The 113,207-nt window shown below is 63.9% G+C and carries 101 protein-coding genes and 1 other RNA gene (2 of these 102 cut by a window edge); 65 read left to right on the forward strand and 37 right to left on the reverse strand.

Translation table 11 applies throughout. From position 1 onward, the window contains the following. The 3 genes in view from hydA to AC07UC_RS17485 are tightly spaced (at most 32 nt apart) and all read left to right on the forward strand, a layout consistent with a single transcriptional unit that may run on beyond the window. Nucleotides 1-446, forward strand: the 3' portion of a protein-coding gene (gene hydA, locus AC07UC_RS17475; protein ID WP_494906861.1) for a dihydropyrimidinase. The gene continues 1,006 nt to the left of window position 1, outside the view; only the last 446 of its 1,452 coding nucleotides appear in the window; the start codon falls outside the window, past its left edge; its stop codon occupies nucleotides 444-446. Nucleotides 447-475: 29 nt separating this feature from the next. Continuing rightward, complete coding sequence (locus AC07UC_RS17480; RefSeq protein WP_494906862.1) at nucleotides 476-820, forward strand: hypothetical protein; 345 nt, start codon at nucleotides 476-478, stop codon at nucleotides 818-820. A gap of 32 nt (nucleotides 821-852) precedes the next feature. Beyond that, a complete protein-coding gene (locus AC07UC_RS17485) occupies nucleotides 853-1,230 on the forward strand; it encodes a hypothetical protein (protein ID WP_202326945.1) in 378 nt (125 codons plus the stop codon). 17 nt (nucleotides 1,231-1,247) lie between these two features. On the opposite strand, the gene AC07UC_RS17490 is transcribed toward AC07UC_RS17485, so the two are convergent. Then, nucleotides 1,248-1,652, reverse strand: a complete 405-nt coding sequence (locus tag AC07UC_RS17490) for a cupin domain-containing protein (RefSeq protein WP_015317160.1) — start codon at nucleotides 1,650-1,652, stop codon at nucleotides 1,248-1,250. Nucleotides 1,653-1,782: 130 nt separating this feature from the next. Here AC07UC_RS17490 and AC07UC_RS17495 point away from each other — a divergent pair, with 130 nt between their 5' ends. From AC07UC_RS17495 to AC07UC_RS17510, 4 genes are all read left to right on the forward strand, one after another. Continuing rightward, the gene (locus tag AC07UC_RS17495; protein WP_056571950.1) at nucleotides 1,783-2,574 is read left to right on the forward strand and encodes an ABC transporter ATP-binding protein; all 792 of its coding nucleotides are present in this window, start codon (nucleotides 1,783-1,785) and stop codon (nucleotides 2,572-2,574) included. A 184-nt stretch (nucleotides 2,575-2,758) separates the two neighbouring features. After that, complete coding sequence (locus AC07UC_RS17500; RefSeq protein ID WP_494906863.1) at nucleotides 2,759-3,637, forward strand: ABC transporter permease; 879 nt, start codon at nucleotides 2,759-2,761, stop codon at nucleotides 3,635-3,637. Then, entirely contained in the window at nucleotides 3,634-4,788 is a 1,155-nt protein-coding gene (locus tag AC07UC_RS17505; RefSeq protein WP_494906864.1) for an ABC transporter permease, read from the forward strand. Before AC07UC_RS17500 ends, AC07UC_RS17505 begins: the two co-directional genes overlap by 4 nt. Before the next feature lie 41 nt (nucleotides 4,789-4,829). Next, nucleotides 4,830-5,801, forward strand: a complete 972-nt coding sequence (locus tag AC07UC_RS17510) for an ABC transporter substrate-binding protein (RefSeq protein ID WP_140775754.1) — start codon at nucleotides 4,830-4,832, stop codon at nucleotides 5,799-5,801. A 59-nt stretch (nucleotides 5,802-5,860) separates the two neighbouring features. Here AC07UC_RS17510 and AC07UC_RS17515 read toward each other — a convergent pair whose 3' ends face one another. Further along, nucleotides 5,861-6,319 carry an Lrp/AsnC family transcriptional regulator gene (locus tag AC07UC_RS17515; RefSeq protein ID WP_494906865.1) on the reverse strand — a complete coding sequence of 153 codons (459 nt, stop codon included), beginning with the start codon at nucleotides 6,317-6,319 and terminating at the stop codon, nucleotides 5,861-5,863. Between the two features lie 122 nt (nucleotides 6,320-6,441). On the opposite strand from AC07UC_RS17515, the gene AC07UC_RS17520 reads away from it, so the two are divergent. Further along, the gene (locus AC07UC_RS17520) at nucleotides 6,442-7,725 is read left to right on the forward strand and encodes a cystathionine gamma-synthase family protein (RefSeq protein ID WP_202326952.1); all 1,284 of its coding nucleotides are present in this window, start codon (nucleotides 6,442-6,444) and stop codon (nucleotides 7,723-7,725) included. A 156-nt stretch (nucleotides 7,726-7,881) separates the two neighbouring features. After that, complete coding sequence (locus AC07UC_RS17525; protein WP_140775757.1) at nucleotides 7,882-8,325, forward strand: CHRD domain-containing protein; 444 nt, start codon at nucleotides 7,882-7,884, stop codon at nucleotides 8,323-8,325. A gap of 39 nt (nucleotides 8,326-8,364) precedes the next feature. Here the strand turns inward: AC07UC_RS17525 and AC07UC_RS17530 are convergent, their stop codons facing one another. From AC07UC_RS17530 to AC07UC_RS17540, 3 genes are all read right to left on the reverse strand, one after another. Beyond that, on the reverse strand, nucleotides 8,365-10,014 hold the full coding sequence (locus AC07UC_RS17530; RefSeq protein WP_494906866.1) for a thiamine pyrophosphate-binding protein: 1,650 nt from the start codon (nucleotides 10,012-10,014) through the stop codon (nucleotides 8,365-8,367). Next, on the reverse strand, nucleotides 10,011-11,186 hold the full coding sequence (locus AC07UC_RS17535; protein WP_494906867.1) for a CaiB/BaiF CoA transferase family protein: 1,176 nt from the start codon (nucleotides 11,184-11,186) through the stop codon (nucleotides 10,011-10,013). The genes AC07UC_RS17530 and AC07UC_RS17535 overlap by 4 nt, the downstream gene beginning before the upstream one ends. A gap of 99 nt (nucleotides 11,187-11,285) precedes the next feature. Continuing rightward, nucleotides 11,286-12,218, reverse strand: a complete 933-nt coding sequence (locus AC07UC_RS17540; protein WP_494906868.1) for an alpha/beta fold hydrolase — start codon at nucleotides 12,216-12,218, stop codon at nucleotides 11,286-11,288. Between the two features lie 183 nt (nucleotides 12,219-12,401). On the opposite strand from AC07UC_RS17540, the gene AC07UC_RS17545 reads away from it, so the two are divergent. Then, nucleotides 12,402-13,409 carry a ribonuclease T2 family protein gene (locus AC07UC_RS17545; protein ID WP_494906869.1) on the forward strand — a complete coding sequence of 336 codons (1,008 nt, stop codon included), beginning with the start codon at nucleotides 12,402-12,404 and terminating at the stop codon, nucleotides 13,407-13,409. 138 nt (nucleotides 13,410-13,547) lie between these two features. Here AC07UC_RS17545 and AC07UC_RS17550 read toward each other — a convergent pair whose 3' ends face one another. Beyond that, the gene (locus AC07UC_RS17550; protein ID WP_494906870.1) at nucleotides 13,548-14,834 is read right to left on the reverse strand and encodes a GGDEF domain-containing protein; all 1,287 of its coding nucleotides are present in this window, start codon (nucleotides 14,832-14,834) and stop codon (nucleotides 13,548-13,550) included. A 253-nt stretch (nucleotides 14,835-15,087) separates the two neighbouring features. On the opposite strand from AC07UC_RS17550, the gene ettA reads away from it, so the two are divergent. The 4 genes from ettA to AC07UC_RS17570 all read left to right on the forward strand — a co-directional run bounded on the left by ettA (nucleotide 15,088) and on the right by AC07UC_RS17570 (nucleotide 19,251). After that, a complete protein-coding gene (gene ettA / locus AC07UC_RS17555; protein ID WP_494906871.1) occupies nucleotides 15,088-16,737 on the forward strand; it encodes an energy-dependent translational throttle protein EttA in 1,650 nt (549 codons plus the stop codon). Between the two features lie 45 nt (nucleotides 16,738-16,782). Beyond that, the gene (gene tam, locus AC07UC_RS17560; protein WP_494906872.1) at nucleotides 16,783-17,553 is read left to right on the forward strand and encodes a trans-aconitate 2-methyltransferase; all 771 of its coding nucleotides are present in this window, start codon (nucleotides 16,783-16,785) and stop codon (nucleotides 17,551-17,553) included. Nucleotides 17,554-17,664: 111 nt separating this feature from the next. After that, nucleotides 17,665-18,000, forward strand: a complete 336-nt coding sequence (locus AC07UC_RS17565) for a hypothetical protein (protein ID WP_140775764.1) — start codon at nucleotides 17,665-17,667, stop codon at nucleotides 17,998-18,000. A 129-nt stretch (nucleotides 18,001-18,129) separates the two neighbouring features. Further along, nucleotides 18,130-19,251 (forward strand): beta-ketoacyl-ACP synthase III, encoded by a 1,122-nt coding sequence (locus AC07UC_RS17570; protein ID WP_140775765.1) that lies wholly within the window; start codon nucleotides 18,130-18,132, stop codon nucleotides 19,249-19,251. Nucleotides 19,252-19,307: 56 nt separating this feature from the next. On the opposite strand, the gene AC07UC_RS17575 is transcribed toward AC07UC_RS17570, so the two are convergent. The 3 genes from AC07UC_RS17575 to AC07UC_RS17585 form a co-directional block, all read right to left on the reverse strand. Beyond that, the gene (locus tag AC07UC_RS17575) at nucleotides 19,308-19,874 is read right to left on the reverse strand and encodes a methyltransferase family protein (protein ID WP_140775766.1); all 567 of its coding nucleotides are present in this window, start codon (nucleotides 19,872-19,874) and stop codon (nucleotides 19,308-19,310) included. A gap of 152 nt (nucleotides 19,875-20,026) precedes the next feature. Next, complete coding sequence (locus tag AC07UC_RS17580) at nucleotides 20,027-20,425, reverse strand: VOC family protein (RefSeq protein ID WP_494906873.1); 399 nt, start codon at nucleotides 20,423-20,425, stop codon at nucleotides 20,027-20,029. 19 nt (nucleotides 20,426-20,444) lie between these two features. Next, nucleotides 20,445-20,867 carry a hypothetical protein gene (locus AC07UC_RS17585; RefSeq protein ID WP_494906874.1) on the reverse strand — a complete coding sequence of 141 codons (423 nt, stop codon included), beginning with the start codon at nucleotides 20,865-20,867 and terminating at the stop codon, nucleotides 20,445-20,447. A gap of 197 nt (nucleotides 20,868-21,064) precedes the next feature. On the opposite strand from AC07UC_RS17585, the gene AC07UC_RS17590 reads away from it, so the two are divergent. From AC07UC_RS17590 to AC07UC_RS17600, 3 genes are all read left to right on the forward strand, one after another. Further along, complete coding sequence (locus tag AC07UC_RS17590) at nucleotides 21,065-21,634, forward strand: TetR/AcrR family transcriptional regulator (RefSeq protein WP_494906875.1); 570 nt, start codon at nucleotides 21,065-21,067, stop codon at nucleotides 21,632-21,634. Nucleotides 21,635-21,638: 4 nt separating this feature from the next. Continuing rightward, a complete protein-coding gene (locus AC07UC_RS17595) occupies nucleotides 21,639-22,256 on the forward strand; it encodes an MOSC domain-containing protein (RefSeq protein WP_494906876.1) in 618 nt (205 codons plus the stop codon). A gap of 149 nt (nucleotides 22,257-22,405) precedes the next feature. Further along, nucleotides 22,406-23,497, forward strand: a complete 1,092-nt coding sequence (locus AC07UC_RS17600) for a serine hydrolase domain-containing protein (protein WP_494906877.1) — start codon at nucleotides 22,406-22,408, stop codon at nucleotides 23,495-23,497. A 121-nt stretch (nucleotides 23,498-23,618) separates the two neighbouring features. Here the strand turns inward: AC07UC_RS17600 and AC07UC_RS17605 are convergent, their stop codons facing one another. Both AC07UC_RS17605 and AC07UC_RS17610 read right to left on the reverse strand, forming a co-directional pair. Further along, nucleotides 23,619-24,458, reverse strand: a complete 840-nt coding sequence (locus tag AC07UC_RS17605; RefSeq protein WP_494906878.1) for an SDR family oxidoreductase — start codon at nucleotides 24,456-24,458, stop codon at nucleotides 23,619-23,621. A gap of 134 nt (nucleotides 24,459-24,592) precedes the next feature. Next, nucleotides 24,593-25,555 carry a D-amino acid aminotransferase gene (locus AC07UC_RS17610; protein WP_494906879.1) on the reverse strand — a complete coding sequence of 321 codons (963 nt, stop codon included), beginning with the start codon at nucleotides 25,553-25,555 and terminating at the stop codon, nucleotides 24,593-24,595. Nucleotides 25,556-25,710: 155 nt separating this feature from the next. Between AC07UC_RS17610 and AC07UC_RS17615 the strand changes: the two genes are divergently transcribed. Continuing rightward, nucleotides 25,711-26,220 carry a hypothetical protein gene (locus AC07UC_RS17615; protein ID WP_140775773.1) on the forward strand — a complete coding sequence of 170 codons (510 nt, stop codon included), beginning with the start codon at nucleotides 25,711-25,713 and terminating at the stop codon, nucleotides 26,218-26,220. Between the two features lie 14 nt (nucleotides 26,221-26,234). Here AC07UC_RS17615 and AC07UC_RS17620 read toward each other — a convergent pair whose 3' ends face one another. Further along, entirely contained in the window at nucleotides 26,235-26,549 is a 315-nt protein-coding gene (locus tag AC07UC_RS17620; RefSeq protein ID WP_202326977.1) for a DUF2293 domain-containing protein, read from the reverse strand. Continuing rightward, nucleotides 26,546-27,070, reverse strand: coding sequence for a tRNA (N6-threonylcarbamoyladenosine(37)-N6)-methyltransferase TrmO (tsaA, locus tag AC07UC_RS17625; RefSeq protein WP_494906880.1), 525 nt, complete (start codon nucleotides 27,068-27,070; stop codon nucleotides 26,546-26,548). Before tsaA ends, AC07UC_RS17620 begins: the two co-directional genes overlap by 4 nt. Before the next feature lie 193 nt (nucleotides 27,071-27,263). On the opposite strand from tsaA, the gene AC07UC_RS17630 reads away from it, so the two are divergent. Then, on the forward strand, nucleotides 27,264-28,286 hold the full coding sequence (locus AC07UC_RS17630) for an ArsR/SmtB family transcription factor (protein ID WP_056573343.1): 1,023 nt from the start codon (nucleotides 27,264-27,266) through the stop codon (nucleotides 28,284-28,286). Beyond that, a complete protein-coding gene (metF, locus tag AC07UC_RS17635) occupies nucleotides 28,286-29,203 on the forward strand; it encodes a methylenetetrahydrofolate reductase [NAD(P)H] (protein WP_140775777.1) in 918 nt (305 codons plus the stop codon). Before AC07UC_RS17630 ends, metF begins: the two co-directional genes overlap by 1 nt. Nucleotides 29,204-29,634: 431 nt before the next feature. Here the strand turns inward: metF and AC07UC_RS17640 are convergent, their stop codons facing one another. Further along, nucleotides 29,635-30,552 (reverse strand): DMT family transporter, encoded by a 918-nt coding sequence (locus AC07UC_RS17640; protein ID WP_494906881.1) that lies wholly within the window; start codon nucleotides 30,550-30,552, stop codon nucleotides 29,635-29,637. Nucleotides 30,553-30,760: 208 nt separating this feature from the next. Between AC07UC_RS17640 and AC07UC_RS17645 the strand changes: the two genes are divergently transcribed. Continuing rightward, nucleotides 30,761-31,981, forward strand: coding sequence for an alanine racemase (locus AC07UC_RS17645; RefSeq protein WP_494906882.1), 1,221 nt, complete (start codon nucleotides 30,761-30,763; stop codon nucleotides 31,979-31,981). An 80-nt stretch (nucleotides 31,982-32,061) separates the two neighbouring features. Here the strand turns inward: AC07UC_RS17645 and AC07UC_RS17650 are convergent, their stop codons facing one another. Both AC07UC_RS17650 and AC07UC_RS17655 read right to left on the reverse strand, forming a co-directional pair. Then, the gene (locus tag AC07UC_RS17650; protein ID WP_494906883.1) at nucleotides 32,062-33,240 is read right to left on the reverse strand and encodes a lytic murein transglycosylase; all 1,179 of its coding nucleotides are present in this window, start codon (nucleotides 33,238-33,240) and stop codon (nucleotides 32,062-32,064) included. A gap of 298 nt (nucleotides 33,241-33,538) precedes the next feature. Then, nucleotides 33,539-34,339, reverse strand: a complete 801-nt coding sequence (locus AC07UC_RS17655; protein WP_140775781.1) for a glycoside hydrolase family 25 protein — start codon at nucleotides 34,337-34,339, stop codon at nucleotides 33,539-33,541. Between the two features lie 289 nt (nucleotides 34,340-34,628). Between AC07UC_RS17655 and AC07UC_RS17660 the strand changes: the two genes are divergently transcribed. Continuing rightward, nucleotides 34,629-36,008 carry a serine hydrolase domain-containing protein gene (locus tag AC07UC_RS17660; RefSeq protein WP_202326986.1) on the forward strand — a complete coding sequence of 460 codons (1,380 nt, stop codon included), beginning with the start codon at nucleotides 34,629-34,631 and terminating at the stop codon, nucleotides 36,006-36,008. 56 nt (nucleotides 36,009-36,064) lie between these two features. On the opposite strand, the gene AC07UC_RS17665 is transcribed toward AC07UC_RS17660, so the two are convergent. The 3 genes from AC07UC_RS17665 to AC07UC_RS17675 all read right to left on the reverse strand — a co-directional run bounded on the left by AC07UC_RS17665 (nucleotide 36,065) and on the right by AC07UC_RS17675 (nucleotide 39,066). Then, nucleotides 36,065-36,787, reverse strand: coding sequence for a class I SAM-dependent methyltransferase (locus tag AC07UC_RS17665; protein ID WP_494906884.1), 723 nt, complete (start codon nucleotides 36,785-36,787; stop codon nucleotides 36,065-36,067). Continuing rightward, nucleotides 36,784-38,082, reverse strand: coding sequence for a BtaA family protein (locus AC07UC_RS17670; protein WP_494908955.1), 1,299 nt, complete (start codon nucleotides 38,080-38,082; stop codon nucleotides 36,784-36,786). Before AC07UC_RS17670 ends, AC07UC_RS17665 begins: the two co-directional genes overlap by 4 nt. A gap of 150 nt (nucleotides 38,083-38,232) precedes the next feature. Beyond that, nucleotides 38,233-39,066, reverse strand: a complete 834-nt coding sequence (locus AC07UC_RS17675; RefSeq protein WP_494906885.1) for a C1 family peptidase — start codon at nucleotides 39,064-39,066, stop codon at nucleotides 38,233-38,235. Nucleotides 39,067-39,296: 230 nt separating this feature from the next. Between AC07UC_RS17675 and AC07UC_RS17680 the strand changes: the two genes are divergently transcribed. Next, nucleotides 39,297-40,448 (forward strand): phosphorylase family protein, encoded by a 1,152-nt coding sequence (locus tag AC07UC_RS17680; RefSeq protein WP_494906886.1) that lies wholly within the window; start codon nucleotides 39,297-39,299, stop codon nucleotides 40,446-40,448. Between the two features lie 33 nt (nucleotides 40,449-40,481). On the opposite strand, the gene AC07UC_RS17685 is transcribed toward AC07UC_RS17680, so the two are convergent. After that, nucleotides 40,482-44,114: a hydantoinase B/oxoprolinase family protein gene (locus tag AC07UC_RS17685; RefSeq protein WP_494906887.1), complete on the reverse strand. Its 3,633-nt coding sequence runs from the start codon at nucleotides 44,112-44,114 to the stop codon at nucleotides 40,482-40,484. 180 nt (nucleotides 44,115-44,294) lie between these two features. Between AC07UC_RS17685 and AC07UC_RS17690 the strand changes: the two genes are divergently transcribed. The 6 genes from AC07UC_RS17690 (at nucleotide 44,295) to AC07UC_RS17715 (ending at nucleotide 47,981) form a co-directional block, all read left to right on the forward strand. Further along, nucleotides 44,295-44,501: a hypothetical protein gene (locus tag AC07UC_RS17690; protein WP_027044745.1), complete on the forward strand. Its 207-nt coding sequence runs from the start codon at nucleotides 44,295-44,297 to the stop codon at nucleotides 44,499-44,501. Nucleotides 44,502-44,663: 162 nt separating this feature from the next. After that, nucleotides 44,664-45,383 carry a J domain-containing protein gene (locus tag AC07UC_RS17695; RefSeq protein WP_140775787.1) on the forward strand — a complete coding sequence of 240 codons (720 nt, stop codon included), beginning with the start codon at nucleotides 44,664-44,666 and terminating at the stop codon, nucleotides 45,381-45,383. Further along, nucleotides 45,380-46,135 carry an N-acetylmuramoyl-L-alanine amidase gene (locus AC07UC_RS17700; protein ID WP_202326990.1) on the forward strand — a complete coding sequence of 252 codons (756 nt, stop codon included), beginning with the start codon at nucleotides 45,380-45,382 and terminating at the stop codon, nucleotides 46,133-46,135. Before AC07UC_RS17695 ends, AC07UC_RS17700 begins: the two co-directional genes overlap by 4 nt. A gap of 211 nt (nucleotides 46,136-46,346) precedes the next feature. Continuing rightward, the gene (locus AC07UC_RS17705; RefSeq protein ID WP_494906888.1) at nucleotides 46,347-47,054 is read left to right on the forward strand and encodes a lytic transglycosylase domain-containing protein; all 708 of its coding nucleotides are present in this window, start codon (nucleotides 46,347-46,349) and stop codon (nucleotides 47,052-47,054) included. Between the two features lie 77 nt (nucleotides 47,055-47,131). Continuing rightward, nucleotides 47,132-47,531: RNase P RNA component class A (gene rnpB, locus AC07UC_RS17710), an RNA gene on the forward strand. Between the two features lie 165 nt (nucleotides 47,532-47,696). Then, nucleotides 47,697-47,981 (forward strand): type II toxin-antitoxin system ParD family antitoxin, encoded by a 285-nt coding sequence (locus AC07UC_RS17715; RefSeq protein WP_140775790.1) that lies wholly within the window; start codon nucleotides 47,697-47,699, stop codon nucleotides 47,979-47,981. An 88-nt stretch (nucleotides 47,982-48,069) separates the two neighbouring features. On the opposite strand, the gene AC07UC_RS17720 is transcribed toward AC07UC_RS17715, so the two are convergent. Then, nucleotides 48,070-49,185 carry a cystathionine gamma-lyase gene (locus AC07UC_RS17720; protein ID WP_494906889.1) on the reverse strand — a complete coding sequence of 372 codons (1,116 nt, stop codon included), beginning with the start codon at nucleotides 49,183-49,185 and terminating at the stop codon, nucleotides 48,070-48,072. Between the two features lie 407 nt (nucleotides 49,186-49,592). Here AC07UC_RS17720 and mraZ point away from each other — a divergent pair, with 407 nt between their 5' ends. The 23 genes from mraZ to AC07UC_RS17835 all read left to right on the forward strand — a co-directional run bounded on the left by mraZ (nucleotide 49,593) and on the right by AC07UC_RS17835 (nucleotide 76,871). Further along, nucleotides 49,593-50,051 (forward strand): division/cell wall cluster transcriptional repressor MraZ, encoded by a 459-nt coding sequence (gene mraZ, locus AC07UC_RS17725; RefSeq protein ID WP_056573299.1) that lies wholly within the window; start codon nucleotides 49,593-49,595, stop codon nucleotides 50,049-50,051. After that, nucleotides 50,048-51,082: a 16S rRNA (cytosine(1402)-N(4))-methyltransferase RsmH gene (gene rsmH / locus AC07UC_RS17730; RefSeq protein ID WP_494906890.1), complete on the forward strand. Its 1,035-nt coding sequence runs from the start codon at nucleotides 50,048-50,050 to the stop codon at nucleotides 51,080-51,082. Before mraZ ends, rsmH begins: the two co-directional genes overlap by 4 nt. A 4-nt stretch (nucleotides 51,083-51,086) precedes the next feature. Continuing rightward, a complete protein-coding gene (gene ftsL / locus AC07UC_RS17735) occupies nucleotides 51,087-51,482 on the forward strand; it encodes a cell division protein FtsL (RefSeq protein WP_140775793.1) in 396 nt (131 codons plus the stop codon). Then, nucleotides 51,479-53,188, forward strand: a complete 1,710-nt coding sequence (locus tag AC07UC_RS17740) for a peptidoglycan D,D-transpeptidase FtsI family protein (RefSeq protein WP_056573290.1) — start codon at nucleotides 51,479-51,481, stop codon at nucleotides 53,186-53,188. Before ftsL ends, AC07UC_RS17740 begins: the two co-directional genes overlap by 4 nt. Nucleotides 53,189-53,242: 54 nt before the next feature. After that, the gene (locus AC07UC_RS17745) at nucleotides 53,243-54,697 is read left to right on the forward strand and encodes a UDP-N-acetylmuramoyl-L-alanyl-D-glutamate--2,6-diaminopimelate ligase (RefSeq protein ID WP_494906891.1); all 1,455 of its coding nucleotides are present in this window, start codon (nucleotides 53,243-53,245) and stop codon (nucleotides 54,695-54,697) included. After that, complete coding sequence (locus AC07UC_RS17750) at nucleotides 54,694-56,151, forward strand: UDP-N-acetylmuramoylalanyl-D-glutamyl-2,6-diaminopimelate--D-alanyl-D-alanine ligase (RefSeq protein ID WP_494906892.1); 1,458 nt, start codon at nucleotides 54,694-54,696, stop codon at nucleotides 56,149-56,151. Before AC07UC_RS17745 ends, AC07UC_RS17750 begins: the two co-directional genes overlap by 4 nt. A 23-nt stretch (nucleotides 56,152-56,174) precedes the next feature. Beyond that, nucleotides 56,175-57,257 carry a phospho-N-acetylmuramoyl-pentapeptide-transferase gene (mraY, locus tag AC07UC_RS17755; RefSeq protein WP_126069560.1) on the forward strand — a complete coding sequence of 361 codons (1,083 nt, stop codon included), beginning with the start codon at nucleotides 56,175-56,177 and terminating at the stop codon, nucleotides 57,255-57,257. Nucleotides 57,258-57,265: 8 nt separating this feature from the next. Then, nucleotides 57,266-58,666: a UDP-N-acetylmuramoyl-L-alanine--D-glutamate ligase gene (gene murD, locus AC07UC_RS17760; RefSeq protein ID WP_140775796.1), complete on the forward strand. Its 1,401-nt coding sequence runs from the start codon at nucleotides 57,266-57,268 to the stop codon at nucleotides 58,664-58,666. Continuing rightward, nucleotides 58,666-59,817 carry a putative lipid II flippase FtsW gene (gene ftsW / locus AC07UC_RS17765; protein WP_056573273.1) on the forward strand — a complete coding sequence of 384 codons (1,152 nt, stop codon included), beginning with the start codon at nucleotides 58,666-58,668 and terminating at the stop codon, nucleotides 59,815-59,817. The genes murD and ftsW overlap by 1 nt, the downstream gene beginning before the upstream one ends. A 1-nt stretch (nucleotide 59,818) precedes the next feature. Then, nucleotides 59,819-60,946 (forward strand): undecaprenyldiphospho-muramoylpentapeptide beta-N-acetylglucosaminyltransferase, encoded by a 1,128-nt coding sequence (gene murG, locus AC07UC_RS17770; protein WP_494906893.1) that lies wholly within the window; start codon nucleotides 59,819-59,821, stop codon nucleotides 60,944-60,946. Next, nucleotides 60,943-62,343, forward strand: a complete 1,401-nt coding sequence (gene murC, locus AC07UC_RS17775) for a UDP-N-acetylmuramate--L-alanine ligase (protein ID WP_494906894.1) — start codon at nucleotides 60,943-60,945, stop codon at nucleotides 62,341-62,343. The genes murG and murC overlap by 4 nt, the downstream gene beginning before the upstream one ends. Further along, nucleotides 62,340-63,305 (forward strand): UDP-N-acetylmuramate dehydrogenase, encoded by a 966-nt coding sequence (gene murB / locus AC07UC_RS17780; protein WP_494906895.1) that lies wholly within the window; start codon nucleotides 62,340-62,342, stop codon nucleotides 63,303-63,305. The genes murC and murB overlap by 4 nt, the downstream gene beginning before the upstream one ends. A 301-nt stretch (nucleotides 63,306-63,606) precedes the next feature. Further along, the gene (locus tag AC07UC_RS17785; protein ID WP_202327006.1) at nucleotides 63,607-64,533 is read left to right on the forward strand and encodes a D-alanine--D-alanine ligase; all 927 of its coding nucleotides are present in this window, start codon (nucleotides 63,607-63,609) and stop codon (nucleotides 64,531-64,533) included. Further along, nucleotides 64,521-65,462: a cell division protein FtsQ/DivIB gene (locus AC07UC_RS17790; protein WP_494906896.1), complete on the forward strand. Its 942-nt coding sequence runs from the start codon at nucleotides 64,521-64,523 to the stop codon at nucleotides 65,460-65,462. The genes AC07UC_RS17785 and AC07UC_RS17790 overlap by 13 nt, the downstream gene beginning before the upstream one ends. Further along, nucleotides 65,459-66,766, forward strand: a complete 1,308-nt coding sequence (ftsA, locus tag AC07UC_RS17795) for a cell division protein FtsA (protein WP_010910249.1) — start codon at nucleotides 65,459-65,461, stop codon at nucleotides 66,764-66,766. Before AC07UC_RS17790 ends, ftsA begins: the two co-directional genes overlap by 4 nt. Nucleotides 66,767-66,832: 66 nt before the next feature. Next, a complete protein-coding gene (gene ftsZ, locus AC07UC_RS17800) occupies nucleotides 66,833-68,521 on the forward strand; it encodes a cell division protein FtsZ (protein WP_494906897.1) in 1,689 nt (562 codons plus the stop codon). Nucleotides 68,522-68,801: 280 nt separating this feature from the next. Then, entirely contained in the window at nucleotides 68,802-69,752 is a 951-nt protein-coding gene (gene lpxC, locus AC07UC_RS17805) for a UDP-3-O-acyl-N-acetylglucosamine deacetylase (RefSeq protein ID WP_140775803.1), read from the forward strand. A gap of 264 nt (nucleotides 69,753-70,016) precedes the next feature. Then, on the forward strand, nucleotides 70,017-70,886 hold the full coding sequence (locus AC07UC_RS17810; RefSeq protein WP_494906898.1) for an outer membrane protein assembly factor BamD: 870 nt from the start codon (nucleotides 70,017-70,019) through the stop codon (nucleotides 70,884-70,886). A 122-nt stretch (nucleotides 70,887-71,008) separates the two neighbouring features. After that, nucleotides 71,009-72,682 carry a DNA repair protein RecN gene (recN, locus tag AC07UC_RS17815; RefSeq protein WP_494906899.1) on the forward strand — a complete coding sequence of 558 codons (1,674 nt, stop codon included), beginning with the start codon at nucleotides 71,009-71,011 and terminating at the stop codon, nucleotides 72,680-72,682. A 112-nt stretch (nucleotides 72,683-72,794) separates the two neighbouring features. Next, a complete protein-coding gene (gene ligA, locus AC07UC_RS17820; RefSeq protein WP_494906900.1) occupies nucleotides 72,795-74,999 on the forward strand; it encodes an NAD-dependent DNA ligase LigA in 2,205 nt (734 codons plus the stop codon). Then, entirely contained in the window at nucleotides 74,999-75,691 is a 693-nt protein-coding gene (locus AC07UC_RS17825) for a DUF2461 domain-containing protein (protein ID WP_494906901.1), read from the forward strand. The genes ligA and AC07UC_RS17825 overlap by 1 nt, the downstream gene beginning before the upstream one ends. A gap of 158 nt (nucleotides 75,692-75,849) precedes the next feature. Then, a complete protein-coding gene (locus AC07UC_RS17830; RefSeq protein WP_494906902.1) occupies nucleotides 75,850-76,578 on the forward strand; it encodes an AzlC family ABC transporter permease in 729 nt (242 codons plus the stop codon). Continuing rightward, on the forward strand, nucleotides 76,575-76,871 hold the full coding sequence (locus tag AC07UC_RS17835) for an AzlD family protein (protein ID WP_494906903.1): 297 nt from the start codon (nucleotides 76,575-76,577) through the stop codon (nucleotides 76,869-76,871). The genes AC07UC_RS17830 and AC07UC_RS17835 overlap by 4 nt, the downstream gene beginning before the upstream one ends. Before the next feature lie 61 nt (nucleotides 76,872-76,932). On the opposite strand, the gene AC07UC_RS17840 is transcribed toward AC07UC_RS17835, so the two are convergent. Then, nucleotides 76,933-78,777 carry an aminopeptidase P family protein gene (locus AC07UC_RS17840; protein ID WP_494906904.1) on the reverse strand — a complete coding sequence of 615 codons (1,845 nt, stop codon included), beginning with the start codon at nucleotides 78,775-78,777 and terminating at the stop codon, nucleotides 76,933-76,935. A 505-nt stretch (nucleotides 78,778-79,282) separates the two neighbouring features. Between AC07UC_RS17840 and AC07UC_RS17845 the strand changes: the two genes are divergently transcribed. After that, nucleotides 79,283-82,813, forward strand: coding sequence for an autotransporter domain-containing protein (locus AC07UC_RS17845; RefSeq protein WP_494906905.1), 3,531 nt, complete (start codon nucleotides 79,283-79,285; stop codon nucleotides 82,811-82,813). Nucleotides 82,814-83,016: 203 nt separating this feature from the next. On the opposite strand, the gene AC07UC_RS17850 is transcribed toward AC07UC_RS17845, so the two are convergent. Then, on the reverse strand, nucleotides 83,017-83,889 hold the full coding sequence (locus AC07UC_RS17850) for a 50S ribosomal protein L11 methyltransferase (protein WP_140775811.1): 873 nt from the start codon (nucleotides 83,887-83,889) through the stop codon (nucleotides 83,017-83,019). 65 nt (nucleotides 83,890-83,954) lie between these two features. Further along, the gene (locus AC07UC_RS17855; protein WP_056573228.1) at nucleotides 83,955-84,533 is read right to left on the reverse strand and encodes an SCO family protein; all 579 of its coding nucleotides are present in this window, start codon (nucleotides 84,531-84,533) and stop codon (nucleotides 83,955-83,957) included. 189 nt (nucleotides 84,534-84,722) lie between these two features. Here AC07UC_RS17855 and AC07UC_RS17860 point away from each other — a divergent pair, with 189 nt between their 5' ends. From AC07UC_RS17860 to AC07UC_RS17870, 3 genes are all read left to right on the forward strand, one after another. Then, entirely contained in the window at nucleotides 84,723-85,226 is a 504-nt protein-coding gene (locus AC07UC_RS17860) for a CreA family protein (RefSeq protein ID WP_140775812.1), read from the forward strand. Between the two features lie 86 nt (nucleotides 85,227-85,312). After that, on the forward strand, nucleotides 85,313-85,954 hold the full coding sequence (locus tag AC07UC_RS17865) for a DapH/DapD/GlmU-related protein (protein WP_494906906.1): 642 nt from the start codon (nucleotides 85,313-85,315) through the stop codon (nucleotides 85,952-85,954). A gap of 313 nt (nucleotides 85,955-86,267) precedes the next feature. Next, nucleotides 86,268-86,693 carry a low affinity iron permease family protein gene (locus AC07UC_RS17870; RefSeq protein WP_140775814.1) on the forward strand — a complete coding sequence of 142 codons (426 nt, stop codon included), beginning with the start codon at nucleotides 86,268-86,270 and terminating at the stop codon, nucleotides 86,691-86,693. Nucleotides 86,694-86,704: 11 nt separating this feature from the next. Here the strand turns inward: AC07UC_RS17870 and AC07UC_RS17875 are convergent, their stop codons facing one another. Beyond that, nucleotides 86,705-87,571, reverse strand: coding sequence for an SDR family NAD(P)-dependent oxidoreductase (locus AC07UC_RS17875; protein ID WP_494906907.1), 867 nt, complete (start codon nucleotides 87,569-87,571; stop codon nucleotides 86,705-86,707). 134 nt (nucleotides 87,572-87,705) lie between these two features. Here AC07UC_RS17875 and AC07UC_RS17880 point away from each other — a divergent pair, with 134 nt between their 5' ends. Next, nucleotides 87,706-87,987, forward strand: a complete 282-nt coding sequence (locus tag AC07UC_RS17880) for a hypothetical protein (protein WP_494906908.1) — start codon at nucleotides 87,706-87,708, stop codon at nucleotides 87,985-87,987. Nucleotides 87,988-88,005: 18 nt separating this feature from the next. On the opposite strand, the gene AC07UC_RS17885 is transcribed toward AC07UC_RS17880, so the two are convergent. Beyond that, nucleotides 88,006-88,581: a TMEM175 family protein gene (locus AC07UC_RS17885; protein ID WP_202327028.1), complete on the reverse strand. Its 576-nt coding sequence runs from the start codon at nucleotides 88,579-88,581 to the stop codon at nucleotides 88,006-88,008. 237 nt (nucleotides 88,582-88,818) lie between these two features. On the opposite strand from AC07UC_RS17885, the gene AC07UC_RS17890 reads away from it, so the two are divergent. Next, complete coding sequence (locus AC07UC_RS17890; protein ID WP_494906909.1) at nucleotides 88,819-89,229, forward strand: SH3 domain-containing protein; 411 nt, start codon at nucleotides 88,819-88,821, stop codon at nucleotides 89,227-89,229. 66 nt (nucleotides 89,230-89,295) lie between these two features. Here the strand turns inward: AC07UC_RS17890 and AC07UC_RS17895 are convergent, their stop codons facing one another. Further along, nucleotides 89,296-90,768 carry an MATE family efflux transporter gene (locus tag AC07UC_RS17895; protein WP_494906910.1) on the reverse strand — a complete coding sequence of 491 codons (1,473 nt, stop codon included), beginning with the start codon at nucleotides 90,766-90,768 and terminating at the stop codon, nucleotides 89,296-89,298. A 243-nt stretch (nucleotides 90,769-91,011) separates the two neighbouring features. On the opposite strand from AC07UC_RS17895, the gene AC07UC_RS17900 reads away from it, so the two are divergent. Next, nucleotides 91,012-91,806, forward strand: coding sequence for a L,D-transpeptidase (locus AC07UC_RS17900; RefSeq protein WP_494906911.1), 795 nt, complete (start codon nucleotides 91,012-91,014; stop codon nucleotides 91,804-91,806). A gap of 69 nt (nucleotides 91,807-91,875) precedes the next feature. Here AC07UC_RS17900 and AC07UC_RS17905 read toward each other — a convergent pair whose 3' ends face one another. Beyond that, nucleotides 91,876-93,351, reverse strand: a complete 1,476-nt coding sequence (locus AC07UC_RS17905) for an esterase-like activity of phytase family protein (protein ID WP_494906912.1) — start codon at nucleotides 93,349-93,351, stop codon at nucleotides 91,876-91,878. A 298-nt stretch (nucleotides 93,352-93,649) separates the two neighbouring features. Between AC07UC_RS17905 and AC07UC_RS17910 the strand changes: the two genes are divergently transcribed. Next, nucleotides 93,650-96,061, forward strand: coding sequence for a GcvT family protein (locus AC07UC_RS17910; RefSeq protein ID WP_494906913.1), 2,412 nt, complete (start codon nucleotides 93,650-93,652; stop codon nucleotides 96,059-96,061). Between the two features lie 12 nt (nucleotides 96,062-96,073). Continuing rightward, nucleotides 96,074-97,627 carry a trimethylamine methyltransferase family protein gene (locus tag AC07UC_RS17915; RefSeq protein WP_494906914.1) on the forward strand — a complete coding sequence of 518 codons (1,554 nt, stop codon included), beginning with the start codon at nucleotides 96,074-96,076 and terminating at the stop codon, nucleotides 97,625-97,627. A gap of 25 nt (nucleotides 97,628-97,652) precedes the next feature. On the opposite strand, the gene AC07UC_RS17920 is transcribed toward AC07UC_RS17915, so the two are convergent. The 4 genes from AC07UC_RS17920 to AC07UC_RS17935 form a co-directional block, all read right to left on the reverse strand. After that, nucleotides 97,653-98,987, reverse strand: coding sequence for an ABC transporter ATP-binding protein (locus AC07UC_RS17920; protein ID WP_140775824.1), 1,335 nt, complete (start codon nucleotides 98,985-98,987; stop codon nucleotides 97,653-97,655). Between the two features lie 22 nt (nucleotides 98,988-99,009). Then, the gene (locus tag AC07UC_RS17925) at nucleotides 99,010-100,767 is read right to left on the reverse strand and encodes an ABC transporter permease (protein ID WP_494906915.1); all 1,758 of its coding nucleotides are present in this window, start codon (nucleotides 100,765-100,767) and stop codon (nucleotides 99,010-99,012) included. Between the two features lie 763 nt (nucleotides 100,768-101,530). Then, nucleotides 101,531-102,166, reverse strand: coding sequence for a response regulator transcription factor (locus AC07UC_RS17930; RefSeq protein ID WP_494906916.1), 636 nt, complete (start codon nucleotides 102,164-102,166; stop codon nucleotides 101,531-101,533). Continuing rightward, complete coding sequence (locus AC07UC_RS17935) at nucleotides 102,163-103,233, reverse strand: sensor histidine kinase (protein WP_494906917.1); 1,071 nt, start codon at nucleotides 103,231-103,233, stop codon at nucleotides 102,163-102,165. The genes AC07UC_RS17930 and AC07UC_RS17935 overlap by 4 nt, the downstream gene beginning before the upstream one ends. 178 nt (nucleotides 103,234-103,411) lie before the next feature. Here AC07UC_RS17935 and AC07UC_RS17940 point away from each other — a divergent pair, with 178 nt between their 5' ends. Beyond that, nucleotides 103,412-104,167: a bestrophin-like domain gene (locus AC07UC_RS17940; RefSeq protein WP_494906918.1), complete on the forward strand. Its 756-nt coding sequence runs from the start codon at nucleotides 103,412-103,414 to the stop codon at nucleotides 104,165-104,167. A gap of 53 nt (nucleotides 104,168-104,220) precedes the next feature. Then, nucleotides 104,221-104,535 (forward strand): ferritin family protein, encoded by a 315-nt coding sequence (locus AC07UC_RS17945; RefSeq protein ID WP_140775829.1) that lies wholly within the window; start codon nucleotides 104,221-104,223, stop codon nucleotides 104,533-104,535. Between the two features lie 40 nt (nucleotides 104,536-104,575). Here AC07UC_RS17945 and AC07UC_RS17950 read toward each other — a convergent pair whose 3' ends face one another. Next, nucleotides 104,576-107,242, reverse strand: coding sequence for an ATP-dependent helicase (locus AC07UC_RS17950; protein ID WP_494906919.1), 2,667 nt, complete (start codon nucleotides 107,240-107,242; stop codon nucleotides 104,576-104,578). Nucleotides 107,243-107,503: 261 nt separating this feature from the next. Here AC07UC_RS17950 and AC07UC_RS17955 point away from each other — a divergent pair, with 261 nt between their 5' ends. Then, nucleotides 107,504-109,822, forward strand: a complete 2,319-nt coding sequence (locus AC07UC_RS17955) for a glucose/quinate/shikimate family membrane-bound PQQ-dependent dehydrogenase (RefSeq protein ID WP_494906920.1) — start codon at nucleotides 107,504-107,506, stop codon at nucleotides 109,820-109,822. A 36-nt stretch (nucleotides 109,823-109,858) separates the two neighbouring features. On the opposite strand, the gene AC07UC_RS17960 is transcribed toward AC07UC_RS17955, so the two are convergent. Together AC07UC_RS17960 and AC07UC_RS17965 are read right to left on the reverse strand one after the other, a co-directional pair. Beyond that, a complete protein-coding gene (locus AC07UC_RS17960) occupies nucleotides 109,859-110,296 on the reverse strand; it encodes a hypothetical protein (RefSeq protein ID WP_494906921.1) in 438 nt (145 codons plus the stop codon). 9 nt (nucleotides 110,297-110,305) lie between these two features. Continuing rightward, a complete protein-coding gene (locus tag AC07UC_RS17965; protein ID WP_494906922.1) occupies nucleotides 110,306-110,461 on the reverse strand; it encodes a hypothetical protein in 156 nt (51 codons plus the stop codon). 267 nt (nucleotides 110,462-110,728) lie between these two features. Between AC07UC_RS17965 and AC07UC_RS17970 the strand changes: the two genes are divergently transcribed. After that, nucleotides 110,729-111,622, forward strand: coding sequence for a dienelactone hydrolase family protein (locus tag AC07UC_RS17970; protein WP_494906923.1), 894 nt, complete (start codon nucleotides 110,729-110,731; stop codon nucleotides 111,620-111,622). A gap of 4 nt (nucleotides 111,623-111,626) precedes the next feature. Here the strand turns inward: AC07UC_RS17970 and AC07UC_RS17975 are convergent, their stop codons facing one another. Continuing rightward, nucleotides 111,627-112,073, reverse strand: coding sequence for a response regulator (locus AC07UC_RS17975; protein ID WP_140775833.1), 447 nt, complete (start codon nucleotides 112,071-112,073; stop codon nucleotides 111,627-111,629). Next, nucleotides 112,070-113,207, reverse strand: partial view of a histidine kinase dimerization/phosphoacceptor domain -containing protein gene (locus AC07UC_RS17980; protein WP_140775834.1) — the 3' portion only. 11 nt of this gene lie beyond the right edge of the window; the window shows 1,138 of its 1,149 coding nt (coding positions 12-1,149); its start codon lies off the right edge, out of view; it ends in the stop codon at nucleotides 112,070-112,072. The genes AC07UC_RS17975 and AC07UC_RS17980 overlap by 4 nt, the downstream gene beginning before the upstream one ends.

Raw genomic sequence — 113,207 nt, forward strand, 5'->3', positions numbered from 1 at the left:
GTGGCCTCGAGGACCGTTTGCCGGTGCTGTGGACCAAGGGCGTCAACACCGGGCGGCTGACGATGAACGAGTTCGTCGCGGTGACCTCGACCAACATCGCCAAGATACTCAACATGTACCCCAGGAAGGGCGCCATCGTCGAAGGTGCCGACGCCGACATCATTGTCTGGGATCCGAAGCGCAAGAAGACGATCGCAGCCAAGAAGCAGCAGTCTGTCATCGACTATAACGTCTTCGAAGGCGTCGAGGTGACCGGCCTGCCACGCTTCGTCTTCTCGCGCGGCGAACTGTCGATCGAGGAGGCAGAGGTGAAGGCCAAGCCCGGCCATGGCCAGTTCGTCGGGCGTGAGCCGAACGCCGCGGTCAACCGCGCGCTGTCGACGTGGAAGGAAATCACCGCGCCGCGCAAGGTGGAACGGTCAGGCATCCCGGCGACGGGGGTCTAGGCTTGGCGCGTTCGGCCGCGCTCATATTGTTGGTCTTAGCAGCAGTTGCCGCTGGCCCGGCAAGTGCAGCCGGCGTGCTGGCCGGCTCCTGGGGCAATGATGTCGGCTGCGCCGGCGTGAAGGCCGGTTATCAGGACAGCGATGCCTATATCCTGCTGACCGCCGAGGGCATCGAGACCTATGGCAGCGGTTGCCGGTTCGAGCAGCAATTGACGACGGCGCCGGGCAAGCAATCGCTTGGTGCGACCTGTTCCGCCGAGGGCGAGGCGGGGACGACGATCGAAACAATCCTGGTCACCAACAAGGGAGAGGACGGCTTCTTCGTCACCATTCCCGGCCTTGAGGAAATGGGACCGCTGCAATCATGTTCGTGATGTTTTGAGCATTGGAATCTGGGGGGATGGGCATGCGCGGTTTTGGTCTGTGTGTTGCGATGGTGATCGTTTTGGCTGCCGGTCAGGCTTTCGCGGCAGGCATCGATCTGTCGAAACCCTATGGCGACAAATATGGCTGCATCAACCGCAACGGCCAGGAAGTCGCCGCCGATCAGATGCTGCTTCTGACCGACAAGGAATTGATCACCGCCGCCAGCGCCTGCACGTTCACGAAGACGGAGGCGCAGGCTGATGGATCGCTGGTGGTGACAGCGACATGCGAGGCGGAAGGCGAAGACGGACAGGCACCGACGACGTTCACCATCAAGCGCAGTGCCAAGAACGCCAAGAAGCTGACGATCGCTGACGAAGATGGCAATGTGATGGGGGAAGTCGCGCGGTGCAAATGAAGGCGATCCCGTCGACCTCAGGCGACCAGCGCATCCAGTTCCGGCAGCAGGACGACGCTTTCCTGTTCGTTGGGATCGGTGCGGGCAATGACGGCCGAGGACGGGGCGTTGCTCAGATTGGCCGGCAAATGCGGCACGCCGGCAGGAATGTAGAAGAGGTCACCGGCCTTGACGACGATGTGATGCTCGAGCCGGTCGCCATACCAGGTATGGACCTCGCCGGAGAGCACATAGATCGCCGTTTCATGGTTCTCGTGCAGATGCGCCTTGGCGCGGGCGCCGGGCGGCATGGTGAGAACGTGCATGCAGATGCCCGAGGAGCCGACCGATTCCGTGGCAATGCCGGCGAAATAGGTCAAACCCTGCTTGCCTTCATAAGTGCTTTCAGGGCGGATAAGATGGCAAGTGGGTTTGGGCGACATCGGGGAACTCCGGGCGTCGATTTGAGTGGGACAAGACCAATGGGACTGGGCGAGTGGAAAACAACATCGCTATAAAAGCAATCGGAATCCGGACGGCGCCGCAGGGGCGGGAACAGGCAGGCGGCAGCCGATGACCGGAATTTCGCCAGCCGTCGTCGCGGCAAGCAAACTTGGCCTCACCTTCCAGACCAATGACGGACCGGTCCAGGCGCTGTCCAATGTCGACCTGACCATCGGCAAGGGAGAATTCGTCTCCTTCATCGGGCCGTCGGGTTGCGGCAAGACCACGCTGCTGCGCGTCATCGCCGACCTGGAGAAACCGACATCGGGGACGATTTCGGTCAACGGCATGACCGCGGAGCAGGCCCGCGAGAAGCGCGCCTATGGCTATGTCTTCCAGGCCGCCGCGCTGTTTCCGTGGCGCACGATCGAACGCAATGTCGCGCTGCCGCTGGAGATCATGGGCCTCTCCAGGGCGGAGCAGGCCGAGCGCATCAAGCGCACGCTCGACCTCGTCAACCTCTCGGGATTCGAGAAGAAATACCCCTGGCAGCTTTCCGGCGGCATGCAGCAGCGCGCCTCGATCGCGCGTGCGCTCGCCTTCGACGCCGACCTCTTGTTGATGGACGAGCCATTCGGCGCGCTGGACGAGATTGTGCGCGACCATCTCAACGAGCAATTGCTGCAACTGTGGGCGCGCACCAACAAGACCATCTGCTTCGTCACCCACTCCATTCCGGAAGCCGTCTACCTCTCGACGCGCATCGTGGTCATGTCACCGCGCCCGGGGCGTGTCAGCGACATCATCGAATCGACACTGCCGAAGGAGCGGCCGCTCGACATCCGCGAAACGCCGGAGTTTCTGGCGATCGCCGCGCGCGTGCGCGATGGTCTGCGGGCAGGGCACAGCTATGATGATTGAGCGGGCTGACCGAGCGGGCCACCACGCTTTCGTCATTCTGGGGCGGAGCAAGCGCGAAGCGGCTTGCGTAGACCCTAGGATGACGAAGAGAAGGAACGTCGCTGCAACGAGAAAGAAGGCACCCGGCCTTCGCTTCGCTCCGGCCACCCTCTCCCCGGCGGGGAGAGGAGAAGGGGAGCGCTAGATGGACTCCTTCCGCGACAAGCTCGTCCCTGTCACCTCGATCCTGGCCGGCGTGGTCGTGCTCTGGTACGTCATGGCCGTCATCCTCAACGCGCCATTCCAGCGCGATCTGGACACTCGTGCCAACGAAACGCCCGGCACCGTCGAATTCATCGGCAAGACGCTGTCGCAGCCGAAGCCGACCCTACCGGCGCCGCATCAGGTGGCGGTCAACTTCTTCGAAAACACGTTCCTGCGGCCCATCAATTCGAACCGCAGCCTCGTCTACAACGCCTGGGTGACATTGTCCTCGACGCTGCTCGGCTTTGCCTTCGGCACCGCGCTCGGCATCATCATCGCGGTCGGCATCGTGCATGTGGCGACGCTCGACCGCAGCCTGATGCCGTGGATCATCGCTTCGCAGACCATTCCGATCCTGGCGGTGGCGCCGATGATCATCGTCGTGCTGGCGGCGATCGGCATCACCGGCCTGATCCCGAAAGCGATGATCTCGACCTATCTGTCGTTCTTCCCGGTGACCGTCGGCATGGTGAAGGGGCTGCGCTCGCCCGAGATCATGCATCTCGACCTGATGCACACCTACAATGCCAGCCGTGCGCAGACCTTCTGGAAATTGCGTGTCCCGGCCTCGGTGCCGTTCCTGTTCACCTCGATGAAGGTGGCGGTGGCGGCGAGCCTGGTCGGCGCCATCGTCGGCGAACTGCCTACCGGTGCGGTCGCCGGCATTGGCGCCAAGCTGCTCGCCGGCGCCTATTACAGCCAGTCCATCGACATCTGGTCGGCGCTGGTCGCGGGTTCCATCGTGGCGGCACTTCTGGTCATGGTGGTCGGCATTGCCGGCCGCCTCGTCGACCGCGCCATGGGCGGGAGGCCGGCATGAACTGGCTGAAAACCTCCTGGCAAGCGGTGTTGGCGATCGTGCTCTGCCTGACAGCGATCGCCCTCGGCGCGATGTCGAAGCCGGAAGCGGCAGCGCTTGCGGACCCGACCACAAGCATCAACTATCCCTATCTCGGAACCAAGGGTTTGATGCTCGGCCTGGCGATCGTGGCGGCACTGATCTCGATGATCAGGATCCCTCCGCTTGCAGAGGCGGTCGTGCTGTTCATCGGCGCCCATCTCGTCGCCTGGCTGCTGATCTCGGGCATCGCGGGCTTCGAAGGCACGGCGCTGGCACCGTATTTCCTGCTGCTCACGGCCGCCTGGCTGCTTGGCTGGCGCTGCGTGGCGGTGCTGTCCAGCCTTCGTCCGATGAGGGGCTTGGCCCGCAACGCGCTGCGCCTGATCATCCCGGCTATATTCGGCGCCTGGATCCTGATCATCTGGGAAGCGGTGACGCGCGGCGCCGGCATTCCCTTCATCCTGTTGCCGCCGCCCAGCGCCATTGGCGTGCGTATCGCCAACTCCCTGCCGGTGCTCGGCGCCGATGTCCGGCAGACCATCTTCAAGGCGGTGCTCTTCGGCTATGTCGTCGGCAGCGGCGCCGGTTTCATCACCGCGATCCTCGCCGACCGCGTGCCGTTCCTGCGGCGTGGGCTCTTGCCGATCGGCAACATGGTCTCGGCGCTGCCGATCATCGGCGTGGCGCCGATCATGGTCATGTGGTTCGGCTTCGACTGGCAGTCCAAGGCGGCTGTCGTCATCATCATGACCTTCTTCCCGATGCTGGTGAACACGGTCGCCGGTCTGGCCGCCTCAGGCCATATGGAGCGCGACCTGATGCGTACCTATGCGTCGGGTTACTGGCCGACGCTGGTCAAGCTCAGGCTGCCGGCGGCGGCCCCCTTCATCTTCAACGCGCTGAAGATCAACTCGACGCTGGCGCTGATCGGCGCCATCGTCGCCGAGTTCTTCGGCACGCCCGTGGTCGGCATGGGCTTCCGCATCTCGACCGAGGTCGGGCGGATGAACATCGACATGGTCTGGGCCGAAATCGCAGTTGCAGCACTTGCGGGTTCGGTCTTTTATGGCGTGGTCGCTCTTGTCGAAAGAGCCGTCACGTTTTGGCATCCCTCTGTCCGTGGTGGATAGGGGCGGTGGGTTTAAGAGCACTAACTTCAGAGGGTAAAAGAATGAAAAAACTGATTATTCCCGTTCTGGCCGGCGCGATGTCGCTGGCCGCGTTCCAGGCAATGGCCGCCGACAAGGTGACGTTGCAGTTGAAATGGGTCACGCAGGCCCAGTTTGCCGGCTACTATGTCGCCAAGGCCAAGGGTTTCTATGAGGCCGAGGGTCTCGACGTCGACATCAAGCCGGGCGGCCCGGACATTGCGCCCGAGCAGGTGATCGCCGGCGGCGGCGCCGACGTCATCGTCGACTGGATGGGTGGTGCGCTGGCCGCGCGCGAAAAGGGCGTGCCGCTGGTCAACATAGCCCAGCCGTTCAAGAAGGCCGGCATGGAGCTGGTCTGCCCGAAGGACGGCCCGATCAAGACCGAAGCCGACTTCAAGGGCCACACGCTCGGTGTCTGGTTCTTCGGCAACGAGTATCCGTTCTACGCCTGGATGAACAAGCTTGGCCTCAAGACCGAAGGCGGCCCGGACGGCGTCACCGTGCTGAAGCAGAGCTTCGACGTGCAGCCGCTGATCCAGAAGCAGGCGGATTGCATCTCGGTCATGACCTATAACGAGTACTGGCAGCTGATCGACGCTGGCTACAAGCCGGAACAGCTCACCGTGTTCAACTACTCAGCCATGGGCAACGACCTGCTCGAGGACGGGCTCTATGCCTCGGAAGACAAGCTCAAGGACCCGGCCTTCGAGGACAAGATGGTGCGTTTCGTGCGCGCCTCGATGAAGGGCTGGAAATACGCCGTCGACAACAATGACGAAGCCGCCGGCATCGTCATGGACGGCGGCGGCCAGGACGAGAACCACCAGAAGCGGATGATGAGCGAAGTCGCCAAGCTGATCGACAATGCCGACGGCAAGCTCGATCCGGCGACCTACGAGCGCACCGCCAAGGCGCTGCTCGACCAGAAGATCATCACCAAGGAGCCGACCGGCGCCTACACCACCGCCATCACCGACAAGGCGATCAAGTAAACCTTGCAGAGCGTGATCCCGCAAAGGTCATGCTCACAACGTAAAATGGAACGGCGCCCTCAGAGGCGCCGTTCCTTTATGGTGTTCATGACGAAGCTGGTCTCGATCGAGGCGACGCATTTCAGCCGCGCGATCTTCTCCTTGATGAAGCGTTCATACTGTTCGAGGCTGCCCGTCACCACCTTCAGCACATAGTCGCGCGAACCGGTGACGAGATGGCATTCCAGCACCTCTTCCCAGCCGCGGATCGCGTCCTCGAACATGACGATCTCGTCCTCGTTCTGCCGGCTGAGCCGGATGGTGGCGATGGCGACCATGCTCCAGCCGAAGGCGGCGGGGTCGACCAGCGTGGTATAGCCCCTGATGACGCCGCTCTCCTCCAGCCGCCGCACGCGCCTGAGGCAAGGCGACGGCGACAGGCCGATGCGCTCGGCAAGCTCGTTGTTGGTGATGCGGGCATCCGCCCGCAATTCCCTGAGAATCCTGAGGTCGAAGTCGTCGGCTATCTTCTGCTGCACTTTCGCTCTCTCGCGGCAATTTATTGCCGACATGCAGCCATGCGAGCCCAAGAATAGCAAGGACTGGCTGATCGGGATCGCATAAGTTGCGGCGGAATACCCCTCGAAAAGCAGGAAAAGCCATGACCGCGCCGCGTCCGTCGAAAACCCATATCGGCAACCACAAGCTCCATCCGGAGACGCTGATGCTGAGCTACGGCTTCGATCCGCAGCTTTCGGAGGGCGCGGTCAAGCCGCCGGTGTTCCTGACCTCGACCTTCGTGTTCAAATCGGCGGAAGAGGGACGCGACTTCTTCGACTACACGTCCGGCCGCAAGGAGCCGCCGAGCGGCACGGCGTCGGGTCTGGTCTATTCGCGCTTCAACCATCCCAACAGCGAGATCGTCGAGGACCGGCTGGCGGTCTATGAGGGGACGGATGCCTGCATCCTGTTTTCATCCGGCATGTCGGCGATCGCCACCACGCTGCTCGCCTATGCCCGCCCGGGCGATGTCATCCTGCATTCGCAGCCGCTCTATGGCGGCACCGAGACGCTGTTGACGCGCACGCTTGCCGGATTCGGCATCGGCGCCGTCGGCTTTGCCGACGGTGTTGACGAGAAAGCGGTGCGCACAGCCGCCGATGCCGCGGTGGCGAAGGGGCGCGTGTCGGTCATCCTGATCGAGACGCCGTCGAACCCGACCAACAGCCTTGTCGACATTGCGCTGATCACGACGATCGCCGACGAGATCGGCGCCAGGCAGGGCTCAAGGCCGATCATCGTCTGCGACAACACGCTGCTCGGCCCGGTGTTCCAGCGGCCGATCGAGCACGGCGCCGACGTCTCGGTCTATTCGCTGACCAAATATGTCGGCGGCCATTCCGACCTGATCGCGGGCGCGGCCATGGGTAGCAAGGCGGTCACCAAGCCGATCAAGGCGCTGCGCGGCGCGATCGGCACGCAGCTCGACCCGCATTCCTGCTGGATGCTCGGCCGTTCGCTGGAGACGCTGTCGATCCGCATGGAGCGGGCCAACGACAATGCGCGCCTGGTCGCCGAATTCCTGCGTGACCACGCCAAGGTCGAGAAGGTGCATTATCTGCCGTTCCTGGGCGAGGACACGCCAGCTGGCCGCACTTACAGGGCGCAATGCAGCGGCGCCGGCTCGACCTTCTCCTTCGACATCAAGGGCGGTGAGAAGGCGGCTTTCGCCTTCCTCAACGCCCTGCAGATCTTCAAGCTGGCGGTAAGCCTCGGCGGCACGGAGTCGCTCGCCAGCCACCCGGCGGCGATGACCCACTCCGGCATTCCCCTCGACGTGCGACAGCGCATCGGCGTGCTCGAGACCACGGTCAGGCTGTCGATCGGCGTCGAACATCCCGACGACCTGATCGCCGATCTGACGCAGGCGTTGGCGGCGGTCTGACGACTCTCTGGCGACTGAAGGGGCGGGCGATCGCCCCTTTTGCTGCTTTCCGGTCACAAAACCGTGTGCAGGGAAACATTGCGCCGCCCAGCCGTTGCGGTTGAGCATGCGCGCGACGGGGAGCCGCGACGCATGCGACAGCCACGGAGGTCCTTAATGCGCACATATTCCATCTTGCCGGTGCTTTCGGCGTTGGCCATTTCGACCGCTTTCGTCTTCGCATCCCCGGCCATGGCCGAGGTGGTGAAGTACAAGGCGACGCTCGACGGCAGCCAACAGAGCCCGCCCGTAACCACCAAGGGCAAGGGCACCGCCACCCTCACATTCGACACCACCAAGAAGAAGCTCAGCTGGGACGTGAAATATTCCGGCCTCAGCGGACCGGCGACGGCAGCGCATATTCACGGCCCGGCGGCGATGGGTGCGAATGCCGCTCCCGTCATCCCGTTCAAAGGCAAGCTCAAGAGCCCGATCAAGGGGTCCGCAACGCTGACGGACGCTCAGGCTGCCGACCTGGCGGCTGGCAACTATTATGTCAACGTCCACACCGCCGCCAACAAGGACGGCGAGATCCGCGGCCAGATCGAGGCAGCGAAATAGCGCAGCGCTTCGGCAAAAGGGGCTGCCGCCCCTTTTGAATCACGCCTTGTCGCGGATCTGAGTGAGCGTGCGGGTCGGCGTGATTGCTTCCGGATCGAGCCTGATTTCAACGATCGCCGGCTTGCCGCTGGCGCGCGCTCGCTCGAAGGCGGGCGCGAAATCGGCTGTCTTCTCGACTGTCTCGCCATGGCCGCCATAGGCACGGGCCAGCGATGCGAAATCGGGGTTCTTGAGGCCGGTGCCGACGACACGGCCGGGATATTCGCGTTCCTGGTGCATGCGGATCGTGCCGTAGATGCCGTTGTTGACGACGATGACGATGATCGGCAGGTCATACTGCACGGCGGTGGCGAATTCCTGGCCGTTCATCAGGAAGCAGCCGTCGCCGGCAAAGGCGATCACGGTGCGCTCCGGGAATAGCGCCTTGGCGGCGACCGCGGCCGGGGTGCCATAGCCCATCGAACCCGATGTCGGCGCGGCTTGTGTGCCGAAGCGCCGGGAGCGGTGGAAGCGATGCACCCAGGTGGCGTAGTTGCCGGCGCCGTTGGTAAGGATGGCGTCGTCGGGAAGGACCTTCTCCAGATAATTCATGATCGGTCCCATCTGGACCGGGCCGGGGCCGGTTTCCGGTGGTGTCGACCAGTCGAGATAGGCGGCGTGCAGTTTCGCCGGCTCTTCGTTCCAGCCTGGGGTCGCAGCCGGTTTGCGCCTGGCGAAAGCCTCGACGAAAGCCGAGGGCGAGGCGTTGATCGCCAGCGTCGGCCGGTAGACGCGGCCGAGCTCGCCGGCATCGGCGTGAACATGAACCAGCGCCTGGTCGGGGTAGGGGCTTTTCAGCAGCGTATAGTCGGAAGACGGCATTTCGCCCATGCGGCCGCCGATCAGCAGCACGAGGTCGGCCTGTTTGATGGCGTTGGCCAGTTTCGGATTGATGCCGATGCCGACATCGCCGGCATAGTTCGGGTGCAGATGGTCGAACAGCATCTGGCGTCGGAAGGAACAGCCGACCGGCAGCGACCATGTCTCTGATATGGCGCGCATGTGCGCCACCGCTTCCTCGTTCCAGCGCGTGCCGCCGAGGATGACGAAAGGGCGCTTGGCGCCGGCAAGCAGCATCTCCAGCGCGTCCAGCTCGGCCGCGCCGGGGTATGTCTCGACCGGCGTATGGGGAAGTGCGTCCGGCGCCTCGACCACGCTCGTCAGCATGTCCTCGGGCAACGAGATGACCACCGGGCCGGGACGCCCCGATGTCGCCACGGCGAAAGCACGGGTGACGAATTCAGGGATGCGCGCGGCGTCGTCGATCTCGACCACCCATTTGGCGATGTCGCCGAAGAACCTCTTGTAGTCCACCTCCTGGAACGCCTCCCGCTCCTTGGCGTGGCTGGCGACCTGGCCGATGAACAGGATGAGCGGCACCGAATCCTGCATGGCGATGTGGATACCGGCCGAGGCGTTGGTGGCGCCGGGGCCACGGGTGACGAAGCAGATGCCCGGCTTGCCGGTCAGCCTGCCCTGGCAGTCCGCCATCATCGCGGCGCCACCTTCCTGGCGGCAGACGATGGTGCGGATCGCCGAGTCGTGCAGCGCGTCGAGCACCGCGAGATAGGATTCGCCCGGCACGCAGAAGATGCGGTCGGTGCCGTTTGCTTCCAGCGCTTCGACGATCAGTTTTCCACCGGTCTTCATTTCGCTGATCTCTCCAGTTCGGCAAGGATTTCGTCTGTGTGTTCGCCTAGGCGCGGCGAAGGGCGTTCATAGACCAGCGGCGTGCCCGACATCACCATCGGCGCGCGCACGGAAGGCAGACGGTTGCCATGGCCGTCGTCGAGGTCGAGCCGCATGCCGCGCGCGATCGTCTGCGGGTCGGCGAACATCTGGCCGATCGTGTTGATCGGGCTCGCCGGCACGCCGGCGGCTTCGAGCTTTGCCAGCAGCGGATCGCGATCAAGGATGCTCAGCGCCTCGACGACGCGTTCGCGCAGCTTGACCCGGTTGGCGACTCGGGCGGGGTTGGTAGCGAAATCGGGACTGGCGGGCAGATCGTCCAGCCCGACGGCGGCGCAGAATTTCTGGAACTGACCGTCATTGCCGACCGCCAGGATGATGTGGCCGTCACGGACCGGCACCACCTCGTAAGGCGCGATGTTCATATGCGCATTGCCCATCTGCACCGGCGACTTGCCGGAGACGAGATAGTTGAGGTTCTGATTTCCGAGCGCCGAGATCTGCGTGTCGAACAGCGCCATGTCGATGTGCTGGCCTTGGCCGGTCTGGTCGGCGTGCCGCAGCGCGGCCTGGATGGCGATGACCGAATAAAGCCCGGTGAAGATGTCCGAGATGGCGACGCCGGCCTTTTGCGGCTCACGGCCGGGCTCGCCGGTGATCGACATCATGCCGGCCATGGCCTGGATGATGAAGTCGTAGCCGGCGCGTGGCGCATACGGACCGTCCTGGCCAAACCCGGTGATCGAGCAATAGACGAGGCGGGGGTTGATCTGGCGCAGGCTGTCATGGTCGAGCCCGTATTTCCTGAGCCCGCCGAGCTTGAAATTCTCGATCAGCACATCCGATGTGGCGACCAGCCGGCGGATGGTTTCGGCACCCTCAGGCGTCGAAAAGTCGATGGCGATGGAGCGCTTGCCGCGATTGCAGGAATGGTAATAGGCGGCCGACAGGTTCTCGCCGTCATGGCTCATGACGAAGGGCGGGCCCCATTTGCGGGTGTCGTCGCCGCCGTCGGGGCTTTCGACCTTGATGACATCGGCGCCGAGATCGGCAAGCAACTGTCCAGCCCAGGGGCCGGCCAGGATGCGGGCGAGTTCGATGACGCGGACGCCTTTCAGCGGGGGTTCAGCCATAAATCACCATGATTGCCGCAATCACCGTGATTGCCGCGAAAGCAGAGGCTCTATCAAGCCCGGCAAGGGCTGTCACGGCCCTTGCAATAGGCCAATCCGTCACGCCTTCAGGGCACAGTCGGCCCAAGCGGCGAAATCGTCCATGATGATGTCGCGATTCACCTCGTTCAGGCTTTCGTGGCGGGTGTCGGCGTAAACCTTTGAAACGAGATTCGAAAAGCCCATCCTGAGCATGCGGTTGGCAAGGTGAGTGATGCCCTTGCCGTAGTCCGAAGCGGGGTCTTTCTCGCCGCCGATGATGGCGACCGGAAGGTCGCGCCGCACGCTCGTGAACCCGGCATCCTTGCCGCCGTTCATCGCCATCGAGACCACATCGTGCCACATCGACACCGAGGCGTCCCAGCCGCACAGCGGATCGGCGATGTATTTTGCCACCTCCGCCTCGTCGCGCGACAACCAGTCGAACAGTGTGCGGTGGTTGGGCACCGCCTTGCCCCACGCCTGGAAGGTGAGTTTCGGCAGCAGGCGCGATGGAACGTCGGAGCCCAGCCGCATCCGTTCCCAGGCAAGGATGCCCAGCGCCACCTGCCCAAGCCGCCCTTGCGAGAAATTGCCGTTCCAGATCGCGGCGGCGTGGACACGCGGCGAGTGGCTCAAAAGGTAGTTCAGCGCTATCGACGCGCCCATCGAATGACCGAAAAGGATGACCGGCAGATCAGGGCATTCGCTGGCGATCAGGTCATGGATGGCATCGACGTCGGCGATCACCTTGGCCTGGCCATCCTTGTCGGCGAATTTGCCGAGCGGCGCGTCGGGCGCCTTGGTCGCGCCATGGCCGCGATGGTCGTGGACATAGACGTGGAAGCCGCGCACGGCCAGGAAATCGGCGAAACCGGCATAGCGCGCGGCGTGTTCGGCCAGTCCATGATTGATCTGGACGACGGCACGTGGCCGGCTGTCGGCATGCCTGACGAGGAGATTGAGATCGGCGCCGGTCGGTGAGCGGACCATGCGTTGTTGACTGAAAGGCATGGCCGCCTGCTCTCGCCCCCATTTATCGTTGTTGGTTTTGTTTGCGCCGGCGCCGGTTTCGCGTCAATCCACAGCAACTGCTTTTGCGCGACGATGTTTCTTGCGTTTGGCCAGCAAAACATCGCAATTCTGACATGGAGACAGCTTCAGTCTGTCGCCCACTTTCTTCAGCCGGGGATTCTCATGCGCATTGGTGTTGTTTTCGGATTGGCCATGCTGGCGGTGTCGCTGGCCGGCGCGGCGCATGCCGACGTCAAGATGAGCGGCACTTTCGTCGCCGACGCTGCCTGTCCGGCAACGCAAGCCATCAAGAACAGCAAGAATCCCGGCAATGTCTCGACCGATGCCGGACAGAGCTACCAGCTGCTGGCCGGCAACAAGGACGCGCCGACACATTATCTGATCCTGGTGCCGGGCGCCGATCCGGAGCGCCGCTGGGTGAAGGTCAGTTGCGGCCATCTGTCGGGCAGCAGTGCGGCGACGGTGCCGGTGGCACCTGGCGGACAAGGCAAGCTCGCCGCCTCTGGCAAACCCGAATATGTCTTCGCGCTGAGCTGGCAGCCGGCTTTTTGCGAGACCAAGTCGAACAAGACCGAGTGCAAGGCGCAGAACCCGAACGAGTTCGATGCCACCAATTTCACCCTGCACGGCCTGTGGCCGCAGCCGAACGGCAATTTCTATTGCCAGGTGGCGGCCAACGACAAGGCCAACGACAATCCGGCTCACTGGAAGGACCTGCCGCCGGTCAATCTGGACGCCGGCACCCGCAAGGAGCTCGACCAGGTGATGCCGGGCACGGCGTCCCAGCTGGAGCGGCATGAGTGGATCAAGCACGGCACCTGCTACGGCAAGAGCCAGCAGGAGTATTTTGCGGATGCGCTCAGCCTGATGCGGGAGGTCAACAGCTCGCCGGTGCGCGATCTCTTCGTCAAGAACATTGGCGGCAAACTGACGGCGGACCAGATACGTGGTGCCTTCGACACCGCGTTCGGCGCCGGGGCAGGGGACCGCGTGCGGGTGTCCTGCGTCATCGATCCCACGAGCGGCCGGCGGCTGATCGGCGAACTGACGCTTGGCCTTGCCGGTCCGATCGGCCCGAACGCTTCGCTCAAGGACCTGTTGCTCGCCTCGGTGCCGACCAACAAGGCCGGTTGCCCGACCGGCACCGTCGACGCGATCGGGTTCCAGTAAGCACGCCGCGGCTTCCGGTACGCGCCCGAACGGCTGTCGACCGCCCGTGAAGCACTGCGCTGAAATGGCTGGCGATCGCGTTGATGACGGCCCTGACGCTGACGAGCATTCGGCGCCAGAGAAAATCCCAGACCGGCGCTAGAATTGCCCCGACTTGGTCCAGGCGACGGCCATATCGGCCTCAGGGCCGCCTGGCTCGCCGACGACGCGATCGCGCCCGGTCGACTTCGCCTTGTAAAGGCGCTGGTCGGCGAGCGCAAACAGATCGGCAAGGCAGCGGGTCGTTTCGCTGACGGTTGAAACGCCGGCGCTGACGGTCAGCTCGAAGCGGCTGGTGACGGCCGATGCCTTGACCGCGTAGCGGATGCTTTCGCCAAACAGCCTGGCGACCGAATGCGGACGCGAACTCAGGACGGCGAATTCCTCGCCGCCGATCCGGAACACCTGGTCTTCGGCGCTGGCCACCTCGCGAAGCAGGGTCGCAACCGCCTTCAGCACCTTGTCGCCCTCGGCATGGCCGAAACGGTCGTTGATCGACTTGAAATGGTCGACATCGATGATCAGCAGGCTGAGTGGCCTCGCCGTGCGCAGGCTGACCTCGACCGCGGCTTCCCCGTCAGCGTCGAAGCGGCCGCGATGCAGCAGGCCGGTCAGGCCGTCGCGGCCGACATGCTCGACCAGTGCTTCGTAGCGCTCGCGGTATGTCAGGGTTTGGAAAATGTCGGTCAGTCCGCGCGGCAGCGGAATGTCGCGCTCCTCGAACCATCTGAGGTAAGCCACCAGCATGCCGCTGAAGGCCAGGGCCGCGGCCATCTTGGCGAACCAGCCGCCGAAGAAGACATCGATCGGTGCGCCGGCAACGAAATGCAGCGCGGTGAAGAAACCCGCCTGGTCGAAGGTCAGCACGCAGGCGACGCAAATCAGGATGCGCGCGAACTGCGCCTGGCGCAGGTGCCGGCCAAGCTTTTCATAGATCAGGATGAGCAGAATGGCGTCGATGAACAGCAGCGTCGTGCCCCACACCATCAGCCAGCCCATCTCGTCGATGAAGCCGATGTCGGGCAGCCGGCCGTCAGGCAGCGGCGCGATGGCGTGCAGGCGCAAGAGCAGCACCAGCCCGATCATCAGCCCATTGCCGAGCAGCAGGCCGTAGATCGGCTGGCGTACGGTGGCCGCGTCCTCCTTCATGTAGAGCAGGAGGAGCATCACCAGCTTGCCCGAAAACAGCACCGCCGAGCCCGGCGAAACCATGCCGAACGGCAAGGCGACATAAAAGACGCTGGCAAGATAGGTTTCCAGGAAGTGCATGACGCCGAGCGCGCAGACGAAGACGCCCAGACCAATGCGCTTCCTGAAGCGGAAAAGCGTAACCATGACGCTGAAGTAGACGATCGCTTCGGCAAGGAGCAGGAAACTGTTCAACAATGCCGTCGATCCGCTCTCTTTCCAGGAAACGCCGTAAGCCAGCGATTCCACCCCGATCCTGTTTTGACGATGAAGGGTTAACCGGAGCTTTCAGCGGCTTCGTTGCCGATGGAAATCTTCAGGAGGCGGCGCACACTTGTCCGTGTGGTCGGCTTGATCTGGCAAAAGCGATTGCCGTTCGCCGCCGCATCGCCTACATAGCGGCCAACCTCCATTCAAATCGACAATTCAGTCAGTTTCAGGGAAAGCGCGCGTGGCACGCCAGTTCATCTATCACATGTCCGGCCTGTCGAAGGCCTATGGCACCAAGAAGGTGCTCGATAACGTTCATCTGTCCTTCTACCCGGACGCCAAGATCGGCATTCTCGGGCCGAACGGCTCGGGCAAGTCGACGATCCTGCGCATCATGGCCGGGCTGGACAAGGAGTTTCAGGGCGAGGCGTGGTTGGCCGAGGGCGCGACAGTCGGCTACCTCCCGCAGGAGCCGCATCTCGACCCCAAGAAGACCGTGATGGAAAACGTCATGGAAGGCGTCGCACGGAAGACGGCCATCATCGAACGCTACAACGAGCTGATGATGAACTATTCCGACGAGACGGCCGACGAGTCCGGCAAGCTCCAGGACGAGATGGACAGGCTGAACCTGTGGGATCTCGAGCAGCAGGTCGAGATGGCGATGGACGCGCTGCAGTGTCCGCCAGGCGATTCCGAAGTGACCAACCTGTCGGGCGGCGAGCGCCGCCGTGTGGCGCTTTGCCAGCTTCTGTTGCGCCAGCCGGACCTGTTGCTGCTCGACGAACCGACCAACCATCTCGACGCCGAGACCACGGCGTGGCTGGAAAAGCACCTGCGCGACTATCCGGGCTCGGTGCTGATCATCACCCACGACCGATACTTCCTCGACAATGTCACCGGCTGGATCCTCGAACTCGATCGCGGCCGCGGCATTCCCTACGAAGGCAACTACACCAGATATCTCGATGCCAAGGCCAAGCGCCTGATCCAGGAAGGCCGCGAGGACGACGCTCGCCAGAAGTCGATCTGGCGCGAGCGCGAATGGATCCAGTCGAGCCCGAAGGCACGCCAGACCAAGTCGAAGGCGCGTATCAAGGCCTATGAGGAACTGGTCGAGCAGTCGCAGAACCGCAAGCCGACCGACACGCAGATCGTCATTCCCTCGAGCGAGCGTCTCGGCAATGTGGTCATCGAAGTCGAAGGCCTCAACAAGGGCTTTGGCGACGAGCTTCTGATCGAGAACCTGTCGTTCCGCCTGCCGCCGGGCGGCATCGTCGGCGTCATCGGCCCGAACGGCGCCGGCAAGACGACGCTGTTCAAGACCTTCACCGGGCAGGAAAAGCCGGATGCGGGCACCGTGCGCATCGGCGAGACGGTCAAGCTGGGCTATGTCGACCAGAGCCGCGATGCACTGGATGGGAACAAGACCGTGTGGGAAGAAATCTCCGGCGGCGCCGAAATCATCAAGCTCGGCAAGCACGAGATCAACAGCCGCGCCTATTGCTCGTCCTTCAATTTCCGTGGCGGCGACCAGCAGCAGAAGGTCGGCAACCTGTCCGGCGGCCAGCGCAACCGCGTGCATCTGGCCAAGATGCTGAAGAATGGCGGCAATGTCCTGCTGCTCGACGAACCGACCAACGACCTCGACACCGAAACGCTGGGAGCGCTGGAAGACGCGCTCGAAGCCTATGCCGGCTGCGCCGTCATCATCAGCCACGATCGCATGTTCCTCGACCGCATGGCGACCCACATGCTGGCCTTCGAAGGTGACGCGCATGTCGAGTGGTTCGAAGGCAATTTCGAGGAATATGAGAAGGACAAGCTGCGGCGCCTGGGCGCCGAAGCGGCGGCCCCGCACCGCATGACGCACAAGCGGCTGACGCGGTAGGGGACCATGGGGGCGGCGAATTCTCAAACCATATGAGGAGTTCAAATGGCTGACTGGTCCGCCGCCCAATATCTGAAATTCGAGGATGAGCGTACGCGGCCCGCGCGCGACCTCGCAGCCCAGGTGCCGGTCGATTTCCCGCGCCGGGTCGTCGACATCGGCTGCGGGCCGGGCAATTCGACCGAGCTCCTGGTCGAGCGCTGGCCGGATGCTCAGGTGAGCGGTTTCGACACCTCTTCCGACATGATCGAAAAGGCGAGGGCGCGCCTGCCCAATGTCAGCTTCGACCTCGCCGATGCTTCGACATGGCAGCCGGCCGAGCCGGTCAATGTCATCTTTGCCAATGCGGTGTTCCAGTGGCTGCCCGAGCACCCTGCGGTGTTTCAGAGGCTGATGGGCTTCCTCGCGCCCGGCGGTGCGCTGGCGGTCCAGATGCCGGACAATATGGCCGAGGATTCGCACCGGCTGATGCGCGAGACCGCCGCCGAAATGCCGTTTGCGGCAAGGATAAAAGGCGCGGCGCGCGCGCCGCTGCCACCAGTGTCGTTCTACTACGACCTGTTGTCGCCGCTCAGCGACCGGCTCGATATCTGGCACACCATCTACAATCATCCGCTGGCCGATGCCGAGGCGATCGTCGAATGGGTCAAGGCGACCGGGCTGAAGCCGTTCCTCGATCCGCTGGATGCGGACGAGCGCAAGCTGTTCCTCGACAGCTACACGGCCAAGATCGCCAAGGCCTATCCCAGAACGGCAAACGGCAAGGTTCTGCTGCGCTTCCCGCGAATTTTCATTGTCGCAAAAAGGGCCGGCTAGGAAAGAATTACCCACTTTGCTTGAGCCCTGACGCGGCCGCTTGACCCGGTTTGACCGCCGTGCCCAACTCATCGCGCGGGCGACGATGGCCCGCATGGCAGGGGGTGAATGATGACTTTGAAAAGATTGCTTTACGGCGGTGGCGTATGCGCGGCGGCACTACTGGCGTTTTCGGTTTCGGCTGAAGCCAAGCGGGCGCGCTGCTTCACCACGGATGACGGGTATTTTCCGTGCAGCTACCGCGCGATCGATGGTGCGGGCAGCTTCCGCATCTCGGCGCCGGGCTATCCGACCTATGTGCTGGAGATCGACGGGCCGGGTTTTGCCTATGGCTACGTCAATCTCGGCCGCCGCAACGTGCCGTTGCCGGGACAATATGTGCGCAGCCGCGACGATGGCGCCTGCTGGAACAACCCTCAGACAAGCACCAAGCTGTGCGCCTGGTGAAAGCGGGTCAGGCCGGCCTGAACCCTTGATTTAAGCCGGCGTAAACCGGCAGGATGAGAAAAGTGTTGCGCCGAAGCGTTTCGGCGCCCACATGAAGCCGCAACGCCTGCGGATGGGACGGACTGAAACATGCATCGCGTCATCATCAGCGGCATCGGCGCTGAAATTCCTGAAGCTGTCATCACCAATGAAGAGCTGGTCGAGAGCTTCAACAGCTGGGTCGACACGGAGAATGCGCGCCGCCAGGGTACCGGCGAGGCGCTGCTGCAGAAATCCGACAGCGACTTCATCGTTCATGCCTCGGGTGTGAAATCCCGTCATGTGATCGAGCGCGAAGGCATACTCGATCCAACCCGCATGACGCCGCGCATTCCGGCGCGGCCCGACGATGCGCTGTCGCTGGAAGCGGAATTCGGCATCGCCTCGGCCAGGAAGGCGCTTGACCATGCCGGGCTTCAACCGTCTCAGATCGATTTGATCATCTGCTCGGCTTCGCACCACCAGCGGCCCTATCCGGCGATCGCCATCGAAATGCAGGAGGCGCTGGGGACAAGGGGCGCGGGCTTCGACATGGGGCTTGGCTGTTCGTCCGCCGCCGCGGCCCTTCACATGGCCGTCAATCTGGTGCGCTCGGGCGCGCACAAGCGCATCCTGGTGACCACGCCGGAAATCATCACCGGCCATCTCAATTTCCGCGACCGGCAGACGCATTTCATCTTCGGCGACGCCTCGGTGTCGCTGGTGGTGGAGGGACTTGCCAAGGGCGACAAACGGCCGGGACGCTTCGAGGTGTTGGACACACGCATCTGGACGCAGATGTCGAACAACATCCGCACCAATCTCGGCTATCACACGCGCACCGCCCAGGACGATCCCTACATGATCAACCTGGAAGGCAATTTGATCAAGCAGGTCGGCAACAAGGTGTTCAAGGAAGTCACCGTCGCCGGCCAGAAGTTCATCGTCGAATTCCTGGCCGAGCACGGGCTGACCCCTCAGGCGGTCCGGCGCTTCTGGCTGCACCAGGCCAATGCGCGCATGAATGCCATGATCCTGAAGCTCTCCTTTGGCCACGATGTCGATCATGACCGTGCGCCGATGGTGCTGGAGCGGCTGGGCAACACCGCGGGCGCCGGCGCCATCGTGGCGCTGTCGGAGAACCATGCCGACATGAAACCCGGGGATTTCGGCTTGATCTGCGCCTTTGGCGCGGGGTATTCGATCGGCGGCGCGCTCATCCGGATGCTTTGACGCGCGCCGATATTCAGGTGATGCCGGCCTGCAAACGAAGGCTTTCCGCGCTTCCGTCAGGCCGGTGTGAAGGGCACCAGCATCGGCACCCGCCGTGCGTAATCGTCATAGGCGGGGCCTAGTTCGCCGCGCAGGAAGCGTTCCTCGAGCTTCGCCTTCATGACGACGCCGATGATGAGCAGGGCCGCGCCCGCAATACCCCAGACCGTGCCCTTTGCCGCCATGGTGGCGAGCACCGCCAACAGCAGCCCTGTATAGATCGGATGCCGGACCAGGCCGTAGGGGCCGGTGTCGATGATGCGGTGGTCTGCCTTGGAAGTGACCGAGGCCGACCACAGCCTGCCCAGATGAATGCGCGCCCACCACGAGAAGATCAGCCCGATGGCGATCAGGGCAGTGCAAGCCCAGGCCTCGGCGAGGGTTGGGGTCCACAATCTCAACCTGCCTTCATAGCCGTGCGCCGGAACGAACAGCAGGATGGTGCCGGCCAGCCAGAAGACACGGTAGCGGACCTCAGCCCCGATGGTGGCGCGTTTTTGAGCCGGATCAGCCCATGCCGCGGCCGCAATCCACGTGAGCACCCAAATCAGCCAGAGCAGCGTGATTGCCGTCACCGGTCGCATGCCGAACCTCCGGTCCTTGTTTCATGCAGGTCGCGCTCCCAAAACCGGGACTCCTTTTGGGCGACATGCAGTCGAGCACCATGAGAGCGAGCCGACGCGGCGGCAATGCGGCGCCAGTTCCATTTCCGGTAAGAAGATCGTGATCCTTATCCTCACTCGCTGGAACAGCTGAACATCCATTGCACGCCATGGGCGTCGACCAGCATGCCGAAACTGCTTCCCCAATATTGCCGCGCCAGGGGCACGGCGATGCGACCGCCGGCGGCCATGCGTTGGAAAAGCTCCCGCATGGCGGCCGGATCGTCGAATTCCAGCATCATGGCGGAGCCTTTCATCGGCTCCGCATCGTCATTGTCGGAGGCATGAAACAGCACGCCGGGACCTTCGAAGCGCGCATGCAGGATCTTTCCGCGCATGGCTTCGGTTCGTACCGGCATGCCGTTGTCGCCCCAGCGCAGCAGGATGGTTCCCCGGCCAAGGCCGCATTGTTCGTAGAAGGCCAGAGCCGGCTCGCAATTGGTGGTGAAGAACAGCGAAGGGGAAAGCCGCATCCTGTCGTTCCCCATCGGTTCAGTGCGCCGCGGCGGTGACGGCGGCGACAAGCGCATCGCCTGTATATTGCCTGTCGCCGATGCCCCAGCCGCCGTCGGGCGCGTTGACGATGTTGATCCAGGTGTTTTCAGGCTTGTGCTCCGGGACGCAGAGATCGGCGACAATCCCGGCGGCGGTGGTGATGAAGGCCTTGCGGGCTTCAACCGAGCCAAGGCCGATATTGGGCAATTTCAACTCAACCATGACGACAGGCCGGTTGGCACCGCCGGCATAGATGTGGCGGGACGGCAGGACATGGACCGTGCCGCCGACGATCGCGGTGAAGAAGGAATTGCCCTTGGCGCCGGAGGCTTCGATCAGGGCGGCGCTGAGGCGCGGCAGGATTTCGCGCTCTCCGGCCGGGGTCAGTACACCTTCCGGCGCGGTCACTGTGATTGGCATCTGGGCTCTCCTTGTCCTCTGGTTGCACGGCCTTGCCTGACGGATCGTCTTCCGGCTTGCCATGTTTCGTATCAATTGTTACGTTATGCGAAGCAGGCAAGTCAACAGGTTTCGTATCGATCACTATGGATAATTTGGAAAAGGCCAGGGGCGGTCGTCCCCGTGCGTTCGACCCCGACCGGGCACTGGATGCGGCGATGCATCTGTTCTGGGAGCATGGCTATGAAGCGACGTCGCTTGCCATGCTGCGCGAGGCGATGGGGCTGACGCCGCCGCAGATCTACAATGCTTTCACCGACAAGGAGACGTTGTTCCGCAAGACGCTGACACGCTACCACGAGACCGAGATAGGGTTTGCGCTGGAGGCGCTGAGTGCGCCGGTAGCGACGCGCGAGGCGATCCGGCGGTTGCTCATGGGGGCGGCGGAGGCCTATTCCAGGCCTGGCAAGCCAGGCGGATGCCTTTTCGTCAGTGGCGCGCTGGCGGCCTCGCCACAGGCGCAAGCCATTGCGGATGAACTCAAGGCCTATCGCAAGGCGAGCGAGGCGGCGATCGCGCAGCGGCTGGCCAAGGGCAGGGCGATGGGCGATCTGCCGGTAGGCGTCTGTGCCGAAGGCTTCGCCAAATTTGTTGCAGGCGTCATGAATGGCATGTCGATCCAGGCGCGCGACGGCGCATCGGTAGAAGAGTTGCGCGTTTTGGCCCAAACCGCTCTTGCGGCATTGCCGGACGAAGGGCAAAACCAGGGCGCATCATCCAAGGAATGAAGCCATGCTGGATCTCTTCCCCGAGGCCGAAAAGCCGGTCGAAATCATCCCGGCAAAGAAGCTTTCCGCCCGTGCGGCCGCGCTTTATGCCGCGCCGGCGGACCATTTCCAGACACGCCCGGTGGAGGAATTGCGGCTGGGCTTCGACGGCATATCGGGCGATTTCCATGCCGGCGCGACGCGGCGCTCGGGCGGCCGCGAACCCTGGTATCCGCGCGGCACCGAAATGCGCAACGAACGGCAACTGTCGATCGTGGCAGCGGACGAACTGGCTGTCGTCGCCGAGCGGATGGGGCTAGCCGAGATCAAGCCGGAATGGATCGGCGCCAATCTGGTGATCGAAGGCGTGCCGCATCTGTCGATGCTGCCGGCCGGCACGCTGCTGTTCTTCAAGGACGGCGTCACCCTCAAGGTCGATGCCCAGAACGGACCGTGCCGTGTCGCCGGGCGGTCGATTGCCGAGAATTCTGGAATGGCCGATATCGAAGCCGGCGCATTGTTGTTCCCGAAAGCGGCGAAGCGGCTGCGGGGCGTCGTCGCCTGGGTCGAGAAGCCGGGAACGATCAAGGCCGGCGAAGGGATTTCGGCGCGGGTACCGGAGCAGTGGATTTACAAGACATAGCTTCTTCCGGCTTGAGCGGCGGGAGAAGGGCAGGGCCACGATTGACCCCAGGGGGCGCAGGCGGCCTGCCGGGGTAGCAGTTTGACAGGTTGCAAATGATTGTCCGAACAAGCCGCAGGCAGATCCTCAAATATGTGGGAGCGACAATAGTGGTTAGCACGACACCGGCCATGGCGGACGGCGACTGGCAGATTGCCGCGCCAAACACGGCGGGATTCAAATCCGATCCCGCGGCGAGCTTCGACGAACTGGCGAAGATGGGCAAACTGGCGGGGGTCCATGGAGTCGTTGCCCTTCGGGGCGGTCGTATCGTGTTCGAGCGCTACATGGACGGGAACGACATGAGATGGGGGCAGTCGCTCGGGAACGTGGCATTTGGGCCCGACACGCTGCACGATGTCAGGTCGGTCACCAAAAGCATCGTCGGTCTGCTCTATGGCATCGCGCTCGCCGGCGGCCAGGTGCCGGGACTTGATGAACCTGTCGTCGCGCAGTTTCCCGAATACCCCGATCTTGCCAGCGATCCACAGCGCAAGCGCCTGACCATTCGCCATGCCTTGACCATGACGCTTGGCACGGAGTGGAACGAGAACGTGCCGTACACCGATCCCGCCAACAGCGAAATCGCCATGGAGCAGGCGCCGGATCGCTACCGCTTCATCCTCGATCGCCCGATACTTGCCGAACCGGGAAAGAGATGGACCTACAGCGGCGGAGCCGTTGCGCTGCTCGGAAAGATCATCGAGAGGGGCACCGGCCAAAGCTTGCCTGAATTCGCTCGTGGCGCGCTGTTTGATCCCCTCGGAATCAACGCCATGGACTGGATTCGCGGACAGGACGGCGAAGCGTCGGCCGCGTCGGGCCTGCGGCTGGCGCCGCGTTCGCTGGCTCGTATCGGGCAGATGATCCTGCAGGACGGGCAATGGGAGGGCCGCGCGGTCGTACCGAAATCCTGGCTCGATCAGAGTTTCCAGCCCGCCGCATTGGTCGACATGGGCTGGCCGGGAATGCGCTACGGCTATCTCTGGTATCTGGGCGAGGAGGCCGTAACGGATAGAGCTGGGACGTATGGGGAGCGGTTTGTCGCCGCCTTTGGAAATGGCGGACAAAGGTTGTTTGTCTTCCCCGGCCTCGATTTCGTACTCGCCATAACGACCGGAAACTACAATTCCCCCGATCAGTGGCGAGCGCCCGCGGCCATATTGTACAATGTATTTCTTCCTGGCCTGACCGGCACCTGACCGATCGCTTCCTGCCCAATCCGGCCGGAACCGGCCCGATCCCGACAGACGCGAGCAAACGTTTGTCGGGATCAACCGGAGCAGCTGCACCGCCTGGAGGGCGATGCAGCATGGATGCGCCTCAGCCCTTGCGGTTCTTGTTGGGGCCTTGCGCCATGATGGACACCTGGTCCCACTTGTCCCAGGTGGCGAGGCGGTTGGCGTATTCCTGGCGGATCATCGGCAGGCCGCCATCGCCGAAGAACACGCGCAGCGGCGGTTCGGCGGCGTCGACGATGGCCAGCATCGCCGGGCCGGTCGCTTCGGGATCGCCGGCGACCGAGTTGGCGCGGCGCTCGGCCATCTTGGCGCGGGCAGGCGCATAGGCCTCGATCGGCTTGGATACCTTGGCTGAGGCGCCGGACCAGTCGGTGGAGAAGCCGCCCGGCTCGACCAGCGTGACATGGATGCCGAACTCCGCGACCTCGATGCTGAGTGACTGGCTGAAGGCTTCCAGCGCCCATTTCGAGGCATGATAGAGGCCGAGCGAGGCAAAGGCGTTGACGCCGCCGATCGACGAGATCTGGATGATGTGGCCGGACCTCTGCGACCGCAGGATCGGCAGGGCTGCCTGCGTGACCCAGAGCGCGCCGAACACATTGGTTTCGATCTGGTCGCGGGCTTCCTGCTCGCTGACTTCCTCGATGGCGCCGAAATGGCCATAGCCGGCATTGTTGATGACCACGTCGAGCCGGCCGAAGCGCTTGTGCGCCTCTGCGACAGCGGCGTCGACTGCTTTCTTGTCGGTGACGTCGAGTTTTATCGCGGCAATGTTGTCGCCATACTTCTCGACCAGATCGGCGAGCGTGCCGGCGTCACGGGCGGTCGCGGCAACGCGGTCGCCACGCGCCAATGCGGCCTCGACCCAGACGCGGCCAAAACCCTTCGACGATCCGGTGATGAACCAAACCTTTGATGTCATGATGTGGGATCCTTGCCCCTGCGGGCATGATTTTGGGTGAAAGCGGAGGCTTCTCCGCTTTCGGGCATATACAGTCCGTCCCCTGATTTTCCAGAGGCGAGGGGAAATCTTTTTTTGAACAGGGCGGCCGGGTATCAGGGATATCTTACGGGGCTCGACCACGCCGGGTGATCGTGCTTTCGCCAATAGAGCGCCATCAGCCGGCTGGTAACGGGCCCGACCTTGCCATCGGCGATCGCCGCGCCGTCGATCCGCGTCACCGGCATGATGCCGCCGGCGGTCGAGGTGATGAAGACCTCGTCGGCCGCCTTGAGCGCGGCGACGCTGACATCGATGGCCTCCACGGTGAGCCCTTCCTCGCCGCAGAGATCGAAAACGGTGCGGCGGGTGATGCCGGGCAGCACGCCGATGGCCGGCGTCGACAGTCTGCTATCCTCGACGCAGAAGACGTTGAAGCCCGGGCCCTCGGCGACATTGCCGTTGAAGTCGAGAATGAGCGCGGTCTCGGCGTCGCGGTCATAGGCATCGTAGAGGCCGCGCACCAGGTCGAGCCAGTGGTAGTTCTTGATCGCAGGATCGATCGAAGCCGGCGGAATGCGCACCTTGTCGCTGATGGCGACGTGCAGGCCGCGCCGCAACTGTTCGGCATTGGCGACCGAGCCGAATTGCACCGCGAACGCCATGAAGCGGTTGATCGCCTGGCGTGGATCGCGGCTGAAGGTCGGCGAGGCGCCGCGGGTGCACAGCATCTCCACATAGGCGGCGCGATGACCCGACAGCGCGACGCAATTGTGCAGGATCTCGGCCACGCCATCCCTATCGAAGGGGATCGCCATGCGCAGCTTTTCGAGCCCGCCGAAGAAGCGGTCGAGATGCAGGTCAAGCCGGAAGAAGCGGCCGTCCCAGACATGCACCGTATCGTAGGTGGCGTCCGAGTGCAGGAATCCCCAATCCAGTACCGACACCTTGGCCTGCGACATCGGCAGGTACTGACCATCGAGGAAGGCGATGCCGTCGGGATAGGAATGCGGGTCGACGTGGCGATCGCCAACCAGGGGCAGTTGCGCCAGGTCCTCTGTTGCCTTCGTCCGGTTCATCGCGGCCTCCTCTCGCACAAGGCGGACCAGCAGGCTATCGGCGCCGGACAGAAGCGATAGAGCCAGCCATCAGGCGCTGTTCGTCCTCCATGATCTGGCCGATACATCGGATTGGAGTTGCCGTATGATCCGGCAGCTTGGAATGGGAGGGGGATATGGTCAGGCTTGGGACCGTCATCGCAATCATGATGATTTTCGCCGCCGCGGGCGAAGCCAGCGCGCAATGCGTGAAACAAGGCGACGAACTCTGCCAGAACGGCCAGACCTATCGCTGTGAAAAAACAGGCAGCGAACTGACGCCGATCTTCCAGAACCTGCCTTGCGCGGTGAATGTGCCGGCACAGACGCTGGCCGGCACCTGGGTCGGCAGTGGTCACCAGAGCCCGGCGGGTGATGCCGGCGCCGACTGGTCGATCGCCATGACGATCAGGGATGATGGCGCATCGATCGACTATCCGTCACTCGGCTGCGGCGGGTCGCTGTCGCAGACGTCGCGGGACGGGACATCCGCTGAATTCCATGAAAGCATCACTTACGGCCAGGACAAATGCATCGACGGCGGCGACATCACCGTCCGGTTTTTCAAGGGGAACCTGTCCTGGACCTGGGTCGGCCAGGCCGACGGCCAGCCTTACAATGCGGTCGCCGTGCTGAAGCGAAAATAAACGGACCTGCCGTCTCATTCATCCTCGTCGTCGGCGTCGAGCAGGCGTGTCGCCCGCCAGCGGGTGAGCACCATGTTGGTCTGCTCGATGACGAAGAAGCGTGCGGAGTCGCGGTCATATCCCTCGGCCAGCAGCTTTTCGTAATCGGTGTGCATGTGGCGGATGTGGGCGATCGTCGCCAGCCACACCGCGATCGTCGGCGGCAAGGTCTTCATATGCACCGAGCCGGCATCGGCACGAATTTTCTCCATGTCGGCATAAGGCCCCAGCGGCAGGAGCGCTGTCAGCGCCTTGGCGATGGCGCGGCGGCGGCCGGTCGGCGCCGTCATCGCTCCTCGCGCCCTTCGATGGTCGCCTCCGGCACGGCGTCAGTCGAGGCGAAGTAAGGCTTGATGTCGATGACCGGGGTGCCGTCAAGCGCATCGATGGCCTCGATATCGATGCGCCCGGCGGCGATATCGAGCCCGACAAGTTTTGCCACATGCAGGCCGATCGGGTTCGGCCGGGCAGGGGAGCGCAGGCCGAATACGCCTTTTGCTTCAGCCGCATGGCGCGGTTTCTGAACAATCAGATTCCGCGGCGCGTGATGCAGCCAGGACAGGATGACGACGTGGCTGGCGCGCTCCAGGCCCTGCAAGCCGCTGCGATAGGGCGCGTCGATGGTCAGCACCGCCGGCTGGCCGGTCTCGCGGGCAGCGCGCATGTTCTTAGGGCAGCTCTCGCGTGTCGTCCATGGCGAGGCGATGCGGCCGATGAAGACGACGCCGCCATCCGCGGGCGTCGCGGCCGGATCCTGTTCCAGCTTCTGCTCACCTTCGCGCGCCTCGAACATCTCACGCGGTGCGGTCATTCTGCCATCTCTGTGTCGGTGCCTGTCATTGTCCCGAAACCGCTACACGTTTTTGGGCGATATGCACCGGGAAATCACACATGCGGCATTTTCTTGTCCGGAAGCGACATAGCGCTTGCAAGGTTTTCAAAATCGACATAAACATATGTTTATATCTTTTTCAAACCTGATGCGCTGAAAAGAGAATACGCGGATGCATGTCTCGCTCGACACCATGGTGGATACGCTGAAGGCGGCGGCCGAATCCAGCCGTCTGCGCATATTGGCACTGTTGTCGCGCGGCGACCTCACCGTTTCCGATCTTACCGAAATTCTCGGCCAGTCGCAGCCGCGCGTCTCGCGGCACCTGAAGCTCTTGCTGGAGGCCGGGCTGATCGGCCGTTACCAGGAAGGGTCGTGGGCTTTCTTCCGCCTGTCGGATGCCGATTCCGCGCGGGACTTTGTCATGGGGCTGGTTTCCAGCATTCGCGGCGCCGATCCGCAGGTCGAGCGCGATCTCGAGCGCCTGGCCTCGGTCAAGCGCAAGCGGCAGGACCGGGCGGCGGAGTATTTTTCGGTGAACGCGGCAAGCTGGGACCATATCCGCTCGCTGCATGTGCCGGACCGCGCCGTCGAGGCCGCGATGCTGAAGCTGGTCGGCAAGCGGCCGTTCCAGTCGATGCTGGATCTTGGCACTGGCACCGGGCGGCTGCTCGAAATCTTCTCGCCGCTCTACCGGCGCGGCGTCGGCATCGACATGTCGCGTGAAATGCTGACCGTGGCGCGCGCCAATCTCGACAAGGCCGGCGTTTCCAACGCGCAGGTGCGGCAGGGCGATATCTTCTCGCCGCCGGTCGAGCGCGACGCCTTCGATCTCGTCACCATACACCAGGTGCTGCACTATCTCGACGATCCGGCTCGCGCCATCCACGAGGCGGCGCGGCTGTTGCGCCCGTCGGGCCGGCTGGTGATCGTCGACTTCGCGCCGCACACGCTGGAATTCCTGCGTGACGAGCATGCGCATGTCAGGCTCGGCTTTTCCGACCGGCAGATCGGCGAGTGGTTTGCCGAGGCGGGCCTCGATCTCGAGGATGCCCAGGAGTTCGAGCCGCGCGGCGGCAACGAAGCCAGACTCACCGTCAAGCTGTGGCTTGGCCGCGACCGGCGCCTGCTGATCGCCGATCCTGCCAATGACAGCCAGCAGAGCAAAGTAAGTTCGATAGGGGAAATCGCCTGATGAACCAGTTCCGCTTTTCCCGCCGCCCCGACATTGGCGACAAGGTCAGGGTTTCCTTCGAATTCTTCCCGCCCAAGAACGACGAGATGGAGGCGCGCCTCTGGGACACGGTCACTAGGCTGGAGCCGCTGAAGCCGAAATTCGTCTCGGTGACCTATGGCGCTGGCGGTTCGACGCGCGAGCGCACGGCGCGCACGATCAGCCGTATCCTGAACGAGACGAGCCTCACGCCGGCCGCGCACATGACCTGTGTCGACGCCGCCCGCCATCAGGTCGACGCCGTGATCCAGGAATTCGCCGATATGGGCGTGAAGCGCTTCGTCGCCTTGCGCGGCGACCCGGCCGCCGGCGTGGGCACCGCCTACCGCCCGCATCCGGACGGCTATGCCAACGGTGCCGAATTGGTCGGAGCGCTGAAGGACGCCGGCGATTTCGACATCTCGGTCTCGGCCTATCCGGAGAAGCATCCGGAAAGCCCTGACTTCGCCACTGATATCGACATGCTGAAGCGCAAGGTCGACAATGGCGCGACGCGGGCGATCACCCAGTTCTTCTTCGACAATGATCTCTATGAACGTTATGTCGAGCGCGCGCGCCGCGCCGGCATTTACATCCCGATCGTGCCCGGCATCCTGCCGGTGCACAATTTCACCCAGGTCGCCAATTTCTCGGCGCGCTGCGGCGCGCTGGTGCCGGCATGGCTGGCGGAGCGCTTCGACGGCCTGCAGAACGACCCGCAAACCCATGCGCTGGTGGCATCGGCGGTCGCCGCCGAGCAGGTGCTGGACCTGGTCGAGCGCGGCGTGGGTGACTTCCACTTCTACACGATGAACCGCGCCGACCTTGTCTTTGCCATCTGCCACATGATCGGCATCCGCTCGCACGAGGCGGAGGTGGCGGGCTCGGCTGCTGCGTGAGGCAGGGCTGAACAGCAAAAGGCCGGGTAAAAACCCGGCCTTTCGAATTGCTTAGACTATCTGGTGCTGGTCTTCCCCGGGTTGGCGGGTTCAGGGAAGGACGCCCATAATGAGGGCGCCGATGAAAGCAAACGCAGCACAAATCATCAATGCGTTGATTGGCCTCGTGAGTCCCATGACATAGCCTCCTCTTAAAGAGCTATGCCTAGGAGTCTAGGTCCATTTGTGCCACAGGCAAGCGGAAAATGTGCTGCATTGCGACGTAATTGCTAGAATTGCGACCTCGGTTTTGCCGTTAGCCGTTGAAACTTCTCGGCAAAAACCCGCTTCAGACCTGTGAATAAATTGTGGCGGGATGGTGTCGCGAGCGTGTCATGGTAGCGCTACATCAGCGAAAGCCGACTTCGATTTTCGCGCCAATGCGGTTCAGCCTACCGCCTTCCAAGGACGCGTCCGTCGATTGTGAGAAGACCAAGTCCGATCAGCACAACGCCGCCGATCTCGAACAACTCCAGACGTTCGCCGAGGAACAGAAAACCGAGCAGCATGGCACTGGCCGGAACGATCAGCGTGACCAGCGAGGCGTTGGTGGCGCCGGCCGAGGCGACGAGGTTGAAATAGAGGATATAGGCAAAGGCGGTGGACAGGAGAGCCAGTGCCAGCACCGCCGCCCAGACCGGCGGCGAGGCCGAGAGCAGTCCGGCCGGGCCGTAGGTCAGGAGCACAATGGGGATCATGATGATGGTCGAGGCGGTCAGTTGCCCGGTGGCGATGACCGGCGAGGGCACGCCCTTGAAGCGGCGGGCGACCATCAGCGCAATACCATAGGACAGCGAAGCGCCGATCAGCGCGAATTTCGCCCAGACCGGGCCGCCAAGCCCGGCGAGCAGGCCGGGACCGATCATCACGGCGGTGCCGGCAACGCCGAGCGCGATGCCGGCGAGCTTGTTCCAGGAGAGCTTTTCATCCGACGTCATCGCGTTGGCGAGGACCAGCGTCCAGAACGGCGTGGTTGCGTTGAGCACCGAGGCGACGCCGGCGCCAAGCTGGGTCTGGCCGGCGAAGATCAGCGAGAAGGGGACGACGTTGTTGGTGAAGGCGAGCAGGAAGAACAGGCCGGCATGTGGAAGGGCAAGGCGGAACGAGGGGCCGCGCAGGCCGAGATAGAGCTGCAGCGCGATCGCCGCGATGGCGACGCGAAACAGCACTAGCACCAGCGGATGAAGTTCGGCCACGGCGATGCGGGCGAAGAAGAACGAGCCACCCCAGATCGCGCCGAGCAGCAGCAATTGCCCCCAGTCGGCAAGCGTCATCGGTCCGCGCGGTGCTGATGTCGCGGCTATTGCCATGTCTATCGTCCTCCCCAGACGGCCCGGATGCAGCCGGTCAGACACAAGGCATATCCGTTCCGGCGACAAGGGCCACCCGAAACCTGATCGCTGGCAAACGACGCCGCCAAAACTAGCGCCGCTGCGTCAGTTGCACGAGACACAGAATTGTTTTCATTAGCCGCTAGCTTGGATTAATTGTGCGCAGGCTGAAGTCGAGGATTCGTCAATGCAGCGATTCGAGAATGCCCGCGAAGCGGCTCTGGCGCTTCGCCCGGACGATCCCGTCTATTGCTTCCGCCCGCAGGTGCTGAAGGCCGATGCCAGGCAGTTCATGGGCATGTTCCCCGGCAAGACCGCCTATGCGGTCAAGACCAATGGCGAGCAGATCGTGCTGAAGACGCTGGTCGAGGCCGGCGTCACCGCTTTCGATGTCGCTTCACCAGGTGAATTCGCGGCCGTGCGTGCCGTCTCGCCCGATGCCGAGATGCTCTACATGCACCCGGTCAAGGCGCAGTCGGATATCAAGCTGGCGCTGGAGAAATACGCCATCCGTGTCATCTCGCTCGACCACGAGGACGAGATCACCAAGCTGACCCGGGTGGTGCGGGCACTCGACATCGACCCGGGCTCGGTCAGCGTGTTCGTGCGGGTGCAGACCAAGGGGCATGCCGCCTATGAGCTGTCGAAGAAGTTCGGCGCCGGTCCGGCCTATGCCGTGGAACTGGCGGAGCGGCTGAACCGTACGGGCTACAGAGTGGGCCTGTGTTTCCATGTCGGCAGCCAGATCGAGGATCCAGATACCTATGAGCGGGCGCTGGCTTCGGCCGACTGGGTGCGCAACCGGCTGACCTTCGATCTTGCCGGGCTCGACGTCGGCGGCGGCTTTCCCGCCGAATACGGCCATGATCCCAACCGCAAGCAGATCGAGATGCCGTCGCTCGGCCAGATCATGTCGCGGCTTTCCGGTGACCTGAAAGAGTACCAGTTCGACCAGATGCCGCTGGTGGCCGAGCCGGGCAGGGTGATCGTGGCGCGCTGCCTGTCGCTGATCGTGCGGGTGCTGTTGCGCAAGGGCAAGCGGCTCTACATCAATGACGGCATCTGGGCATCGCTGTCGGATTCCTGGACCGGCAAGATCACGCTGCCGGCGCGCTTCATTCCCGATCCGGCGATCAGGACCCGTAATGGCGATGAGAGCAAGATCGTGCCGTTCAAGGTCTGCGGCGCGACCTGCGATTCCGTCGACATCCTGTCCAGGCCATTCTGGCTGCCGGAAACCGTCGACACCGGCGACTGGATCGAGATCGGCCATATCGGCGCCTACTCGCTGTCGCTGCGCACACGCTTCAACGGCTTTTATCCCGACACCTTCGTCGAGGTGACGACGCCGTTCGACGAGGGCGACGCGCCGCAAGGGTTCGCGAGCTTGGAGACGATGGCGGATTAGGGAATAGGGCAATAGTGAGTAGTGAGCAGTGAAAATATAGAAATTCCCTACTGACTATTCCCTACTCACTACTCACTTTTTCATAATTTCCCCAACAGCTCCGGTGTCGGCCAGCCGTCCACCGGCAGGCCGAGCCGCATCTGTTCCTTGCGGATGGCTTCGCGCGTGTTGGTGCCGAGAATGCCGTCGACTGTGCCGACGTCGTAGCCCCGGGCTTCGAGCTTGGTCTGCAGCGCCTTCATCTGGTCGTTGTTGAGGCCTTGTTCGGGGTTGCGCGGATCAAGCGGCGGCGCGCCGGCGAACCGCGCGGCGAGATTGGCCGCGGTCAGCGCGTAGGTGAAGGACTGGTTCCATTCGAGATAGACATCGAAATTGTCGTAGGTCAGGAAGGCTGGCCCCTTGCGGCCCATGGGCAGGGCCAGGCCGGCCTTCAGGCCCTTGTCGACGAGCGGCGAGCCGTCGGGATTGGTGACGCCCCACTGCGCCCACTGTGTCAGCGGCAATTTGTTGGTGCGCCCGGTCTGGTCCCAGGGCATCTCGTCGGGCACCCGCACTTCCTGGATCCAGGGTTCGTCACGCTTCCAGCCGCGCGACAGCACCTTGTTGGCGGTGGTCATGATCACGTCGGGCACGCTGTTGCGCAGGTCGATCTTGCCGTCGCCGTCACCGTCGACGCCCCGGGCCAGATAGTCCGAAGGCAGGATCTGCGTCTGGCCGATCTCGCCGGCCCAGGCGCCCTTGACGTCGGCCGGCAGTACGCCGCGGTCGATCAGTTCCAGAAGCGGCACCAACTGTTGCCGGAACAGTTGCGGGCGGCGGCAATCATGCGAAAGCGTCACCAGTGCGCTCAGCGTGTGGAAATCGCCCTGAACGGCGCCGAAATCGGTTTCGAGCGCCCAGAAGGCGGTGATGACCGGCGCCTGGACGCCGAACTGCTGGTCGGCACGGGCGAAGATGTCGGCGTATTTCTTCATGTTCGCCGCACCTTGCTTCAGCCGGTAGGCGGAGATCATGCGGTTGGAAAACTCGATGAAGGTCTGGGTGAAGACGCCCTGGGCGCGGTCGCGCGCCAGCGCTCTCTCGTCAAAATTTGCATCTTCCAGCGCGTCGAGGCCGACGGCGCCGACACCGGCCGCCTTGGCTTCCGCCGCCACGCCCTGTTTCCAGGTCTCGAAGTCGCCGCCGCATTCCTGTGCCATCGCCGGCAGGGCCGTAGCGCACAGGAATAGCGCCGCGAGGGCTTGGGAACGCAGTCGCATCAGCTTCCTTCCGAAACGAAGAGGGCATTGTCGTGATCGGCTGGAAGCCCAACGCCCCGAATTACCAGCGGTTGCACACTTTGCCGCTGGCTGTGTCGAAAAGCAGGCGGCAGGCCCGGTGTCAACGGTTCTTCTGCCACAGTCGCTTGTTCAAGGCGGCTCGGCTGGCGTTCAACCCGGTTCAACGGCAACCCTGCTGGAGTGATTTGGTCGAAGGCTTTGCCGCCGTTGAACCCGGTTCAACGGAAACTCTGCCGGAGTGATTTAATCCAAGGCGGTGCTGCCGTTGAACCAGATATCAGCGGGTGTTCTGGCGCAGCCACTTGTTCCAGGCGGCCTCGCTGCCGTTGAAGACGTTGATGTCGGACTTGCCGGTCATGCCCGGAACGATGCCGGTCCCGGTGTACTGCCAGAAGGTGAAGGGATGGCTGCCATACTTCTCGCGCGGGTGGCCGGCGACGGAGCGTAGCCAGTAGGGGTAACCACGGAAGCCCGAGAGCTCGTTGTCGTCGAAGAAATCGACCGAGGTGTAGATGATCGGCTTCTTGCCGTAATGCCGCTCGACGATTTCGAGGAAGGTGGTCATTTCCGCGCGCACCGTGGCCGGGTCGGGGCGCAACCTGCAGGTCGGTGATTTCGGGTTCCATTCCATGTCGAGGACCGGCGGCATGGCGGATCGGTCGACGGGAACATTCTGGATGAACCAGCGTGCCTGCTGGGCGGCCGGAGTGCAGAAATAGAAGAAATGATAGGCCGCGCGTGGAACGCCTGCGGCCTTCGTGCGCGACCAATGCTCGTTGAAATACTCATCGAAGCGGTCGCCGCCCTCCGTCGCCTTGATGAAGGCGAAGGAAATGCCGCTGGCCTTGGCCGTCGGCCAGTCGACCGAGGTCTGGTATTTCGACACGTCGGTGCCGTGAACGGCATAGTTCCAGGGCGCGCCACTGTCCCATTCATGCGGTTTGGAATCGGCGAAGCGCGGCGCGCGCACGGCCACTGTCGGACTGCTGGAGGCGGACGGCGACACCGGCGAGAGATCGTCCACGGTCGAGCAGGCGCCAAGCAGTGTCAGCATGAAAAGGGCCGCAAGACGGCGCATCGCAACTTCCAAGCCGGAATCAGCCGGTCGCTGATGGGTCTGTGAACCGATGGCCGACGACTGGTCGAGCCCCCTCCAGGCGATCGCCCCACAGCATCGCCCAGCATATCCATTTCTGTGCATGTCGTTGTCTCAAAACCGCTATGCGGTCTTGAGCGGCATGCATCCCCCGTGATCGCCGATCATGGTTGATAATCCGTTGACGGCGCTCGACAAGTACCCCGATTTGCGGAAGCAATGGCGGCAAATCGATGACATAAGGGTCGGGCGACAGCCCGGGAGGATGCGAATGCGGATCGTCGTCAAGATCGTCAGATGGCTGCTTGGCCTGATCGTGCTGGCGGTCGCCGCGCTGTTTGCCTGGCTTTACATCGCGCCACCCGAACTGATTCGCGTCGGCTCTGGCTATTCGGCCAAGATCGTCTGCTCCAACGTCTTCATAGCCGGGCGCGATCCCAACGAGGTGCTTGCCGTCGACGTGCAGGCGCCCGGACACCCGCTGCTGCGGCTGATGCGGGTCTCGGTCGACAAGAACCGGGGCACGGTCTCCGCCGGTCTGCTTGGCTTCCTGGGCAAGAGCGAGGCGGTTTCCCGTGATGGACTGGGTTGCGCCTCGATTCCCGACGGCGATGTCGGCAAGGCGCGGCGCACGGCGGTCCATGTCGAACCGTCGGCGACCAGCCAGGACACGCTGTGGCCCGAGGGCGAGCGGGTCGAGGCATCGCAGGATCCGGTGATCGGCAAGCTGCTGGACGACGCGGCGCTGACCGGTACCGGCATGCGCGCGGTGGTCGTGGTCAAGAACGGCCGCGTCGTCGCCGAACGCTATGGCGACGGTTTTTCCGCTAAGACGCCACTGCTTGGCTGGTCGATGACCAAGACGGTGAACGCTGCCATCATCGGCACGCTGGTCAAGGACGGCAAGATGGCCGTCGACAACAAGGGCCTGTTCGCGCCGTGGAAGGCGGATGGCCGCGCCGCCATCAGCCTTGCCGACATGATGGCGATGTCGAGCGGACTTGAATTCAACGAGGACTATGGCGACGTCGCCGATGTCACGCGCATGCTCTATCTCGAGCCGGACATGGCGGGCTTTGCCGTATCCAAGCCCTTGGTGGGCGAGGTCGGCAAGGTGTTTTCCTATTCGAGCGGCACCGCGGTGATGCTCTCGCGGCTGTGGCAGGATGCGATCGGCGACAAGGCGAAGGCGCTGACATGGCCGCGCACGGCGCTGTTCGAGCCGCTCGGCATGCACAGCGCCGTGCTCGAAACCGACGAGCAGGGCACGTTCGTTGGCTCATCCTATCTCTACGCCACGGGGCATGACTGGGCCCGCTTCGGCCAGTTCCTGCTGCAAGGCGGGGTCTGGAACGGCAACCAGATCCTGCCGGCCGGCTTCGTCGACTGGATGCGCGAGCCGGCGCCGGCCTCGAAAGTCTACGGCAAGGGCCAGTTGTGGATCGAGGCGCCGGGCGATGAGGAAAATCCCGGTGCCGGTGTCGCGGCCGGCCTGCCCAAGGACACCTACTGGATGGAGGGACATGACGGCCAGACGGTCACCATCATTCCCTCCGAGCAATTGGTGATCGTGCGGCTGGGCCTGACGCCGGCCAAGCTCGGCTACCGCCCGCAGGCGATGGTGGGTGCGCTGGTGAAGGCGCTGCACTAGCTCTCTTTACCCTTCCTTGATGGGGAGAGTCGGCGCGCAGCGCCGGGGTGGGTTGCCTAGCGCTTCATCCCCGCCCGCGCTTTCGGCGCGACCTCCTCCATCGAGGGGGAGGCAAGGTTGCGCGGCCCGATCACCGCCAGCCAGGCGTAACCGCGATAAAGCGTGCGGAAACGGAAGGTTGCGCCGTTTCGCCGAGATTCCGATTCCAGGACTTCGCGCAGGGTTGAGCGCGGCGTGACGTGGAATTTTCTGAGCCAGCCGCGCAGCATCGCCCGGAACCAACCCGGCAGGCCTTCCTGCTGGCCGAAATCGACGACATGCGCCGAGCCATTGGGGGCGAGCGTCGCAAGGGCCGCCGACACCGTCTTTTCCCAGCTAGGGATCATCGACAGCGAATAGGACACGAAGACGCGATCGAAGCGCTCGATGCCGTAAAGCGCGGCGGCATCGAAATCGGTCGCGTCGCCTCTTGCCAGCGTGACGCGGCCGGACAGGCCTTCGCGGTCTATCGCCTTGCCGGCGGTCTCCAGCATCTCGGCCGAGATGTCGAGGCCGAAGAAGCGGGCATCGGGATAGCGACGGGCGGCAAGGATGATGTTGCGCCCGGTGCCGCAGCCGAGTTCCAGCACGGTGCCGCCTGCCGGTACCTCCAGCCCATCGATCAGCCGGTCGCGGCCGAGCAGATAGTATTTGCGGGTCAGGTCGTAGATGTGGCGCTGCCAGCGGTAGACGCCGTCCATCAGTTCGGCATGGTTGGCCGGCAGCTCCGTCGTGCTCATGCCGCGCGCTTCACATAGAGGTGGAAGCCGCCATAGATGGCCGAGCGGTCGCGGGCCGAGAATTCGCGCGACGCCTCGTTCTGATAGTCCCACTGGTCGAGCAGCGAGGTCGAGACGCGGCCCGGCAGCAGGCTGGGCTCGGCGGCGGTGCGGAAGATGACGCGGGCGCCAGTGGAGGCGGTGCGGCTGATTTCCGACCACAGCGCATTGAGCTGGTCATCGGTCATCCAGTCCTGCGCGTCGAGCAGGATGAAGCGGTCGACCGTGCCCGCATCCTTGCCGGCCAGGAATTCGATCAGATTGGCATGGTGGATGGCGACGCGGTCGACATTGCCGCGGATGGTGTCGTAGTTCTGCTTTTCCAGATAGGCGGGCAGGGCGGCCTCGCCGGGATTTGGATAGCGGCGGGCAAAAGCCTGCCAGGCGAAGTAGTTGTTTTCCAGGGGAAAATCGCAGGCTAGCTTTTCCAGCCGGGCCTTGAGCACGCTGGCCATTGTGCCGTCGCCGGAGGTGATCAGGGAATCATATTGCGCCGGCGGAATGCCGAGGCCGAACAGCGAAGCCTTGCGCGACGTCGCCCATTTCAGGAGCTTCTTGTCGAAAACCGGCGCCAGTTCCTCGTTGAAGAAGCGGCGCTGTTCGCCGATGTTCCTGGCTTCCATCATGCGGGCCGGGTTGACGCCGAAGAACTTGGCTGTGCGGTGGCCCATGGCGATGAACAGGCCAAGCAGGCCGGTCTGGTAGAAATTGCGGTCGAAGACACCGATGCGCCTGATGCCGCGCCAGTTGCGGCGCTCCCAGTAGTGGCGGCTCACCGGGTCGAGATGCGGCGCGATGAAACGGTCATAGGCTTGCGAATTGTGGCTGGTGTCGGCGGCGCCAAAGAAGCGGAACAGGTCGCCTTGTGACGGTAGGCGGCGCACCGCCTCCAGCTTCATGCGGTTCAGCGCGATGTGCGCGGCGTTGAGGTCGACGGCGTCGATCCGTGCCGGCGAGCGGGTGAGGTAGGCCAGGATGTTGCAGCCGCCTGAAGCGATCGTGACGATGCGGTGACCCTGGCCGAGCTGCATGGCCTCCATGTCGACATCGGGGTCTTCCCAGATCTGCGGATAGACCAGGCCGGAGAACAGAAGGGCAAACAGCCGCTCCGAGATGCCGGCTTTGGAAAGCGCGCGGTTCTGGTAGACGGCCTTTCCGACTTCCTTGCCGCGGCGAAAAACCAGATCCGAGGAGACGTCCGTCATGACAAAGTGATTCCCCATTTGCTTTGGCGCAAGCGGGTAGCGCAGGGTCATGACAGGCCGGTGACAGCCTGTTGACTTGAGTTCAGGCCCTGGCAGGGTCTCGGCGAGGATGGTGGCCGGCGCGCCGCCGGCCTCGTTGTCACGTCCAGGCAAGACCAAATGCCCTTTCGTGCTCGACGGGCAATGTCGATGTGACGGATACTAGGCCTTTACGGAATTGATCACCCAGAAATCCGAGGCCATGCTTCCATCGGTCAGATAAGCGTATGGCATGAAGAAGTAACCCTTCTTGCCGACATTGGCTCCCCAGGAATTCCTGATTTTGAAAAGACTGGTTGCGTTGTCGTATCCGACGCACATCACGGCATGGCCACCGACGACGCTGTCGTTTGCGCTGGGCAGGGAAATGGTAGCCGGTCTGGGATTTTGCGAATACCAACTGTCGAACACCGTGAATCCGAAGACAAACGGATATCCAGACGCGAGGCAACCTCTGAGCTGATTGAGAGTTGGGATCAGCCGTTGATAGCTGGTGATGACATATTTGCCCGCGTCATCGTAGCAACCCTTCTTGGGCTGGGTCGCCGGTTTGGAATTCTTGGGAAACGGCCCTCCGTCGTAGGTGGCGGGCGTGTCGTCATAGGGCCATTCAGTTTCCGGACAGACTCCCTGTTTTTGCAGGGTTTTTATTCCGTCTCTGATCTGCGCCCCCGCGTCATTCGCCACATGACCTTCGATCTTGCGTTCGTTGTAATAGATAAAGAGTCTCGACGGTACGAAATCGGGCGCTTGCTTCTTCATCAGCCTGTCGAACTGCACTGCACCGGCCAGCGCGTTGGCAGTACAGGATCCAATGCGGCCCTGGTCATAGACCGGAAACTCAGGCTTGAGGTCTACTATTGCTGGAAGTGCCTTCAATTGGCTGAGTGGGGCGCTGTATAGCTGGTCTCTTGGATCTGGAAGATCCCTTACCCATCCGAGGCCGCTGCTTTTTCTTCCCGTCGGAACCGTAGTTGGCGTGACATTGTTGGCCATGGAAACCTCCCCCTCCTGCCACTTGAAATAATACGTTACAACGAAACGGTATCTGTATCTACAGTAACGATATATCTCCAATGACAAGTTTCTGTATCTGCAAAAATAAAATAATCATTATTTGCAATAAAATATTTCAATCTCTTAATGATAATTGGGAGGTGATCACTTGCTTGTGATTTGTTATTTTTCTTTATGGGTGTCCCCTTATACCGAGGGGGATAAATGTCATGATTGCTGACCGTTCTTGGGTTCAGAGAAACCTTGGGTTCGATCCGCTCCGTGATCCGCCGCCGGACACAACTTTCGCGATCCCATCTGTCGCGAAGGCGAAGGGTACCGAGGATTTCCAGCGAGAGATCATAGAATTCGACTCTGAATCTTCGCCGGGACTGCAATTTCTTGCGTTTACAAAAGCCACGGGCCTGTCTCGGTACAAGGACATTCCGTGGCCGCAAGGGCTTGCGCCGCAGACAGCCGGCAGCGCTGGCGGCAGCAGCGGCGGTCCATTGCCCAAAGCCGACGTTTTGGTCGTGACCTGGACCGTCGATGAAGGCCATGCCTTGAGCCGGGTGCTTACCCCGGGCAAGGACAGCCGCGACGACTATCTTTCCTATACCCACCGGTTCGCGGAAATTGCCAAGAACATGCGGCCTGGGTGTCCGGCCCTTCAAGCCAAACGTCTCGGGGCCTACTGGACGACAACCATCGGCGGGAAATCCGTCGTGGTTTTCAAGTCCGATTCTCATATGTCGCAAGACGGCCCGAAGCTGCCAAATATTGAGGTCTGGCGGCAGGTCATCGAGGAAGTGACACCCAAGCTGGTGATCACAACAGGAACTGCCGGCGGTATCGGCAAGCAGTTCGAGGTGGGCGATGTTGTGGTGAGCCCGCTGGTTCGTTTCGATTGTCTCGCCAAATTCAAGAAGGAGCCGTTTGCCAGCCTTCACTACGCAAGCACTGTCGCCGGGACCAAATACTTCGCCAAGGCGCGGCAGCTGTTCAAAACCAACGCGTCGCAGCTGCCGCAGGACAACACCCGGCTGCCAAAGATCTTTGTTGCCGCGCCAAGCGCGTTGAAATCGTGTGTGGTCACCACCGATTTCTTTGGCTTCGACACCTCCGACGATCACTACCATCTCCAGGGCCTTGGAGCCGTTTCGGAAATGGGCGATGCCGTCCTTGGATTGGTCGCGTCGGAGATGGGCGCCGCGGCACCACGCTGGCTTGCGATCCGGAATGTTTCCGACCCTCAGATCAAGGCGGGCGGCATGACGCTCCAGCAACAAGCAGCCATGGCTGCGCAGATCTACAAGGGTTTCGGACGGTGGAGTTCGGTCTGCAGCGCAATCACCTGCTGGGCCAGCATCGTCGCCGAATAGACGGTGATGACCTCAGTTGACCGGCGAACGGTTTCAGGCCTTACCAAACCCGCCCGGCGTCGGCGTCGTCAGGATAACTGCCTCACCGGCATCCAGCACGGTCTGGTCGCAGGCTTTCAGCACCTCGACCGTCCCGTCCTTGCGGCGGACCTTGGTCGAGCCGACCGCGCCGTCGCCGCCTCCGTCCAGCCCCTGCGGCGGGCGGTTGCGGTGCGAGGACAGGATCGCGCATTCCATCTTCTCGAGGAAGCGTATGGTGCGTTTGGTGCCGTCGCCGGCATCCCATTTGCCCTTGCCGCCGGAGCCCTCGCGGATGTGGAAATCCTCCAGCACCACGGGAAAGCGCAGTTCCAGCACCTCGGGATCGGTGAGGCGCGAATTGGTCATGTGGGTGTGGACGCCGGAGGTGCCGGCAAAGCCGCGGCCGGAGTTCATCCGCCCAGCCGGGGAGCCGGAGCAGATCGTCTCGTAGTACTGGTACTTTCTGTTGCCGAAGGTCAAATTGTTCATCGTTCCCTGCGCGTTGGCCATCGCGCCCATGGCGCCGAACAGCGCATTGGTGACATGCTGCGAGGTCTCGACATTGCCGGCCACGACAGCGGCGGGGTAGGCGGGCTTCAGCATGCAGCCATCGGGAATGACGATGTTGATTGGCCGCAGACACCCGGCATTCATCGGGATCATGTCCTCGACCATGACACGGAAGGCGTAGAGGACCGCCGCGCGGGCGACGGGCTCCGGCGCGTTGAAATTGTTCTTCATGACAGGTGACGTGCCGGTGAAGTCGACCGTCGCTTCGCGCTTTTGCCGGTCGACCGATATCTTCACCTTGATCACCTGGCCGGTATCGGTGGGATATTCATAGGCCGATGTGTCCGGCAGCCGCTCGATCACCCGCCGCACGCTTTCGGCGGCGTTGTCCTGGACGTGCCCCATATAGGCCTCGACGACATCAAGGCCGAAATGCGCGACCATCTTGCGCAACTCGGCGACGCCTTTCTCGTTGGCGGCGATCTGCGCCTTGAGGTCGGCGATGTTCTGGTGCGGATTGCGGGCCGGGTAGGGGTGATCGGTCAGCAGCGTCTGCAGCTCCGTCTCGCGGAAGCGGCCGCGGTCGACGATGCGGAAATTGTCGAACAGCACGCCTTCCTCGTCGACCGTGGTGGCCAGCGGCGTCATCGAGCCGGGCGCGGTGCCGCCTATGTCGGCATGGTGGCCGCGCGAGGCCGTCCAGAACAGGATATTCCTTTGGGCATCGTCGAAAACAGGCGTCACCACCGTGATGTCGGGCAGATGCGTGCCGCCGTTGTAGGGTGCGTTCAAGGCAAAGACGTCGCCGGGGTGGATGTCGCCGGAGTTCAGCCGGATGATGGTTTCGACCGAACGGTCCATCGAGCCGAGGTGCACCGGCATGTGCGGCGCGTTGGCCACCAGCGCCCCGGTGTGGTCGAAGACGGCGCAGGAAAAATCCAGCCTTTCCTTGATGTTGACGGAGTAGGCGGTGTTCTGCAGCGTGACACCCATCTGCTCGGCGATCGACATGAACAGGTTGTTGAAGACTTCCAGCATGACCGGGTCGGCCGATGTGCCGAGGGCGGCTGCCCGCGCCTTCCTTTCGGTGCGGCGGATGACGACGTGGTTGAGGTTGGTGATTTCGGCCCGCCAGCCCGGTTCGACAACGATGGTCTGGTTCGGCTCGATGATGAGAGCGGGGCCTGTGACAAGATTGGATGGGCGCAGGTTTTCGCGACGATGAATGCCGGCTTCATGCCAGCGGCCTTCGGTGTGGATGCGCCGCGTTCCAGAAGCGCCGGCTTCAATCCTTGCAGGTCCGGCGGGCGCATAGGCTTCCGCGCTGCTCTCGCCGATTTCGCTGCCCTCTACGCCGACAGTCTCGACGATCATCGGCTTGTCATCATAGACGAAGCCGAATTGCGCCTTGTGGGCTATTTCGAAATCGCGCTTGGCCTGGAAAATCGAGTCACTTTCGAAATTCACCGGCAGTGTCGTGTCGGTGCCGTCATAGCGGATGTGCAGCACGGGCCTCGTCGCAACCGTGTCCTCGGTGATCCCTTGCGCCACAAGTTCGGCAATGACGGCCTTTTTCAAGACGGCGATGAGGCTGCCGATCTCCGTTCTGGATTCTTCGGCAAGCGGCTTGAGCAGTGCCTGCTGGCGCGAGGCAAAGACCGACGCCAGGCCGATCCCGTAGGCCGAAAGCAGGCCGGAGAAGGGATGGATAAGCACCGCCTCCATGCCGAGCGCATCGGCGACCAGGCATGCGTGCTGGCCGCCGGCACCGCCGAAGCAGTTGAGCAGGTATTCGGTGACGTCGTAGCCGCGCTGCACGGAGATCTTCTTGATGGCGTTGGCCACGTTCTCGACGGCGATGGTGACGAAGCCCTCGGCAACCGCCTCCGGTGAGCGGCCGTCGCCGATTTCGGCGGCCAGGGCCGCGAATTTCGCGCGCACGGTTCCGACGTCGAGCGGCTGGTCCTGGCCGGGACCGAAGATCGCCGGGAAGAAATCGGGCTGCAGCTTGCCGAGCATCACGTTGGCGTCGGTTACGGCCAGCGGGCCGCCGCGCCGGTAGGCGGCGGGGCCGGGGTTGGCGCCGGCGGAGTCCGGCCCGGCGCGAAAACGGCCGGCCTCGTAATGCAGGATCGAACCGCCGCCGGCGGCGACGGTGTGGATGCGCATCATCGGGGCGCGGACGCGCACGCCGGCGACTTCCGTGTCGAAAGCGCGCTCATACTCGCCATCATAGTGGGCGACATCGGTGGACGTGCCGCCCATGTCGAAGCCGATGACCTTGTCGAAGCCGGCGAGCTTCGCCGTCTCGACCATGCCGACGACGCCGCCGGCCGGACCCGACAGCAGCGCATCCTTGCCCTGGAACATGTCGGCGGCGGTGAGGCCGCCAGAGGACATCATGAACATGAGGCGAGGGGTTTGTTCGCTTTCACGCGCCGCCCCCAGCTCTCCCGCCACTCTCTGCACATAACGTGACAGGATGGGCGAGAGATAGCTGTCGACCACGGTGGTGTCGCCGCGGCCGACCAGCTTGATCAGCGGCGAGACCTCGTGGCTGACCGAGACCTGGCTGAAACCCAGCTTGCGGCAGACCTTTGCCACCGCCTTCTCGTGGTCGGGGTATTTCCAGGCATGCATGAAGACGATTGCGACGGCATCGATGCCGTCGGCCTTCGCCTGCTCGATCGCCGGCCGGCAAGCGGCGATGTCGAGCAGCCGTTCGACGCAGCCATCGGCCAGCACGCGTTCGTTGATCTCGATGACGCGCTCATAGAGCTGCTCGGGAAGGATGATTTCCTTGGCGAAGATATCGGGCCGCGCCTGGTAGGCGATCCTGAGCGCGTCGCGAAACCCCTTGGTGATGAGCAGGAGCACGCGGTCGCCCTTGCGTTCCAGAAGCGCGTTGGTGGCGACCGTGGTGCCCATCTTGATATCGCCGATCAGGCCGGATGGGATCGTGGCGCCCGATTCAAGGCCGAGCAGGTCGCGGATGCCCTGGATGGCGGCATCGGCGTAGGCTTCGGGGTTTTCCGAAAGCAGCTTGCGCGGATGCAGTCCACCTTGCGGGTCACGGCCGATGATGTCGGTGAAGGTGCCGCCGCGATCGATCCAGAAATCCCATTTCGCGGCCATGGCGGCTGTCTCCGGCGTTTTCGTTTCCAGCTTTCGTTGTTAATGCGCCAACGCGCCGGCAGCAACGTATCCCGTTGATGTTACATGCGGAAACGCAACGTTATGAAACTGATGGCCGGGTGGTGCATTTCCCCTTCGACCGCTCACTGCAACGTGAGCGTGTGTTGAAGGAGAGATGTGATGAAAAAGCTCATTCTGGCTTCCGTGTCCGCCCTTGCCCTGCTGGGCGTCGCGGCCTGCAGCGACAGCGGCACTGACAAAACCACGACGCAGAGCACCAATCCGCCGGCCGCGGAACAGCCGATGAAGCCCGCGGCGCCGGCTGACAATTCGACCAAGCCCGCCGAGCCGGCTCCGGCAACGCCTGCTCCTGCGCCCGCGCAGTAGTCTGTAAGTTGTAAAGCGTGTCTTGGGAGGAAGGCCGGCATCATGCCGGCCTTTTCTCGTGAAGGCGGCTATCGGACCGACAAGGCGGGTCTCGTTCCCAGACCCGGACAGCAGCCGTTATTGGCTTGATAGGGGGGACCGGTTGGCTCTATGAAGCGGGCCATGTCGATTTGGGACCGTCTCGGCGAGTTTATCACACGGGTATCGTCTTCAGCGACGTCGGGCGTTGCCGACGTCGTCGAGGCTGTGCGCACAGTGTTTTCCGGCGATGCGGATCTGCGCCGCCGCGTCGCCTTCTCGGTGGCGATGATCGCGCTGTCGGCCAAGATGGCCAAGGCAGACGGCATCGTCACCCAGGACGAGGTGCGCGCCTTCCAGGAAATATTCGAAGTGCCGCCGAAGGAGACGCGCAACGTTGCGCGTCTGTTCGATCTCGCCCAGCAGGACGTGGCCGGTTTCGAAACCTATGCCGAGCGAATGGCACAGCTGTGCGGTTCCGGGCATTCCAATTGCGTCATGCTGGAAGACATACTCGACGGCCTGTTCCATATCGCCAAGGCCGACGGGCTGGTGCATGAGCGCGAAGGCATCTTCCTGCACCGTATCGCCGAGATATTCCGCATCGACGAAGCGCATTACGAATCGATCCTGGCCCGCCACGTCAATCTTGGCGCGGGCGATCCCTATGTCGTTCTCGGCATCGAGCGCGGCAAGCCGTTCGAGGAGGTCAAGAAGCGGTATCGCAAGCTGGTTTCCGACAATCATCCGGACCGGCTGATCGCGCGCGGCCTGCCGCAGGAATTCATCAAGATCGCGACGACCAGGGTCGCCGCGATCAACGCCGCCTATGAAATGATCGAGCGGGGCCTGCGGCACGTATGAGCGGCTTCCTGCCCGACGAGCCGAGTGCCGAGGTCAGGGTGTCGCCGAATTTCGGTCTAAGGCGCGATATGCTGAAGCCCGACATGATCGTGCTGCACTATACCGGCATGGCGACAGGGGCCGGGGCCGAGGCATGGCTGTGCGATCCGGCGAGCGAAGTCTCATCGCATTATCTCGTCCATGAGAACGGCCACATCGTGCAGATGGTCAGGGAAAGCGATCGCGCGTGGCACGCCGGCAAGAGCTCCTGGTTCGGGCGCACCGATATCAATTCCTGTTCGGTCGGCATCGAAATCGTCAATCCTGGACATTCGCTGGGCTATCCCGGCTTCCGCCGGCGCCAGATCAATGCGGTGATCGGCCTGTGCAAGGGGATTGCCGGGCGGCATGCCATCCCCGCCACGCGCGTGCTGGCGCATTCCGATGTGGCACCGGGTCGCAAGATCGATCCGGGCGAGAAGTTCCCGTGGGCTGCTCTGTTCGAGGCCGGTGTCGGCCATCTCGTACCGGCCGCCCCCGTCAGGCGCGGAGCCGCGCTGAAGCCCGGCGACAACGGTGCCGATGTCGAAGCACTGCAGTCGATGCTGGCGCTCTATGGCTATGGTGTTGAGATATCGGGCGTTTTCGACCACCAGACACGGATCGTCGTCGAGGCCTTCCAACGGCATTTCCGACCCCGCCTGGTCGACGGGCTGGCCGACGGCTCGACGATGCGCACGCTGCAAAAACTGCTTGCTTCCGTAAGCCGTTGACCTCAGGTCAAGGCGCTGCCCAAGTAATCTTATCCTGAATCAGGTTACAAACTGTCACTCAAAGTGACTTGCCCCGCCTTCATTGGCGCCAATTCGGGCTTCAAAGGGCAATTCGTACAGTTTGTCGGACGTCTTTCCCCCCGGATGTTCCGATAGTAATCAAGCCGCGCCGTGCGAAGATCTTCGAACGGTCCAGACAGAACAGGATCACATGCAGAAATTGACCGTTGTAACGGCAGCTCTTGCTGCCGGCGTAATGACTTTTGCCTTCAGTGCGGCTGACGCCGCGCCGTTGAGCCCGCGGGCCGATCAGGGGTTCGTCACGGCGACCACCAAGGGCAAGGCCATTTCGGCCAAAAGCAGCAAGAGTGCGAAGGCAACGACGAAGCAGGCTTCCGCCAAGGTGGAAAAGGCCAGCTGGGCCAAAGCGCAGAAATCCGCCTCCAAAAGGCAGACAAAGCGTGGCCGCAAGACCATCGACATGACGACAACGGCCTCGATCGGCCTCAGGAATGTCGCCGCGTCGACGGCGGCGGTGGCCAGCGGCGGCCAGTATTCCGCGATCGTCGCCCGCTATGCGGCAAGCTACGGCGTTCCGGTGTCGCTGGCGCACGCCGTCATCAAGATCGAGAGCAACTACCGGCCGAACATGGTCGGCGGCGCCGGCGAGATCGGCCTGATGCAGATCAAGCCGGCGACGGCGCGGATGATGGGCTACAACGGTTCGGCCAAAGGCCTGTTCGATCCCGACACCAACATCAGATACGGCATGAAGTACCTCGCCTTGGCGCAGAACCTTGGCGGCGGCACGACCTGCGGCACGATCCTGAAATACAATGCCGGCCATGCCGCGACGCGGATGAACCCGATCTCGGCCGCCTATTGCAGCAAGGTCAAGGTTCAGATGGCGGCGCTTTGACTGCAAGTTGCGAGAGCCGGCGCATAAGCCGGCTTTTTCATTTGCGTTTTCCCGGCTGAACCCCTTTATACGCCTTGCCAGCTGGCTGGGCGGCCGCACTCGCAAACGCCGAAAGGCCGCGAGTGAGGAAAGTCCGGGCTCCATGGAGACACGGTGCCGGTTAATGGCCGGCGGGGGCGACCCCAGGGAAAGTGCCACAGAAAGCAAACCGCCGCGACTTTGTCGGGGTAAGGGTGAAAGGGTGGGGTAAGAGCCCACCGCGCGACTGGCAACAGGAGCGGCACGGTAAACCCCACCGGGAGCAAAACCGAATAGGGGCGGTGCGAGGGGAAACCCTCGAGGGCTGTTTCCGGCTCACCGTCCGGGTAGGTTGCGTGAGGCGCATGGCAACATGCGCCCAAGATGAATGGCCGCCACGTTCTCGTCCCGCAAGGGCCGAGGGCCATACAGAACCCGGCTTACAGGCCAGCTGGCAGTTTCGCCTCGAAAGAAATCCTTTGAGATCAGCAGGTTGCGCCCTCGGGCGCGCCTGTCGATTCAAGCCTTTTCAGCTGTTTGCCCATAGACCCAGCCTAGGCCAATCGCTTGAAGCTGGTGCGATTAAATCGTACCATGGTTCGAGAACGATATCAGGAGCCCATCATGGGACAGGTCGACAAGCGCAGCATCACGCTTTCACCGGAACTGGCGCAAGCGGTGGACGATGTGGTCGCGGCAGGGGAGTACGCCTCGGCGAGCGAGGTCATCCGCGACGCGCTGCGGCAGTGGAAGGATCGTCGCGACCTGCTCGGCTACACGGTCGAGGAATTGCGCAAACTGGTGCAGGAAGGGATCGACAGCGGACCTGCGCAGGACGGTCAGCCAATCATGGAACGACTGCGCGCCAAATACCTGAAGATGGCCCAGATCAAAGGCTTTCAGGAGTGAAATACCGCCTGCTTCCTCAGGCACTGGTCGATCTCGAAAGCATCGGTGACTACATCGAGGCCGACGACCTCGGTGAGTGACAGGTCCGTCAGCCGCTGATCCTGTCCAGCGACGTCTCGATAGCCTTCCACAGTTCTTCCACCGGCTCACAGCCGACCGAAAGGCGGACAAAGCCTGGCGGCACCGCATCGCCTCGCTTCAAACGCCGCTCGGCCGAGGTATGGACGCCGCCGAAGGAGGTGGCGGCCTCTATCAGTGGGCAATTGTTGATGAAATCCTCGGCCTTCTCCTCCGAAGCGAGTTCGAAGGAAATGAGGAAGCCGAAGCGCTCCATCTGGGCGCGGGCTAGGTTGTGCGAGGGGTCGCCGTTCAAACCGGGAAAACGCAGGCCACGCACCGCGCGGTGTTCCTTCAGCCGTTGCGCGATCGTTTCGGCTGAAGAACACATGCGGTCGAAGCGCACCTCGAGTGTTTCGAGGCCGCGATGCACCAGCCACGCCTCGAACGGTCCGGGAATGCCGCCGGCCATTGCGCGCCAGTCCGTCACCCTGGTGACGATGTCGGCGTTGCGGCTGGCGACGTGGCCGAACAGCACGTCCGAGTGCCCGTTGACCGCCTTGGTGTCGGCGGAGACGACGATATCGGCACCGAAGTCGAGCGGACGTTGGCCGAATGGCGTCATCGTCGTGTTGTCGACGACAAGGACCCCGCTTTGTTCGTGGACAGCCTTGGCGATGGCCGAGATGTCGCAGATGTCCAGCCGCGGGTTGGACGGGGTTTCCACGAAGACAAGCGAATAGCCCGCGAAGCCGCCGTCGAGGAAGGTCGGCGTCGGCCTGGTGTCGCAAACTATGCCTAGCGGCTTCAGGAAGCGTTCGGCCATCGCACGCGTGGCGTGATAGCCGTCCGCGGGCAGGAGCACGCGATCGCCCGATTTCAGCAGCGCGAAAAACACCGACGAAATCGCAGCCATTCCTGAGGGAAAACTCACGCATTGCGCATCTTCCAGATGGCCGAGCACATGCTCCACGGCGCGCCAGGTCGGGTTGTCGTAGCGGCCATATTGATCGATGCCGGTCTCGACGCCCGGTGTGTGAAAGATCGAAGCCATGGTGAGCGGCAAGGGGATCGGGTCGCCGTTGGCGAAATCGCGGCTGCGCAAATGGGACAGTTCGGCGGCGCGTGACTTTGCCGTCTCGGACATGAGCTCGATCCTTGTTTTTGGGCGGAATGCGTTGCTCGACGCTATGCGGGCGGGTGATGCGCGGCAAGCCCAAGTCTTTTGGGCCAGAGGGCTCTAAACGCTTCGTTAGGCTTAATGATCCATAAAGACGAGACGTGCCGTCAAGGCTGCTCGGATTGGTCGCGATGCGCGTGTTTGTGAAGCCTATTCCCGTTGACGCCCATAGTGCCCCATGATATCCCATTCAGACATCAAAGCCTTCGTTCCGCGTCAGTGTAAAGCGTACGCCAATCGGGCAGCCGCGGCGGCTGCGCTTTTGCCGATTTTTGCCTGTGTGGACACGGCTGATGCGGGGCAGGGAACGCGCTGCGGCGGCGCGTGCAAGACGATGAAGAGGGGTGCGGCGGCGCAAGCGGCTGTAACGTTTAATGGACCGGTTTCTGTCGAACACGGTGAGCAGGATCGATGCGAAGGGACGGGTGTCCGTTCCGGCGCATTTCCGCGCCGTCGTACAGAAACGCGGCTATTCGGAACTCTACGCACTGCGCTGCCTCGACCTGCCGGCGATGGATGTCGGCGGGCTCGACCTGCTCGACCGCTACGAGCAGCGCATCGCACAGGAAGATCCGTTCCTGCAGACGGCGGACGACATGTCTTTCTTCTGCCATGGCGACGGGACCTTCCTGAAACTCGATCAGGACGGCCGCATCACGATGACCGATTTCATCCGCGAGCACACCGGCATCTCGGCGGAGGTGGCCTTTGTCGGGCGTGGCAATTTCTTTCAGATCTGGGAGCCGGGGCGGCTTGCGGCCTATGGGGCGCAGGCGCGGGCCCGGCTTTTGCAGCTTCGGCAGGGGACGAAGCCTGGGGAGCGACCGGAATGACGGTGGGCCACGGCGATGACCTTCCTCACGCTGTAGGTGGGCACGCCGTTGGCGGACCGGTCCGCCACATTCCGGTCCTCCTTGGCGAAGTGCTCGAGGCACTGGCGCCGGCGGCGGGCGACATCATCATCGACGGCACGTTTGGCGCCGGCGGCTACACAAAAACCATTCTGGCGACCGGGGCTTCGGTCGTGGCGATCGACCGCGATCCCGACGCCATCGCGGCCGGACGCGATCTCGAGGCGCAATCGGGCGGCAGGCTGAGACTGGTGCAGGCACCGTTCTCGACGCTTGACGAACATGTCGAAAGTGTCGACGGCGTCGTGCTCGACATTGGCGTGTCCTCCATGCAGCTCGACCAGGCCGGGCGCGGCTTTTCCTTCCGCACCGACGGGCCGCTCGACATGCGCATGGCGCAGGCGGGTCTCAGCGCCGCCGACGTCGTCAACAGCTTCAAGCCGGGCGACCTTGCCCGCATCTTCGGCTTCCTCGGCGAAGAGCGCCACGCAGGCCGCATCGCCCGCATGATCGAGGCGCGCCGTGAAAAACGGCCGTTCGAGCGCACGTTGGAACTGGCGGACGCCATCGAGACGCATATCGGCCGCGCGCCGAAGGACAAGATCCATCCTGCCACCCGCGTGTTCCAGGCGCTGCGCATCTACGTCAATGACGAACTTGGCGAACTGGCCAAGGCCCTGTTCGCGGCCGAACGCGCATTGAAGCCGGGTGGGCGCCTGGTGGTGGTGACATTCCATTCGCTGGAAGACCGCATCGTCAAGCGTTTCATCGCCGACCGGGCCGACGTCGCCACCGGCTCACGCCATTTGCCCGAGGCGCAGGCGCGCACCGCGACCTTCCGCAAGGCTGGCGGCGGCGTGACGCCAGGTGATGCCGAGACCGCGGCCAATCCGCGTGCCCGTTCGGCCAGGCTGCGCGCGGCGATCCGCACCGAGGCACCGGCGCGTGCCGGCGATTTTTCGATTTTCGGCCTTCCAAAACTTCCCGGCATCAATCTGCCGGGGGAGAGGTAAGCACGTGTTCCGTACCAGCGACATTGTCCTGATCGCCGTCATGGTTTCGGCGGCGGCCCTGACCTACAAGACCAAGCGCGAGGCCGAGGATCAGTTGGCGGCGGTGCAGAAAATCCATACCCAGATCCGCTATGAGGAGGAGACGATCGACCTGCTCAAGGCCGACTGGAGCCTGCTCACCCAGCCGTCGCGGCTGCAGAAGCTCACCGAACTCTACAAGTCGCAGCTCGCGCTCGAGCCGGTCAGCGCACGCCAGATCGTGGGCCTGGGCGATCTGCCGGCCAAGGCCCTGGATATCCAGGACATCCTGAACGGACGCCAGGGCGCCATGGCCGACAATTCGGACAAGGCGCCCGCGGGCGACAAGGATCCCGTCGTGACCGGAGGCATCGCCCAATGATCGGCAAACTGCTGAGGCGTCGCGCCAGGACGGGTGAGGACGGATCGATCGTCGTTGAGGGCGCCCGCAAGGCGACAGGCGGCAAGGGCAAGGCGCGCATCGTGATGACGATGGCGGTGTTCTTCGGCATCTTCTCGACCATTTCAGGCCGGCTGGTCTATCTCGGCTTCCAGACGCCTGATCTGTCGGGCGGCCCGCAGAGCCGGGTCACCGCCTCGCGGCCCGACATTGTCGATCGCAACGGCGAAGTGCTAGCGACCGACATCAAGACAGCGTCGCTGTTCGCGGAGCCGCGCCGCATCGTCGATGCCGACGAGGCGATCGAGAAACTGTCGACCGTGCTGCCCGAGATCGATTACGAGCAGACCTATCACAAGCTCAAGAGCGGCGCCGGATTCGTCTGGCTGCAGCGGCAGCTGACGCCCAAGCAGCAGGCCGATATCATGCAGCTCGGCATTCCCGGTTTCGGCTTTCGCACGGAAAAGCGCCGTTTTTATCCGAGCGGCGAGACCTCGTCCTACATTGTCGGCCTGACCAACATCGACAACCAGGGCATCTCCGGCATGGAGAAATATATCGACGAGCAGGGCCTGAGCGACCTGCAGGCGTCGGGCCTTGCGGTGGCCAAGGATCTCAAGCCGGTGAAGCTTTCGATCGATCTGCGCGTCCAGCATGTGGTGCGCGACGAGATCGCCGCCGGCCTGGAGCGCTATCGCGCCCTGGGCGCCGGCGCCGTCGTGCTCAACGTCAAGACCGGCGAAGTGGTGGCCATGGCCTCGGTGCCGGATTTCGATCCGAACAATCCTTACAATGCACAGGAGAAGGACCGGCTGAACCGGATGTCGGCGGGCCTCTACGAGATGGGTTCGACCTTCAAGAGCTTCACCTCGGCGATGGCGCTCGATTCCGGCAAGGCGACGATGAATAGCCGTTTCGATGCCTCGCATCCGATCCGGGTCGGCCATCAGGCCATTCACGATTTCCACGGCAAGAACCGCGTGCTGTCGTTGCCGGAAGTGTTCCTCTATTCGTCCAACATCGGGTCGGCCAGGGAGGCCGAATTGGTGGGCATCGAGGGGCACCGGGAATTCCTGCATCGCCTGGGCATTCTGGAGAGGATGCAGACCGAACTGCCGGAAGTCGCCCGCCCGACTGAACCGAAGGTCTGGAAACAGGTCAATTCGTTCACGATCGCCTTCGGCCACGGCGTATCGACGACGCCCCTGCAGGCAGCTGTCGGCTGCGCGGCGCTGATGAATGGCGGCTTCCTGATGAACCCGACCTTCCTGGTGCGTACGCAGGCGGAAGCGATGGCCACCGCCAAGAAGGTGGTGAGCGAAAAAACGGTCGAGGGCATGCGCTACCTCTATTCGCTCAACGCCGAGAAGGGCTCGGCCAGAAACGCCAGAGTCCCCGGCTACCGCGTTGGCGGCAAGACCGGAACGGCCGAGAAGGTCATCAACGGCCGCTACTCGAAGGACTTGAATTTCAACACGTTCGTCGCCGCCTTCCCGATGGACGATCCGCAATACCTCGTCTTCACGATTGCCGACGCCCCGCACCCTGAAAAGCCTGGCATGACGGACGTCGCGGCCGCGAATGCGGGGGTTATGGCCGGCAATATCATCAGGCGTTCCGCGGCCATGCTTGGCGTGAAACCAGATTTCAGCCATGAAAATGGTGCAACGTTGGTTTCCTATGAGTGATTCTTGGGGCGCGCCGGCGACTGCGCGCTATTTTATTGCGGTGAACGGAACTCGATGAAGCTCAGAGATCTAGCCGGTGTCCTGCCAGTCGAAGGAACAGCTTCCGCCGATCTGGAGGTTACCGGGATTTCGTCCGATTCCCGGCAGGTAAAGCCCGGCGTCGTCTTTTTTGCGCTCGCCGGTACCAAGGCGGACGGCGCGGCCTACGCTGCCGACGCGGCCAGGCGTGGCGCGCTTGCGATCGTGACAGGCAAAGGCGGTTCCGTTGCGGGATTGCCGGTTCCGGTGCTGGCGGTCGACGATCCGCGCCTGGCGCTGGCGCTGAGCGCTTCCCGCTATTTCGGCATACAGCCGCAAACCATGGTGGCGGTGACCGGCACCAGCGGCAAGACATCGGTCGCCGCCTTCACCAGGCAGATCTGGGAGCAGGCGGGCTATGCCGCTGCTTCGATCGGCACCACCGGCGTGGTGGCGCCAGGGCGCAACGAATATGGCTCGCTGACCACGCCCGATCCGGTCGCCCTGCACCAGTTGCTCAAGGAGTTGGCCGATGCCGGCGTCACCCACGCTTCGATGGAGGCTTCCAGCCACGGCCTCGACCAGCGCCGGCTTGACGGCGTGAAGCTGGCGGCTGGCGGCTTCACCAATCTTGGCCGCGACCATATGGATTACCACCCGACGATCGAGGATTATCACCGCGCCAAGCTGCGCCTGTTCGACACGCTGCTGCCGAAAGGCGCGCCGGCGGTGATCTTCGCCGACGACCCGTGGTCGGCGCCGACCATCCAGGCGGCGCGGGCCGCCGGGCTCGACGTGCTGACGGTTGGCCGCCATGGCGATTTCCTCACGCTGAAGCGCGTCGAGCACGAACGCCATCGCCAGCGTGCCGAAGTGGAGGCCGAGGGCGTGCTTTACGAGATCGACCTGCCGCTGGCCGGCGATTTCCAGATTTCGAACGCGCTGGTTTCAGCGGGGCTTGCCATTTCCACGGGAACGCCTGTCGCCAAGGCCTTGATGTCCCTGGAGAAATTGAAGGGCGCGCCGGGCCGGCTCGATCTCGTCGGAACCACCGCCAGTGGCGCGCCGGTTTATGTCGACTATGCCCACAAGCCCGATGCGCTGGAAAATGTGCTGGCTTCGGTGCGCCCGTTCACGACGGGCCGCGTCATGGTCGTGTTCGGCTGCGGCGGCGACCGCGACCGGGGAAAAAGGCCGATCATGGGCGAGATCGCGACCCGGCTTGCCGATGTCGTCATCGTCACCGACGACAATCCGCGCTCCGAAGTGCCCGAAACGATCCGCGCCGCCATCATGGCCGCTGCTCCAGGCGCCATCGAGATCGGCGACCGGCGCAAGGCGATCCACGAGGCCGTCGGCATGCTTCATGCCGGTGACACGCTGATCGTGGCCGGCAAGGGCCATGAGGAAGGCCAGACGATCGGCTCCGAAACCCTGCATTTTTCAGATCATGAGGAAGTCCGCGCCGCTTTGCGGGAGCGTGCCGCATGAGTTTGCTGTGGACCTCCGAGGCGCTGGTGGCCGCCATGGACGGGAGGCCTCTTGGGCCCATGCCCGAAGGCATATCGGGCATTTCGATCGACAGCCGCAGCCTGCAGCCGGGTGACGCCTTCTTCGCTATCAAGGGCGAGGCCATGGACGGCCACGACTTCGCCACCGCGGCCATCAAGGCAGGCGCCGGCGTGCTGGTGGTGGCGGAAGGCAAGCTGCCGTCGCTCGGCCGGCTGACGGCGCCGATCATCGTCGTCGAGGACGTACTGGTCGCACTGGAAAAGCTCGGCGTCGCATCGCGGACCCGCTCGGCTGCCAAAATCATCGCTGTCACCGGTTCGGCCGGCAAGACCACCACCAAGGAAGCGCTGCGCCATGTGCTTTCGGCGGTCGGCAAGGTGCACGCCTCGGCACAGTCCTTCAACAACCATTGGGGCGTGCCGCTGACCCTGGCACGCATGCCCGCCGATTGCGATTATGCCGTGTTCGAGATCGGCATGAACCATCCCGACGAGATCCGGCCGCTGGTGAAGATGGTACGGCCGCATGTCGCCATCGTCACCATGATCGCGGCCGCTCATCTCGGCTTCTTCCGCAATCTGGACGAGATCGCCAAGGCCAAGGCCGAGATTTTCGAAGGGCTGGAGCCCGAAGGTGCCGCTGTCCTCAACCGCGACGATGCGCGCTTCAAGCTCCTCGACAAGATGGCGCATGCCGCCGGCGTCGAGCATGTCTACGGCTTCGGCGAGAATGCGCGCTCGACCTTCAAGCTCACCAAATGCGAATTGCATGCCGACCATTCCGACATCGCCGCCAGGATTGGCGGCCATGATATGATCGCCCGTATCGGTGCGCCCGGCCGGCACATGGTTCAGAACGTGCTGGCGGTGCTGGGCGCGGCGCAGCTGGTCGGCGCCGACCTCGACAAGGTAGCACTGGCCCTTGTCGATCTCTCGGCCGAGCGCGGCCGCGGAAAACGCCATGTGCTGCGGCATCCCGGTGGCTCGGCTTCGGGCCACCCCGGTGGCTCTATCACGCTGATCGACGAGAGTTATAACGCCAATCCGGCCTCGATGGCGGCTGCCATGGCGCTGCTCAACGCAACGCCGGTGACGGGCGAGGGCCGCCGCATCGCCGTGCTCGGCGACATGCTCGAACTCGGCGAACATTCGGCCAAGCTGCATGCCGCACTGGCCGATCTCATCGTCGGCACCGGCACCCAGACCGTCTTTCTCGGCGGGCCGGAAATGCGGGCGCTGGCGGAAGCGCTGCCGGGCGACATCAAGACGGAATACCGCGCCGGCGTCGAGGAACTGAAGCCGGTGCTGCTTGCCGCGCTGAGGCCGGGCGACGTGGTGATGATCAAATCGTCGAAGGGCATCGGTTTTGCAAAACTGGTCGATGCGCTGCTGGGCAAGTTCCCGGCTGAAACGACAACCAGCAAACTGACCTAGGTCAAGTCGGGGGACTAAAGCGCATGTTTACACTGCTGGTTGATTTCGCGGACAAGGTCTCCGTCTTCAACGTCTTCCGCTACATCACCTTCCGCACTGGCGGGGCGCTGATCACGTCGGCGCTGATCGTCTTCATCTTTGGGCCGACCATCATCAATTCGCTCAGGCTGCGCCAGGGCAAGGGCCAGCCGATCCGCGCCGACGGACCGCAAACGCATTTCAAGAAAGCCGGCACGCCGACCATGGGCGGCCTGATGATACTGTCGGGCATCATCGGCTCATCGCTTTTATGGGCGAACCTGTCGAGCATCTATGTCTGGGTGGTGCTGCTGGTGACGCTGGGTTTCGGCTCGATCGGCTTCTATGACGACTATCTGAAGGTCACCAAGCAGTCGCATCTCGGCTTCTCCGGCAAGGCACGGCTGGCGCTCGAATTCGTCATTGCCGGCATCGCCGCCTGGGCGATCATGCACAATGGCCAGGCGCCGTTCTCGTCGTCGCTGACATTCCCCTTCGCCAAGGAGTTCATCATCAACCTCGGCTGGTTCTTCATTCCGTTCTCCTGCTTCGTCATCGTCGGCGCGGGCAATGCGGTGAACCTGACCGACGGCCTCGACGGCCTGGCGATCGTGCCGATCATGATCGCGGCGGCGTCCTTCGGCGTCATCGCCTATCTCTCGGGCAACGCGGTGTTCGCCGAATATCTGCAGATCCATTTTGTTCCCGGCACCGGTGAACTGGCGGTCGTGCTGGGCTCTGTCATCGGCGCCGGCCTCGGATTCCTCTGGTTCAACGCGCCGCCAGCGGCAATCTTCATGGGCGACACCGGTTCGCTGGCCATGGGCGGCCTGATCGGCACGGTGGCGGTCGCCACCAAGCACGAGATCGTGCTGGTCATCGTCGGCGGATTGTTTGTCGTGGAGATCCTGTCGGTCATCATCCAGGTCGGCTACTTCAAGATGACCGGCAAGCGGGTGTTCCTGATGGCGCCGATCCACCATCATTTCGAAAAGCTCGGCTGGACCGAAAGCCAGGTGGTGATCCGATTCTGGATCATCGCCGTGATCCTGGCGCTGGTCGGCCTGTCGACCCTGAAGCTCAGATAGGAAACCCCTTGATCCCCGCCGCATCCTTCGCAGGCAAGCAGGTTTCGCTCTTCGGGCTCGGCGGCTCGGGGATCGCGACGGCGCGCGCGCTGATCGAGGGTGGCGCGCAGGTGCTGGCCTGGGACGATAATCCCGACAGCGTCGCCAAGGCGGCGGCCACTGGCATCGCAACCGCCGACCTCCGCGGCGCCGACTGGGCGAAATTCTCGGCCTTCGTGCTGTCGCCAGGCGTGCCGCTGACCCATCCCAAGCCGCACTGGACGGTGGAGCTCGCGCGTGGCGCCGGCGTCGAGGTGATCGGCGACATCGAACTGTTCTGCCGGGAGCGGACGCTCAGCGCGCCAACGGCGCCTTTCATCGCCATCACCGGCACCAACGGCAAGTCGACGACGACCGCGCTGACGGCGCATATTCTGAAGGCTTCCGGCCGCGACACCCAGATGGGCGGCAATATCGGCCGCGCGGTGATGACGCTCGATCCGCCGAAACCCGACCGGCACTATGTCGTCGAGTGCTCGTCCTACCAGATCGACCTCGCGCCCTCGATCAATCCGACGGCCGGCATCCTGCTCAACCTGACGCCGGACCATCTCGATCGCCACGGCACCATGCAGCACTACGCCTCGATCAAGGAGCGGCTGGTGGCCGGCAGCGAGACGGCGATCATCGGCATCGACGATTCCTGGTGCGCGCAGATCGCCGAGCGGCTGGAGCGGGCAGGGCGGCAGGTCATCCGCATTTCCAAGCGGTTGCCGCTGACCGACGGCTATTTCGCCGACGGCACCAATCTGATGGAAGCCGTGCACGGCCGCTATAGCCGCGTCGCCTTCCTCGAAGGCATCGGCTCACTGCGCGGCCAGCACAATGCGCAGAACGCGCTGGCCGCCGTCGCCGCTTGCCTGAAAGTCGGGCTGGACCTCGGCGAGATCCAGTCGGGGCTCGAAAGCTTCCCGGGGCTCGCCCACCGCATGGAGCAGGTCGGCCGCAAGGACCATGTGCTGTTCGTCAACGACTCCAAGGCGACCAACGCCGATGCGGCGGCACCCGCGCTGTCGAGCTTTCCTCGTATCTACTGGATCGCGGGCGGCCTGCCCAAGGAAGGCGGCATCGAGCCGCTGCGCGGCTTCTTCCCGCGCATCGCCAAGGCCTATCTGATCGGCGAGGCGGCGCCCGCCTTTTCGGCGACGCTGGGCGAGGCTGTGCCCTACGAGATATCGGGCACGCTGGCCGCCGCGGTCGCGCATGCCGCGCATGATGCGGCCAGGGACGACAGCGGCGAGGTGGTGGTGCTGCTTTCGCCGGCCTGCGCCAGTTTCGACCAGTTCAAGAATTTCGAAGTTCGCGGCGAAGCCTTCAGGCAAGCTGCGAGCGCTATAGATGGCGTCAAACCCATCGGAGGGGCACGATAATGCAGAGCCGTCTCGATAAAAGTCCCGTCGCAACCTGGTGGTGGACGATCGATCGCTGGTTCCTGGCGGCGTTCCTGTCGCTGATGGGGCTCGGCATCGTCTTGTCCTTCGCCGCCAGCCCGGCGGTGGCCGAACGCATCGGCCTCGACAGTTTCCACTTCGCCACCAGGCAGATCATCTTCACCGTGCCGGCGCTCGGCGTGATGCTGGCCGTCTCCTTCCTCGATTCCAGGGAAATCCGGCGCATGTCGCTGATCATGCTGTGCCTGATGCTGGTGCTGATGGTGGCGGTGCTTTATGTCGGAGTCGAGGTGAAGGGGGCGCGGCGCTGGGTCTCGCTGGCCGGCCTGTCGATCCAGCCGTCGGAATTCCTGAAGCCGGCCTTCGTCATCATGTGCGCCTGGCTGTTCGCCGAGCACAAGCGCCAGCCCGACATTCCGGGCAATCTGTTCGCCATGCTGCTCCTGGTGCTGGTGGTGTCGCTGCTGGTGGCGCAGCCCGACCTTGGCCAGACCATGCTGACGACCGGCACCTGGGGCATCATGTTCTTCATGGCGGGGCTGCCCTGGCTGTGGATCATCGTGCTGGGTGCCGCCGGCGTCGGCGGTGTCTTCGCCGCCTACACGGTGTTTCCGCACGTTGCCTTGCGCATCGACAAGTTCCTCACCGGCGAGGGCGACACGTTCCAGGTCGACATGGGACGCGACGCGCTGATCAATGGCGGCTGGTTCGGCGTCGGGCCGGGCGAGGGTACGGTCAAGCGGGTCATCCCCGACAGCCATGCCGACTTCGTCTTCTCGGTCGCGGGCGAGGAATTCGGGCTGATCATGTGCTTCTTCATCATGTCGATCTTTGCCTTCATAGTGTTGCGCGGCCTCAACACGGCGCTCAAGGAGCATGACGATTTCACCCGCTATGCGGTCGGCGGCCTCGTCACCGTGTTCGGCCTGCAGGCCGTCATCAACATGTGCGTCAACCTGCAGCTGGTTCCGGCCAAGGGCATGACGCTGCCCTTCATCTCCTATGGCGGCTCCTCGCAGATCGCCATCGCCATCTCGATGGGCATGGTGCTGGCGCTGACGCGCAAGCGGCCGGAAAAGCGCAAGCAGATGGGCTTTACGCTGCCGCAACGCGCCCTGCCGGCGGAGTGACATGGCGAGGGGTGTCATCCTTCTCGCGGCGGGCGGAACCGGCGGGCATCTGTTTCCGGCCGAGGCGCTGGCGCATGAGCTGATCGAGCGCGGCTGGACGGTGCAGTTGGCGACCGACGAACGCGCCGAGCGGTTTGCCGGCCACTTTCCGGCCACCGCCATCCACCCGATCCAGTCGGCGACGATGGGGTCGAAGAATCCCATTGCCGTGCTCGGTGCCTTCTGGAAAATCTGGCGCGGCGTGCGGCAGGCCTCCGCCATTATCGGCAGGATCAAGCCGGATGCGGTGATCGGCTTCGGCGGCTACCCGACCCTGCCGCCGCTCTATGCGGCGACGCGGCGCAAGGTGCCGACGCTGATCCACGAGCAGAACGCGGTGATGGGGCGCGCCAACAGGGCGCTGGCCGGCCGTGTCGATGCCATCGCCGGCGGCTTCCTGCCGCAGGATACGAGCGCCGCTGGCGCCAAGACGGTAACGACAGGCAATCCCGTCAGGCCGGCTGTGCTGGAAGCGGCCAAGACGCCCTATGTGGCGTCAACCGAAGAGCAGCCCTTCCGCCTGCTGGTGTTCGGCGGCAGCCAGGGCGCCCAATTCTTTTCCGATGCCATGCCGGGGGCGATCGCACTGCTTTCGGATGCGCAGCGCAAGCGGCTGGTGATCACCCAGCAGGCGCGCGCCGACGATGTGGCGCGGGTCAAGGCGGCCTATGCCGCCCTTGGTATCGCCGTCGAGGTCTCGCCCTTCTTCACCGACATGGCGGCGCGCCTGGCGGCGGCGCATCTGGTGATCTCGCGCTCCGGCGCCTCGACCGTCTCGGAGATCGCCGTCATCGGCCGGCCGGCGCTGCTGGTGCCCTATCCCTATGCGCTCGACCACGATCAGGCGGCAAACGCGGCTGCCCTTGCCGCCGCCGGTGGCGGCGAGGTGCATCCGCAATCGATGCTGTCGCCCGAGCGTATCGCGGCCCTCATTGGCGGGCTGATGGACAATCCCGAGCGGCTGGCGACGATGGCTGCTGGCGCGAAATCGGCCGGCAGGCCCAACGCGGCGCGGTTGCTCGCCGATCTGACAGAGGCTATTGCGTCCCGCAAAAGCGTATCGGATTTCAAGAAGGGGACGCACGCATGAAGATGCCGCAGACCATCGGCCTTGTGCATTTCATCGGCATTGGCGGCATCGGCATGAGCGGCATTGCCGAGGTGCTGCACAATCTCGGCTACAAGGTGCAAGGATCCGACCAGGCCGACAGCGCCAATGTGCAGCGGCTGCGTGACAAGGGCATCGAATGCTTCGTCGGCCACAAGGCTGAGAACCTCGGCGACGCCGAGGTCATCGTCGTCTCGACGGCGATCAAGAAATCCAATCCGGAGCTGAAGGCCGCGCGGGAAAAATTGCTTCCCATCGTGCGCCGCGCCGAGATGCTGGCCGAGCTGATGCGTTTCCGCCAGGCGGTGGCGATCGGCGGCACGCATGGCAAGACGACGACGACCTCGATGGTGGCGACCTTGCTCGAAGCCGGCGGGCTTGATCCGACCGTCATCAATGGCGGCATCATCAATGCCTATGGCACCAACGCCCGCATGGGCGATGGCGAGTGGATGGTGGTCGAGGCCGACGAGAGCGACGGCACCTTCCTCAAGCTGCCTGCCGATATCGCCGTGGTCACCAACATCGATCCCGAGCATCTCGACCACTATGGCAGTTTCGACAATGTGCGCGAGGCGTTCCGCCAGTTCGTCGAGAACGTACCTTTCTACGGTTTCGGCGTGATGTGTACCGACCACCCGGAAGTCCAGGCCCTTGTCGGCCGCATCGAGGACCGCCGCGTCATCACCTATGGCGAAAACGCGCAGGCCGATGTGCGCTTCACCAACCACCGCATGGCTGGCGCGACCTCCGAGTTCGACGTGGTGATCCGCGACCGCAAGACCGGCAACCAGAAGACGATAGAAGGCTTGCGCCTGCCGATGCCCGGCCGGCACAATGTCTCGAACGCCACCGCGGCGATCGCCGTCGCGCATGAGCTCGGCCTATCCGCCGAGGCGATCAAGAAGGGCCTGTCGTCCTTCGCCGGCGTCAAGCGCCGCTTCACCCATACGGGGTCCTGGAACGGCGTCGATGTGTTCGACGATTACGGCCACCATCCAGTCGAGATCTCGGCGGTGCTGAAGGCGGCGCGCAGCGCCACCAAGGGCCGCGTCATCGCCATCGCCCAACCGCACCGTTTCACCCGGCTGCATGATTTGTTCAACGAGTTTTCGGCTTGCTTCAACGACGCCGATACGGTGATGGTCGCGCCTGTGTACGCTGCCGGCGAAGATCCGATCGACGGTGTCACGTCGGACGAACTGGTGTCGCGCATTCGCGCTGGCGGCCATCGCGACGCGCGCTACATAGAGGGGCCGGCCGATATCGCGCCAATCATTCGCGATTTGGCCAAGCCTGGTGATTTCGTTGTCTTTCTTGGCGCCGGCAACATCACCCAATGGGCCTATGCCTTGCCCAAGGAGCTTGCCGCCTCATGATGCACGGCCAGGTCCTGATCGACAGTCTCGGCGACCGGCTTGCCGGCCTGCGCGGCCGTCTCACGCCGAATGCCGAGATGGACAAGATCACCTGGTTCCGGGCCGGCGGCCTGGCCGAGGTACTGTTCCAGCCCGCGGACGAGGAAGATCTTGCCGCGTTCCTGCGCGCGGTTCCTGAAGAGATACCTCTCACCGTCGTCGGCATCGGCTCGAACCTGCTGGTCCGGGATGGCGGCATTCCGGGCTTCGTGGTCAGGCTTTCGGCCAAGGGCTTTGGCGAGGCCGAGGTCGTTTCACCGATCAGGATCAAGGCCGGGGCGGCGACGCCCGACAAGCGCCTGGCCGCCCTGGCACTGGAAGCGGGCATTGGCGGCTTCCATTTCTATCACGGCATTCCAGGCGCCATTGGTGGCGCGCTCAGGATGAACGCCGGCGCCAATGGCGTCGAGACGCGCGAGCGCGTCGTCGAGGTGCGCGCGCTCGACCGCAAGGGCAATGTCCAGACGCTGAGCAATGCCGAGATGGGCTATGCCTATCGCCATTCGGCGGCGCCTTCCGGGCTGATCTTCACATCGGCCGTGTTCGAGGGCTTCGCCGAGGACAAGGCCACGATCAAGGCGGCGATGGATGCGGTGCAGAACCATCGCGAGACCGTGCAGCCGATCCGCGAGAAGACCGGGGGCTCGACCTTCAAGAACCCGGAAGGCACGTCGGCCTGGAAGGAGATCGACAAGGCGGGCTGCCGCGGCCTGATGATCGGTGGCGCGCAGATGTCGCCGATGCACTGCAATTTCATGATCAACACCGGCACGGCGACCGGTTACGACCTCGAATATCTCGGCGAGACGGTGCGTGCTCGGGTGCTCGAACATTCCGGCATCCGGTTGCAGTGGGAGATCAAGCGCATCGGCAATTTCCGTGCCGGACATGCGGTGCAGGAGTTTTTGGGCCAGCTGCTTTAGTGCCGGTTGAAGTTCATGTGATGGATGAACTTTAACGCGCTCCCAGAACGCAGAAACCGTTGCTGCAAAGACTCAGCGACACGGTTTTCGCATCCATTTTCTCAGAAAGTGAATCGCTCGGAATCATAAGTACTTGCCAGTGAATCAACTCTCTGATTCTCTGCTCGAAAGCGTTTCCTGATTTGAGTCGTTCGACGCGTTACCCGCGTTTTCCGTCTGGGGGGGCATCCTGCCGGGAGACTCGGACTCAATGTTGCGGAAATCTTGGTTTTTGGTCCGCCGTGAGAGGGGATGACGGGGAATGAAAAGCAAGCATGTGGCCGTCCTGCTGGGAGGTTTTTCGTCCGAGCGGCCCGTGTCCTTGTCTTCCGGAAAGGCCTGTGCCGATGCTCTGGAGAAGGAAGGCTATCAGGTCACCCGCGTCGATGTGGGGCGCGATGTCGGCTCCGTGCTTGCCGAGCTCAAGCCTGACGTTGCCTTCAACGCGCTGCATGGCCCCTTCGGCGAGGATGGCACCATCCAAGGCATCCTCGAATATCTCGGCATTCCCTATACCCATTCCGGCGTGCTCGCCTCGGCGCTCGCCATGAACAAGGAGCAGGCGAAGAGGGTCGTCAAATCGCTCGGCGTTCCCGTCGCCGAATCGAAGGTCGCCAATCGCTTCGCCATCCAGAACAAGCACCCGATGAAGCCGCCCTATGTGATCAAGCCGGTCAGTGAGGGGTCGAGCTTTGGTGTCGTCATCGTGTCGGAGGGGCAGTCTCATCCGCCGCAGGTCGTCGGGTCGTCCGAGTGGAAATATGGCGATATCGTCATGGTCGAGCGCTACATCCATGGGCGGGAGCTGACCTGCGCCGTCATGGGTGATGTGGCGCTCGGCGTCTGTGAGATCATCCCGACGGGCCATTCCTTCTACGATTACGATTCAAAATATGTCGCGGGCGGATCAAAACACGAATGCCCCGCAAAAGTTTCACCGAATATTTACCAAAAAATACAGACACTGGCGCTCAAGGCTCACCAAGCTGTCGGCTGTCGGGGCGTTTCCCGGTCGGACTTCCGTTATGACGATCGTCACTCCGAAAATGGCGAGGTTGTATGGCTCGAGGTCAACACTCAGCCGGGCATGACGCCGACGTCTTTGGTGCCTGAAATCGCAGCCCATGCCGGGCATTCGTTTGGTGAATTGTTGAGTTGGATGGTGGAGGACGCTTCGTGTCTGCGTTGAAATGGGGACAAGGCAAGGAGAGGGGCGCGGCTGGGCCGTCGCTTTTCGGCTTGTCGCTGTCATCAGGCCATTTCGTGCTGCCGCGCGTGCTTCGCCGCCCGGTGCGCATCCTGGCGCGCCTTGGCGATGGTGAATTCGAGGCGCCGCGTTTCTCCGCGGCCATGATGTCGGCGGTGCTGCTCGCTTCGAGCGGCGCCTACGGTGCCTATCTCGGCGGCCATGCCGACGGGATCATCCAGAGCATCACTGCCCGCACCGGCTTTGCCGTCGATCAGGTCAAGGTGGTCGGCAATCGCCAGACCTCCGAGATCGACATTCTCGACAGGCTCGAACTTGACGGCTGGACGTCGCTGATCGGCTTCGACGCGGAGGCCGCGCGCGAGCGCATTTCCGGCTTGCCCTGGATCGAGGTGGCGGCGGTGCGCAAGGTCTACCCGCATACGCTGGAAGTGCGCGTCGAGGAGCGCGAGGCCTTCGCGCTCTGGCAGCAGGGCAATGACCTCTCGGTCATCGAGAAGGATGGCGCTATCATCGCGCCGTTCTCCGGCGGCAAGCAGGTGCTGTTGCCGTTGCTGATCGGCGACGGCGCTCCGGCCAAGGCACCCGACTTCCTGGCCAAGATCGAGAAATTTCCCGAACTCGCGAGCCGCGTGAAAGGCTACATCCGTGTCGGTGACCGGCGCTGGGACTTGAAGCTGGACAATGGCATCACGGTCAAGCTGCCCGAGAATGACGAGGACCAGGCGCTCGCCGAGCTGGTCAAGATGGACCATGACAAGGGGCTGTTGTCGCGCGATATCGCCGCCGTCGACATGCGGCTCACGGACCGGCTGGTCGTGGAACTGACGCCCGAGGCGGTGACGCAGCGCGAGGCCGCCCTCAACGAGAAGCCGAAAACCCTCAAGCGCAAGCCGGAGACGAAGATATGAGCTGGCTTGGCGGTTCTGGCGATGCCTCGTCGCGCCGGTCCGGCACCCTGACGGTGCTGGACGTCGGCTCGAACAAGGTCTGCTGCATGGTGGCCAAGCTCAAGCCGAACGATGACGGCAAGCTCTTGCGCGGCCGCTCGCACCGCATCCAGGTGATCGGCATCGGCCACCAGAAGTCGCAGGGCGTGAAGTCGGGCGTGGTCGTCGATCTCGATCGGGCCGAGCATGCCATCCGGCTGTCCGTCGATGCCGCCGAGCGCATGGCGGGGCTGACGGTCGATTCGCTCATCGTCAACATGACCGCCGGCCGGCTGAAGAGCGAAGCTTTCTCCGCGACCATCAATCTCGGCGGCCATGAGGCGGATGAGGCCGACATCAAGCGGGTGCTCGGCGCCGGCGCCAAGCAGGCGCTCAAGGCCGAGCGCGAGGTGATCCATTCGTTGCCCGTCGGCTTCTCGCTGGATGCCGAGCGCGGCGTGCGCGATCCGCGCGGCATGGTCGGCGACGCGCTCGGCGTCGACATGCATGTGCTGACGGGGGACGCGGCGCCGATGCGGAACCTCGAACTCTCCATCAACCGCTCGCATCTGTCGGTCGAGCGCATGGTGGCGACGCCCTATGCCAGCGGGCTGGCGGCGCTCGTTGATGATGAACTGGAACTGGGTGCTGCCTGCATCGACATGGGTGGCGGCACGACCACGATCTCGGTGTTTTCGGAAGGCAAGTTCGTCCATGGCGACGCCATAGCGATCGGCGGCAACCACGTTACGCTCGACATGGCCAAGGGGCTCTCGACCTCCCTCGATGCCGCCGAGCGGCTCAAGGTGATGCATGGCTCGGCGTTGCCGGGCAGCGCCGACGACCGCGATCTGGTCTCGATCCAGCCGATCGGCGACGACGGCGACGTGCCGCTGCAGATACCGCGTTCGGTGATGACGCGCATCGTGCGCGCCCGCATCGACGAGACGCTTGAACTGCTGCGCGACCGGCTGAACAAATCCGGCTACGGCAATGCGGTCGGCAAGCGCGTCGTGCTCACCGGCGGCGCCAGCCAGCTGGCCGGCCTGCCGGAAGCGGCGCGCCGCATCCTGGGGCGCAATGTGCGTATCGGCCGTCCGCTCGGCGTGGCGGGCCTGCCCGAAGCGGCGAAGGGGCCGGCCTTCTCGGCCGCCGTCGGGCTTCTGATCTATCCGCAGATGGCGAGTTTCGAGAGCCATCCGGCGAAAGGCATTTCCGGTCTCAGGATGACCGGAACGGGTGGAAAACTGCATCGCATGAGTCAGTGGTTGAGAGACAGTTTCTAATTGACGGGGACAGCCCCATAGGCGGCCGCGGCGGCGAAGCGGCGTGAAAGGCAAAGGACGGAGACAATGACCATCAATCTGCAGAAGCCGGACATCACCGAGCTTAAGCCGCGCATCACCGTGTTCGGTGTCGGCGGCGGCGGCGGCAATGCCGTGAACAACATGATCACCGCGGGCTTGCGCGGTGTCGAGTTCGTCGTGGCCAACACCGACGCGCAGGCGCTGACCATGTCGAAGGCCGACCGGCTGATCCAGCTTGGCGCGCATGTCACCGAAGGCCTCGGCGCCGGCTCGCAGCCGGAAGTCGGTCGCGCGGCGGCGGAAGAATGCATCGACGAGATCATCGATCACCTGTCCAACACCCATATGTGCTTCGTCACCGCCGGTATGGGCGGCGGCACCGGCACCGGTGCTGCTCCGGTGGTTGCCCGCGCCGCGCGCGAGAGAGGCATCCTCACCGTCGGTGTCGTCACCAAGCCGTTCCACTTCGAGGGCCAGCGCCGCATGAAGACGGCCGACATGGGCATCGAGGAACTGCAGAAATGCGTCGACACGCTGATCGTCATCCCCAACCAGAACCTGTTCCGGCTGGCCAATGACAAGACCACCTTCGCGGATGCCTTCGCCATGGCCGACCAGGTGCTCTACTCCGGTGTTGCCTGCATCACCGACCTGATGGTCAAGGAAGGTCTGATCAACCTCGACTTCGCCGACGTGCGCTCGGTGATGCGCGAGATGGGCAAGGCGATGATGGGCACCGGCGAGGCTTCGGGCGAGGGCCGCGCGATGGCCGCCGCCGAAGCCGCTATCGCCAACCCGCTGCTCGACGAGACCTCGATGAGGGGCGCCAAGGGCCTGCTGATCTCGATCACCGGCGGCCGCGACCTGACCCTGTTTGAAGTCGACGAAGCGGCGACCCGTATCCGCGAGGAAGTCGACCAGGACGCCAACATCATCCTGGGCGCCACCTTCGACGAGGAACTCGAAGGCGTCATCCGCGTCTCGGTGGTCGCCACCGGCATCGACAAGTCGGCGGCTGAAATCGCCGCCGCGCCGATCTCGATCCGTACTGCGCCGCAGAAGCCGGCCCCCCGTCCGGCCGTGGCCGCGGTGGAAAGCCGCCCGGCATCGGTCCAGCAGCCTGTCTATGAGCCGCGTGCCGCCGACCCGGTCGCCGAGGCCATCCAGCTCGCCGAGGCAAATGCCGCGGCCATGGCGCAGGCTCGCCCGGCTCCGGTCGCCCATGCGGACGATTTCCGCCCGCAGAGCAAGATCTTCCAGGCGCCCCCCGCACAGCCGCAGCCCATGCCGCAGCCGGTCGTCCAGCAGATGATGCAGCCGGCCCCGCAGCCGCGCGAAATACTGCGCGAGGTCCAGCAGCCGGTGGCGATGGCGCCGCAACGCATGCCGCGTGTCGAGGACTTCCCGCCGGTGGTCAAGGCCGAGGTGGACGCCAAGAGCCGTCCGGCGGACCACGAGAACAACAGCGGACCGATGGGTCTTCTGAAGCGCCTGACCAATGGCCTGACCCGCCGCGAGGAGGAGCCGGCACGGCTGCAGCCGGCGCAACCGCGCGAGCCCAAGCTGCGCCAGGCCGCCCCTGAAGTGCGCCGTCTCGCCAGCCAGGACGCGCAGCTCTACGCGCCGCGCCGTGGCCAGCTGGATGACCAGGGCCGCCTGACGCCGCAGACCAGGGCGACTCAGGAAGACGATCAGCTGGAGATTCCGGCGTTCCTGCGCCGCCAGGCCAACTGAGCGGTTAACGGACTGTAATAATTGTTAACAGGCAAGCAAGGAATTGCTTGCCTGTTAACGTTTTAAACGCTGCAAAATCAAAAGGTTACAATATCGAGCTTGCTCCGGCTTGCGGTTACAAAGGGTAAGAAACCGTGATTTGGAGTCTCCTTGCCGGAACACTATCTTCGCTGCCTACCATAGTCGGTGTGCCGGGATTTCGGGGGAAGTGACCCTGCCTGCCGATTTAACAAGAGCCGCGCCCTCGGGCTGGAGAAGCGGACCTAGGCATTTCGGGCTTATGGGGATTGTCTTGCACGACTACCAGACGACAGTGAAGACGCGCGCGTCGCTTACAGGCACCGGCGTTCACAGCGGCAAAGAAGTTTCCATCAGTTTCCTGCCCGCGGATGCCGATACCGGCATCGTGTTCCAGCTGATCGGTGGAGAAGGGCAGGGTCGCGAGTTCCGCGCTCTGTTTTCCGAGATCGGCGCCACCGACCTTTGCACCATGCTTGGCGATCCCTCGGGCGAGCACATCGCCACTGTCGAGCACATCATGGCCGCGCTGCTCGGGCTCGGCATCGACAATGTCCTCATCGAAATCGATGGCCACGAGGTTCCGATCCTCGATGGCAGCGCCATGGCCTTCGTGGAAGCCATAGACCAGGCTGGCATCGAAACGTTGCTGGTCAAGCGGCGCTACATCAGGGTCGTCAAGCCGGTCCGCATCGAGAACGGTGCGTCCTGGGCGGAGTTCAGGCCCTATGACGGCACCCGCTTCGAGATCGAGATCGATTTCGAAAGCCCGGCCATCGGCCGCCAGCTCTTCGCATCGGATATCAATGCGGACATTTTCCGCCGTGATATCGCGCGCGCCCGCACCTTCGGCTTCATGAAGGACGTCGAACGGCTGTGGGCCGCCGGCTATGCGCTTGGCTCGTCGCTCGAGAACTCGCTGGTGATCGGCGACGACAACCGGGTCATCAACATGGGCGGCCTGCGTTATCCCAACGAATTCGTGCGCCACAAGACGCTCGACGCCATGGGCGACCTGGCGCTGGCCGGAGCCCGCTTTATCGGCTGTTTCCGCTCCTATCGTGGCGGCCACAGGCTGAACGCGGCCGCGCTGCGCCGCCTGCTGTCGGACCGCACGGCCTTCGAGATCGTCGAGACCACACGTCGCGAGCGTGGCCGCGCGGCGGAGATGAGCGCCGTCAATGCGCCGCTCTACGCGCCCTGGATGATCTGAGTCCCGCGACGTTTTCGCCCCGGTGACGGGGGAACCGAGTGTTGCAGGAATGCACCACCAGCAGGCGAAATTGCAGGGATGCTTCGGCGCCGGTCGGCCGCCACAAAAATGTGCGATTGGCTAGACATAGCGTTGCCGGGCAAGGCGGTTATGGTTTATGGCTGCTGCCGTCGATTAGTGCATGTCGCTCAAAAGTGGGGACCAATTTTGGGACAACAGCATGCAAGAGGCATTAAAATAACGCCGAAAGGGCGCAATCCAATCATGTTCTTCAAGCGAGTCGATCAATCGAAAGCGCCCCAGCGGTCTGTTCTCCTGGCGCTTTCGCTGGTTGTTCCGTCGCTCTTCCTGTCGGCCTGCATGTCGTCGGAGAAAGACATCGACCTGTCGACCTATGTCGACCAGACCGAGCCGGCCGACGTCCTCTACAATCAGGGCCTCGCCAACATGAACGCGGGACGCCTGGATGAGGCGAGCAAGAAGTTCGACGCCGTCGATCGCCAGCATCCCTATTCGGAATGGGCCCGTAAATCGATGGTCATGGGCGCTTTCGCCGACTATCGAAAGGGCAGCTACGACGATGCGATTTCGTCGGCCAAGCGCTATCTGGCGCTTTATCCGTCGACCGATGACGCGCCCTATGCGCAGTACATCATCGGCCTGAGCTACTATCGCCAGATCAAGGACGTGACGCAGGATCAGAAGGAAGCACGCCAGACCGTGCAGACGATGCAGGACCTGGTCACGCGCTGGCCGACGTCGGAGTATGTCGACGACGCCAAGGAGAAGATCCGCTTCGCCAACGACCAGCTCGCCGGCAAGGAAATGCAGATCGGCCGCTATTATCTGGAGCGCCGTGAATACATCGCCGCCGTCAAGCGCTTCCGCACCGTGGTGGAAAGCTATTCCAACACGCGTCATGTCGAGGAAGCACTCGCCCGCCTGACCGAAAGCTATTACGCGATGGGGCTGACCTCGGAGGCGCAGACGGCGGCCGCCGTGCTCGGCACCAACTATCCCGACAGCCCATGGTACAAGGATTCCTACAAGCTGCTGCAGAGCAACGGACTGGCGCCGCGCGAGAATGCCGGATCGTGGATATCCAAGGCCGGAAAGCTGATCACCGGCGCCTGACCCCAGAGCCATCGGACCGGAGCGTGCGTAGCGCTTTTTCGGATTGATCCGATGGTCAAACAAAAAGATAGTGCGGCACTGCGATTCCAACTGGTCGCCTGCCGTTCTAGGTCCGGGTTCTGATGCTTTCCAGACTGTCGATCCGCGATATCGTCCTGATCGAGAAGCTGGATATCGACTTCCAGCCGGGCCTTTCCGTGCTGACCGGCGAAACCGGCGCGGGCAAATCCATCCTGCTCGATGCCCTGTCGCTGGCGCTTGGCGCGCGCGGCGACGCCTCGCTGGTGCGCCATGGCGCGGTACAAGGCCAGGTCATTGCCGTGTTCGATGTGCCGCGAAACCATCCGGTTCGCGCGCTGCTTGTCGAGAACGCCATCGAGGATGACGGTGACATCATCCTGCGCCGCGTGCAGACGGCGGACGGCCGCACCCGCGTCTTCGTCAACGACCAGCCATCCAGCGTGACCCTGATGCGCGATGTCGGCCGTGCGCTGGTCGAGATCCACGGCCAGCACGATGAGCGCGCCTTGGTCGATCCGGGAGCGCATCGGGATGTGCTCGACGCCTTCGGCGGCCATCTTGGCGTTGTCCGGTCGACCGGCGAGGCCTGGCGGCGCTGGCGCGCCTGCGAGCAGGAGCTGACGCGCCACCGCGCCAAGGTGGCGGCGGCGGCACGCGAGGCCGACTATCTGCGCGCCGCGGTCGCGGAACTGACCAAGCTCGATCCGCAACCCGGCGAGGAAACGGAACTTGCCGAACTGCGCGCCCACATGATGCGCGCCGAAAAGATCGCTTCCGAAATCCATGATGCTCAGGATGTGCTGTCCGGTCCGTCGTCGCCCTTGCCGCAACTCGCCAGCCTGCTGAGGCGGCTGCAGCGCAAGGCGACGGAGGCGCCCGGCCTGCTCGAGGACGTGGTCAAGTCGCTCGACGAAGCCATGTTGTCGCTCGACGCGGCGCAGTCTGGCGTCGAGGCGGCACTTCGAGCCACCGAATATGACCCGCAGCGGCTGGAGAAAGCGGAGGAGCGGCTGTTTTCGCTGCGCGCGGCTTCACGCAAGCACAGCGTTGCCGTCGACGATCTTGCGCAATTGCGCGACACGATGGTGGCGGACCTCGCCGATCTCGACGCCGGCGAGGAGCGGCTGCATGGGCTGGAAAAGCAGGCCGCCGCGGCCCGTGAAGCCTATGACATCGCCGCCGCGCAGCTTTCCTCGCTTCGTCACGCGGCGGCCGTTGGCCTGACCAAGGCCGTGATGGCCGAATTGCCGGCGCTGAAGCTCGAACGCGCAACCTTCATCGTCGAGATGAAGAGCGAGGCCGAGACCCGCATGGAAGAGGGCATAGACCAGATCGAGTTCTGGGTGCGTACCAACCCCGGCACGCGGCCCGGGCCGATGATGAAGGTTGCATCCGGCGGCGAGCTGTCGCGCTTCCTGCTGGCGTTGAAGGTGGCGCTGGCCGACCGTGGCTCGGCGCCGACACTGGTTTTCGACGAGATCGACACCGGCGTCGGTGGCGCCGTGGCGGACGCCATCGGGCAAAGGCTGGCGCGGCTGTCGAAGCGCGTGCAGGTGCTGTCGGTGACCCACGCGCCGCAGGTGGCGGCGCGCGCGGCGACGCATTTCCTGATCTCCAAATCGGGCGGCACCGATCGTGTGGCGACCGGCATTGCCGAGATGGACAGGACGGCACGGCAGGAGGAGATCGCCCGCATGCTGGCAGGCGCCACGATCACCGACGAGGCACGCGCGGCCGCCGAGCGGCTGCTGCGCGAAAATACAAACGCGGCGTAACAATATCCGGCGTCACGGATCGAGTCAGGATATGGCTCCATGCTGCTGGTCAGGAATGATTTTCCCAAAATCCTGATCTATTGTGACGCGCCACCGTTCGGGGACGAAAAGCATGTCGGAAAAACCTGTCGATTCGCTCAGCGAAAGCGAGGCTGAAGCCGAACTCCAGCGGCTGGCCGAGGAGATCGCCGGTCATGACCGGCGCTACCATGCCGAAGACGCGCCGACGATCACGGACGCGGAATATGATGCGCTGCGGCGCCGCAACCTTGCCATCGAGGAGCGCTTCCCCGGGCTGGTGCGCGAGGATTCGCCGTCGCTCAGGGTGGGCGCTGCGCCGGCGGAAGGTTTTGCCAAGGTGCGCCATGCCGTGCCGATGCTAAGCCTTGCCAAGGCCTATACCGACGAGGACGTCACTGATTTCATCGAGCGCGGCAGACGATTCTTCGATCGCGACAAGGATCTCGACATCGCTTTCACCGCCGAGCCGAAGATCGACGGGCTGTCGGCGTCGCTGCGCTACGAGAAGGGCGTGTTCGTGCAAGGCGCGACGCGCGGCGATGGTGCCGTCGGCGAGGATATCACCGCCAATCTCAGGACCATCGCCGACATCCCCGCCAGGCTGAAAGGCTCGGGCTGGCCCGAAATCATCGAGATACGCGGCGAGGTCTACATGACCTATGCGGAATTCGAGGCGCTGAAGCAGCGCTCGGCGGCGGCCGGCGGCCAGGACTACGTCAATCCGCGCAACACGGCGGCCGGCTCGCTACGCCAGAAGGATCCCTCCGTCACCGCCACCCGAAACCTCAAATTCTTCGCCTATGCCTGGGGCTTCACGACGGCGGATCCGGCGCCGACCCAGTACGAATCGGTGCAAAAATTCGCCGATTGGGGTTTCAAGATCAGCCCCTTGATGGTGCGGGCGAAGTCGGTCGAGGAACTGGTCGCGCATTACCATCTGATCGAGGAGCAGCGCTCGTCGCTCGGCTATGACATTGACGGCGTCGTCTACAAGGTCGACCAGTTGGAACTGCAGCGCCGCTGGGGTTTCGTCACCGGCGAGCCGCGCTGGGCCGTCGCCCATAAATTCCCCGCCGAACAGGCAATGACGACGGTCGAGAAGATCGACATCCAGGTCGGCCGCACCGGCACGCTGGCGCCGGTCGCGCGGCTGGCTCCTGTCACCGTCGGCGGCGTCGTGGTCGAGAACGTCACGCTGCACAATGAGGATTACATCAAGGGTTTCGACAGCAACGGCCTGCCGATCCGCGACGGCATCGATGTGCGCATCGGCGACACGGTGGTGATCCAGCGGGCAGGGGACGTCATCCCGCAGATCGTCAGCGTCGTCCTCGACAAGCGTCCGGCCAATGCCGTGCCTTACGAGTTCCCCCACACCTGTCCGGTTTGCGGTTCACCGGCCACGCGCGAGATCAACGAGAAGACCGGCAAGGAGGATTCCCGGCGGCGCTGCACCGGCGAGCTGATCTGCGCGGCACAAGCCGTGGAACGATTGCGCCATTTCGTGTCACGTGGCGCCCTCGATATAGAGGGCCTGGGCGCGGAGAACATCGACACCTTCTTCAATGCCGGACTGATCAAGACGGCCGCCGATATCTTCACGCTCCGGGACCGTCGACCCGCCGTCACCAAGGCACTTGCCGAGCGGCGAGAGGAGCAGGCCAGGCAGCGCGAGGCGGCGTCCGGCAAGACGCGCAAGAATGTGCGCAGCGTCGAGGATCGCAACTATGAAGGCCTCGACAAGCTGTTCGCGGCGATCGATTCGCGCCGCGAGCCGGAGCTCGACCGCTTCATCTTCGCGCTCGGCATCCGCCATATCGGCGAGACGACGGCGGCTGTGCTTGCAAAGACCTTCTCGACCATCGAGGAACTGATCCGCGTTGGCAAGGAGACGGCGGCGGCGGAGGATCCGCATGCCGTTTTCCCGTCGATCAACGGCATTGGCGACACGGTGATCGACGCGCTGCGCGATTTCTTCGGCAATGAACGCAATGACGACGTGCTCGATAAGTTGCTCGAACAGGTCAAGCCGAAGCCGTATATCGTCACCGTCTCGGCCGACAGCGAGGTCGCCGGCAAGACCATCGTCTTTACCGGCTCGCTGGAAAAGATGACCCGCTCCGAAGCCAAGGCGATGGCCGAGCGTCTCGGCGCCAAGGTCGCCGGTTCGGTTTCGGCCAAGACCGATCTCGTGGTGGCGGGACCGGGTGCCGGCTCCAAGCTCAAGCTTGCCGGTGAACTCGGCGTCGAAGTGATCGACGAGGACACCTGGCTGCAGCGGGTCGGCAAGGCGTGATGGACGGAGCGTTCAAAGGGTTCGGCCCGAAGGCCATTCCGTTCCTGAAGGCGCTGGACTTCCACCAGAGCCGCGAATGGTTCGTGGAGAACCGCGACCTGTTCGAGAGCGAATTGCGCGATCCTCTGGGCGATCTCGTCGATACGCTGACGCAGCGTTTCGCCGATGCCGGGCTTAGCTTGCGCGGTGACCGCAAGAAGTCGCTGTTCCGCATCAATCGCGACGTGCGCTTCGCCAAGGACAAACGACCCTACAACCGGCATGTCTCGGCGATCCTGTCACCGGACGGTACCAAGATGTCGCAAGGCGTCTTCTATGTTCATATCGGGCTGGAGCGTTGTTTTGCCGATGTCGCCTGGTGGGACCCGGAGCCGGCCTTGCTGCTCGCCATGCGCAAGGCCATCGCAACGCGGCCGGACACATTTCGCGGCCTGGCGGCGGCCTTGAAGAAGAACCGGCTTGGGCTGGAGGCGGAGGGTCGCATGAAGCGGACGCCGCGCGGCTTCGAGCATACTGGCGATCCCGATCTGGCCGAGGCCATCCGCAACCGGCATTTCGTCGTCCAGCACGTCATCGATCCGGCGGGAATCCATACGCCCGCGCTGGTCGAGGAACTCGTCGATTTCGTCATGCGTGCCAAGCCGCTGCTCGACTGGGGCAGGGCGATCGAGGGCAGCGCGGCGAAAGACTGATCCTGCGGCGACGATCATTTCCGCTGATCGTTTGGCTCAAGCGAATTCGTGTGACAAGGCACGGTGTGCCACCTACATACCGCCACTCCTTGTTGTTGTGCATGTCGTACTCCCAAACCGCTACGCACTTTCGGGCGAACATGCATCAGGAGTGGTCGATGGCGACGGACGTGATCTCGCAGAGCGGCGGCAAAAGCGACTTCTGGCAAGGCGTGCGGCTCTCCATGCCTGTCGTGGTGGCGTCGGCGCCGTTCGCGGTGCTGTTCGGAGCGCTTGCCGTTGACCAAGGTTTCTCGGTCTTCGAAGCCTTCCTGATGAGTGCGCTGGTCTACGGCGGCGCCAGCCAGATGGTCGGCATCCAGCTGTTCGGCCAGCATGTCGCGCCGTGGCTGATCGTGCTGTCGATCTTCGCCGTCAACTTCCGCCATGTGCTCTACTCGGCAGGCATCGGCCGGCGCATCGCGCACTGGCCTGTCATCAGCCAAGCTCTCGGCTATTTCATCCTCACCGATCCGCAATACGCGGTGACCGAAGCGCGGGCGCAATCGGGCCAGACCATCAGCGTTGCCTGGTATCTGGGGCTCGGCCTGCCGGTCTATCTGTTCTGGATCGTCGAAAGCGCGCTCGGCGCGGTGTTCGGTAAGCTGATCCCCGATACGCATGCGCTGGGTATCGATTTCCTGCTGCCGATCTATTTTCTCGGCCTCGTCATGGGCTTTCGCAAGCGGCCGCTTTGGCTGCCGGTGGTCATCGCCAGCGCCGCGGCGTCCATCATCGCCTACAAGACGGTTGGCTCGCCCTGGCACGTCTCGATCGGCGCTGTTGCCGGCGTGCTGCTCGCCGTCATCCTGCCGCCGCACCATAGCGGCGTTGGAGAGCGGCCATGAGCACGACGTTCTGGATCATCATCGCTGGCGCGATCGCCACTTATCTCACGCGCGTCGGCGGACATCTGGTCATCTCCCGCTTCGAGAACATCCATCCGCGCGTGGAAGCAGGCCTCAATGCTGTGCCGGCGGCGGTGCTGACGACGCTGGTGGCGCCGGAACTGTTGAACGCCGGACCGGCGGAATGGGCCGCACTGGTCGTTACCGCCGTGGTCTCGCTGCGCGGCGGGCTGATGGCGATGTTCTTGGCGGGCGCCGCGGTGCTGATCGCGGCGCGGCAGTTTGTCGGGTAGTTCCTGCGAGCGCGATCGTTTTCGAACGTTGGCGCCGCCCCTTCAAACTACAGGCCAGCAATCAAATCTTCGCGTCGTGCGGCAGCGGTGCTGTCGCCTTTTCCAGCCAGGCCAGGGTTTCGCCATCGAGCATCGGTCCGATCTCGGCCAGCACACGGGCATGGTAGGCGTCGAGCCAATGCAATTCCTCGCGCGTCAGCAGGTCTGACCGCACCAGCCTGACGTCGATCGGCGCCAGCGTCAGCGTCTCGAAGCCGTGCATGGCGATGTCGCCGCCCTCGATCTGTTCAGCCGGCGTCACCAGGATGAGGTTCTCGATGCGGATGCCGTAGGCGCCTTCCTTGTAGTATCCCGGCTCGTTGGACAGCATCATGCCTTCCAGCAGCTTTTCGGTGCCGGTGCGGGCAATGCGCTGTGGACCTTCATGCACGGCCAGATACGAGCCGACGCCATGGCCGGTGCCATGGGCGAAGTCGCAGCCATGCTTCCACAGCGCCATGCGGGCGACGGCGTCGATCTCCGAACCGCGCGTGCCGGCGGGGAAGCGCAATGTAGAAATGCCGATCATGCCTTTCAGCACCAGCGTGAAGCGCTCGCGCATCTCCTCGGTCGGCTGGCCGATCGGCACGGTGCGGGTGATGTCGGTGGTGCCGTCCTGATACTGCGCGCCGGAATCGAGCAGGAACAGCTCGCCGGCCTGGAGCTTGCGGCTGGTGGCGCGCGACACGCGGTAATGCATGATGGCGCCGTTCGGACCGGCGCCGGAGATGGTGTCGAAGGAGACGTCGCGCAGCGGCATCTGCGTTTCCTCCCCGGTCTGCCTGCGGCTCTCTTCGAGCCTGGTGACCACCGCGATCTCGTCGAGCGAGCCGGGCTTCTGGCGCTCCAGCCAGCACAAGAGCTTGGCCATCGCCGCGCCGTCACGGCGATGCGCGGCGCGCGAGCCGGCGATCTCGGCCTGGTTCTTCGTGGCGCGCGGGATGCGGGCCGGGTCGGGCGCGACAATCATCGTACCGCCATTGTCCTCGACCAGCATGCGCAGCCTGTCGGCCGCCAGCACCGGGTCGAGCGCGATCTTGGCGCCGCCCTTAGCAAGCGTTGCGATCGCCGCCTCGAACTCGCCGGGCTCGTGCGGATCGGCGAGCTGGGTGAGATAGGCGGCGACCTGGCGCGAGAATTTGCGCTTGTCCATGAACAGCTGGTGCGACCCGTCGGCGGCCAGGATGGCGAAGCCGAGCGCCAGCGGCGTGTGCGGCACGTCGCCGCCGCGGATGTTGAAGACCCAGGCGATGGAGGAGGGGTCGGTCAGCACGGCGTGGGTGGCGCCGTCCTTGCCGATCGCTGTTGCCAGCCGCGCCAGCTTGTCCTTGGCGAGCTCGCCGGCAAAGCCGATCGGGTGCAGCTCGACCGGGGTCACGGGTGCGGCGGGCTGGTCCTTCCAGATGATGTCGATCGGGTTTTTGTCGAGCGGCACCAGCACGGCGCCGGTCTTGTCGGCCGAGGCCTGCAGCGCCTTGACCTCGCCGACCGTGTGCAGCCATGGATCGAAGCCGAGCCGCGCGCCTTTGCCGATATTATCCTTGAGCCAGACGGCGGGTGGGTTGTCGACCAGGCTTTCGATCGAAAAAATGTCGAGATCGACCTCATTGCGCACCTGCAGTGTGTAGCGCCCGTCGACGAAGACGAAGGCGCGGTCGCGCAGAACGATGGCGACACCGGCCGAGCCACTGAAGCCGGTCAGCCATTTCAGCCGTGCCGAACGATCGGCGACATATTCGCCCTGATGCTCGTCCGCGCGCGGCACGATAAAACCATCGAGGCCATTGGCGGCCAGCCATTGGCGCAGCAGCGCCACGCGCGGCTTTCCGACCGAGGGGTCGCCGGCGGAATCGAAGGTCTGGAACATGATGGGCCTCCTTGGTAGTCGCGCGACCGTAACCTATGGGCTGGGAAAGCGGAATCGATTTCCCGGCCGGCGCAAACTGCTACAGCGCCGCCTGGCTGACAACCAGATGGGGCTGGTCCAGCCATTTGCACAAAGGGCCGCTTCAGCTCCGCCCGACGACGCCATGTTGCAGGCGCGCAATCGTGACCAGAAAAAGTCAGCAAGCACTGTCTTTTGAGCGTGCGCCAGGTTGCAGGGCAAGCTATCTGTATCGCCGTTTCTTGGGTTTGACCGGACGGGTGGGGGCCTTCCGATCGGAGTCGTTGTCGGAGGGCGTTGATGAACATGGGAAATCCTTGGCCATTTTTGGCCAGTCAACGTCAGGCTGAGCCCGGCACGCACCCCCGATAGAATGATCTGAACATTGAGCGCGGGTGCCACCCGCGCTCCATTCGCGACAGTCTTCAATCAACATCACGGCAATACCAGCATGCCCGTTGGGCGGGCGCGGAATATGGGGCGAGGCATGAATTCTTCAACGATGGCCGGCGGGATCGACTTCCTGTCGCGAGCGCTCGGCAGGCCGGGCGCGAGCCTCGGCGCACGGCGGCGGAGCCTGCTGGTGGGCACGGCCCTGGCCGGGCTGGCGTTGCTGGCGACGCCGGCGGCCGCGCAGGAGTGGACGGGCGCGACGAGCTCGGATTACGCCGTTGGAACCAACTGGAACGGCGGCTCTGTGCCGAATTCCAACACCGCGGACATTGTCTTCGGGGCGGGTGCCGGCACGACGAATGTCGATCTGACGACGCCGAATTCGTCCACTCTTTTCTTCGCCCGAACCGTTACCTTCGACGATGCCAACAGTGCCTACACCGTATCGTTCTCGAACAAGGGATATCTCAATATCTACGGCGGCGTGAACAACACGTCCGGGGTGACCCAGAATTTCGCGGTGACCGGCGTTTCAGCAACCGGCGAAGCTTCCTATCTCATCTTCAGCAACAGCAATGCCGGCAGCGATGTCACCTATACGGTGAACCCCTATGGCGTCCTGCAGTTCAATTCCAGCAATGCATCGCCGGCTTCAGGCGCCGACGCGAAGTTCGTCCTCAATGGCGGCGCGGTCTCGCTATCGGGGTCGGGTACGCTCGCGCTCGGCTCGGTCGAAGGATCCGGCATCCTTTCCTATTATGGAAACCCGTCAGGCTCGACAGGCACGATCCAGATCGGCGGCCTGAACACCAGCACCACGCTCAACGCGCAAATCCAGGAACAGAACGGCGCCCTTTCGATAGAGAAGGTCGGATCGGGCACGCTGACGCTCACGGGGGTAAGCAATTACAGCGGCGGCACGATCCTGACTGGCGGAACCCTGTTGATCGGAGACGATGCCGCGCTCGGCACTGGCGGCCTTACCATGGCCAACGGCACGACATTCGGCGCCAGCGGAACGCACACATTCGCGCAAGCCGTGACGTTGGAGAGCGGGTCGGAGACGATCGACACCAGCAACGGAGACCTGACACTTTCATCGGGCATCAGCGAGAGCGGGGGCCCAGCTTCGTTGACCAAGACCGGAAGCGGCACCCTGACGCTGAACGGGGCAAGCACCTACAGCGGCGGCACCTACCTTAATGTTGGCACGCTCAGCCTGGGCAATGACCTGGCCCTTTCAACGGGGGAGGTTTTTGCATCGGGCGGTACGCTCGACATCCACGACGGGGTCACGATTGACAATGACCTGCACCTGTACGCCAACGCGACGCTGAACGTCAGCTCGGGCACAGGCACCTACACCGGACATATCTCGGACGAAGAGGTCGCTGGAATCTTCAAGACCGGTGCGGGCACACTGGTCTTGAGCGACGGCAACAGCTTCAGCGGCGGCGCGACGATCAGCGACGGCATACTGCGAATCATGGGCAGCAATTCCTTGGGGGCCACCGGATCGGGAATGGTCACGCTGGATGGCGGTACCTTGCAGGCCGGAGCCGACAACATCGTCATTTCCAACGCCATGATCCTGTTTGGCGCGGCCGGCGGCACCATCGACACAAACGGCTTCGACGTCAGCACGACCGCCAGCATGGGCGACAACGATACGCCAAGCGGGACGTTCACCAAGACGGGAGCGGGAACGCTGACGGTGGACGGTTTCGCCGGCAACGACAACTATGCGACGGCCACCGACGTTGCCCAAGGCACGCTGAAGGCGGCCACGGCCGACATCTTCAGCGCGAGCAGCGCCTATACGGTGGAAAGTGGAGCCACGCTTGATCTCAACAATTTCGACCAGGCGATCGGCTCGCTTGCCGGCGCTGGCTCGGTCAAAACCGGTTCCGGCACGCTCTCGACCGGAGGCGACAACAGTTCGACGGTGTTTTCCGGCGCTCTCAGCGGAACGGGCGGGCTGAAGAAGGCGGGAAGCGGAACCTTCGAACTCTCCGGCGACAACAGTGGTTTCTCTGGCGCGACAAGGGTGCAAGCCGGCACATTGCTGGTGACGGGAAATCTTGGCGGTTCGGTTGTCACGGTCGATAGTGGCGCCACGCTCGAAGGCGATGGCAGCATCGGCGGCCTGGTGGCCGAAGGCACGGTCGCGCCGGGCGAGCACGCAATCGATACGTTGAAGGTCAAAGGCAATCTCAGTTTTGCGGCCGGGTCCACCTATGCCGTGGATTTGAACGCCGCCGGCGATTCCGATCTCATAGATGCCACGGGCACGGCGACGATCGGCGCTGGCGCCAATCTGACGCTCGCGAATTCCGGCGCCTATGTGCCGGGTCAGTACAAGGTGCTGCATGCCGGAGGCAATCTGCTTGGCGACAAGACCTTCACCATCATCGACCCCCAGGTTTCCTACTTCCTGGCTGCGTCGATCGGCCAGGACCTGAACAACATCTATGTCGATATCGCGCAGAACAAATCCCTCGCCTCGGCCGGCCTGACATCAAACCAGATCGCAACGGGCACCGGATTTGAGAGTGTCGGCAGCGGCCCCTTGTTCGGGGCGATCCTGGCGCTGCCGACCGCGGAAGCCGCGCAGGACGCCTTCGACCGGCTTTCGGGCGAAGTCCATGCCTCGGCCAAGGGCATGCTCCTCCAGGACAGCCACTTCCTGCAGGACGCGGTGACGGCGCGCCTGCGTGCCGCCTTCGGCGACAGCGGCAAGACCGCTTCGCTGCCGGTCATGGCCTATGGCGAGGACGGCGTTCAGTCCGTCGCCGCCGACACCGACCGCTTCGCCATCTGGTCGCAGGGCTTCGGCTCCTGGGGCGGTACCGACAGCGACGGCAATGCGGCCGCCTTCGACCGGTCGACGGGCGGCCTGCTGGTCGGCGCCGACGGCCTGGCCGGCGACTGGCGCATCGGCGTGGTCGGCGGCTACAGCCGCACCAGCTTCAATGCCGACGACAGGGCCTCGTCGGGCGATAGCGACAACTATCATCTGGGCCTGTATGGCGGGACCAATTGGGGCGCCATCGCCTTCCGCACCGGCGCCGCATACACCTGGCACCGGATCTCGACATCGCGCTCCGTCGCGTTCCAGGGTTTCACCGACAGCCTGTCGGCCGACTACGACGCCGCGACCGCGCAGGCCTTTGGCGAGCTGGCCTACAAGACCGATGCCGGACCATTTGCCTTCGAGCCCTTCGCCAACCTCGCTTACGTGAACCTGCATACAGACGGCTTTGCGGAGAGCGGCGGCACCGCGGCGCTGACCAGCGGCAGCTCGTCGTCGGATGCGACCTTCACCACGCTCGGCGTCAGAGCGTCCACCGACGTCACCATTGGCGGCGTGGCGGCGACCGCGCGTGGCATGTTCGGCTGGCGCCATGCCTATGGCGAGGTCACGCCGCTGTCGAGTGTCGCCTTTGCCGGCGGCGACGACTTCACCATCGCCGGTGCGCCGATCGCCAGGGATGCGATGCTGGTCGAAGCCGGCTTCGACGTGCAACTGGCGCGCAACGCGACGCTTGGCCTGTCCTATGCCGGGCAGTTCGGGCCGGATGCCTTCGACAACGGCTTCAAGGCCAATCTGGGCATCAAGTTCTAAGCGGCAATCGGGCTTTTTGCTGTTGGAGCGGAACATCCATGCGGTGGCGAAGTTCTGAAAGGCCTGTTTCCCTCACAGGCATCTGAAGCTGGTGGAAAACAGCATTCAAGGCTCCGCTGACTCCGGTCGGCGGAGTTTTGGGTTTTGGCAACAATTTCGGAAATGGATCTTGCGATTGCCGGCGCTGCGGTGCTCGCCCTGGCTCAGTGCTTGAGATGGATCGTCACCCAGCCCTCGCGGTGCAAGGTGCGCACGTGCCGGAAATTCTGGCCGACATAGGCCGAGATGACGGCATCGCGCTGGCGATCGAGAATGCCTGACAGCACGATCGAGCCGCCAAGCGCGATATGCCTGGCCATTTGCGGCGCCAGCCGCATAAGCGGCCGCGCCAATATGTTGGCGACGATGAGATCGAAGGGGGCACGCTTGCCGAAGATCGGGTGGTGAAAGCCCGGCGCGGTCACCGTTTCGACAAGCGCCTTGACATGGTTGAGCCGCGCATTGGCGGCGGCGACCTTCACCGCCACGGGATCGATGTCGGTGGCGAGCACTGGAATATGCGCCAGCTTGGCGACGGCGATGGCCAGCACGGCGCTGCCGGTGCCGAGGTCGAGCGCATTGCGCGGGTGCTCGCGCCGCACCACGTTCTCAAGCATTTCCAGGCAGCCGGCGGTGGTGCCATGATGGCCGGTGCCGAAGGCGAGGCCTGCCTCGATCTCGATGGCGAGTTCGCCGCTGTGGCGCTTTGTGCGATCATGTCCACCGTGGACGAAGAAACGCCCGGCGCGCACCGGCTTCAGGCCTTCCAGCGAACGCGCCACCCAGTCGATGTCGGGCAGTGCCTCGCGCTCGACCGGCTTCGACAGAGCGAGGCCGGCAAGAATGTCCTTCACCCGGGCCTCGACGGCGTCGACGTCGCCATCGGCGTAGAGCGAGACCTCGTGGATATCCTTATCCTCGTCGACTTCGAGCACGGCAATCGGCAAGCCTTCATCCTCGAAGGCCAACTCAAGCGCCGCGAAGACGCGCTCAGCCTCGATCTTTCCGGTGGTGAAATGGAGCCGCGTCTGGGTCATCGGGAGTTTCTTCTTCGGGTTAGATCTTTGTCCGAAAACCGGTTTCCACTTTTCGGGATCAAACTCTAGCCCTTCGCGGCAAGACGCTTCAGCTTTTCGACCGCGGTGCTGGCGCTTTCGCCATAGGCGATCGTGCCAGCGAAGTCGCCCTTGCCGTTGAGCAGCAGCACCGAGGCGGTGTGGTCCATCGTGTAGTCGCCGTCGCCGGTATCGACCTTCTTCCAGTAGATGCCGAAGGACTTTGCCATGGCATGGACCTTGTCCGGGTCGCCGGTGATGCCGGTGATGCGGTCGGAGAAGTTGCTGACATAGGCATTCATCACCGCCGGCGTATCACGCTCCGGGTCGACCGACACGAAATAGGCGTGCAAGGTCTTGCCGTCGTCGCCGAGGGTCTTCAGCCAGCCGGAGAGTTCGAACAGCGTGGTCGGGCAAACCTCGGGGCAGTGGGTGAAGCCGAAGAAGACGACGCTGGGTTGCCCCCTGAAGGCCGCTTCGGTGATCGGCGCGCCTTTCTGGTCGACCAGGGTGAAGGGTGCGCCGAACGGTTCGCCGCCATAGTGGCCGCGATACCAGTCGAAGGTCAGCCAGCCGATGCCGGCCGCCATCAGGACGAGAATACCGACCAGGATAGAACGCATCATCAGAAAAGTCCGTCCGCAGAAATCATCGCGCCGGCTCAATGCCGCGCCGGTGCGACAGTCTTAGCGGTTCGGCCCCGCGCAGGCAAAGTGCCGCGTTGCCGCAACCGTGGTGGTGTTGACGCATCCGCTTGCAAAGCGGCACAACTCGCCCCACCTGAAACCGGCAACTCGAACCGCAGGAGACCTCCTTTGCGCAAACTGATTGGGCGAAAAGTGATCGGCGGCGCCTTGGCCGCATGCGTTGCGCTCGGCGCCGGCACCGCCGTCGCCGAGGAAGTCGGCAAGGTGGGCGTCGACTGGGTCGGCAACGACATCAAGATCGACGCGATCAAGGACCCCAAGGTGGATGGCGTGACCTGCCATGTCGCCTATTTCGACCGCAGCGTCATCGATCGCCTGCACAAGGGCAACTGGTTCGAGGATCCCAGCGATTCCTCGATCTCCTGCCGCCAGACCGGCCCGATCACCATCGGCGACATCGACATGAGCGAGGGCGGCGAGGAGGTGTTCAAGCAAGGCCTCAGCCTGATCTGGAAGAAGCAGGTGGTGAACCGCATCTACGACAAGGCCAACGAGACGTTGATCTACCTCTCGCATTCCCGCCAGGTGCAGAACGGCTCGGCGAAAATGTCGGTCACGACAGTGCCGCTCTACGGCCAGAACGTGGTGTGGAGCAAGGGCAAGCCGAACTAGGCGGGGTGGACGTCTTTCGTGCTGATCGGCCCACGGACAATTGCTCCTGCCTTGCAGGAGCAATTGCTCTGACGTAAAGCCGCCGCATGGACCGTTCCGAAGACCTCGTCCTAAAGGACCCCGAGCCGCGCATCCATCCGACCGCGGAACTCAAGGCGTGCAAGCTCGGCCGCTACGCCTCGATCGGCGAGCGGGTGGTGCTGCGCGAGGTGATCGTCGGCGACTTCTCCTATTTCGAGCGCCATGCCGAGGCAATCTATACGAGCATCGGCAAATTCTGTTCGATCGCCGCCAACAGCCGCATCAATGCGCTGGAACATCCGATCGAGCGGCTGACCCAGCACAAGGTCAGCTATCGGCCGAACGAGTATTTTCGCTGGCTGGGCGTCGATGCCGCGTTCCGCGAGCGGCGGCAAGCGAATGCCGTGACCATCGGCCATGACGTCTGGGTGGGCCACGGCGCGGTGATCATGCCTGGCATCACTGTCGGCAACGGTGCTGTCATTGGCGCCAATGCGGTGGTGACGCAGGACGTACCGTCCTACATGATCGTCGCCGGCGTGCCGGCGAAGCCGCTGCGGCCGCGCTTTCCCCCGGCTGTCGCGGCACGGATCGAAGCGCTCGCCTGGTGGGACTGGCCGGTCGAGAAACTCGCCAGGGCGGTTCCCGACATCCAGGCAATGCCGATCGAGGCCTTCCTCGACCGCTGGGAAAACGACGCCGCTTAGAGCAGGTCACCGTCTCAAGGAACGGCGAACAGCTCACTGGCGCACAGGCTGCGAAGCAAGTTGCGGGAAGGTGGACCCCTTCCGCCATGCGGGGGTGGCGCGGCGGAAGGGGCTGGAGTTAAACCGCCGTGAAGCGGAAGGAACAGGCTCTTTGCCTGCATGGTTACCATGCCATTAAACCGATAAGGTGTGTTTTCCGTCAAACGCCCTCATTGCGTGTATTCAATTGCGCCTGACGTATTTGTTGCCCGCGGGAACCTGGAACGGCCGTCGATTGTTTCTCATCGCGGCAGCCATTGAGGGTTCTCGACAGATGGAAAAGCTTTTCACCAAGGTCGCCAACCGGGTCGCCCATATAACCGGCCTCCCGCTGACCTTTGCCGCCTGCTGCGTGATCGTCGTCGTCTGGGCGGTAAGCGGGCCGTTCTTCGGTTTCTCGGACACCTGGCAATTGGTGATCAACACCGGGACGACCATCATCACCTTCCTGATGGTGTTTCTCATCCAGAACACCCAGAACCGCGATGGCGCGGCGATCCAGGCCAAGCTCGATGAACTGATCCGGGTCAGCGAGGGCCACAACCATTTCATCGGCATCGAGCATCTGACGGAATCCGAGGTCGAGGAGATCCGCGACAGATGCGAGAAAGCAGCACTACGCCATGACAAGGAGATCGCCGCGATGGCCGCAAAGAAGGCCGTGGCGCAAAAACGAGCTCCGAAAAAGCGTGCGGCTTGAAGACGTGAAGATCAATTTTTCATGAAGGCCGCGAAAGCATCCTTGTGGTCCGGGTGCCAGCGCGACAAGGCCGGGCGGTTTTCGATGATGTCGCCGATGGCCCAGGCCATGCGCTTTTCATCCACGGGGCGCGCCACGTCATTGTCCGGGCACAAGATGTAGAAATCGCCGCTGACCAGGGATTCCAGCATGAAATCAACAACCTGCTCGCCGGTCCAGGCACCGGCTGGCTTTTCCGTGGCACCCTCGGTGAGGCCGGTATAGGTGAAGCCGGGGATGAGCAGATGCGCCGACAGGCGGGCACCCGGCTCGTTGCGCAGCGCATGCGCGAGGCCCTCGGTGAATGTCTTCACGCCGGCCTTGGAGACATTGTAGGCAAGGTTGCCGGGCGGCGTGGTGATGCCTTGCTTGGAGCCGGTGTTGACGATCAGGCCCGGTTTGGCCGACGCCAGCATGCGCGGTGCGAAGGCTTCGACACCATGCACGACACCCCAGAAATTGATGTCGAGCAGCCGCTTCCACGCATCACGGTTTTCCCAGGGCTTGCCCGGGTTGTCGCCGACGCCGGCATTGTTCATCAGCAGCGAGACCTCGCCGAAGGCGCCGAATGCCCGGTCGGCAAGTCGATCGACCTCATCGGCCTTCGAAACGTCCGATGCAACGGCAAGCACGGCGTCGTCGCCCGCAATGGCCGAGACGGCCCGGGAGGCATCGTCAAGGCGGGTACCGGAGATGTCCGCGAGCACGATCTTCATGCTCATCAACGCAAGCCGTTTGGCGGCCGCCAGACCAATGCCGCTTGCGGCGCCGGTGATGACGGCGGTGTTGCCGGGGCCAAGCGCGGGCAGGGCGGTCTGGATTTCGGCGTCGGTGATCATGAGCGATGGGTCCTTTTCTCGATGGCGCCGAACTTAGCGCTGGAACAGGCTTGCGCAAGCCTGCGTCGGCACGTGTGCGGGTTGACCGGGCCGGTCGAGGCTGCGCATGCTGTCCCGGTAATGGAGATTTTCTATTGACGGATTGGGTTGCAATTCTGAAGGAACAGACCGCCACCGGCGACCAGATGGGGCGCGAGGTGCCGCAGATGCTGGCCAACCCCGATATCAACGAAGCCCAGGTAAGGACGCTGTTTTCGGCGCTGGAAAAACAGGCCGAGTTCGTTGAGAAACTGCGCATGGCGCTGGAGAAGTTCGGCCATGACTTCTCGATAATCAAGGCGGCCGAACGGCTGGAGGAGCGCTATGCCGACCTTGCCGCTTCGGTGGCGGAGAAGCTGAAGGCGATGCGTAAATAGGGCTGGGTTCCTCCTGCGCTATTTCTCGAGAACACGCGAAAAGCGCGTGTCCGGCACAAGCCACACCAGGGCGACGACAACATAGAGGCCCACGCTGATCCACCGGTTGAGGAAGGCAAGCGCGATGGCCGCGAGGTAGACGGCAAGCGAAAGCCTTCCCTTGCGGTCGCTGCCGATCGCCTTGGCGAAGGCGGTGTCCGGCCCATGCAGACGGTGCAGGGCGATGACCAGGATGCCGTAGGCGGTCGCGCACATTGCAAGGTCGAAACCGTAGACCGCGACCGGGACCGTGGCGAAATGGTTCTCGCCCATGAAAGCCGTCGTTACCGGCATCAGGGACAACCAGAACAACAGATGCAGGTTGGCCCACAACACGCCACCATCGACGCGCTGTACTGTGTGGAACATGTTGTGCAGATTGTTCCAGTAGATGCCGACATTGATGAATGAGAGCACGTAGCACAGGAAGATCGGCAATTGCGGCACCAGGGCGGAGAAGTCCTCGCCCTCCGGTACCTTGAGATCCAGCACCATGATGGTGATGATGATGGCCACCACGCCGTCGGTGAATGCCTCGACCCTGCCTTTGCCCATGCTCACCGCCTCTGCCTGCAACGAATTGTCGAAAGACAGTAAACTGTTAGCGGAAGTTCCCGGGCCGATAAACGGCACTCGGGAAATTCCTCAACTATGTCCGGGAAAACTCCCTCGTCGGGACTGCCGATGTGATGATCAGCCTTGGCCAGTTGTTGACTTCCGGCTGCTTTCTCTCCCTTTTGATACAACCCTTGGTCGAGCAGTCGAGCGGCCGGGGTTCGAATGGAGGGACTGATGAGATTTCGATTTCTGCTTGCGATGGCGACCATTCTGGCCGCCATCTTCGGAACATCCGCCGCGGCCTTCGCCTACAGCGCCCATACCACGACAAATCTCAACGTGCGTAGCGGGCCCGGCGCCGAATTCGCCAGGGTCGGGACGTTGCCGGCCGGCTTCAGGGTTGACGTGGCCGGCTGCCAGCCGGGTTGGTGCCGGATACATGGTGGTGGTGTCAGCGGCTGGGCCAGTTCCGGTTATCTTTCACGCGCCCATGTCGTTCGTCCGCCGATCGTCATCGTTCGTCCGCCGCATCATCGGCCGCCGCACTGGCACAAGCCGCCCCATCACCGTCCTCCGCACCATCGCCCGCCGCATAAGCCGCGGCCCGGCAAGTGCAAGATCGCTCCCGGCTTTCCCTGCAAATAGGCAGATCGCGAATGCCGTAACGAAAAAGGGGCCGCCTCATCGCGGCCCTTTTGGCTTTGTCGGTGATCAGCCGTTCGGCGTCTCAGGCGCCATGTTCGCGCGCCCACGCGGCACGCCAAGCCCGGTATCCGGCGGCTCGCCCGCGGCCGGCCTGTCCTCGATCATGTGCATGGTGCGCCAGCCGCCGAAGCGGTAGTAGGCCGCGGCCAGAACCAGCGAGGTAATCGAGCCGGCCGGAAAACTCCACCACAACGCTTCCTCGCCGATCACGCCACGCATGAAATAGGCAAAGCCGGTGCGTATGACGAGCACCGAGATCACCAGGATGATCAGCGGCGGCATCACCGCACCGGTGGCGCGCACGGTGGCGAACAGCACGATGGTGACGCCGAACAGGATGAACGACCAGGACGCCACGGTGTTGATATGGGCGGCGATATCAATTGCCGCGCTGTCGCTGCTCAGGAAGAGGCTGAGGATCGAGCGGTCGAAGAACCACAGCAGCGCGACGAGAGCGCCGGTCAGGACAAGGTTGAAGCCGACGCCGGAGGCGGCGACGCGGCCGATCCGGTCCCAGCGGCCGGCGCCGACATTCTGCGCCGCCATCGAGGAGACCGCGGCACCGATGGCGAGCGCCGGCATCTGGATGTAGGTCCACAGCTGCGCGGCGATGCCGTAGGCGGCGGCGACTTGCGAGCCGTAGGAATTGACGATGCCCATCACCGTGAGTGCCGCCGCCGAAATCACGATCATCTGCAGCCCCATGGGCACGCCCTTGAAGACGACAATGCGCAGCAAGGCAGGGTCAGGCCGCAGCAGAGCGAGATTGGCGCCGGCCAGCCGCAGCGGATGCTTGCGCGCATAGAGCACGACAAGGATAGCGATGACGCTCACGGTCTGACCGATCAGCGTCGAGGTCGCGGATCCGGCGATGCCGAGTTCGGGGAAGGGGCCGATGCCGCGGATCAGCAGCGGGTTGAGCACGATGTCGAGCACGACCGCCAGCGCCATGAAGAAGAAGGGTGTGCGCGAATCGCCGGCACCGCGCAGCACGGTCATGACGAAGGACAGAAGGTTCATCATTGGCACGGCGATGAAGATGATGCGCAGATAGGAACGCGCCAGCGGCAAGGCGTCCGCCGGTGTGCCAAGCGTGTTGAGGATGGCGTCGACCCAGATCCAGCCGCATACCGCGAAGACTATGGAAACGAGGAAGAAGAAGGTGGCGCTGGTGCCGACGATGCGGCGCGCCTCGGGCAGGTCGCGGGCACCGACCGACTGCGCCACCAGGATCGTCGCCGCCATGCCGATGCCGAACACCGTGCCCAGGATCAGGAACAGGACGAGGTTGGCGTTGGAGGTGGCCGTCAGGGCCGATTCGCCAAGGAAACGGCCAACCCAGACGGCATTGATCGACCCGTTGAGCGACTGCAGCACGTTGGAGCCCAACACCGGCAAGGCAAACAGCAGCAGCGTGCGCGGGATCGGGCCGCTGGTCAGGTCGCCGGTGCGCCGGCGCGTGGGCATTTTTTCGGTCATGGCTGGAGGCTTATCCCAACTCGGTCCGCGATGATTGCCGATTCAACGGCACAGGTCGATGCGGCGTCGGAAAATTCCGCTTGGCGCGTGTCATGCGGTTCGCCGTTTCACGAAAGCGGCGAACCCCTCATTCTCCTCGTTTACGCAACCCAATCATGTTCTCAAAGCTCCCGGAATGGGGTATTGATCCTTGGGGCGTGGGGCCCGCATATCCTTATCGGATATGGACAAGCCGGGGGGATCATGTCCGATATTCCGCTGTTTTCCGAGCGCCTGAGCCGGCGCGCGTTTTTGGGTGCGTCCGCCTTGGGCGCGGCTTCTGTTGCTCTTTCAGCGTGCACCACGACGGAGGTGGTGACGCCGCCGCCGCCCGTGGCAGCGCCGCCGCCCGATCAGGCGTTCGGCGACACCGTCAGCATGTACGCGGCGCGCACCGACGAGGGCTACCAGCTGCCGGCAATCCCGGTGGCCAAGCTCGATCCGAAGTTCGTGCGCCAGGTCGTGGCCGACCCGACCGGAGAAAAACCCGGCACCATCGTCGTCGATGTCTCCGAGCACTTCCTGTATCTAGTGCGCGACGGCGGAAAGGCGATCCGCTACGGCGTCAGCCTCGGCAAGGCTGGTTTTGGATGGACCGGCAGCGCCGTGGTCCAGGCGAGGAAGAAGTGGCCGGTGTGGACGCCGCCGCCGGAAATGATCCAGCGCCGGCCGGAACTGGCGAAATACAAGGACGGCATGCCGCCCGGTCCGCAGAGCCCGCTGGGCGCCCGCGCCCTCTATCTCTTCCGCGACGGCAAGGACACGATGTACCGGCTGCACGGCACGCCGGAGTGGGATTCCATCGGGAAGAACGCGTCGTCGGGCTGCGTGCGCTTCATGAACCAGGACATCATCGACCTCTACAGCCGCGTCAACGGCCCCGCACAGGTCTTCGTGCGCCCAAACCTGTCGGCCGCCGGCAAGATCATGCCCGTGTCGAGCAGGACGGCCGAGCCGATCGATGCAGGCGTGCCGAAGGACGCGGAGTTCTTGAAGTAGGCGTCCTCACGGTCAGCCGTTTGAGGTCGTTCAGGCGGACGCGCCGGGCGCGCCCGCCTTTTTTATGCGTTACTTCTTGGCGAGGCCGGGAAGCGTGACCTGATAAACCAGGAACATGGTGTCGACATTGGCGCCGTCGTCGGCCTTGTAGGGCGCGCCGACCTGGAAACCGTCCTGGGCGAGGAAGTCGTTGTCATTGGCGACGAACAGGAAGTAATCGTCGGGCAGCTTCGGATCGAGCACGCTGGCCAGCGACATCGCTTCCCACTTCTCGGACAGGTTGTTGTGGTCGTTCGGGGCGCCATTGTGCAGGCCGAAGCGGCCAAGCTCGGCATTGTCGTTGATGTCGATGAACGGGGTCAGCTTGGCCGGCGTCACCGACGGGTCGAGTACGCCCTTGGGGGCGAGCGGCTTGTCAGCGGCGTCGAAAGGACCGCCGGCGATGTCGGTCGCGGACGAGACATCGACGATGCTGATTTCGCGGTAGAGCGATGTATCGCCCTTCAGGCCCTGGCCGTTGCCGCTGTCGCGCGCCAGCATCAGGAACGCCGTGTCGGACAACGCCACGATCTCGCTCTGGGCGGCGACCTTGGTCTTGCCCTTGGCGTCCTTGAACACCGGCAGCGGCACGACATATTCGTGCGCCAGCTTGAGATGGGCGAGGTCTGAGGCATCATAGACCAGCGCCCGTGTGTTCTGCCGGGTCGAAGCTGAATCGCCACCGTCCTGCCTGGTCGCCGACTGCAGCACGGCGATCAGGAACTTGCCGTCCGGGGTCATCGCCATGCCTTCCAGGCCCTGGTTGTTCTGGCGGCCGGTATCGGGATCCTTCGGATCGGGTTCGGCGGCACCTGGACCGGGATTGTCAGAGGAGAAGTTCGGCGCGCCCTTGCGCATCGGCACCAGCGCCGCCGGCGGCTGGGTCGCCGACATCAGGCGGCCTTGCGCCGAGAACCGGTAGATATTCGGGCCATATTCATCGGAGATGAACATTGAACCGTCGGGCAGCCGCACGACCGCCTCGTTGTCGAGGGCGAGCTTGCCGTTGGTGGCGGCGGGCAGCATCGGCATGTCGCCAGCCGCCGCGCGCACATCCGACAGCGGATCGAGGCCGGTGGCATCAGTGCCCTTGTCGTCGGTGAGCAGCAAGGTGTCGGCAAGCGTTGCCTTCACGCCTGTCTGCTCCTGGCCAGCAGCACCTGGTGCTGCCGGCGTGAACTCGATGCCGATGGTGTTGAGGCGCGGCCGGTAGTCGGTGGTGCCGGCGACATTGTAACCGCGATCCGGCAGCAACCAGAGCGACCCCTTGTAGGTGCCCGCGTCATGCGTCCAGCCGGCGGTGTCGAGCGACATGCCGGAGCCTGAGCCGAACGTCTCGCCGAACTTGTCGCGCTGGGCGGCAGGAATGCGGCCGACGCCGACCAGGCCCTTGTTGACAAAGCTGGTGGCTCCGACGGTCGCGGTGCTGTCGGCGAGCGCCGGCGTCAAGGCGGTGAACAAGGCCAGCGCGACGCCGAGCGAGACGGTTCGGTGCAGGTGTTTCATGGATGGTCCTCTTGGTGACGGATGTGCCGGAGCGGCCGAAGAACGAAAAAGCTCAAAGGGGGCGGCACATCGATGATGCCGCGCGCCGCCCCCCGAAAGCGGTCTACGGCGCGAACATGATGCTTGCGTGACAGGGGCGGCACGTATGCCGACCGGCGTGTTCATTGCCCTGCGAGGACATGCGCCCGGGGCGAGAATTCGATCAATCCCGCATCCATTTGGGGCAGGCAAGCGCAGCACTGGACACTTATGTACAGCGCGTATATGGTGCCGCTTCTGACAGACCGGGAGGGAAGCCTTGAAGCCGCACTACCGCGCAGTCGTCATCGGAGGTGGAGTGGTCGGCGCCTCGGTGCTCTACCATCTGACGCGGTTCGGCTGGTCCGATGTGGCGCTGATCGAGCGGGCTGAATTGACGGCCGGTTCGACCTGGCATGCGGCGGCCGGATTTCATGCGCTCAATGCCGATCCCAACGTCGCGGCGCTGCAGGATTACACCATCAACCTCTATCGCGAGATCGAGTCCGAGTCCGGCCAGGACATCGGCCTGCACATGACCGGCGGCGTCAATATCGCCAGCGACCCGCAGCGCTGGGAGTGGCTGAAATCGGCCTGGGCGGTGTTCCAGTCGGTCGGCATCGAAAGCGCGCGGCTGGTGACCCCGGAAGAGATCAAGGCGATCTGCCCGATCGTCGATGTCACCGGCGTGCTCGGCGGCCTGCATGATTCCAACGAGGGTCATCTCGACCCCTACGGCACCACGCATGCCTATGCGGGTGCCGCGAAGAAGCGCGGGGCCGAGGTGATCCTGCGCAACCGTGTCGTCGAGTTGAAGTCTCGCGCGGACGGTCACTGGGACGTCGTCACCGAACAGGGCACGATCGTCGCCGAGCATGTCGTCAACGCCGGCGGGCTGTGGGCCAAGCAGCTCGGCCGCATGGCCGGCGTCGACCTGCCGGTGACGCCTATGGAGCACCATTATTTCGTCACCGAGGACATTCCGGAGATCGCGGCACTGGACCGGGAAATCGGCATCGCCGTCGACCTCGACGGCTTTTCCTACCTCAGGCAAGAGCGCAAGGGCGTGCTGCTCGGCGTCTACGAGCAGAACCCGAAGCATTGGAACATGGACGGCGCGCCCTGGGATTACGGGATCGAACTGATCCCGGAAGACATCGACCGCATCAGTCCCGAACTCGCCAAGGCGCATGAGCGCTTTCCCTGCCTGGCCAGCGCCGGCATCCGCAAATGGGTCAACGGCGCCTTCACCTTCACGCCGGACGGCAACCCGATCGTCGGACCGGTGCGCGGCCTGAAAAACTACTGGGTCGCCTGCGGCGTCATGGCCGGCTTCAGCCAGGGCGGGGGCGTCGGCAAATCGCTTGCCGAATGGATGATTTACGGCGAACCACAGGCCGACATTTTCGGCATGGACATTGCCCGCTACGGCGCCTTCGCCGCCAATCGCGAATATCTCAAGCAAACGACGCGGCAGTTCTATTCGCGCCGTTTCGTCATGACCTTTCCCAATGAGCGTCTGCCAGCCGGCAGGCCCTTGAAACGCCCGGGCGCCTATGACGGCATGAGCGCCGCGGGTTGCGAATGGACGGCGTCGTGGGGGCTGGAAATCCCGGCCTATTTCGCGCCGATGGGTTTTCGCGAGAACACCACGCTCAAACGCTCCAATGCCTACGACATCGTCGGCGACGAGGCGCTGCAGGTCCGGCGTGCCGCCGGCCTCGTCGATATCTCGGCCTATTCACGCTATGCGGTGTCCGGGCCGAGTGCCGAAGCATGGCTCGACCGGCTGCTGGCCTGCAAGCTGCCGAAGGCGGGACAGGCGCGGCTGGCGCCGATGCTCGGGCCGGACGGGCGGCTGAAGGGCGACCTCACCGTGATCAACTGGGGTGGCGGCGACTATTGGCTGATGGGTTCCTACTATCTCAGGGAATTCCACATGCGCTGGTTCGAGAGCCAGGCAGGAGAGGGCGTCGCGGTCACCGACATTTCCGACGCGACGGGCGGCTTTCTGCTGACCGGGCCGAATGCGCGGAAAATCCTGGAGCGTACAACACATCAGGACGTCTCTGCCGCCGCACTGCCGTTCATGGCTTGCGGCGCGTTCGACATCGGCATGGTGCGGGCGCGGGTTGCCCGCCTCTCTATCGCCGGCGAACTCGGCTTCGAGATCAGTTGCCCGGTAACCATGCATGCCACACTGCGCGACACGCTGCTTGCGGCAGGCGAGGATCTCGGTCTGGCCGAGATCGGCTACTACGCGCTCAACGCGCTCAGGCTGGAGAAGAGCTTCGGCATCTGGTCGCGCGAATTCACGCAGGGCTACACGCCGGGCCAGACCGGCCTCGACCGCTTCATCGCCTTCGACAAGGGCGATTTCGTCGGCCGCGAGGCGGCGCTGAAGGAACGCCAGTCAGGCACGTCGCAGCGGATCGTGACGCTGGAGATCGAGGCGCTCGATGCCGACGCCAGCGGCTTCGAGCCGGTCTGGCGCGACGACCGGCGCGTCGGCTTCGTTACTTCGGGCGGCTTTGGCTACACGATCGGCAAGAGCGTCGCGCTGGCGTTGGTGGACGACGATTTTGCCGAGGAGGGGACGGCGCTTTCGGTGCACATTGTCGGCGTCGAGCGGCCGGCACGGATCATCGCGGCCTCGCCCTACGATCCCTCGGGCAAGGCGATGCGGCAATGAGGAGGATTTTCGATGGTCGATGACGCGGCACGAGACAGCAGGCGCGAACGCCGGCGCGGACGCACCGGCGAGGCCGGCAGCGAGAGCAGCCGCCGGCCCAATTACCGGTCGCTGAAGAACCCGTTCCTGCCGCAGCCGGTCTTTTCGGATGACCAGGTGGCTTCGATCCACGACACGGCGCTGCGCGTGCTGGAGGAGCTCGGCATCAAGGTGCTCTTGCCACAGGCGCGGGAGATTTTCGCCCGCGCCGGCGCGCTGGTCGACCCCGACACCGACATGGTGCGCATCGGCCGCGACATGGTGACGGCGGCGCTCGCCTCGGCGCCGAAGTCGATCCAGGCGCGAGCCGGCGACCGTTCCCGCGACCTGACGCTGGAACTCGGGTCGATGACCTTCCTCGCCGGATGCGGCGCGCCGAACGTCACCGACCTCGAACGCGGCCGGAGGCCCGGCACGCTCGCCGATTTCGAGGATCTGCTGCGGCTGGTGCAGCATTTCGACGTGCTGCATATGCTTGGCCCCTGCATCGAGCCGCAGGATGTCGACAACCACCTGCGCCACTATGCCGTCAACCGCGCGCAGCTGACGCTGTCCGACAAGTTTCCGTTCGTCTTCGCGCGCGGCACGCCGCAGGTCGAGGACGGTTTCGAGATGATCCGGCTGGCGCGTGGCCTGTCGCAGGACGAATTCCTGGCGGACGCGCATTGCTACACGGTCATCAACACCAACTCGCCGCGCCAGCTCGACATTCCGATGGCGCAAGGCATCATCGATTTCGCAAGGGCCGGCCAAGTCTCCGTCATCACGCCGTTCTGCCTGGCTGGCGCGATGGCGCCGATCACGGTGGCCGGCGCGCTGGCGCTGCAGCATGCAGAGGCGCTGGCGGGGCTGACGCTGGCGCAGATCGTGCGGCCCGGCGCGCCGGTCGTCTATGGCTCCTTCTCCTCCAATGTCGACATGAAATCCGGAGCGCCGGCCTTCGGCACGCCGGAACATGTCAAGGCGACGCTGGGCGCTGGCCAACTGGCGCGCTTCACCGGACTGCCATGGCGGTCGGGGGGCGGCAGTGCCGCCAACATTTCGGACGCGCAGGCCGCCCACGAAACGCAGTTCGCGCTGTGGGGCTCGGTGCTGGCCGGGGCGACGATGTGCATCCACGCCGCCGGCTGGCTGGAAGGCGGCCTGAGCGTCTCCTTCGAGAAGCTGATCACCGATATCGAGGCGCTGCAGACGGTCGCCGAACTCTGCGCGGCAACTCCCGGCGATGACGACGCGATCGGCTTCGAGGCCATCGCCGAAGTGCAGCCGGGCGGTCATTTCTTCTCGGCCGGCCACACCATGGCGCGCTACCGCACCGCCTTCTACGAACCGCTGGTGGCCGACTGGTCGAACTTCGGCAACTGGACGCAAAGCGGATCGAAGACGGCGAGCGAACGCGCCACCGGCATCTGGCGGCGCGCCGTTGCCGATTTCGAGCCGCCCGCCTCGGCCGCCGCCACATCAGGCGTGCTCGACGAATTCATCGCGCGGCGCACCGAGGAGGGCGGCGCGGCACCGGTGTCGTGACCGGCAGCCGCGGCGCCCAGATGGGCTATGTCGGGTTGTCGAGCGTGAACAGATCGCTCTCCTCGTCGTAGGCAAAATACTCGGCGTAGCGGGCCCAGCTGATGACGGCGCGCACCGTCTGGTCGGCATAGCCCTCGGACATGTGGTCCTCCAGCTCGTCGCGGAAGCGGCGGGCCGGCGCCTTGTGGTTGGCGCGTTCGTCGAGCACGCGGCGGATGTGGCCCGCCAGCGGCACATAGGTCGCGAGCTGCTGCGCGAACAATTGCTTGCGCGCGTCGACCTCGCTTTCGGCGAAGCGTTTGCCGGCCAGGGTCAGCTGGATGTCGCCCTCGGCCAGTTCGGCAAAGCGCAGCAGCTGAAGCGTTTCGGCGATCGGGAACAGGTCATCGATTTCGAGCTGCAGGCTGGCGGCCAGCGGCGGCAGGTCGGCATGCCCGTTGTAGGGCGCCGCCGCGACGGCCTCGATCAGGCCGGCGAGCAGGTTGGTCGAAACGCGCGGCAGCACCATGGCGATGCCCGAACCGGGGAAGACGCCGTCGCGGGCAGGGCTGCCGGGCTCCTTCCTGGCAGTCATGCGGGCATAGATGTCCTCGACAAGCGCCCGGAAGGCCGGGTCCAGCCGGTTGCGCGGCTGCGGCAGATCGATCCTGAGCTCGGCGACGACGCGGCCCGGATTGGACGAGAAGATCAGCACGCGGTCGCACATCAGCACCGCCTCCTCGATGTTGTGGGTCACCATCAGGATCGACTCGATCGGCATGCGGCCTTCCGACCAGAGGTCGAGCAGGTCGGTGCGCAGCGTCTCGGCCGTCAGCACGTCGAGCGCCGAGAACGGCTCGTCCATCAACAGCACCTTGGGATGCACCACCAGGGCGCGGGCGAGCCCGACGCGCTGGCGCATGCCGCCCGACAGCTCCTTCGGATAGGCGTTTTCGAAACCGTCGAGGCCGATCAGGTCGATGGCCGACAGCGCGCGCTTGCGGCGCACGGCCGGCGAGACGCCCTGTGCCTCGAGCCCGAGTTCGACATTCTGCAGTACGGTCAGCCAGGGAAACAACGCAAAACTCTGAAAGACCATGGCGATGCCGTCCGGCGTGCCTGAGACAGCCTTGCCCTCGAAGGTGATGGCGCCCTGGCTCGGCCGGATCAGGCCGGCGATCGAGCGCAGCAAAGTGGACTTGCCGGAGCCGGAGCGGCCGAGCAGGCCGACGATCTCGCCGGAACCCAGCGTCAGCCCGACCTGGTCGAGGACGATGAGCTTGCCGGCACTGCCCTTGTCATAGGTCTGGCAGACGCCATGGACTTCGACGAGCGGACGGTTCTTGGTGACGACAGCTTGGGTGATGACAGCTTGGTTCATGATCAGTCTCCTGAAGAATGGGTCAGTCGAGCCGCATGCGGCGTTCGGCGAAGACATAGAGGGGGCGCCAGAGGGTGCGGTTGAAGAGGGTGACGAAGAGCGACATCACGGCGATGCCGAGGATAACGCGCGGAAAATCGCCGGCTTCTGTCGCCTTGGCGATGTAGGAGCCGAGCCCGAAGGCTTCGAGCCTGGTGTTGCCCCAACTTGCCAGTTCGGCGACGATCGAGGCGTTCCACGAACCGCCGGAGGCGGTCAGAGCGCCAGTGATGTAATAGGGAAAAATCCCCGGCAGCATGACGTTCTTCCACCACGACCAGGACCGTATCTTGAAAACCCTGGCTGCCTCCTTGAGGTCGGAAGGGAAGGCGCTGGCGCCGGCGATGACGTTGAACAGGATGTACCATTGCGTGCCCAGCACCATCAGCGGCGACAGCCAGATGCTGGGGCTGGCGCCGGTGGCGACGATGGCGATCACCGCGAACGGGAACAGCACGTTGGCGGGGAAGGCGGCGAGGAATTGCGCCAGCGGCTGCACGCGTTCGGCGACCGCGGGCCGCAAGCCGATCCAGACGCCGATCGGCACCCAGATCACGCTGGCCACCGCGATCAGCACGACCACGCGCAGCAAGGTGAGCAGGCCGCCGCTGAAGGCCTCGGCCACATCGTTCCAGCCAAGGGTCTGCCGCAGATACAGGACCGTCTCGACCACACCCCACAGGGCCACAAGCAGCACCAGTCCCAGCCAGGCGATGTCGAGCGCCCGCGAGAAGCGGCGCGACGCGGCGGTCGACGCTGCCGGCATGGACCGCTTGCCCAGGCGTAGCAGCATGGCGCGCTGCCAGAGCCATGCGATCGGCAGCCCCACGGTGTGCAGCAACCGGGCCCGGCGCAGGATGTCGTAGACCCAGGAGCGGGGCTTTTCCTGCCCGGCGGTCTGCTCGAAACGGAACTTGTCGGCCCAGGCGACGACAGGCCGGAACAGCAACTGGTCGTAGAGCAGGATGAGCACGCCCATCGCCAAAACTGCCCAGGCGACGGCGGTGAAATCCTGCTTATCGATGGCGACCGCCAGCCAGGCGCCGATGCCGGGCAACTGCACGGTGGTGTTGCCGACGGTGATGGCCTCGGAGGCGACGACGAAGAACCAGCCGCCGGACATCGACATCATCGTGTTCCAGACAAGACCGGGCGCGGCGAACGGCGCCTCAAGCCGCCAGAACCTCTGCCACGCCGAGAGCCCGAAACCGCGGCTGACCTCGTCGAGGTCGCCCGGCACCGTGCGCAGCGACTGGTAGAACGAGAACGCCATGTTCCAGGCCTGGCTGGTGAAGATGGCGAAGATCGCGGCGCATTCGGCGCCGAGCTGGCTGCCGGGAAACAGGCCCATGAAGAAGGTCACGGTGAAAGTCAGGAAACCCAGCACCGGCACCGACTGCAGGATGTCGAGCGCGGGAATGATCACCATTTCGGCGCGGCGGCTCTTGGCGGCCAACGTCGCCACCGTGAAGGTGAAGACCAGCGAGACGATGATGGCCGCGAACATGCGCAGCGTGGTGCGCAGCGCATATTCCGGCAGGTTGGCGAGATCGAGCGTGACCGGCGAGGTGGTGAGCAGGGCGCTCGGCGCACGCATGCCGGCGGCGCCGTGCGCCAGAAGCACCAGCAGAGCCACCAGCATCGCAAAGGCGATGGTGTCGTAGATGTTGGGCGCGATGCGTCCGCGCGCCAGCGCGGCGGCTTCGCCGAGGGAATTGCGGTTGTGAGGCAGGAAGATCATGGCGGGCCTCCGGATGATGGGCAGATTGCAGTGTGATTTGGGAGAGGGTGATTGCGGGCGTGCGGAAGGGTGCGACCGGGTGGCGGTCGCGCCGGGCGCCAGGGCCCGGCCATCAGTGCGGAGGTCCAGGTTACGTTGAAAAGGGGCTCAGGCAGCGCGCCGTGGGAGGACCGTTCGACAACTGACGCCCTCTTCGGAGACGGACTGCCGTTCCCGGGTCCAGCGGCATTCCAGCCGGCCGCTTACCGAGCCGCGACGCCAGACGCAGACGAGCCGGGTCGGCGGCATGGTGAAGCCGGCCTTGCCGGCCAGGCCGCGCGTTGTCACCGTGGATGGCCGAGGAGCTGAAGCTGGGCGCGTGGCGGAACGCGCGCGGAAGGGAATGACATTGGTGTTCATGGCTCACCTCTCGCGGTCCGGCGGGACGGCAAGGCGAGCCGAAGGCGGGTTATGCCCTGCCGAGGCCCGACCGGCGCCACATGCCGGAAACCAAATCTGTTGACGGGGCCAGTGTCCGGACCGTGCCTTGGGCTTGATCCGGACAGCGACTGGGATAGCTGTCCATAACCTGTTCGATCTCGAGTTGATGCCTCGGTCAGCCGAAGCCACGCCGCCTTACGCCCGTGGCTTGCAGCGTGTCAACGCGAGCGCCGGAATCTTAAGTATATGGCTTGATACCAAGGCATAAGGAGGCAGATCCCGTGGCAAGGGATGCGCTGGCAATGCATTGAAAAATAACGGTTTATCTGTCGGCCTGAAGGGGTCAGATTCCGAGCTTGGCGGCCATCTTGATGAGTTCGGCCAGCGAGCCGGCCTGCATCTTGCGCATGGCGCGGGCGCGGCGGACCTTGACGGTGATCTCGCTGACGCCGAGGTCGCCGGCGACCTGCTTGTTGAGCCGTCCCTGGACCACCAGCGCCACGACGCCGCGCTCGCCTTCGCTCAGCGTCGCCAGGCGTTCGCGCAAGATATCAATCTCGGCTTTCAGCGCCCGCCGCGACCGGTCCTTGTCCAGGGCGGCGGCGATGGCATCGAGCAGGTCCTGTTCTCGGAACGGTTTCGGCAGGAAGTCGACGGCGCCGGTCTTCATCGCCTGCACCGACATGGCGATATCGCCATGGCCGGTCATGATGATCACGGGCAGCGGCGCATCGGAACGGGCGAGCTCTTTCTGGAAGTCCATGCCGCTTTTGCCGGGCAGGCGCACGTCCAGCACAAGGCAGGAGGGGATGTCCGGCCGTGGCGCCCCCAGGAATTCGGCGACCGAACCGAAGCTGCTGATATCCAGCCCAACCGAGCGCAGCAGGCTGTCGAGCGCCTCGCGCATGGCGGGATCGTCGTCGATGACGAAAACGATCTGTTCCGGTTTGCTCGTTTCTGATCCGCTGGCTTGCTTCATCGGTTCGACCCGCGCGATCCTGTCCGGCGTGCCGGCAGCGAAAAGAAGAATGCGGCACCGCGCGGCATTGCCGGCTGTGCCCAGATGCGTCCGCCATGGCTTTCGACGATCGAGCGGCTGATGGCAAGCCCCATGCCCAGGCCCTCGGGCTTGGTGGTGTAGAAGGCGTCGAAGACATGGTCGAGCTGGACGCCGCTCAGGCCACGGCCGGAATCGCGGACTTCGATCACGATCTCGCCGGGCTTGCCGGCACTGGTCACGATTGTCACATCGCGCTCTTGCTCGCCGCTCACCGCCTCGATCGCGTTGAGGATGAGGTTGAGGATGACCTGCTGGATCTGTACCGGGTCGGCCTCGGCTCGAGGCAGCTTGCCGGCGAGTTCTGTCCGCAAGGAGACATGGCTTCTGCCGGCCTCGTTCTCCACCAGGGTCAGCGTCTCGGCTATCAGCTGATTGACATCCAGCCAGACGGCCTTGCCGGCCGCCTTTCGGGTCAGGCCGCGCAGGCGCTTGATCAGCTCGCTGGCGCGTTCGGCATCCCTGACGATGCGCCCGGCCGCCTTGCCGGCCTCATCCGGATTGCCGGCCGCCAGCCAGCGCCGGGCGGCGTTGCCGTTCAACACGATCGCCGCCAGCGGCTGGTTGAGTTCGTGGGCGATCGAGGCCGTCAACTCGCCCAGCATCGTCACCCGCGTGATGTGGGCGAGCTGTGCCTGCGCCTCGCGGGCGGACGCCTCGGCGGCGGCGGTGCGCAGCGCCAGATAGGCGGTGACGGCGATCGCCACCAGACTGATGGCGCAGTTGATCACGCCTGCCGGCATCGAACCTGCCCGCGTGAGGAAGAAACTCAGCACGGTCAGCGCCATGCAGGCCGCCGCGACCATCGCCACGCCGCGCTGGTCGAGATAGCGGACCGCGATCAGGACAATGGCGACATAGAAGACCGCGACGGCGATCTCCAGATTGGTGATCGTGTCGGCGAGGAAGATCGCCGCCGCCAGCAGCACAAGCAGGGCCGGCAGCAGCGGCCGGCGCCAGAGGAGCGGCAAGGATGATCTTCCAGACATGCCGACCTCCTTGCTGATCAAATTGCCCTGTTTGCGGACAAGAGGACACTACCGTGCCACCTTTTGGCCCGGCAAGGCGCTGCCATATCGCATTGGAACCACGAATACGCCCGACTTTCGTCTTTGACGGGCCGCCCTGGCATTGGCAATTGGTGCGTCCCGTGCAGAAATGCGGTTCATGCGCGAAGCCTTGATCGCATTGGTGATTTTCCTGTGCCTGGCGGCGTCTGCGTTCGCCAGCATGACGATCTGGCCGAGATTGCCGGCCAGGCATCGTGATGACGACACGAACACGGTGGTTCGGCTCGCCGCCAATCTGTTCGGGGTCATGACCTCGCTGATACTCGGCCTGATGATCAACTCTGCCAAGAACACCTTCGAATCGATCGATCACAACGTGCACGCCTATGCGACGGAGCTGATCCTGCTCGACAGGACCTTGCGCCAGTATGGCCCGGAGACCGACGCGGTGCGCCAACCATTGGTCGCCTATGTGCAGCGGGTGGTGGACACCTCGTCACAAAACAGCGAAACGACCATCGCCGCCAATCAGCTTTCCGAACGCCTGCTGACGGAGATTGGCGTGCGGCTGAATGGCCTGACCCCTCCCGACGCTGTACATAGCTCCCTTCTGCAGGATGGACGCCAGCGCCTGCAGAAGGTGCTGGAACTGCGTTGGGTCCTGATCGAGCAGTCGGAGGGCACGATTCCCTGGCCGCTGATCGCCATGCTGGTCACCTGGCTGGCGCTGATCTTCGCCAGTTTCGGGTTCAGGGCTCCGAAGAATACAATCACCGCCGGAACCCTCATGGTGTCGGCCGCGCTGATTGCCGGGGCGATCTACCTGATCCTGGACATGGATGTGGCGTTCTCCGGACCGATCCAGATTTCGTCGGCGCCGCTGGAAAGGGCATTGGCGGAATTGCAGCGATGAGGCGGAACCGGCGGCATTCCCAGGCATTCATGGGGATGAACACGGAGGACGACATGGGTTTCGACCAGTATCACGAGCCGCCTGAAGAACTGTCGCAGAAGGTGCGGACCTTTGCCCGCATGATCACCTCGCTGATCGAGGAGGCGGAAGCGATCGGCTGGTACGAACAGCGCATTTCGGTGGAGAAGGACCCGCAGGCCAAGGCGATCATGAAGAACGCACAAGCCGAGGAGTTCAAGCATTTCGGCATGGACCTGGAATTCCTGCTGCGCCAGAAGAAGGACTGGCGTGCGGAACTGAAGGAAATCCTGTTCACGACGGGCGACATCGTCAAGGCCGGCGAGCGGGGCGAGAAGAAGGTGGATTGATTGCCTTCGCCGACTTTGCGGGAAGCCCGCAGGGTTCGGTTCACACCCCAACCACGAACCCGTCCAGCACGCGTTTCTGCCCTGCCTTGTCGAAGTCGATGGTCAGCTTGTTGCCTTCGATGGCCGAGATATTGCCGTTGCCGAATTTCTGGTGGAAGACGCGGTCGCCGACGCTGAAGGCGGACGGCGTGTCGGAGACGGATTTGGCCACCAGTTCGCCGTCGATGGTGCGGCCCTTGACCGAGGTGCGGCCGGCGCCGTAGCCGCTGTCGGTCTCGCCATAGCCGATGCGCTCGACCTGGTGGCCGGAGCGCGTGCCCCAGTTGCGGTCGGTCGCTTCGGTGCGGTTGGCCTGCGCGCGCTGCCAGCCGGGCGTCGAATAGGTGTTGGAGAAGGCGCCGGATTTCTCCGCGCCGCCATTGCTGGCGCCAACATTGTCGAAGCGCGACGCGCCATAGGGGTTCTGGCGGCCGCCACGACCGGAGGCGAATGAGCCGCCGCCGTAGGAATTGCCATAGCCGCCATAGCTGTTGCCGCTTTCCGCGACCTCGACATGGGCCTCCGGCAGCTCCTCGAGGAAGCGCGACGGGATGGTCGATTGCCAGAGCCCGTGGATGAGGCGGTTGGAGACGAACCAGATATGCAGGTTCTTCTTGGCGCGCGTCAGGCCGACATAGGCCAGCCGGCGCTCTTCCTCCAGCCCGGAGCGGCCGCCTTCATCGAGAGCGCGCTGGTGGGGGAAGAGGCCTTCCTCCCAGCCGGGGAGAAAAACCGTCTCGAATTCGAGGCCCTTGGCCGAATGCAGCGTCATGATGGAGACGGCGTCCTGCCCGGCATTCTGCTCGGCATCCATGACCAGGGCCACATGTTCGAGGAAGGAGCGCAGCGACTCGTACTGCTCCATGGAACGGATCAGTTCCTTCAGGTTCTCCAGCCGACCGGGCGCTTCGGCCGAGCGGTCGTTCTTCCACATATCGGTATAGCCGCTCTCCTCGAGAATGGTCTCGGCGAGCTCGGTGTGCGGCTTGGTCTCCAGCGCCTTCTGCCAGCGCTCGAAATTGGCCGCGACCTCGCGCAGCGCCGCGCGCGGCTTCGGCTTCAGCTCGTCGCTTTCAGCAAGATTGCCGGCAGCCTCCAGCATCGGGATGCGCAGGGCGCGGGCAGTGTCGTGGATCTGGCGGATGGTGGCTTCGCCGAGCCCGCGCTTGGGCACATTGACAATGCGCTCGAAGGCGAGGTCGTCGGCGCCTTGCGCGACGACGCGGAAGAAGGCCATCGCATCGCGGATTTCCATGCGCTCATAGAAACGCGGGCCGCCGATGACGCGGTAGTTAAGGCCGAGCGTGGTGAAGCGCTCCTCGAAGGCGCGCATCTGGAAGGACGCGCGGACGAGAATCGCCATGTCGTTGAGATTGTGTTTCTGGCGCTGATAGGCCTCGATGGTCTCGCCGACGGCGCGGGCTTCCTCCTCGGAATCCCAGGCGGCGTGGACATTGACCTTGCCATCTTCGGGGTCGTTGCGGTCGGTGAACAGCGTCTTGCCGAAACGGCCCTCATTGTGGGCGATGAGGTGGGAGGCAGCACCCAGGATATGCGCGGTGGAGCGGTAGTTGCGCTCCAGCCTTATGATGGTGGCGCCCGGGAAATCCTTGTCGAAGCGCAGGATGTTGTCGACCTCGGCGCCGCGCCAGCCATAGATCGACTGGTCGTCGTCGCCGACGCAGCAGATGTTGACTTTGTTGTCGCTCACGGCCGCACGCGAGCTTCGCTCGCTGGCCTCCGCGGGGGCGGCCTGGCCGGCCGACGCCCGGTCGGGCTTGCGGCCTTCGGCCGATCGCATATCCGTCGACGTTGACGCACGCCCGGCTTCCGGCCGCTGCGCCAAAAGCCGCAGCCACATGTACTGGGCTGTGTTGGTGTCCTGGTATTCGTCGACGAGGATGTATTTGAAGCGCCGGTGATAGTCTTTCAGCACGTCGGGATTGGCGCGGAAGATGCGGATCGGGTGGCAGAGCAGGTCACCGAAGTCGCAGGCGTTCAGCGTCTGCAGGCGCTCCTGATAGGTCTTGTAGAGCTCGCGGCCCTTGCCGTTGGCGAAGCTGCGCGCATCGCCCTCGGCGATATCGGCCGGGCCTTGCCCCTTGTTCTTCCAACCATCGATCATCTGCGCGAACTGCTTGGCCGGCCAGCGCTTGTCGTCGAGGCCCTCGGCCTGGATCAACTGCTTGATCAGCCTGACGACATCGTCGGTGTCGAGAATGGTGAAATCGGAGCGCAGCCCGGCAAGCTCGGCATGACGGCGCAACAGCTTGACGCCGATCGAGTGGAAGGTGCCGAGCCACGGCATGCCTTCGACATTGCCTTCGCCGATCAGGATGCCGATGCGCTGCTTCATCTCGCGCGCGGCCTTGTTGGTGAAGGTCACGGCGAGGATCTGGGAGGGGAAAGCCCTGCCGGTGGCGAGGATGTGGGCGATGCGGGTGGTCAGCACCCGCGTCTTGCCGGTGCCGGCGCCGGCCAGTACCAGAACAGGACCCTCGGTGGTCTCCACCGCCAGCCTTTGTTCCGGATTCAGCCCCCGGAGATAGTCCGGCGCATTGTTGTGGCCGCCGCGGGCAGCCATGGCGCGCGCGGCAATGCCCGACGGGGCCGTGGGCCGCGCATTGGGTTCGTCGAAAAAGGGCATGTCTTCGGAAAAGCCGGACATCTTCCCCCGAATGTAGTGATTCGGGAGGGAAAGACCAGAACTGTCTACGTTTTGTTCCCGGTAAAGTGGCCTATCCGGCCACCTTGGCTCGCATGACGCTCAGCCCGCCGCGCATTTGCAGCCGGACCGAGAGCTGCCCGTCGGCTCGTGGCCCAAGCTTGACAGGCGAGGCGGGCGGGAGAAAGTTGTGTACCGGGCAGGAACGCAATGCCGGGTTGCCCATGGCCGCGCGAGGCGCGCAACAGTCGAAGGAGTATCATCTTGGCTGTCACCATCACCTCCCTCGTTCTCTTCCTCCTCGGTCTGGCGCTTGGCGCTGGCGGCATCTGGTTGGCCTCGCTGGGCGGCAGCTGGTACTACATCATCGTTGGCTTGGCCTTCCTGATCGCGGCCTGGCTGCTCTACCGGCGCCGTTCCACGGCGCTGTGGCTCTACGCGGCGATCGTGCTCGGCACGCTGGCCTGGGCGGTCTGGGAAACCGGCTTCGACTGGTGGGAACTCGGCCCGCGCGGCGGCATCATCGTGCTGGTGGCGCTATGGCTGCTGACGCCGTGGGCGCGGCGAGGCCTTGTCGGTCCTGACGGGCGCGCGCCGCTGATCCTGGCGGTGCTGGCCTCGCTGGCGGTGGCCGGCTATTCGATGACCACGGACCCGAAGGACATCGCCGGCGCGCTCGACACCGACAAGGTGACCCCCAACGCCAATCTGGGCAATGACGTGCCGGCCGGCGAATGGCACTTCTATGGCCGCACGCAATTCGGCCAGCGCTATTCGCCGCTCGACCAGATCACACCGGACAATGTCGCCAATCTGCAGCCGGCCTGGACCTATCGCACCGGCGACGTGAAGGGGCCGGACGATATCGGCGAGACCACCTACCAGGTGACGCCGCTCAAGATCGGCGACACGCTCTACATCTGCACGCCGCACAATTTCGCCATCGCGGTCGACGCCGCGACCGGCAAGGAAAAATGGCGCTACGACCCCAAGATCAAGCTCGACAAGGACCGCCAGCACCAGACCTGCCGCGGCGTGTCCTACTATGCCGATGCCGCTGTCGCGGCCGGCCAACCCTGCGCGACCCGCGTCTACCTGCCGACCTCGGATGCCCGGCTGATCGCGCTCGACGCCGCCAACGGGCAGGTCTGTCCCGCCTTCGCCGAGGCCGGCACGCTCAACCTCCTGACCAACATGCCGTACCCGAAATCGGGCTATTACTATTCGACCTCGGCGCCGCTGATTGCCGGCGGCAAGATCATCGTCGGCGGAGCGGTCAACGACAATTATTCGACGCAGGAGCCGTCGGGCGTTATCCGCGCCTATGATGCGAGCACCGGCAAGCTGATTTGGAACTGGGATTCCGGCAATCCGGACCAGACGACGCCGCTGCCGGTCGGCCAGACCTACACCGCCAACTCGCCCAACATGTGGTCGACGCCGAGCGCCGACGAGAAACTTGGCCTGCTTTACGTGCCGCTCGGCAACCAGACGCCGGACCAACTCGGCGCCGGACGCAGCGCCAATGTCGAGAAGTTCTCCTCCTCGATCACCGCGCTCGATCTCAATACCGGGCAGTTGAAATGGGTGCGGCAGACCGTGCACCACGATTTGTGGGACATGGACGTGCCGGCGCAGCCGAGCCTGATCGACATCACCAAGGCCGACGGCACGATCGTGCCCGCGCTGGTCGGGCCGACCAAGCAGGGCGACCTCTATGTGCTCGACCGGCGCACCGGCGAGCCGGTGATCGCGGTCAAGGAAGTACCGGCGCCCGGCGGCGCCATCGAGGGCGACCATGCGTCGCCGACGCAGCCTTCTTCCGATCTCTCCTTCAACCCGAAGCCGCTGACCGAAGCCGACATGTGGGGCATCAGCATGTTCGACCAGCTGGCTTGCCGCATCGCCTTCCACAAACTGCGCTATGAAGGCCGCTACACGCCGCCCTCGTTGCAGGGATCGCTGATCTATCCCGGCAATTTCGGCACCTTCAACTGGGGTGGCGTGGCGGTCGATCCGGTGCGGCAGGTGATGTTCGGCATGCCGACCTATCTCGCCTTCACATCCAGGCTTGTTCCGCGCGCCGACGTGCCGGCGCCGGGCGACGACACCAAGGGCAGCGAGCAGGGGCTCAACCGCAATGAAGGCGCGCCCTATGCGGTGGTGATGGGGCCGTTCCTGTCACCGCTCGGCGTTCCCTGCCAGGCGCCACCGTGGGGGTATGTCGCCGGGGTCGATCTCAGGACCGGCACGATCAACTACAAGCACCGCAACGGCACCGTCTACGACATGACGCCACTGCCGCTGCCGCTGAAGGTCGGTGTGCCCGGCATTGGCGGGCCGATGATCACCGCCGGTGGCGTCGCCTTCCTGGGTGCCGCGGTCGACGATTATCTGCGCGCCTACGACCTGACGTCGGGCAAGCAGCTCTGGCGGGCGCGGCTGCCAGCCGGCGGTCAGTCGACGCCGATGACCTATACGGTCGCCGACGGACGCCAGTTCGTGGTCATCGTCGCCGGCGGCCACGGCTCGGTCGGCACCAAGCCGGGGGATTATGTGATGGCTTACGCGCTGCCCAAGTAGACGGGTTGCCTGGAGGCAAGCTCGGCGAATTGACGATCAGCCGAGCCCGAGATGGCTCTTCAGGCTGGGCACCGAGCCCAGCACCTGGTTGGTCAGATCGGGGCCGGCCGCGGCTTCGGCCTGCTGGACCAGTGTGGCGCCAGCCTTCTGGATTTGCGCCAGATCGAGGCCGGATGCCTTGAGGGCGGCGAGGCCGTTGACCAGTGCGCCCGCCTTCTCGCCGAGAACGCCGCCAAGCGCGCCTTGCAGCGAGGACAAGAAGCCGCCACCGCCGCCGGCAGGGGAGGCGGCCATGACGTCATATTTCTGCGCCAGTGCATCGGCGCCCGGGATCTTGGCGAAGAAGGCTGAGGCGCTGGTGCCTTCCGCCTCGTGCTCGAGCACCGAGAAGATAGTGCCGACGACCTTTTCCGTCGTTGCCTGGTCAAGGCCGGCCTTCTGCGAAACGGTGTTCACGATATCCTGTACGTCCATGACTTCACCTCAACCTTGGGTTTTCGTGTTTGCCGGATGGCGCTGGCGGCCGCGGATCTTGACCATGGACTTCCGGCTTGCCGCTACAATTGCCGCGCGCATCGCCAGGATGGCGGCTGCGGCAACGATAAAGGCGGTTGCCAGGATCGGCGAGGGCATGGTCATCGGCGGCTTCCTTTCAGATCGGTCCTTTCGGGACCGTGGCCGCGCCATGGGGCGGCCGTGCGGGCAGTTTCCCCTACTATTGTGGCAGCGCCATCAAGATTTGCCGTCGATGACCAAATTGTGATGAAGCCAAATCGGGATGATGGTGCCGCCGCTCTGCGGGAGAGGCGGGATGTCACCGCGCCGTGACTGGACGATGCAAGGCTCACCCCTATCTTGCGGACGGCAAGACATCGCATCGAGACAGCGAGATCGAGGAGTGCGCCGATGACCAAATCCACCGCGACCGACAAACCCGCCATCACCCAGGCGATGATCGACGCCTATGACGAATACACGCATCTGACGCTCGACCGCCGCCGCTTCATGGAACAGCTGACCAGGCTTGCCGGATCGGGTGCCGCGGCGGCCGCGATCGTGCCGATGCTGGCGGCGAATTCCGCCCAGGCGGCAATCGTTGCCGACAACGATCCGCGGGTGAAAGGCGAGGAGATCACCTATCCGGGCACCGGCGGCGAGATGAAGGGCTATCTGGTCAAACCGGCGAACCAGGCCGGCAAACTCGGCACCGTCATCGTCATCCATGAAAACAGGGGGCTCAACCCGCATATACGCGACGTCGCCCGGCGCGTGGCGCTGGAAGGGTTCGTGGCGCTGGCGCCGGATTTCCTCTCACCGCTCGGCGGCACGCCCGCCGATGAGGACAAGGCGCGTGACATGTTCACGAAGCTTGACCCGGCGCAGACCGTTGCCAACGCGGTGGCGACCGTCGCTTTCCTGAAGGCCGACAAGGACGGCAACGGCAAGGTCGGCGCCATCGGCTTTTGCTGGGGCGGCGGCACGGCCAACATGCTGGCCGTCAATGCGCCGGATCTCGCGGCGAGCGTCGCCTATTACGGCATGCAGCCGAAGGCCGCCGATGTGTCGAAGATCAAGGCCGCGCTGCTGCTGCACTATGCCGGCCTCGATGACCGCACCAATGCCGGCATCGATGCCTTCAAGAAGGAACTCGAGGCCGCGCATGTCGAATACACGGTCTATGTCTATGAAGGCGCCAACCATGCCTTCAACAACGACACCTCGGCGGCGCGCTATGACAAGAAGGCTGCCGATCTCGCCTGGGGCAGGACGATCGCCTTCCTGAAGCAGAAGCTGGCGTAGGACGTCAGACCGCTGGCGTCCAGACCGCCGCGAAGGCCGGCGACAAGGTGAAGCCGGCTGGACGTGTCGAAACCGGAGGCGGGCGGCGCACGCCCTCCTGCAGGTACCGCAACGCCGATGTCAGGCCGTTCATCGTATAGGGCTTGGCGATGACGCCGATCGCACCGGCGAAATGGTCGGGGATGCGCTTCGGATTGGCGGTCATGAACACCACCATCGAACGTTTCTTCTCGCCGATATAGTGGGCCACGTCGACACCGGTCGGGCCGTCGGTGAGGTGGATGTCGACAAAGGCGATGTCGGCATCCGTGGACTCGACCATGCTTTTTGCTTCCGCCGAGGATGTCGCCCAGCCGACGACGCTATGGCCGGCTTCCTCGACAAGGCTTTCCAGCTCCATCGCCAACAGCGCTTCATCCTCGACGATCAGGACCTTGAGTGGTTCAGTCATGAGAGAGTCCTTTTTTGCTGCGGTTCGTTTGGCATCGAGATCACGACCGTGGTGCCGGGGCCGGCGTCACGCCATTCGATATCGGCGTGCAACTGGCGGGCGAGCGATTTGATCAACCGCATGCCAAAAGAGGCATCGCCATTGGCTTCGGCCATGCCGACGCCATCGTCCGAGACCTCGATGTTGAAGTGTCCGTCGGGCTGGCTCATCTTGACGCCGATGCGCCCCGCTGTGGTCCCGTCCGGTCCTTCCTTGAAAGCATGCTTCAAGGCATTGGTGACGAGTTCATTGACCATCAGCGCGACAGGCGTCGCCTTCTCGGCTGAAATGACGATGGGTTCGAGCTCAAGGTTCGACTTGATCCCGGATCGCCCCGACGCCGTCAGCAGATCCGTCACCAGGTCCTTGGCGAAATCCGAGACGTCGAACCGGCTGACATCCTTCGATTGGTAGAGCCGGCGATGCACGGTGCTGAGTGCCTCGATGCGCTCCAGCATGGTGGTCAGCGAATGCCTGGTCGCCTCGTCCTGTATGGTCCGCCGCTGCATGATGATGAGGGATGAGATCATCTGCAGATTGTTTTTCACCCGATGATCCACCTCGTGCAGCAAGGTGGTCTGCGCCTCAAGGGCTGCTTCCAGTTCGGCGGTGCGTTCCTTCACCGCTTTCTCGAAGCGGTCCTTGTCGGCGGTGATGCGATGTTCCGAGCGTTTGCGGTCCGAGACGTCGAGTTGCGAGGCGAAGAAGAACTGCACTTCGCCCTTGTCGTTGGAGACAGGGCTGATGTAGAGCGCGTTCCAGAAAGTCGAACCGTCCTTGCGGTAGTTCAGGATGTCGACGCTGACATCGGCGTTGTCCTCGACCGCCGCGCGGATCTGCCCGACGGCGGCCTTGTCGGTTTTCGGCCCCTGCAGGAAGCGGCAGTTCTTGCCCATCACCTCATTACGCTCATAGCCGGTCAACCGCAGGAAAGCGTCATTGGCAAAGACGATCGGGTTATCAGGTCGCCGAGGATCGGTGATGATCATCGACATGCGGGTGGCGCGAATAGCCGCCGCGAACGGGTCGCCCTTGCCGTGCTCGACATGAAGGTCATCCGTCATGTGCCAAGCGTCGGCGGGCTCCCTGGTCCGT

The organism is Mesorhizobium sp. GW821-FHT04C10, assembly GCF_059420305.1.

Excerpts from the sequence above, each read along its gene's own strand:
- AC07UC_RS17485 (WP_202326945.1), top strand. The coding sequence starts at position 853 with ATGCGCGGTTTTGGTCTGTGTGTTGCGATGGTGATCGTTTTGGCTGCC.
- AC07UC_RS17490 (WP_015317160.1), bottom strand. The coding sequence starts at position 1,652 with ATGTCGCCCAAACCCACTTGCCATCTTATCCGCCCTGAAAGCACTTAT.
- AC07UC_RS17495 (WP_056571950.1), top strand. The coding sequence starts at position 1,783 with ATGACCGGAATTTCGCCAGCCGTCGTCGCGGCAAGCAAACTTGGCCTC.
- AC07UC_RS17500 (WP_494906863.1), top strand. The coding sequence starts at position 2,759 with ATGGACTCCTTCCGCGACAAGCTCGTCCCTGTCACCTCGATCCTGGCC.
- AC07UC_RS17505 (WP_494906864.1), top strand. The coding sequence starts at position 3,634 with ATGAACTGGCTGAAAACCTCCTGGCAAGCGGTGTTGGCGATCGTGCTC.
- AC07UC_RS17510 (WP_140775754.1), top strand. The coding sequence starts at position 4,830 with ATGAAAAAACTGATTATTCCCGTTCTGGCCGGCGCGATGTCGCTGGCC.
- AC07UC_RS17520 (WP_202326952.1), top strand. The coding sequence starts at position 6,442 with ATGACCGCGCCGCGTCCGTCGAAAACCCATATCGGCAACCACAAGCTC.
- AC07UC_RS17525 (WP_140775757.1), top strand. The coding sequence starts at position 7,882 with ATGCGCACATATTCCATCTTGCCGGTGCTTTCGGCGTTGGCCATTTCG.
- AC07UC_RS17530 (WP_494906866.1), bottom strand. The coding sequence starts at position 10,014 with ATGAAGACCGGTGGAAAACTGATCGTCGAAGCGCTGGAAGCAAACGGC.
- AC07UC_RS17535 (WP_494906867.1), bottom strand. The coding sequence starts at position 11,186 with ATGGCTGAACCCCCGCTGAAAGGCGTCCGCGTCATCGAACTCGCCCGC.
- AC07UC_RS17540 (WP_494906868.1), bottom strand. The coding sequence starts at position 12,218 with ATGCCTTTCAGTCAACAACGCATGGTCCGCTCACCGACCGGCGCCGAT.
- AC07UC_RS17545 (WP_494906869.1), top strand. The coding sequence starts at position 12,402 with ATGCGCATTGGTGTTGTTTTCGGATTGGCCATGCTGGCGGTGTCGCTG.
- tam (WP_494906872.1), top strand. The coding sequence starts at position 16,783 with ATGGCTGACTGGTCCGCCGCCCAATATCTGAAATTCGAGGATGAGCGT.
- AC07UC_RS17565 (WP_140775764.1), top strand. The coding sequence starts at position 17,665 with ATGACTTTGAAAAGATTGCTTTACGGCGGTGGCGTATGCGCGGCGGCA.
- AC07UC_RS17570 (WP_140775765.1), top strand. The coding sequence starts at position 18,130 with ATGCATCGCGTCATCATCAGCGGCATCGGCGCTGAAATTCCTGAAGCT.
- AC07UC_RS17575 (WP_140775766.1), bottom strand. The coding sequence starts at position 19,874 with ATGCGACCGGTGACGGCAATCACGCTGCTCTGGCTGATTTGGGTGCTC.
- AC07UC_RS17580 (WP_494906873.1), bottom strand. The coding sequence starts at position 20,425 with ATGCGGCTTTCCCCTTCGCTGTTCTTCACCACCAATTGCGAGCCGGCT.
- AC07UC_RS17585 (WP_494906874.1), bottom strand. The coding sequence starts at position 20,867 with ATGCCAATCACAGTGACCGCGCCGGAAGGTGTACTGACCCCGGCCGGA.
- AC07UC_RS17590 (WP_494906875.1), top strand. The coding sequence starts at position 21,065 with ATGCATCTGTTCTGGGAGCATGGCTATGAAGCGACGTCGCTTGCCATG.
- AC07UC_RS17595 (WP_494906876.1), top strand. The coding sequence starts at position 21,639 with ATGCTGGATCTCTTCCCCGAGGCCGAAAAGCCGGTCGAAATCATCCCG.
- AC07UC_RS17605 (WP_494906878.1), bottom strand. The coding sequence starts at position 24,458 with ATGACATCAAAGGTTTGGTTCATCACCGGATCGTCGAAGGGTTTTGGC.
- AC07UC_RS17610 (WP_494906879.1), bottom strand. The coding sequence starts at position 25,555 with ATGAACCGGACGAAGGCAACAGAGGACCTGGCGCAACTGCCCCTGGTT.
- AC07UC_RS17615 (WP_140775773.1), top strand. The coding sequence starts at position 25,711 with ATGGTCAGGCTTGGGACCGTCATCGCAATCATGATGATTTTCGCCGCC.
- AC07UC_RS17620 (WP_202326977.1), bottom strand. The coding sequence starts at position 26,549 with ATGACGGCGCCGACCGGCCGCCGCCGCGCCATCGCCAAGGCGCTGACA.
- tsaA (WP_494906880.1), bottom strand. The coding sequence starts at position 27,070 with ATGACCGCACCGCGTGAGATGTTCGAGGCGCGCGAAGGTGAGCAGAAG.
- AC07UC_RS17630 (WP_056573343.1), top strand. The coding sequence starts at position 27,264 with ATGCATGTCTCGCTCGACACCATGGTGGATACGCTGAAGGCGGCGGCC.
- metF (WP_140775777.1), top strand. The coding sequence starts at position 28,286 with ATGAACCAGTTCCGCTTTTCCCGCCGCCCCGACATTGGCGACAAGGTC.
- AC07UC_RS17640 (WP_494906881.1), bottom strand. The coding sequence starts at position 30,552 with ATGGCAATAGCCGCGACATCAGCACCGCGCGGACCGATGACGCTTGCC.
- AC07UC_RS17645 (WP_494906882.1), top strand. The coding sequence starts at position 30,761 with ATGCAGCGATTCGAGAATGCCCGCGAAGCGGCTCTGGCGCTTCGCCCG.
- AC07UC_RS17650 (WP_494906883.1), bottom strand. The coding sequence starts at position 33,240 with ATGCGACTGCGTTCCCAAGCCCTCGCGGCGCTATTCCTGTGCGCTACG.
- AC07UC_RS17655 (WP_140775781.1), bottom strand. The coding sequence starts at position 34,339 with ATGCGCCGTCTTGCGGCCCTTTTCATGCTGACACTGCTTGGCGCCTGC.
- AC07UC_RS17660 (WP_202326986.1), top strand. The coding sequence starts at position 34,629 with ATGCGGATCGTCGTCAAGATCGTCAGATGGCTGCTTGGCCTGATCGTG.
- AC07UC_RS17665 (WP_494906884.1), bottom strand. The coding sequence starts at position 36,787 with ATGAGCACGACGGAGCTGCCGGCCAACCATGCCGAACTGATGGACGGC.
- AC07UC_RS17670 (WP_494908955.1), bottom strand. The coding sequence starts at position 38,082 with ATGACCCTGCGCTACCCGCTTGCGCCAAAGCAAATGGGGAATCACTTT.
- AC07UC_RS17675 (WP_494906885.1), bottom strand. The coding sequence starts at position 39,066 with ATGGCCAACAATGTCACGCCAACTACGGTTCCGACGGGAAGAAAAAGC.
- AC07UC_RS17680 (WP_494906886.1), top strand. The coding sequence starts at position 39,297 with ATGATTGCTGACCGTTCTTGGGTTCAGAGAAACCTTGGGTTCGATCCG.
- AC07UC_RS17685 (WP_494906887.1), bottom strand. The coding sequence starts at position 44,114 with ATGGCCGCGAAATGGGATTTCTGGATCGATCGCGGCGGCACCTTCACC.
- AC07UC_RS17690 (WP_027044745.1), top strand. The coding sequence starts at position 44,295 with ATGAAAAAGCTCATTCTGGCTTCCGTGTCCGCCCTTGCCCTGCTGGGC.
- AC07UC_RS17695 (WP_140775787.1), top strand. The coding sequence starts at position 44,664 with ATGTCGATTTGGGACCGTCTCGGCGAGTTTATCACACGGGTATCGTCT.
- AC07UC_RS17700 (WP_202326990.1), top strand. The coding sequence starts at position 45,380 with ATGAGCGGCTTCCTGCCCGACGAGCCGAGTGCCGAGGTCAGGGTGTCG.
- AC07UC_RS17705 (WP_494906888.1), top strand. The coding sequence starts at position 46,347 with ATGCAGAAATTGACCGTTGTAACGGCAGCTCTTGCTGCCGGCGTAATG.
- AC07UC_RS17715 (WP_140775790.1), top strand. The coding sequence starts at position 47,697 with ATGGGACAGGTCGACAAGCGCAGCATCACGCTTTCACCGGAACTGGCG.
- AC07UC_RS17720 (WP_494906889.1), bottom strand. The coding sequence starts at position 49,185 with ATGTCCGAGACGGCAAAGTCACGCGCCGCCGAACTGTCCCATTTGCGC.
- mraZ (WP_056573299.1), top strand. The coding sequence starts at position 49,593 with ATGGACCGGTTTCTGTCGAACACGGTGAGCAGGATCGATGCGAAGGGA.
- rsmH (WP_494906890.1), top strand. The coding sequence starts at position 50,048 with ATGACGGTGGGCCACGGCGATGACCTTCCTCACGCTGTAGGTGGGCAC.
- AC07UC_RS17740 (WP_056573290.1), top strand. The coding sequence starts at position 51,479 with ATGATCGGCAAACTGCTGAGGCGTCGCGCCAGGACGGGTGAGGACGGA.
- AC07UC_RS17745 (WP_494906891.1), top strand. The coding sequence starts at position 53,243 with ATGAAGCTCAGAGATCTAGCCGGTGTCCTGCCAGTCGAAGGAACAGCT.
- AC07UC_RS17750 (WP_494906892.1), top strand. The coding sequence starts at position 54,694 with ATGAGTTTGCTGTGGACCTCCGAGGCGCTGGTGGCCGCCATGGACGGG.
- mraY (WP_126069560.1), top strand. The coding sequence starts at position 56,175 with ATGTTTACACTGCTGGTTGATTTCGCGGACAAGGTCTCCGTCTTCAAC.
- ftsW (WP_056573273.1), top strand. The coding sequence starts at position 58,666 with ATGCAGAGCCGTCTCGATAAAAGTCCCGTCGCAACCTGGTGGTGGACG.
- murG (WP_494906893.1), top strand. The coding sequence starts at position 59,819 with ATGGCGAGGGGTGTCATCCTTCTCGCGGCGGGCGGAACCGGCGGGCAT.
- murC (WP_494906894.1), top strand. The coding sequence starts at position 60,943 with ATGAAGATGCCGCAGACCATCGGCCTTGTGCATTTCATCGGCATTGGC.
- murB (WP_494906895.1), top strand. The coding sequence starts at position 62,340 with ATGATGCACGGCCAGGTCCTGATCGACAGTCTCGGCGACCGGCTTGCC.
- AC07UC_RS17785 (WP_202327006.1), top strand. The coding sequence starts at position 63,607 with ATGAAAAGCAAGCATGTGGCCGTCCTGCTGGGAGGTTTTTCGTCCGAG.
- ftsA (WP_010910249.1), top strand. The coding sequence starts at position 65,459 with ATGAGCTGGCTTGGCGGTTCTGGCGATGCCTCGTCGCGCCGGTCCGGC.
- ftsZ (WP_494906897.1), top strand. The coding sequence starts at position 66,833 with ATGACCATCAATCTGCAGAAGCCGGACATCACCGAGCTTAAGCCGCGC.
- lpxC (WP_140775803.1), top strand. The coding sequence starts at position 68,802 with ATGGGGATTGTCTTGCACGACTACCAGACGACAGTGAAGACGCGCGCG.
- AC07UC_RS17810 (WP_494906898.1), top strand. The coding sequence starts at position 70,017 with ATGTTCTTCAAGCGAGTCGATCAATCGAAAGCGCCCCAGCGGTCTGTT.
- recN (WP_494906899.1), top strand. The coding sequence starts at position 71,009 with ATGCTTTCCAGACTGTCGATCCGCGATATCGTCCTGATCGAGAAGCTG.
- ligA (WP_494906900.1), top strand. The coding sequence starts at position 72,795 with ATGTCGGAAAAACCTGTCGATTCGCTCAGCGAAAGCGAGGCTGAAGCC.
- AC07UC_RS17825 (WP_494906901.1), top strand. The coding sequence starts at position 74,999 with ATGGACGGAGCGTTCAAAGGGTTCGGCCCGAAGGCCATTCCGTTCCTG.
- AC07UC_RS17830 (WP_494906902.1), top strand. The coding sequence starts at position 75,850 with ATGGCGACGGACGTGATCTCGCAGAGCGGCGGCAAAAGCGACTTCTGG.
- AC07UC_RS17835 (WP_494906903.1), top strand. The coding sequence starts at position 76,575 with ATGAGCACGACGTTCTGGATCATCATCGCTGGCGCGATCGCCACTTAT.
- AC07UC_RS17840 (WP_494906904.1), bottom strand. The coding sequence starts at position 78,777 with ATGTTCCAGACCTTCGATTCCGCCGGCGACCCCTCGGTCGGAAAGCCG.
- AC07UC_RS17845 (WP_494906905.1), top strand. The coding sequence starts at position 79,283 with ATGAATTCTTCAACGATGGCCGGCGGGATCGACTTCCTGTCGCGAGCG.
- AC07UC_RS17850 (WP_140775811.1), bottom strand. The coding sequence starts at position 83,889 with ATGACCCAGACGCGGCTCCATTTCACCACCGGAAAGATCGAGGCTGAG.
- AC07UC_RS17855 (WP_056573228.1), bottom strand. The coding sequence starts at position 84,533 with ATGATGCGTTCTATCCTGGTCGGTATTCTCGTCCTGATGGCGGCCGGC.
- AC07UC_RS17865 (WP_494906906.1), top strand. The coding sequence starts at position 85,313 with ATGGACCGTTCCGAAGACCTCGTCCTAAAGGACCCCGAGCCGCGCATC.
- AC07UC_RS17870 (WP_140775814.1), top strand. The coding sequence starts at position 86,268 with ATGGAAAAGCTTTTCACCAAGGTCGCCAACCGGGTCGCCCATATAACC.
- AC07UC_RS17875 (WP_494906907.1), bottom strand. The coding sequence starts at position 87,571 with ATGATCACCGACGCCGAAATCCAGACCGCCCTGCCCGCGCTTGGCCCC.
- AC07UC_RS17885 (WP_202327028.1), bottom strand. The coding sequence starts at position 88,581 with ATGGGCAAAGGCAGGGTCGAGGCATTCACCGACGGCGTGGTGGCCATC.
- AC07UC_RS17890 (WP_494906909.1), top strand. The coding sequence starts at position 88,819 with ATGAGATTTCGATTTCTGCTTGCGATGGCGACCATTCTGGCCGCCATC.
- AC07UC_RS17895 (WP_494906910.1), bottom strand. The coding sequence starts at position 90,768 with ATGACCGAAAAAATGCCCACGCGCCGGCGCACCGGCGACCTGACCAGC.
- AC07UC_RS17900 (WP_494906911.1), top strand. The coding sequence starts at position 91,012 with ATGTCCGATATTCCGCTGTTTTCCGAGCGCCTGAGCCGGCGCGCGTTT.
- AC07UC_RS17905 (WP_494906912.1), bottom strand. The coding sequence starts at position 93,351 with ATGAAACACCTGCACCGAACCGTCTCGCTCGGCGTCGCGCTGGCCTTG.
- AC07UC_RS17915 (WP_494906914.1), top strand. The coding sequence starts at position 96,074 with ATGGTCGATGACGCGGCACGAGACAGCAGGCGCGAACGCCGGCGCGGA.
- AC07UC_RS17920 (WP_140775824.1), bottom strand. The coding sequence starts at position 98,987 with ATGAACCAAGCTGTCATCACCCAAGCTGTCGTCACCAAGAACCGTCCG.
- AC07UC_RS17925 (WP_494906915.1), bottom strand. The coding sequence starts at position 100,767 with ATGATCTTCCTGCCTCACAACCGCAATTCCCTCGGCGAAGCCGCCGCG.
- AC07UC_RS17930 (WP_494906916.1), bottom strand. The coding sequence starts at position 102,166 with ATGAAGCAAGCCAGCGGATCAGAAACGAGCAAACCGGAACAGATCGTT.
- AC07UC_RS17935 (WP_494906917.1), bottom strand. The coding sequence starts at position 103,233 with ATGTCTGGAAGATCATCCTTGCCGCTCCTCTGGCGCCGGCCGCTGCTG.
- AC07UC_RS17940 (WP_494906918.1), top strand. The coding sequence starts at position 103,412 with ATGCGCGAAGCCTTGATCGCATTGGTGATTTTCCTGTGCCTGGCGGCG.
- AC07UC_RS17945 (WP_140775829.1), top strand. The coding sequence starts at position 104,221 with ATGGGTTTCGACCAGTATCACGAGCCGCCTGAAGAACTGTCGCAGAAG.
- AC07UC_RS17950 (WP_494906919.1), bottom strand. The coding sequence starts at position 107,242 with ATGTCCGGCTTTTCCGAAGACATGCCCTTTTTCGACGAACCCAATGCG.
- AC07UC_RS17960 (WP_494906921.1), bottom strand. The coding sequence starts at position 110,296 with ATGGACGTACAGGATATCGTGAACACCGTTTCGCAGAAGGCCGGCCTT.
- AC07UC_RS17965 (WP_494906922.1), bottom strand. The coding sequence starts at position 110,461 with ATGACCATGCCCTCGCCGATCCTGGCAACCGCCTTTATCGTTGCCGCA.
- AC07UC_RS17970 (WP_494906923.1), top strand. The coding sequence starts at position 110,729 with ATGACCAAATCCACCGCGACCGACAAACCCGCCATCACCCAGGCGATG.
- AC07UC_RS17975 (WP_140775833.1), bottom strand. The coding sequence starts at position 112,073 with ATGACTGAACCACTCAAGGTCCTGATCGTCGAGGATGAAGCGCTGTTG.